The sequence below is a fragment of the Draconibacterium sp. IB214405 genome, assembly GCF_033963885.1.
GTDB lineage: Bacteria > Bacteroidota > Bacteroidia > Bacteroidales > Prolixibacteraceae > Draconibacterium.
The window spans coordinates 1,036,487-1,151,829 of record NZ_JAXBMA010000004.1 but is presented as its reverse complement, the minus strand read 5'-3'; the positions used below and the strand labels follow the sequence as shown (position 1 = coordinate 1,151,829).

Annotated in this window: 92 protein-coding genes (2 of these 92 running past the window's edge); 43 read left to right on the top strand and 49 right to left on the bottom strand. The window is 41.0% G+C overall.

Annotated features, from left to right (window positions below):
• The 3 genes from SLH46_RS17320 to SLH46_RS17310 all read right to left on the bottom strand — a co-directional run.
• Positions 1-1,149, bottom strand: the 5' portion of a protein-coding gene (locus tag SLH46_RS17320; protein WP_320282470.1) for a DUF819 family protein. 6 nt of this gene lie to the left of the window's left edge; only the first 1,149 of its 1,155 coding nucleotides appear in the window; its start codon is at positions 1,147-1,149; its stop codon lies off the left edge, out of view.
• 83 nt (positions 1,150-1,232) lie between these two features.
• Positions 1,233-4,988, bottom strand: a complete 3,756-nt coding sequence (locus SLH46_RS17315) for a hydantoinase B/oxoprolinase family protein (RefSeq protein ID WP_320282469.1) — start codon at positions 4,986-4,988, stop codon at positions 1,233-1,235.
• A gap of 1 nt (position 4,989) precedes the next feature.
• Positions 4,990-6,294, bottom strand: coding sequence for an Nramp family divalent metal transporter (locus SLH46_RS17310; protein WP_320282468.1), 1,305 nt, complete (start codon positions 6,292-6,294; stop codon positions 4,990-4,992).
• A gap of 188 nt (positions 6,295-6,482) precedes the next feature.
• On the opposite strand from SLH46_RS17310, the gene SLH46_RS17305 reads away from it, so the two are divergent.
• Both SLH46_RS17305 and SLH46_RS17300 read left to right on the top strand, forming a co-directional pair.
• A complete protein-coding gene (locus tag SLH46_RS17305; protein WP_320282467.1) occupies positions 6,483-7,841 on the top strand; it encodes an ADP-ribosylglycohydrolase family protein in 1,359 nt (452 codons plus the stop codon).
• 280 nt (positions 7,842-8,121) lie between these two features.
• Positions 8,122-8,895, top strand: a complete 774-nt coding sequence (locus tag SLH46_RS17300; RefSeq protein WP_320282466.1) for a hypothetical protein — start codon at positions 8,122-8,124, stop codon at positions 8,893-8,895.
• A gap of 108 nt (positions 8,896-9,003) precedes the next feature.
• Here the strand turns inward: SLH46_RS17300 and SLH46_RS17295 are convergent, their stop codons facing one another.
• Genes SLH46_RS17295 through SLH46_RS17285 form a run of 3 tightly spaced genes read right to left on the bottom strand, consistent with a single transcriptional unit; the run spans position 9,004 to position 11,778 of the window.
• Positions 9,004-9,528, bottom strand: coding sequence for a GNAT family N-acetyltransferase (locus tag SLH46_RS17295; protein ID WP_320282464.1), 525 nt, complete (start codon positions 9,526-9,528; stop codon positions 9,004-9,006).
• A 1-nt stretch (position 9,529) separates the two neighbouring features.
• Positions 9,530-10,930, bottom strand: a complete 1,401-nt coding sequence (locus SLH46_RS17290) for an alpha/beta hydrolase family protein (protein ID WP_320282463.1) — start codon at positions 10,928-10,930, stop codon at positions 9,530-9,532.
• Positions 10,931-10,950: 20 nt separating this feature from the next.
• Entirely contained in the window at positions 10,951-11,778 is an 828-nt protein-coding gene (locus tag SLH46_RS17285) for an alpha/beta hydrolase (RefSeq protein ID WP_320282462.1), read from the bottom strand.
• Positions 11,779-11,957: 179 nt separating this feature from the next.
• Between SLH46_RS17285 and SLH46_RS17280 the strand changes: the two genes are divergently transcribed.
• Positions 11,958-12,464 carry a response regulator gene (locus SLH46_RS17280; RefSeq protein WP_320282461.1) on the top strand — a complete coding sequence of 169 codons (507 nt, stop codon included), beginning with the start codon at positions 11,958-11,960 and terminating at the stop codon, positions 12,462-12,464.
• A 37-nt stretch (positions 12,465-12,501) separates the two neighbouring features.
• Here the strand turns inward: SLH46_RS17280 and SLH46_RS17275 are convergent, their stop codons facing one another.
• The gene (locus SLH46_RS17275; RefSeq protein ID WP_320282460.1) at positions 12,502-13,764 is read right to left on the bottom strand and encodes a DUF819 family protein; all 1,263 of its coding nucleotides are present in this window, start codon (positions 13,762-13,764) and stop codon (positions 12,502-12,504) included.
• Between the two features lie 203 nt (positions 13,765-13,967).
• Here SLH46_RS17275 and SLH46_RS17270 point away from each other — a divergent pair, with 203 nt between their 5' ends.
• From SLH46_RS17270 to SLH46_RS17210, 13 genes are all read left to right on the top strand, one after another.
• The gene (locus SLH46_RS17270) at positions 13,968-14,993 is read left to right on the top strand and encodes a DUF481 domain-containing protein (protein ID WP_320282458.1); all 1,026 of its coding nucleotides are present in this window, start codon (positions 13,968-13,970) and stop codon (positions 14,991-14,993) included.
• A gap of 138 nt (positions 14,994-15,131) precedes the next feature.
• Positions 15,132-16,649 carry an NAD(P)H-hydrate dehydratase gene (locus SLH46_RS17265; protein WP_320282457.1) on the top strand — a complete coding sequence of 506 codons (1,518 nt, stop codon included), beginning with the start codon at positions 15,132-15,134 and terminating at the stop codon, positions 16,647-16,649.
• A 30-nt stretch (positions 16,650-16,679) separates the two neighbouring features.
• A complete protein-coding gene (locus SLH46_RS17260; RefSeq protein WP_320282456.1) occupies positions 16,680-17,333 on the top strand; it encodes an HAD family hydrolase in 654 nt (217 codons plus the stop codon).
• Between the two features lie 486 nt (positions 17,334-17,819).
• Entirely contained in the window at positions 17,820-18,341 is a 522-nt protein-coding gene (locus SLH46_RS17255; RefSeq protein ID WP_336624376.1) for a PepSY-associated TM helix domain-containing protein, read from the top strand.
• 697 nt (positions 18,342-19,038) lie between these two features.
• Complete coding sequence (locus SLH46_RS17250) at positions 19,039-19,485, top strand: hypothetical protein (protein WP_320282455.1); 447 nt, start codon at positions 19,039-19,041, stop codon at positions 19,483-19,485.
• A 162-nt stretch (positions 19,486-19,647) separates the two neighbouring features.
• Positions 19,648-20,664: a hypothetical protein gene (locus SLH46_RS17245; RefSeq protein WP_320282454.1), complete on the top strand. Its 1,017-nt coding sequence runs from the start codon at positions 19,648-19,650 to the stop codon at positions 20,662-20,664.
• A gap of 73 nt (positions 20,665-20,737) precedes the next feature.
• Positions 20,738-21,439 carry a hypothetical protein gene (locus SLH46_RS17240; protein WP_320282453.1) on the top strand — a complete coding sequence of 234 codons (702 nt, stop codon included), beginning with the start codon at positions 20,738-20,740 and terminating at the stop codon, positions 21,437-21,439.
• 24 nt (positions 21,440-21,463) lie between these two features.
• Positions 21,464-22,030 (top strand): cysteine hydrolase family protein, encoded by a 567-nt coding sequence (locus SLH46_RS17235; protein ID WP_320282452.1) that lies wholly within the window; start codon positions 21,464-21,466, stop codon positions 22,028-22,030.
• A gap of 41 nt (positions 22,031-22,071) precedes the next feature.
• A complete protein-coding gene (locus SLH46_RS17230; protein ID WP_320282451.1) occupies positions 22,072-22,569 on the top strand; it encodes a hypothetical protein in 498 nt (165 codons plus the stop codon).
• A 72-nt stretch (positions 22,570-22,641) separates the two neighbouring features.
• Positions 22,642-23,271 carry a class I SAM-dependent methyltransferase gene (locus tag SLH46_RS17225; RefSeq protein WP_320282450.1) on the top strand — a complete coding sequence of 210 codons (630 nt, stop codon included), beginning with the start codon at positions 22,642-22,644 and terminating at the stop codon, positions 23,269-23,271.
• Between the two features lies 1 nt (position 23,272).
• Positions 23,273-23,743 (top strand): C-GCAxxG-C-C family protein, encoded by a 471-nt coding sequence (locus tag SLH46_RS17220; RefSeq protein WP_320282449.1) that lies wholly within the window; start codon positions 23,273-23,275, stop codon positions 23,741-23,743.
• Between the two features lie 32 nt (positions 23,744-23,775).
• Positions 23,776-24,510, top strand: coding sequence for a hypothetical protein (locus SLH46_RS17215; RefSeq protein ID WP_320282448.1), 735 nt, complete (start codon positions 23,776-23,778; stop codon positions 24,508-24,510).
• Positions 24,511-24,588: 78 nt separating this feature from the next.
• Complete coding sequence (locus SLH46_RS17210) at positions 24,589-25,470, top strand: PKD domain-containing protein (protein WP_320282447.1); 882 nt, start codon at positions 24,589-24,591, stop codon at positions 25,468-25,470.
• Between the two features lie 42 nt (positions 25,471-25,512).
• On the opposite strand, the gene SLH46_RS17205 is transcribed toward SLH46_RS17210, so the two are convergent.
• The 3 genes from SLH46_RS17205 to aat form a co-directional block, all read right to left on the bottom strand.
• Positions 25,513-26,337 (bottom strand): hypothetical protein, encoded by an 825-nt coding sequence (locus SLH46_RS17205; RefSeq protein ID WP_320282446.1) that lies wholly within the window; start codon positions 26,335-26,337, stop codon positions 25,513-25,515.
• A 117-nt stretch (positions 26,338-26,454) separates the two neighbouring features.
• Positions 26,455-27,765: a DEAD/DEAH box helicase gene (locus SLH46_RS17200; protein ID WP_320282445.1), complete on the bottom strand. Its 1,311-nt coding sequence runs from the start codon at positions 27,763-27,765 to the stop codon at positions 26,455-26,457.
• A gap of 113 nt (positions 27,766-27,878) precedes the next feature.
• A complete protein-coding gene (gene aat, locus SLH46_RS17195) occupies positions 27,879-28,547 on the bottom strand; it encodes a leucyl/phenylalanyl-tRNA--protein transferase (RefSeq protein WP_320282444.1) in 669 nt (222 codons plus the stop codon).
• A gap of 100 nt (positions 28,548-28,647) precedes the next feature.
• Here aat and SLH46_RS17190 point away from each other — a divergent pair, with 100 nt between their 5' ends.
• Positions 28,648-29,760: a DUF4831 family protein gene (locus SLH46_RS17190; RefSeq protein WP_320282443.1), complete on the top strand. Its 1,113-nt coding sequence runs from the start codon at positions 28,648-28,650 to the stop codon at positions 29,758-29,760.
• 269 nt (positions 29,761-30,029) lie between these two features.
• Here SLH46_RS17190 and SLH46_RS17185 read toward each other — a convergent pair whose 3' ends face one another.
• The gene (locus SLH46_RS17185) at positions 30,030-31,559 is read right to left on the bottom strand and encodes a peptide MFS transporter (RefSeq protein ID WP_320282442.1); all 1,530 of its coding nucleotides are present in this window, start codon (positions 31,557-31,559) and stop codon (positions 30,030-30,032) included.
• Between the two features lie 222 nt (positions 31,560-31,781).
• Between SLH46_RS17185 and SLH46_RS17180 the strand changes: the two genes are divergently transcribed.
• A complete protein-coding gene (locus SLH46_RS17180) occupies positions 31,782-33,245 on the top strand; it encodes an aminoacyl-histidine dipeptidase (RefSeq protein ID WP_320282441.1) in 1,464 nt (487 codons plus the stop codon).
• Between the two features lie 54 nt (positions 33,246-33,299).
• Here SLH46_RS17180 and SLH46_RS17175 read toward each other — a convergent pair whose 3' ends face one another.
• The 12 genes from SLH46_RS17175 to mnmD form a co-directional block, all read right to left on the bottom strand.
• The gene (locus SLH46_RS17175) at positions 33,300-33,725 is read right to left on the bottom strand and encodes a VOC family protein (protein WP_320282440.1); all 426 of its coding nucleotides are present in this window, start codon (positions 33,723-33,725) and stop codon (positions 33,300-33,302) included.
• A 5-nt stretch (positions 33,726-33,730) separates the two neighbouring features.
• On the bottom strand, positions 33,731-34,831 hold the full coding sequence (locus tag SLH46_RS17170; protein WP_320282439.1) for an alanine racemase: 1,101 nt from the start codon (positions 34,829-34,831) through the stop codon (positions 33,731-33,733).
• A gap of 6 nt (positions 34,832-34,837) precedes the next feature.
• Positions 34,838-36,265, bottom strand: coding sequence for a nicotinate phosphoribosyltransferase (locus tag SLH46_RS17165; protein WP_320282438.1), 1,428 nt, complete (start codon positions 36,263-36,265; stop codon positions 34,838-34,840).
• 938 nt (positions 36,266-37,203) lie between these two features.
• Positions 37,204-38,481 carry an adenylosuccinate synthase gene (locus SLH46_RS17160; protein ID WP_320282437.1) on the bottom strand — a complete coding sequence of 426 codons (1,278 nt, stop codon included), beginning with the start codon at positions 38,479-38,481 and terminating at the stop codon, positions 37,204-37,206.
• A 169-nt stretch (positions 38,482-38,650) separates the two neighbouring features.
• A complete protein-coding gene (locus SLH46_RS17155; RefSeq protein WP_163345150.1) occupies positions 38,651-39,094 on the bottom strand; it encodes a Fur family transcriptional regulator in 444 nt (147 codons plus the stop codon).
• A gap of 65 nt (positions 39,095-39,159) precedes the next feature.
• The gene (locus SLH46_RS17150) at positions 39,160-41,376 is read right to left on the bottom strand and encodes a RelA/SpoT family protein (RefSeq protein ID WP_320282436.1); all 2,217 of its coding nucleotides are present in this window, start codon (positions 41,374-41,376) and stop codon (positions 39,160-39,162) included.
• Between the two features lie 18 nt (positions 41,377-41,394).
• Complete coding sequence (locus SLH46_RS17145; protein WP_320282435.1) at positions 41,395-41,880, bottom strand: D-glycero-alpha-D-manno-heptose-1,7-bisphosphate 7-phosphatase; 486 nt, start codon at positions 41,878-41,880, stop codon at positions 41,395-41,397.
• Positions 41,870-42,451 carry a D-sedoheptulose-7-phosphate isomerase gene (locus SLH46_RS17140; protein ID WP_320282434.1) on the bottom strand — a complete coding sequence of 194 codons (582 nt, stop codon included), beginning with the start codon at positions 42,449-42,451 and terminating at the stop codon, positions 41,870-41,872. The genes SLH46_RS17145 and SLH46_RS17140 overlap by 11 nt, the downstream gene beginning before the upstream one ends.
• Complete coding sequence (locus SLH46_RS17135) at positions 42,444-42,896, bottom strand: NUDIX domain-containing protein (protein WP_320282433.1); 453 nt, start codon at positions 42,894-42,896, stop codon at positions 42,444-42,446. The genes SLH46_RS17140 and SLH46_RS17135 overlap by 8 nt, the downstream gene beginning before the upstream one ends.
• Position 42,897: 1 nt before the next feature.
• Positions 42,898-43,800 (bottom strand): tRNA (adenosine(37)-N6)-dimethylallyltransferase MiaA, encoded by a 903-nt coding sequence (miaA, locus tag SLH46_RS17130; RefSeq protein WP_320282432.1) that lies wholly within the window; start codon positions 43,798-43,800, stop codon positions 42,898-42,900.
• 104 nt (positions 43,801-43,904) lie between these two features.
• A complete protein-coding gene (locus tag SLH46_RS17125) occupies positions 43,905-44,420 on the bottom strand; it encodes an IS1096 element passenger TnpR family protein (RefSeq protein ID WP_320282431.1) in 516 nt (171 codons plus the stop codon).
• Positions 44,421-44,799: 379 nt separating this feature from the next.
• On the bottom strand, positions 44,800-45,465 hold the full coding sequence (gene mnmD / locus SLH46_RS17120; RefSeq protein WP_320282430.1) for a tRNA (5-methylaminomethyl-2-thiouridine)(34)-methyltransferase MnmD: 666 nt from the start codon (positions 45,463-45,465) through the stop codon (positions 44,800-44,802).
• Between the two features lie 119 nt (positions 45,466-45,584).
• Between mnmD and SLH46_RS17115 the strand changes: the two genes are divergently transcribed.
• A complete protein-coding gene (locus tag SLH46_RS17115; RefSeq protein ID WP_320282429.1) occupies positions 45,585-46,199 on the top strand; it encodes an L-threonylcarbamoyladenylate synthase in 615 nt (204 codons plus the stop codon).
• 8 nt (positions 46,200-46,207) lie between these two features.
• On the opposite strand, the gene SLH46_RS17110 is transcribed toward SLH46_RS17115, so the two are convergent.
• From SLH46_RS17110 to ruvX, 5 genes are all read right to left on the bottom strand, one after another.
• The gene (locus SLH46_RS17110) at positions 46,208-47,653 is read right to left on the bottom strand and encodes a TrkH family potassium uptake protein (RefSeq protein ID WP_320282428.1); all 1,446 of its coding nucleotides are present in this window, start codon (positions 47,651-47,653) and stop codon (positions 46,208-46,210) included.
• A 17-nt stretch (positions 47,654-47,670) separates the two neighbouring features.
• On the bottom strand, positions 47,671-49,005 hold the full coding sequence (trkA, locus tag SLH46_RS17105; protein WP_320282427.1) for a Trk system potassium transporter TrkA: 1,335 nt from the start codon (positions 49,003-49,005) through the stop codon (positions 47,671-47,673).
• Positions 49,006-49,202: 197 nt separating this feature from the next.
• Positions 49,203-51,218, bottom strand: coding sequence for a ComEC/Rec2 family competence protein (locus tag SLH46_RS17100; protein WP_320282426.1), 2,016 nt, complete (start codon positions 51,216-51,218; stop codon positions 49,203-49,205).
• A 49-nt stretch (positions 51,219-51,267) separates the two neighbouring features.
• Positions 51,268-51,822: a peptide deformylase gene (gene def, locus SLH46_RS17095; RefSeq protein WP_320282425.1), complete on the bottom strand. Its 555-nt coding sequence runs from the start codon at positions 51,820-51,822 to the stop codon at positions 51,268-51,270.
• Positions 51,823-51,882: 60 nt separating this feature from the next.
• Positions 51,883-52,308, bottom strand: a complete 426-nt coding sequence (gene ruvX, locus SLH46_RS17090; RefSeq protein ID WP_320282424.1) for a Holliday junction resolvase RuvX — start codon at positions 52,306-52,308, stop codon at positions 51,883-51,885.
• A 210-nt stretch (positions 52,309-52,518) separates the two neighbouring features.
• Here ruvX and SLH46_RS17085 point away from each other — a divergent pair, with 210 nt between their 5' ends.
• The 5 genes from SLH46_RS17085 (at position 52,519) to SLH46_RS17065 (ending at position 56,727) form a co-directional block, all read left to right on the top strand.
• Positions 52,519-53,682, top strand: a complete 1,164-nt coding sequence (locus SLH46_RS17085) for a hypothetical protein (RefSeq protein WP_320282423.1) — start codon at positions 52,519-52,521, stop codon at positions 53,680-53,682.
• 181 nt (positions 53,683-53,863) lie between these two features.
• Positions 53,864-54,517 carry a hypothetical protein gene (locus SLH46_RS17080; protein ID WP_320282422.1) on the top strand — a complete coding sequence of 218 codons (654 nt, stop codon included), beginning with the start codon at positions 53,864-53,866 and terminating at the stop codon, positions 54,515-54,517.
• A 10-nt stretch (positions 54,518-54,527) separates the two neighbouring features.
• The gene (locus SLH46_RS17075) at positions 54,528-55,187 is read left to right on the top strand and encodes a hypothetical protein (RefSeq protein ID WP_320282421.1); all 660 of its coding nucleotides are present in this window, start codon (positions 54,528-54,530) and stop codon (positions 55,185-55,187) included.
• Between the two features lie 96 nt (positions 55,188-55,283).
• Entirely contained in the window at positions 55,284-56,075 is a 792-nt protein-coding gene (locus SLH46_RS17070) for a sensor histidine kinase (RefSeq protein ID WP_320282420.1), read from the top strand.
• Positions 56,068-56,727, top strand: coding sequence for a response regulator transcription factor (locus SLH46_RS17065; RefSeq protein ID WP_320282419.1), 660 nt, complete (start codon positions 56,068-56,070; stop codon positions 56,725-56,727). Before SLH46_RS17070 ends, SLH46_RS17065 begins: the two co-directional genes overlap by 8 nt.
• Positions 56,728-57,090: 363 nt before the next feature.
• Here SLH46_RS17065 and ppdK read toward each other — a convergent pair whose 3' ends face one another.
• Positions 57,091-59,793 (bottom strand): pyruvate, phosphate dikinase, encoded by a 2,703-nt coding sequence (gene ppdK / locus SLH46_RS17060; RefSeq protein ID WP_320282418.1) that lies wholly within the window; start codon positions 59,791-59,793, stop codon positions 57,091-57,093.
• A 1,056-nt stretch (positions 59,794-60,849) separates the two neighbouring features.
• On the opposite strand from ppdK, the gene clpB reads away from it, so the two are divergent.
• Positions 60,850-63,438 carry an ATP-dependent chaperone ClpB gene (clpB, locus tag SLH46_RS17055; RefSeq protein ID WP_320282417.1) on the top strand — a complete coding sequence of 863 codons (2,589 nt, stop codon included), beginning with the start codon at positions 60,850-60,852 and terminating at the stop codon, positions 63,436-63,438.
• 11 nt (positions 63,439-63,449) lie between these two features.
• Here the strand turns inward: clpB and SLH46_RS17050 are convergent, their stop codons facing one another.
• From SLH46_RS17050 to SLH46_RS17040, 3 genes are read right to left on the bottom strand one after another with little or no spacing between them, the layout of a single operon-like run.
• Complete coding sequence (locus SLH46_RS17050) at positions 63,450-64,079, bottom strand: cyclase family protein (protein WP_320282416.1); 630 nt, start codon at positions 64,077-64,079, stop codon at positions 63,450-63,452.
• Positions 64,076-64,360, bottom strand: coding sequence for a PQ-loop repeat-containing protein (locus SLH46_RS17045; RefSeq protein ID WP_320282415.1), 285 nt, complete (start codon positions 64,358-64,360; stop codon positions 64,076-64,078). Before SLH46_RS17045 ends, SLH46_RS17050 begins: the two co-directional genes overlap by 4 nt.
• 10 nt (positions 64,361-64,370) lie before the next feature.
• Positions 64,371-64,718: an Hpt domain-containing protein gene (locus SLH46_RS17040; protein ID WP_320282414.1), complete on the bottom strand. Its 348-nt coding sequence runs from the start codon at positions 64,716-64,718 to the stop codon at positions 64,371-64,373.
• 180 nt (positions 64,719-64,898) lie between these two features.
• Between SLH46_RS17040 and gcvT the strand changes: the two genes are divergently transcribed.
• The 5 genes from gcvT (at position 64,899) to SLH46_RS17015 (ending at position 73,340) form a co-directional block, all read left to right on the top strand.
• Positions 64,899-65,984, top strand: a complete 1,086-nt coding sequence (gcvT, locus tag SLH46_RS17035; RefSeq protein WP_320282413.1) for a glycine cleavage system aminomethyltransferase GcvT — start codon at positions 64,899-64,901, stop codon at positions 65,982-65,984.
• Between the two features lie 409 nt (positions 65,985-66,393).
• Positions 66,394-67,461, top strand: coding sequence for a 3-phosphoserine/phosphohydroxythreonine transaminase (gene serC, locus SLH46_RS17030; RefSeq protein ID WP_320282412.1), 1,068 nt, complete (start codon positions 66,394-66,396; stop codon positions 67,459-67,461).
• Positions 67,462-67,559: 98 nt separating this feature from the next.
• Positions 67,560-68,480 (top strand): NAD(P)-dependent oxidoreductase, encoded by a 921-nt coding sequence (locus SLH46_RS17025; protein ID WP_320282411.1) that lies wholly within the window; start codon positions 67,560-67,562, stop codon positions 68,478-68,480.
• 193 nt (positions 68,481-68,673) lie between these two features.
• On the top strand, positions 68,674-69,924 hold the full coding sequence (locus SLH46_RS17020) for a DUF1015 domain-containing protein (RefSeq protein ID WP_320282410.1): 1,251 nt from the start codon (positions 68,674-68,676) through the stop codon (positions 69,922-69,924).
• A 440-nt stretch (positions 69,925-70,364) separates the two neighbouring features.
• Complete coding sequence (locus SLH46_RS17015; protein WP_320282409.1) at positions 70,365-73,340, top strand: PEP/pyruvate-binding domain-containing protein; 2,976 nt, start codon at positions 70,365-70,367, stop codon at positions 73,338-73,340.
• A 57-nt stretch (positions 73,341-73,397) separates the two neighbouring features.
• Here SLH46_RS17015 and SLH46_RS17010 read toward each other — a convergent pair whose 3' ends face one another.
• The 4 genes from SLH46_RS17010 to SLH46_RS16995 form a co-directional block, all read right to left on the bottom strand.
• Entirely contained in the window at positions 73,398-74,123 is a 726-nt protein-coding gene (locus SLH46_RS17010) for an NAD(P)H-binding protein (RefSeq protein WP_320282408.1), read from the bottom strand.
• Between the two features lie 12 nt (positions 74,124-74,135).
• Positions 74,136-74,573, bottom strand: a complete 438-nt coding sequence (locus SLH46_RS17005) for an RDD family protein (protein ID WP_320282407.1) — start codon at positions 74,571-74,573, stop codon at positions 74,136-74,138.
• Positions 74,574-74,791: 218 nt separating this feature from the next.
• On the bottom strand, positions 74,792-76,195 hold the full coding sequence (locus SLH46_RS17000) for a hypothetical protein (RefSeq protein ID WP_320282406.1): 1,404 nt from the start codon (positions 76,193-76,195) through the stop codon (positions 74,792-74,794).
• Positions 76,196-76,316: 121 nt separating this feature from the next.
• Positions 76,317-77,399 (bottom strand): WD40/YVTN/BNR-like repeat-containing protein, encoded by a 1,083-nt coding sequence (locus SLH46_RS16995; RefSeq protein ID WP_320282405.1) that lies wholly within the window; start codon positions 77,397-77,399, stop codon positions 76,317-76,319.
• Between the two features lie 248 nt (positions 77,400-77,647).
• Between SLH46_RS16995 and SLH46_RS16990 the strand changes: the two genes are divergently transcribed.
• Both SLH46_RS16990 and SLH46_RS16985 read left to right on the top strand, forming a co-directional pair.
• On the top strand, positions 77,648-77,782 hold the full coding sequence (locus tag SLH46_RS16990; RefSeq protein ID WP_320281377.1) for a hypothetical protein: 135 nt from the start codon (positions 77,648-77,650) through the stop codon (positions 77,780-77,782).
• A gap of 278 nt (positions 77,783-78,060) precedes the next feature.
• Positions 78,061-78,780, top strand: a complete 720-nt coding sequence (locus SLH46_RS16985; protein WP_320282404.1) for a DUF6261 family protein — start codon at positions 78,061-78,063, stop codon at positions 78,778-78,780.
• Positions 78,781-79,006: 226 nt separating this feature from the next.
• Here SLH46_RS16985 and SLH46_RS16980 read toward each other — a convergent pair whose 3' ends face one another.
• The 5 genes from SLH46_RS16980 to SLH46_RS16960 form a co-directional block, all read right to left on the bottom strand.
• Positions 79,007-79,393 carry an endonuclease domain-containing protein gene (locus SLH46_RS16980; protein WP_320282403.1) on the bottom strand — a complete coding sequence of 129 codons (387 nt, stop codon included), beginning with the start codon at positions 79,391-79,393 and terminating at the stop codon, positions 79,007-79,009.
• A gap of 274 nt (positions 79,394-79,667) precedes the next feature.
• Positions 79,668-80,099 (bottom strand): hypothetical protein, encoded by a 432-nt coding sequence (locus tag SLH46_RS16975; RefSeq protein WP_320282402.1) that lies wholly within the window; start codon positions 80,097-80,099, stop codon positions 79,668-79,670.
• Positions 80,100-80,608: 509 nt separating this feature from the next.
• Positions 80,609-81,610 carry a family 43 glycosylhydrolase gene (locus SLH46_RS16970; protein WP_320282401.1) on the bottom strand — a complete coding sequence of 334 codons (1,002 nt, stop codon included), beginning with the start codon at positions 81,608-81,610 and terminating at the stop codon, positions 80,609-80,611.
• Position 81,611: 1 nt separating this feature from the next.
• Positions 81,612-82,952: an MFS transporter gene (locus SLH46_RS16965; RefSeq protein WP_320282400.1), complete on the bottom strand. Its 1,341-nt coding sequence runs from the start codon at positions 82,950-82,952 to the stop codon at positions 81,612-81,614.
• A gap of 257 nt (positions 82,953-83,209) precedes the next feature.
• Positions 83,210-83,641 carry a MarR family winged helix-turn-helix transcriptional regulator gene (locus SLH46_RS16960; protein ID WP_320282399.1) on the bottom strand — a complete coding sequence of 144 codons (432 nt, stop codon included), beginning with the start codon at positions 83,639-83,641 and terminating at the stop codon, positions 83,210-83,212.
• A gap of 90 nt (positions 83,642-83,731) precedes the next feature.
• Here SLH46_RS16960 and SLH46_RS16955 point away from each other — a divergent pair, with 90 nt between their 5' ends.
• From SLH46_RS16955 to SLH46_RS16945, 3 genes are all read left to right on the top strand, one after another.
• Positions 83,732-84,199 carry a DUF2798 domain-containing protein gene (locus tag SLH46_RS16955; RefSeq protein ID WP_320282398.1) on the top strand — a complete coding sequence of 156 codons (468 nt, stop codon included), beginning with the start codon at positions 83,732-83,734 and terminating at the stop codon, positions 84,197-84,199.
• Between the two features lie 380 nt (positions 84,200-84,579).
• Entirely contained in the window at positions 84,580-86,079 is a 1,500-nt protein-coding gene (locus SLH46_RS16950) for a tagaturonate reductase (protein WP_320282397.1), read from the top strand.
• 89 nt (positions 86,080-86,168) lie between these two features.
• Complete coding sequence (locus SLH46_RS16945; RefSeq protein ID WP_320282396.1) at positions 86,169-87,656, top strand: UxaA family hydrolase; 1,488 nt, start codon at positions 86,169-86,171, stop codon at positions 87,654-87,656.
• Between the two features lie 85 nt (positions 87,657-87,741).
• Here SLH46_RS16945 and SLH46_RS16940 read toward each other — a convergent pair whose 3' ends face one another.
• Complete coding sequence (locus tag SLH46_RS16940; protein ID WP_320282395.1) at positions 87,742-89,400, bottom strand: FAD-dependent oxidoreductase; 1,659 nt, start codon at positions 89,398-89,400, stop codon at positions 87,742-87,744.
• Positions 89,401-89,560: 160 nt separating this feature from the next.
• Positions 89,561-91,933: a zinc-dependent metalloprotease gene (locus tag SLH46_RS16935; RefSeq protein WP_320282394.1), complete on the bottom strand. Its 2,373-nt coding sequence runs from the start codon at positions 91,931-91,933 to the stop codon at positions 89,561-89,563.
• Positions 91,934-92,252: 319 nt separating this feature from the next.
• Between SLH46_RS16935 and SLH46_RS16930 the strand changes: the two genes are divergently transcribed.
• The gene (locus SLH46_RS16930) at positions 92,253-94,547 is read left to right on the top strand and encodes a sodium-translocating pyrophosphatase (protein ID WP_320282392.1); all 2,295 of its coding nucleotides are present in this window, start codon (positions 92,253-92,255) and stop codon (positions 94,545-94,547) included.
• Between the two features lie 210 nt (positions 94,548-94,757).
• Positions 94,758-95,771, top strand: a complete 1,014-nt coding sequence (locus tag SLH46_RS16925) for a dihydroorotate dehydrogenase-like protein (protein ID WP_320282391.1) — start codon at positions 94,758-94,760, stop codon at positions 95,769-95,771.
• A 59-nt stretch (positions 95,772-95,830) separates the two neighbouring features.
• On the opposite strand, the gene SLH46_RS16920 is transcribed toward SLH46_RS16925, so the two are convergent.
• A complete protein-coding gene (locus SLH46_RS16920; RefSeq protein ID WP_320282390.1) occupies positions 95,831-96,505 on the bottom strand; it encodes a Crp/Fnr family transcriptional regulator in 675 nt (224 codons plus the stop codon).
• Between the two features lie 494 nt (positions 96,506-96,999).
• On the opposite strand from SLH46_RS16920, the gene SLH46_RS16915 reads away from it, so the two are divergent.
• From SLH46_RS16915 to SLH46_RS16905, 3 genes are all read left to right on the top strand, one after another.
• Positions 97,000-97,485, top strand: a complete 486-nt coding sequence (locus SLH46_RS16915; RefSeq protein ID WP_320282389.1) for a hypothetical protein — start codon at positions 97,000-97,002, stop codon at positions 97,483-97,485.
• A gap of 11 nt (positions 97,486-97,496) precedes the next feature.
• Complete coding sequence (locus tag SLH46_RS16910) at positions 97,497-102,002, top strand: T9SS type A sorting domain-containing protein (protein WP_320282388.1); 4,506 nt, start codon at positions 97,497-97,499, stop codon at positions 102,000-102,002.
• A gap of 160 nt (positions 102,003-102,162) precedes the next feature.
• Entirely contained in the window at positions 102,163-104,982 is a 2,820-nt protein-coding gene (locus tag SLH46_RS16905) for a M16 family metallopeptidase (RefSeq protein ID WP_320282387.1), read from the top strand.
• Positions 104,983-105,053: 71 nt separating this feature from the next.
• Here the strand turns inward: SLH46_RS16905 and SLH46_RS16900 are convergent, their stop codons facing one another.
• A complete protein-coding gene (locus SLH46_RS16900) occupies positions 105,054-106,373 on the bottom strand; it encodes a TldD/PmbA family protein (RefSeq protein WP_320282386.1) in 1,320 nt (439 codons plus the stop codon).
• 140 nt (positions 106,374-106,513) lie between these two features.
• A complete protein-coding gene (locus SLH46_RS16895) occupies positions 106,514-107,929 on the bottom strand; it encodes a TldD/PmbA family protein (RefSeq protein WP_320282385.1) in 1,416 nt (471 codons plus the stop codon).
• A gap of 808 nt (positions 107,930-108,737) precedes the next feature.
• Between SLH46_RS16895 and SLH46_RS16890 the strand changes: the two genes are divergently transcribed.
• Positions 108,738-109,751, top strand: a complete 1,014-nt coding sequence (locus tag SLH46_RS16890; RefSeq protein WP_320282384.1) for a glutamine synthetase beta-grasp domain-containing protein — start codon at positions 108,738-108,740, stop codon at positions 109,749-109,751.
• Between the two features lie 90 nt (positions 109,752-109,841).
• Entirely contained in the window at positions 109,842-110,966 is a 1,125-nt protein-coding gene (locus SLH46_RS16885; RefSeq protein WP_320282383.1) for a pyridoxal phosphate-dependent aminotransferase, read from the top strand.
• A gap of 142 nt (positions 110,967-111,108) precedes the next feature.
• On the opposite strand, the gene SLH46_RS16880 is transcribed toward SLH46_RS16885, so the two are convergent.
• From SLH46_RS16880 to SLH46_RS16870, 3 genes are read right to left on the bottom strand one after another with little or no spacing between them, the layout of a single operon-like run.
• Positions 111,109-111,966: an HAD-IIA family hydrolase gene (locus SLH46_RS16880; RefSeq protein WP_320282382.1), complete on the bottom strand. Its 858-nt coding sequence runs from the start codon at positions 111,964-111,966 to the stop codon at positions 111,109-111,111.
• Positions 111,967-111,979: 13 nt separating this feature from the next.
• The gene (locus SLH46_RS16875) at positions 111,980-113,029 is read right to left on the bottom strand and encodes a hypothetical protein (protein ID WP_320282381.1); all 1,050 of its coding nucleotides are present in this window, start codon (positions 113,027-113,029) and stop codon (positions 111,980-111,982) included.
• A 55-nt stretch (positions 113,030-113,084) separates the two neighbouring features.
• On the bottom strand, positions 113,085-114,443 hold the full coding sequence (locus SLH46_RS16870) for a glutamine synthetase family protein (protein WP_320282380.1): 1,359 nt from the start codon (positions 114,441-114,443) through the stop codon (positions 113,085-113,087).
• A gap of 262 nt (positions 114,444-114,705) precedes the next feature.
• Between SLH46_RS16870 and SLH46_RS16865 the strand changes: the two genes are divergently transcribed.
• Positions 114,706-115,343 carry the 5' portion of a glutamine synthetase III family protein gene (locus SLH46_RS16865; RefSeq protein ID WP_320282379.1) on the top strand. 1,552 nt of this gene lie beyond the right edge of the window, so 638 of the gene's 2,190 nt are visible here — the first part of the coding sequence; it begins with the start codon at positions 114,706-114,708; its stop codon lies off the right edge, out of view.

The following is a 115,343-nucleotide window of genomic DNA, read 5'->3' as shown; positions in this document are numbered from 1 at the left end:
CAGCAGATACGCGATTATCACCCCCAAATAATTACCAACGGCATAACCGGCAATTCCAACAACCAGTCCGGTTAAAATTACCTGACGGTTTTTTAACGCACCGGCAACCACCGGAACAAATGGCGGTGAGCAAATAAGCGCGCTGGTAGAAATGATTACCGTATCGGCATCAACTTTAAAAATGCGGGCCAGTGCAATGTGAATAATGTGCGACCCGTAAACCGCTAACGCCACATAGTAAAACAGCGAAAACGAGATGTTCGATAGTTTGCTGATGTCGGCCATTGAAGCAACGGTTAAACAGAAAATCAGGATGAGGTACATACCCAGCTGAAAGGTCTTTTTAATGGCTTTTATTTTTGGAACAAACGAAAAGGCAATACCAAAAGTGGTGATTAGCAGAATGACTACGGCTGTTTGATATTCGTTTGGCAAAAGCAGACTAATGCCATAACTCACACCAAGAATGGCCACCGAAATTCCAAAAGCTCCGATTAATGGCAATAAGGTTTTTTTCTTTAACATCCCGTCATACGATTCAAACTCATCTTCCATATTCATTTCGGCAATGGCATTTCCTTCTGTTTCTACAGGTTTAAAAGGCGGCAAAAACCACAAAAACACTTTCTGCCCGATGGAAAGAATAAAAACGAGGTAAATCGCACCAAGTGTCAGGTCGTAGGTGTGGGTCATAATATACAGTTCCTGCGACACGTTTAATGCGGTTTTCATGGCAGCCATGTTAGGTGTTCCTCCGGTGTAAACGCCTACTAACATTCCGGCCACTTGCCAGATATTTTCAATGTCGTTTCGGAAAATAAAATAACCGATAATTACAATCAGCAACACCGAGATCAATCCTGTAGCAAGCGCCAAAAATGCCGATCGTGCCATTTTTAACCACGAGCGCACATCAACCGAAAAAAGAATGAGTGGCAAGGCCAGCGGAATGGTAATATCGGTGAGCATATTTTGGTATTTCTCTGCTCCGTGGGGCAACACGCCCATGTTCCCAATCACTAAACCAACGCCGTAACAAATCAGTACGGCTCCAATTTTTTTGAGTATCGAAAATTTACCTTCGAGATAAATAACAACAACAGGAGTGATAACAAAAAGAATAATTAACGCCAGAAACGGTGTCTCCATAGTTTTAAATATTTCCCTTATCGGGCGGTAAAGATATTAGAATGAGTAGAAACTACAAATTGGAAATTATTCGGTTGTTATATCTACTCCTTTCCAAAACCACCACCTCCCGGCGTTTCAATAATAAACGAATCGCCTTGTTCCATATTTATATTCTGAATAGAATCGAGAATGATCTCTTCACCATTGGAACGAATAACTTTCTGACATCCCGCTTTTCCGTCGCTTGCGCCATTTAATCCAAACGGCCCTGATTTCCGTCGCTGGGTGAGAACTGAAAGATTTACCGGTTCCAGGAATGTTAATACTCGTTTCACACCGTCGCCACCATGCCACTTGCCAAAGCCGCCTGAGTTTTTCCGGATGCTAAATTCTACTAGCTGAACCGGGTACCGGTGCTCCATTATTTCGGGATCGGTAATGCGTGTATTTGTCATGTGGTGATGAACAGCGCTGGCTCCGTTAAAACCGTTTCCGGCACCGCAACCGCCACAAATGGTTTCGTAGTAGCCGAAATTCTTGTTGCCAAACAAGGTGTTGTTCATGGTTCCCTGGCTGGCTGCCACCACACCAAAAGCTTTTAGCAGCGTGTCGGTTAAACGTTGACTGATTTCCACATTTCCACCGACCACAGCCGGACATTTTGAAGGATCGTCATCAAAATTCGGGTTTAACAATCCGCTTGGCAAAATAAAATCAACAGGTTCCAAAAGACCGTCGTTCAGCGGAATGGTTTCGTTAAGCAACAAGCGGAGCACATAAATACTCACACTTTTTACAATTGCTTCAGTGGCGTTCATATTTCCTTTGTGTACATCCGCGCTGCCGGTAAAATCAATACTGCAGTTGCCATCGTTTAGCTGGATATTTACCTGAAGTTTTGCTCCGTCGTCTAGGTATTCAGTGGCTGAATAATTGCCATTTTCAAATTTCTGAAGAGTGGCTTTCATTTTTTGTGCGGCATGGCCGCGCAACAGGTCGAGGTATTCTTGCACGGTATCTTTGCCGTGTTTATTGATGAGCTCGATCAAAGCTTCAGAACCATTTTTATTGGCTGCCAGTGCAGCATTCAGATCGGCCAGATTTTCTTCAACCGAGCGTGTAGGATATTTGCCGTTTAGAAAGATATTTTGCATGCCGTCCCAATCAGGTTGGCCATTTTTCACCAGGTAAAACGGAGTGATACAAACGCCTTCTTCCTCCAGGTTTTTTGCGTTTGGTGGCATCGATCCAGGACTGATACCGCCAATCTCGGAATGATGCGCACGGTTTACGACAAAACCAACGCGCTCGCCTGCATAAAAAACCGGCGAAACCAATGTAACATCGGGTAAGTGCGATCCTCCGTATTTCGGGTGGTTGGTAACGATGGTGTCCCCCTCTTCAAATTCGAAATGTTTAATTAGTTCACGGACACAAACGCCGAGTCCTCCCAAGTGTACCGGGATGTGAGGAGCGTTAGCGACTAACAGTCCGTCTTTATCGAGAAGTGCACACGAAAAGTCGAGGCGTTCTTTGATGTTTACCGACAAAGAGGTGCGCTGCAACAATGCGCCCATGTTTTCTGCAATAGCCATAAAACGGTTGGTGAACAATTCCAGTTCTGTCTCACGGTTTTGTTTTGTATTAAGCTGCTGACTTTCGGCCTTACTTTTTATAATGGCAGTACCCGAATGTTGTAATTCCAGCGACCAGCCACTCTTAACAAAAGTTGTGGAAAAACTGTCGAGAAAAAGTGCCGGGCCTTTTAGTTGCGCTCCTGCTTTCAACACCTTTCGGACAAAAACAGGAGTCCCATTTTCAGTTGTTTTAAAAGGTTCGGGCAGATAATTTGTTTTTGCTGCAGTGCTTGTTTCTTTATCTGTATTCTCCACGGCCGCGAGCACACGGATTGCCTCAATTTCGATGGTGCGGTTACTAACCGTGTGCCCATACACTTTTTTGTAGTGTTGATGAAAGTCGGGAACCAGTTGTTCAAGGTTTGAAAAATGAATTTCAAGCGATGAATCCTGCCCGGCAAAACGCATAAATACCATTCGTTGGCGTATGCCAATTTTTTCTTTGTCGAAACCTTCGTTCTGTAACTTTTTTGAGGCCTCGGTTTCAATCTCTTTGAACCAGTCGGGCAGCAATTCTCCAACTTCGTTCAGATTCTGTAGAACTTGTTTCTCTGCAAAACGTTCAACACTGGCGTTGCCAATTCCATAAGCACTTAACAGCCCTGCATCTTTAGGCAGAAGAATATTTTGAATGCCAAGAATTTCGGCAATGTCGCAGGTATGCAAACCACCGGCACCACCAAATGCCACCAGCGCAAAGTCTTTTGGATCGTAACCTTTTGTTATGGAGATTTTCCGAATGGCTCCGGCCATAATTTCGTTCGCAATGGCAATAAATCCGTTTAATACTATATCGGCAGACGGTTTGTCTCCGGTACTCTTTTCCATTGATTCGAGCAACTCTTCCAAACGTTTTTCTGCTTCGTGTTTGAAAACAGGAATGCCAAACTGGCTGGCATCAAGTCGGTTTAAAAGCAGGTTTACATCGGTAATGGTTAGTGGTCCTCCCGCTCCGTAACAAGCCGGACCGGGATAGGCGCCGGCACTTTCGGGGCCAACAAAAAGTTTATAACCATCAAAACCACAAATGGAACCACCTCCTGCGGCAACGGTTTCAATGGCAATGGCCGGGCTGTTTATCCGGGCATCGCCAACCTGTAGTTCGTAGCGATAATCGAACTCGCCGTCAATACGCGAAACATCGGTGCTGGTGCCGCCCATATCAAAAGTGATCAGCTTTGTATAGCCATCTTTCCCTCCGATCTCGCGAGCACCAACCACACCACCTGCCGGGCCACTCAAAAGACTGTCCTTCGGATGGAATTTATCAGCCGACACCAAACCTCCCGCGCTGGTCATAATCTGGAATAAATTCCTTCCAGTTTTTTCAGCGATTCGGGTTACGTAGTTGTGTATGATGGGAGAGAGGTACGCGTTAACGACCGCAGTTTCGGCACGATTCAAAATCTTGATCAGCGGCGATAATTCCGTAGAAGGCGAAATAAAACGGAAACCTTGTTCTTTCAGGACTTGTGTCAGCTGTAGCTCGTGCTCCGGATTGATATAAGCGTTCATTAAGCTTAAAGCAACCGATTCAATTTCATTAAAATCTATCTCAGCCAGCTGATTTTTTAGGCTTTCAATGTCGAGCGGTTCTAAAACCTTTCCGTTGGAATCTATCCGTTCATCAACCTCAATAATTCGGTGCGTCAGCTGCTTCGGTTTTTGCACGTTGAGCGCAAAAATATCGGGGCGTGCCTGGTTTCCAATTTCCAGCAAATCGGCAAATCCTTTTGTTACGATAAAAAGTGTTTTGGCGCCCTTATTTTCAAGCAAAGCATTGGTTCCTTTTGTCGACCCGAGTTTCAGGTGCAAATCCGGAAAAGCTTCGTTCAGTCCGGTTTGTGTGATCAGTCGTGCCCCTAAAACAGGAGCTTCCTCGTGCGAAGTCAGTTCAAAGTTGCTACCCCCCATTTCTGGTGTAAGACAGGCAGTATCGAGCTCAAGTATTTTATTCTGCACATCAAACGAAACCACCGTACTTTCAGCAGAGTTTTGTTGGAGCAAACGAAATGAAAAATCCTTAAAAATGTCGCGGTGTAAGTTCCACGTGTCAGCGATAACACATTGATTTGCGGAAATTACTTTTTGAATGGTGCTGCGCAGGTTGCTGCTGCTCAAAACCTTTTGGCGGTATTCTTGCCCCGATTCATCGATGCCGATACAATCGGTAAAAGTTCCGCCGGTGTCTACAAAAAGTTGAAAATATTTATTTGCCATGTTATTTCTTTTGTCCTTTAAACCATACCCACGCTGAAATGATTATCGCAACAACAGCAATTCCCCAAAGTGTTTCATTTCCGGGAGAAACTGTTGGCAGAAATACGCTGTAAAATGCTTTTGTAGCGCTGTTCAATCCAAGGATCAGCGTAACAAAAATTACGATCAGCATTAAGATATTTAGTACGGTTGGATTTGTTTTTGTGCCGGTTATTACGTTGTTATTGATTACGATAAACAGAAAAATGCTTACAAACGGCAGCAAGAATCCATTTAGTGCCTGTGCCAGGATTATTGCAGGAATGGGTTTAACATTCACTGCTGCAAAACCAATTCCGATGAGTAAAACCACAAGCCAGCCCAGTTTGAAATTCAACGAATTTGCCTGCCATTTTTCGGGATTTTTATTTCCAAAAAGACTTTTTAATGTAATGGCTGCAGCAAGCGGAGCGGTTACCGATGAGGTAAATCCGGCAGCAAACAAACCAAAACCAAGCAGGTATTTTCCGGCCGGACCAACTTTTTGTTGTAAGGCCAGCGAAAGGTTTTCAAACGAAAATTCTGCGGTAACCGCAGTTCCAACAATCAGCACGGCCATTGAGAACAATCCGCCTAACAAAATGGCCACTGCCAATCCGAAACGCATTTCTTTTACCGATTGTTTTTGGCTGGAAATGCCGGATCCCAGAAATAGGTTGTAGGGAACAATCGTTGTCCCAATTAATCCCAAAACCAAAAGTCCGGCGGCATTTGTTGTAGGGAAACGTGGAATAAATGTCCCTTTCAGCAAAGGTTCTAATTCCGGTTTAATTAAGAAGGCAGTTATTAAAAAGCCGATGCCCATCAGTACCACAACAAATCCCATTATTGTGGAAATTATTTTTAACGATGGGATATTCAGAATAATTGCTGCCACTCCGCCAATGGCCATCACCAGTACCCAGGCAGGCAGATCAAAAATTAGCCGGAAGCCTGCAACGGCACCAAGCAGGTTTCCCATTTCGTACGCCGCGGCGCCAACAACAATTGCACCCAAAACCAATATTAGAATTGGTAGTTTCGCTTTGCTTTTTTCAAACTGGTGCACAATTGCCTGCCCCAGATTTAATCCGGATGTGATGGTTAAACGTGCAGCAGCTTCCTGCAAAAGTAAACAGGCGAGTGTAGAAAAAAGTAAGGCCCAGAGGAGCTCAGTTCCCAGAGCTGCGCCCGATTTCGCAGCAGTGGTTATTGTTCCCGGCCCGATAAAAGCCGCCGAAACAACCGACCAGAAAAGGATATTCAGAATGCGTTTTTTTGTTGACATAATCGTTTGAAAGCTCCAAAATACAAAAATCAAACTTCAATTATTTTGAATCGTCAACAAAATGGCCTGAGCTTATAAAAATTGATGTTTAGGGCATTTAAGGTATCGTTTAAAAGTACCGGCTCTTTAATAGTTATTTTAAAATACTAACTTGCAAAACAAGGCCTATATCAACTAATTCGTACAAAATGAAAAACCACATTTCCCTTTATTCTTTGCTATTGTTAATCTTTTTCTCAATTATTACAAGTTGCACGAAAACAGCAGAAATTGCACCAAATCCTAACCTGGTTTATGAGAGCTACACGCCACAAAGTACCGACAGAACTATAAACCGGGAGACCTATTATAAAAAACTTCAGGGATTTTGGCTGGCGACTTGTATTGCCAACTGGACGGGATTAGTTACTGAAATGGATAAAATTGGTAACATCGGCGAAATTAAAACCGGTGATTTTTACACCCGATACGACTGGGGTAAACCAGATCAGCCGAGTATTTGGGGAGAAGGAATTCCGAGTGATCTGTCGCCAGTGATTGATTTTGTTCTTGCTGATGAAGATAGCATTTGGGGAGCCGACGATGATACGGATATCGAATATATTTATCAGGAGCTTTTGCTCAAATATCAAACGTCGGTTTTAACAGGTGAACAAATTCGCGAGGGCTGGCTGGAACATATCAAACAGGAAGAAGAAAACTATTTGTGGGTGTCGAACGAAACGGCTTTCAATTTAATGAAAGAAGGATTGGTGCCACCAGCAACCGGCGATCCAAAGAACAATTCCGATTATGAAATGATTGATGCGCAGCTGACCACTGAAATTTTTGGATTGTTTGCTCCTGCACGGCCTGATGTTGCGCTAAAAATGGCACAATTACCAATTCAGAATACTGCTCGTGAAAACAGCCAGTGGATTTCGGAATTTTATGTGTCGATGTTTTCGCTGGCGTCGGCAGTTGATAAAACTTTGCCGGAGAAAGAACAACTGTTGTGGATGGCAGAACAGGCGAAAGATCGTTTGCCTGAGACTTCATATTCACGAGCCATGTATGAGTTTGTTAAAGCAAAATACAATGAAGGTATTTCGTGGGAACAGGCCCGCGACTCGGTTTATACAAGGTATCAGATAAACCAGGCCGACGGCTATGATATGACATCGCGAAAATTGTATTGTAATGCTTGTTTTGCTGCCGGAATCAACTTTGCTTCAAGTCTGGTGAGCCTATTTTATGGCGAAGGTAATTTGGTTGAGACGATAAAAATTGGGGCACTCTGCGGTTGGGATTCGGACAATCCCACAGCAACCTGGGGCGGTTTAATCGGATTTATGATGGGTAAAGAAGGCGTTGAACAGGCTTTTAACAGAAAGTTCTCGAATCGTTTTAACATTCACCGAACCAGGATTGGTTTTGAAAACAATGGGATAGATACTTTTGAAAATATGGCACTTAAAGGAATCTGGATCATCGATAAAGTGGTTCAGGAAGAAATGAATGGCGGAGTTGATTTAAAAACCAACACGTGGTTTGTGCCCGGATCCTAAAATCGATTTCAAACGAAAAATTTGGTCGCTACTTTCCTCTTGCCTGCACAAATCTGTGATGCTTGTTTCTTTTTGCATGCGTGTGCGACGATAAGGGAAATAATAAAACATATTTGTAATTGTTTGAATAGTAGTTGTTTGTGATTTTGTTGATATTGTCTGTCAGGTAACAAAACGCTAACCACTTCGTATATTTTTAGTACGTTGTAATAGTCAGAAACCAATACACAGGTACTCCAAAGGCATTATTAAAGATTAGTATTAACTAAAATGATTTGTCATGAAGAAGAGTAAGATTATTGTGTATTGGATGAGTATGCTTGGCGTATTAATGTTGGGAGTTCTGATTTCAGGTTGCGATTTAACCGGAGAAGATAATTCCGGGTTCGACGAAAGTTCACAAGTTGATTTGAAAAGTATGTCGTTTTTGCCTGAGTTTCCCGGGGCAGAGGCTTTTGTTGCAGGTTTTTCTAACGAATTTGTTGCCTTCGAAATTGGCAAAGTATTTATTTATGAAGGCGAAACTGAAGATGGAATGGAAACTATTAAGGTTACCGTAACAAGTGAGATCAGGGAAATAATGGGAGTAACAACTACCGTTGTAACCGATACTGCCTGGCTTGATGGAGAACTCATTGAAGCAACAGATGATTGGTTTGCAGAGGATAGTGAAGGGAATGTGTGGTATTTTGGTGAATACAGCGAAGAGTGGGAAGATGGAGAATTCGTTGGCACTGAAGGATCGTGGGAGGCCGGAGTAGATGAGGCTTTGCCCGGAATGTTGATGCCTGCCAACCCTAAAATGGGGATGAAATACCAGCAGGAATACTACGAAGACGAAGCTGAAGATATGGCTATGGTAATAAATCTTGATAAAACTGTTGAGATTGATTTTGGAACGTTTGAAGGCTGTTTGGAAACCATGGAATGGACTCCGCTGGAGCCGGGAGAACGGGAGCATAAATTTTATAAACCCGGTGTTGGTTTAGTTATGGAGTTAAAGCCTAAAGGTGGAAGAGAAGTGGTAGAATTGGTAGATATAATTATGCCTTAATCTTCAAGATGTCTATCATAAAAATTGCCTGATCGATTAAGGTCAGGCAATTTTTGTTTTTAAATTCATTTCGATGAAATGAAATGTTTCAAATACGCTCGTTCATGTTTATTTCCACTCTCTTGCCAACAGGGCATAAATAACGTCGTCAACCCATTTGTCGTTAAGAAAGAGACTTTCAACAAAATGTGCTTCTTTCCGAAAGCCAAGTTTTTCAAGCAAGGCAAACGATGCCACATTCTCCGGATCGATGGAGGCAGTTATACGGCGTTTTTTCAAATCGTGAAACAAGTGGTCGATTACCGCTTTTACAGCTTCGGTGGCAAAACCCTTGCCCTGGTGTTGTTTGGCAATGGTGTAGCCTAATTCAACCTGTTGTTCGTCGATAAAATGAATGCCCATGTCGCCAATAAGTTCGTCATTGGTTTTATCAAGCACAGCCAATTGAAACCAGGTGTCGGGCACATTAAATTCAGCAGCCAATTTCACAAAGAAAGTTTCAACATCGTCAAGCGTTTTCGGAATCCAGCCCTGGTATTTATTCGCTTTTGCATCCGAGCGATAAGCAAAAAAAGCTTGCTTGTCGTCTCCGTTGAACGGTCGTAATAATAAGCGCTTGGTAGTTAGTTCCATTCTACTTTTTTGTTTGCTCCAGAATCCAGTCTTTCATCGTTTTTAAAACTTCAGGATCGATGGTTTCTTCAATTTGGGCATATTCTGCAATTGCACCTGTTTCACATTGTTGGAAGAGGTGGTTGTGGTTGATGAACCGAACAGTGTCAACCTTCATGTTTCCTCCTGAATTTACTGCCTTTATTACCTCCCCGAGGTTTGAAACAGGAACCTGCAGATCTTTAGAGCCGTTAAGTGCCAACACCGGACATTTTACTTTTGACAGTGTTGGTTTTGGATCGTAGGTGAGGAAAAAACGAAACCACGTAGAATTTACATTCGAAATTTCGGCATCGATAGTTTTTTGCAGATCCTCATTCATTCCTGCATACATTCCTTGCGATAATGTTTCGCGCAGTTGTTCTTTTGCTTTCTCCTGATCGGCTTCACTTTTTACCACCTCAAAAATTTTCTGTTGTGTCAGTTTTTGCTGTTCAATGGAATAATCGGGTAAACCAGCTGCCTTCGACAATAATGCACCTTGTTCGTACAGAATTTGTTCGCCTACGGTTCCCGGTCCTGCCATCATAACAATAAAAGCAATGTCGTTTGATTTTGTAGCTGCAATGGGAGCGATCAACCCGCCTTCGCTGTGCCCGATCAACCCTATTTTTTTTGGATCGATTTCCTCCCGGCTTTTCAGAAAATCAACACCTGCCAGTACATCGCCTACAAAATCGAGGCTTGTTGATTCGGAAACACTTCCTTCGGAGCCGCCAACACCGCGGTCGTCAACACGTAAAACTGCAATGCCGTTTCTGGTCAGAAAGTCGGCAATAACTGCAAATGGTTTGTGTCCGAATATCACTTCGTCGCGGTCTTGTGCTCCCGATCCTGTAATCATCACCACCGCCGGACATGCTTTGGCATCTTTCGGGAAGGTAATGGTACCCGCCAGTTTTAAACCCGATTCAGGGTTGGTGTATTCCACTTCTTCCGAAAGGTAAGGAAACGGTGGCTCCGGTGTTTGCGGACGCACCAGCGCGGCCACTTCTCCAATACGGATCAGGTTGACATCGAATGTCATCCCGCTTTGTTTCCATTTTCCGGTGATGGAATCGCCGGTTGAGAAATGACCCGCGTAAGTTCCCATGATGGCAGGAACCGCAATCGACACACTGTCGCCAATTACCAGCACATCACCAACGGGCAAATCGGAGGCACCTTGTTTTGGTACATCCAGTTTAGCCTGGTATTTCCCATCTGCCCGGGTAATCTTAAAAATCATCTCAAGTTTACCGGTTGGAATAGTTATTTTCCCTGACCAGTTTCCTGAAAAATTATTTTCCTGGGCGATTGTTAATTGTGCAAGCAATAACCCGATTAGGAGGGTTGATAATTGTTTAATTCTGTTTGGTTTCATGTCTTTTTAAATTGGCTTTTTTATTGCTGATCGTTTTTATTCAATACCCTGATTTCTTTTAACAGAACTTCGAGTGCGGGCGATGCCATTTCGCCGTGGTTAAATCCGTCGAGTTCCATCAGTTTACAGTTTTTGTGTCCAGCCACTTTCATCATGCGCCACATGTAGGCATTTTCTTCGTAACGGCCCAGCATTTCCTGTTCGCGATCGCCGGTAATAAAAATAATAGGAGGAGCGTCGGGGCGAACAAAATAAAGTGGTGCATATTCATCAACAATGGCTTGTGTGCCGGGGATTCCTCTTTCGTCGCGAACCGTAAAATGCGTAACGGTGTGGCCGCTAAAAGGAATCAACATAGCAATATCGTCAGCATCCAAATCGTATTTGGCAAGGTAATGTTTGTCTAATCCAACCATGCTGGTAAGGTAACCACCGGCCGAGTGACCACTAACTACAATTTTATCTTTGCTACCACCATATTTTTCAATGTTTTTGAAGGTCCAGGCTACTGCTGCAGCTGCGTCTTCAATATAAACGGGGCATTTTACTTTTGGTGACAAACGATAGTTAACTGCAACCACAGCAATTCCCTGATTTTTTAGCTTCTCAGGGATAAATTTATTGCCACCGGTAATTCCGCCTCCATGAAACCATACCACAGTGGTAAAATCCGTTTTATTCTCTGGGTAATAAATATCGAGTTTACATCGCTCGCTGGCATATTCCGAAACATTCTCATCGGCGATGTACGAAATATTTTCCTCAGTATTATAATCAGTGTCTTGTGCAACAGATGATTGACTGTAAATAAGTAAAGCGAAAATGAAAAGTAAAAAGTAGGTCTTCATAATTTTAATGTTGATTTTAGACGAATGTACAAAAGAATCTTTTACAGTACTATTGAATTCCTGTTTGTTGTATAAACATTAAGTTTCTCCGCTACTGAGAGATACAGAAATTGCGTATAAGTTTGAAAATCTAATATAAATTGTATTTTAGTTGTTAAAATCAAAAAGGAACATTGGACGTGAATAAAAATCTACTAATCTACGTAGTTGAAGACAACAAATTATACCACAAACTGGTAGTTGATTTTCTTCAGAAACAAGGGCTAAAAAACCTCAAATCTTTTTACAACGGAAAAGATTGTTTGGATGCAATTAAAGGTGGAGAACGACCTGATATTGTAATTCAGGATTATCACCTGGAAGACTCAACCGGAATTGCGGTTTTGCAGGCAGTTAAAAAACGAAGTAAAACCTCTGAATTTATTTTCTTAACTGCCAACGAAGATATGGAAGTGGCAGTGAACTCGATTAAATACGGCGCTTTCGATTACATCATTAAAGACAATGATATTGCGCTGAAAAAAGTGTACAGCAAGATTGGTAAAATTGCCAAAATGATTGAGCTGGAAAAACGCAATCGTTTTACACGAAATGCAATGACCGTAACCGTTATTATATTGGTGGCCATTGTAATTTTTGTGGCACTACACGAATTTTTCGATTTGTTTGGCTTACAGAACAAATAATCCCCAAAAAAAATATTGTACAGGCAGTGGCTTACATTTAGGTGTGAGCCACTGTTTGCATAATCAGACCACAAAGCCACGCGCCGTAGGTTCCAAAAGCATAGCCTAAAACTGCCAGCAACACGCCAACCGGTGCCAACGATGGATGAAAGGCAGCTGCAACAACAGGGGCACTTGCCGCACCACCAATATTAGCCTTACTTCCCACTGCCAGAAAGAAATATGGAGCTTTAATCAGTTTTCCAACGATCAGTAGCAATACAACGTGAATGATCATCCAGATTCCACCAACAGCAAAAAGGCCGAGGTTATCAAAGATTTTCGATACATCCATTTTCATACCGATTGTTGCAACCAGAATATAAATAAATACAGTTCCGAGTTTTGATGCTCCGGCTCCTTCGTAGTTTCTGAGTTTTGTAAACGACAGTCCGATTCCGATGGTTGTTGATAGAATGATCAGCCAAAAGAATTTCGAGGTGAGACTGAATTTTCTTAATGCCGGTGCATGCACTTCAATAAAAGGTGCAATCCAGTCGGCCACAAGATGTGCAAATCCGGTAACTCCAAGCCCGATAGCGGCAATTACCATTAAATCGGTGGTGCTTGGTATACGCGCAATTTTCTGGCTGAACTCGTGCATTTTATCTTTTAAATGTGTAACGCTGCTGGCATCGGCTTTAAAATACTTGTCAATTTGTTTCGATTTTCCTACACCAATTAACAGAATGGCCATCCAAACTTCGGCCACCAATACATCAACCGTAATCATTATCGAGTACAAATGATCAGATGGTTTAAATATTTCGTACATGGCTGCCTGGTTAGCACCGCCGCCAATCCAGCTTCCTGCAATAGTCGTCATTCCCCGCCAAACGGCATCCGGCCCGGCGCCTCCAACAAGCTCAGGGTTAATTGCCGATGCAAGAAGTATGGCAATTGGTCCGCCAATAACAACACCGATCGTTCCGGTAAAAAACATGATTAGCGCTTTACTTCCCAGTTTAAACACTTCTTTTAGGTTGATACTGAGTGTGAGCAAAACCAAACAGGCCGGCAAAAGGTAACGCGAAGCCATAAAATACAGCTGCGAATTTTCACCGTCGACAATATGAAATGTGGTTAGCAAACTCGGCAAAAAGTAGCACAGCAATAACATGGGTACTACGCTATAGAATTTTTTGAAAATAGGGCGCGATGAACTACTGGTGAAGAAAATAATAGCCAACAGACCAAGTAAAAGTCCTAGTGTTACGGCATCATTTGTAATTAGTGGTGCTACGTGTTCTGTTTTCGGCATACTATTTTATTTTTTTATTTGAACTTCCATTTTTTAACGAGACGGCAAATATAAAAATCTTTTCAGGTATGACAACTTGATAAAGGTAAGGTTCAGGAGTTTATCGTTTTGATTGCCGGAAAAACGCAAAACAAAATCCGGTTAATCGTTGTATAAATTGTATAAATGCCGTATTTTTTTCTTCATTAATAAATCTTTCAATTATGCCACAAAAGAAAATTATACTTTTTGTACTTTTTATTTTTTCAGTAACACAATTGTTTGCGCAAACCGATAAAATATACACGTCGAATGGCGATGTGCTGGTTGGCGAAATTAAATCGATGCAAAAGGGTGTATTGGTTTACGATACCGATTATGCCGACAGCGATTTTAATGTTGACTGGGAAGAAATTGAGGGGCTAATTTGTACCCGAATGCTGATGATTTATACCATCGACGGCGAAAAATACACCGGTGGATTAGGTTTTCTGCCTGACGAACCCAAAAAGCTGACGATTCAAACGCTTGATAAAAATATTTCGGTTTCGATGGATGAGATTGTTGAAATTACATCACTTGAACAGCGAATAATAGATCGTGTAATAATTTCGATTGATGCCGGATTGTCGTTAAGTAAAGCCAATAATGTGCGGCAGACCTCGGCTTCGGCAAAAGTAAGTTACCGCGGAATAAAATGGAACATGAGTGCCACCTTCAACAACGTGGGAACTAAACAGGATAATGTTGATCCGACAAAACGTACCGACGGCGGATTTACACTGGTTCGCGATATTTGGGGCAACGGTATGATATTAGGTGGTGCTGAATTTTTAAGTAACAGCGAGCAACTGCTTGATTTACGATCTACCTTCCGTGGTGGTTTAGGTTTGTACCTTATCCGTACCAATCATCTTTATATGCAATCGGGTTTGGGACTGGCATTTACGCAGGAAAAATATGGTGGCGAAGAGTCGACATCGCAAGGAAGTTTTGAAGGATTGGGGCTCTTCGATTTTAATGCCTATGATATTGGCGACCTCACCTTCCAGTTTAAACTCACAACTTATCCAAGTATTTCGGATTGGGGACGCTGGCGTATCGATATGGACACTTCGATTAAATACGATCTGCCGCTCGATTTCTATGTAAAACTCAGCTATGTGCATAACTTCGACAGCGATCCGCTGGTTGATGTTTCGAAAAACGATTTTGTGTTTAAATCGAGTATTGGCTGGGAATGGGATTAATAAAACCACAGAATATTCAGGCATAATTTTTCTTGCCGAAACAAATATTCACCCCGTTTTTTATAATTTAGAGAAAACAAACTTACAGCAGTAAAGCGCTCCGGCTTTTTGGTGCTGTAACCTCAGCTTTCTCTTACTATGAAACTATTCACAACAAAACAAATAGCGGCAATCGACCGGTTTACCATCGAAAACGAACCCGTTGCGGATATTGACTTGATGGAACGTGCATCGATGCAAATGACCAACTGGATTATTCAGCAGTTTTCTACAGAAGAAAGGATGATCTTTTTTGCCGGCCCCGGAAATAACGGTGGCGATGCGTTGGCAGTGGCCCGCCAGTTGGCGGAGTTCGATTACAGCTGTGAAGTGTATCTGCTCGATTTTGGAAAAGCCTTAAAAGGGTCGCCAAAAGTTAATTGCGAACGTTTGGAAGAACAGGGAAAAGTGAAGCTTTCTAAGTTGCGTTCGGAGGCTGACTTCCCGCAGATTGAAGACGCTGATGTGCTTATCGACGGTTTGTTTGGCTCCGGCTTATCGCGTCCGTTGGAAGGGTTGCCGGCTTTGCTGGTACAAAAGATAAATCAACTGCTGAATACGGTGATTGCTATCGATATCCCCAGCGGACTAATGGGCGAGAACAATGCCGGAAATAACCTCGAAAATATCATCCGTGCCGATTTTACACTGACGTTGCAGTTTCCAAAAATAAGTTTCCTGTTTCCCGAAAATGAGCAGTTTGTTGGGCAGTGGGAGGTGTTGCCAATTGGTTTGCATCCCGAGGGAATCCGCGAAACTCCTTCGCCGTATTTTTTGGCAGAGAAAGACGAAATTGTTGCGCGTTTACCCCTGCGATCCAAATTCGATCATAAGGGAACCTTTGGTCACGCGCTGCTAATTGCAGGTAGTATCGGTAAAATGGGTGCCGCTGTGCTGGCATCAAAAGCATGTTTGCGCAGCGGGGTTGGTTTGTTAACCGCTCATGTTCCGCACCTCGGATTTCCGGTTATTCAAACTGCCGTGCCCGAAGCAATGGCCAATATCGACCAGCACGATTCGATGTTTACCGATTTCCCGAATCTGGCGCCTTATGCGGCCATTGGTATTGGGCCGGGGCTGGGATTAAAAAGGAATTCGTGCCGTGCTATGTGCGACTTGCTCGACCAGGTAAAAGTGCCGATGGTTATCGATGCCGATGCCTTAAACATGCTGGCAGAAAATGAAGCGTGGCTCGAAAAATTGCCCGAAGGTTCGGTGCTTACCCCACACCCGGGAGAGTTCTGTCGGCTGGTGGGCGAATCCACCGATTCGTTTGATTCCGTTCAGAAACAACTGGCTTTTGCCAAAAAATACAACTGTGTGGTAGTGTTAAAAGGAGCGCATACTTCGATGGCTGCTCCCGACGGAACACTTTGCTGGAACTCCACCGGAAACTCGGGAATGGCAACTGCCGGAAGCGGCGATGCGCTAACCGGTATAATCCTGGGATTGTTGGCGCAGGGAATGAATTCGTTTGATGCCGCAATAGTGGGTGTTTACGTGCACGGTTTAGCCGGAGATATTGCCGCCAAAAAACATTCGGAATTTTCTTTGGTGGCCGGCGATATTATCGACTACCTGGGGAAAGCATTTCTGAAAATTCAAAAAGGATCATAATTGAAGTGTAAGCCTGAATCATCAATTTCAATGAAAATTAAAGGAGTGGTTTTCGATTTTAACGGAACATTGTTTTGGGATACGCACCTGCAAAACGATTCGTGGGATCGGTTTCTGGAGAAATACCATTTTAGCCTCAGTGCAGAGGAAAAGAAAAAATACATTCACGGAATAAATGCCAAAGACACTTTTGAATACCTTTTTAAACGAGAACTCGACGACAGCGAAGTGCACCGGCTGACCGAGGAAAAGGAAGTGATTTATCGGAGCATGTGTCTGGAGCATGGCATGCAGTTGGCGCCCGGTGCCGAGCAGCTGATCCGCTTTTTAACAGAATCAGGAATAGCTTTGGCAATAGCAACAGCTTCGGCAAAAAATAATGTCGACTTTTTTATTCAGCATTTCCCCTTGTTAAACTACTTCAAACGCGAACATATCATATACAACGATGGTGTGATGCGCGGAAAACCACACCCCGATCTGTTTAACAAAGCTATTGCTGCCATTGAAACAAAAGCGGAGGAAACGTTGATTTTTGAGGACTCGCACGCAGGAGTTGAGTCGGCAATCCGTTCCGGTGCAGGGAAGGTGATTATCGTAAATTCGGCCAAAGCTGTGTACGATGGTTTTTCCTGTCAGCAAATCACACATTTTGATGAGGTGGATCGGGATTTATTTGTGTAGTTGTCATTTTTAAACTACCCCTAGTTTGCAACGACGGGAGATTGCTTCTCCCGATTCGTAACACTCATCGGGATCGCAATGACTTATGTGCGATTTATAGCTGCAGCGGACAATGAGTTCATTTGTCACGGCACAATTCACTGCTGTCCGCTGCCCTGATTCTATTAATCTCGTGTCATTACGAGCCGATCCGTCAGCAGGCGGAAGGCGAAGTAATCTTGATTGATATCCTGACTCTTTCATAACTACCCCTCGTTTGTAACGAGGGGTGCGGTATTTTTGCATTTGTAATGCTTCTTATAAGGTCGTTAGAAACGACAAGATTAGAAACCCCTCGTTGCAAACGAGGGACAGAGAAGGAATACAGAACTTTTTCGGTTTAAACCATTTTTAGATTTCGGAGTCAATCCCTTTATAAAAATTACAAGATCCTGCGTTTGTTGGAACACGAATGGGATCTGCTTAACACAAACAAAACAGGATTTTATGGAAGGGAAGAAGAAAAAAACGGTGCCGCAGATTATGCGTTCCTTACATCGCGACATCGGATTTTTAATGATCGGCATGACATTGATTTATGCCGTAAGCGGGATTATTTTGGTGTATCGCGATACCGATTTCTTAAAAAGCGAAAAGACCATAACACGGCAGTTGGAGCCAAACCTGGAGCCGGAACAACTTGGAATGCAATTGCACCAGCGCTTTTTTAAAGTGGAAAAAACCGAAGGCGAAATCGTGTATTTTGGCAACGGAACTTACAATAAAACCACCGGCGAAGCCGTGTATTCATCGGTTAGTTTGCCGTCGTTTCTGAATAAAATAAACGGTTTGCACAAAGCATCGAGCCAAAGTAAAACACACTGGTTTACCACCATTTTTGGTGTGTTGATGTTGTTTTTGGCCGTTTCGTCGTTTTGGATGTTTAAAGCCAAAACAAAAAATTTTAAACGCGGTATGGTAATTTCCGTACTTGGTTTACTCATTGCCGTGGTAATGTTGGTACTTTAAGAAGGGTAGATTTTTAATACGTCACACCACTTTTAAATCTGTCGGAATACGACGATTTGGAGGTGGTGTTTTTTTTGGCTTATCTAATCCTCCGTCCCGATAAAATCGGGACACCTCCTTTAGCAAAAGGAGGACGTGGATGACTCGTCCCCCCTGCCTACCGGCAGTCAGGCTTGGCGAAGGGGGAACAAAGGGGGATTGAAATTTCCTGTTGCCCCTCGTTTGTAACGAGGGGAGATTGCTTCCCGTCAGTCGACGGATCGCAATGACTTATTTGCGATTTATAGCTGCAGCGGACAATGAGTTCATTTGTCTCGGCACAATCCACTCCTGTCCGCTGCCCTGATCACATTAATATCGTGTCATTACGAGCCGATCCGTCAGCCGACGGAAGGCGAAGTAATCGTTTCTAATCCCATTGCAAAATACTTATGTTAATATTTGTCTCCCTAACTGACTGATAAATAAAAATTTTAGCTAGTTTTATTGCTCTAAATAGTAATACCCGATACATTGAAAATTTCTCTTGCCTGCCTGACGGTAGGCAGGCAAATTATCATCAACAGATTAGCGAAAATCCGCGAGCTAAAATAGTTTATGCCAGTAATTTACAAGGGCGTTGGGTAATAAGGTGTATGTAACAGTGTAATATACACATACGTTAGCGGTAATGCTGAAAAAAGAAATTTCAAAATTGATGAAGAAAAGAACAAAAATAATTAGAGATATAATATTTCTCTCCGTAATTGTAATTGGGTTATTTTGGCTAACTAAATCATCAAATGAATCCGAAGAGATTAGATTTCAAGAAGGTAATTTCGCTATCGGGTTTGTCGACAAATATGAAAGAGGAGCTATATTGGGAAACAGCAATGGTTATCGCTACCATTTTGACTCAGGTCAAAAACAATATCATTATTTTAATCAAAAAGGTATTGCTTATAAAAAGGAAAGTCGGAATTTACCTCCAATAGAAGAAAGGGATAAAATCAAAACAGGAGATAAATTCTTGGTTATATTTGATAAAGATGGCTCACAATTACTTTTTGACTATCCCATTTCGGATAGTTTAGATTTTAAGGCACATATTAAAACCGTTGAAAAATTACGTGATTATAATACAAAACACAACGAAAAACAATAAAGCACATACCGCTAACAATTTGTCATATGGCAGGCGGGGTTCATCTCGGTTTGACAAGTCAAACCAGTGTTGCCACCTCCTGCGGGTCTGACAGGATTTCTCTTCGAAATCCCGCCCGACCACATACAAGTGACCGTTGAACAACTATAAAACCAAAAAATAATGAAAACTACCAAAATCATATTGTTAACCTTTTTATGTGCTTTAATCATTTCCTGTAGTCCTGATAATCTTTCCCCTGAACCTGTTAACGATGAAATTGGATGGTTCCCTGCATCGCCGGTGAACATTAGTGACTTAAACACCGAGTATAATGATTATAATAGCAATATAAATGTTACAGGTGAGCGGATCGACCTTTATTACTCAACGAATAAAGAAACTGCCGGGGATAATTACGATATAACAAGCCTAAGTATTGCAGCTTTTTTTAATCTTGACACAGATGTATTTTCATTTCAGGTTTATAATTCTAAACCATCCTATGCTTTTGAGTTATTACCGAAAATAAATACGGATTTTGACGAATACGGACCTTTTTCGTTCTACAGCGATTCACTATATAATTCCTATAGTTGGTGGTATTTTATGTATGCGAACAATGAAGATGGAAATTTCGACATTCGAATTGCCTATACGGATCTCGGGGATTGGGGGCATTGGGATGCTCAAAGACAAATTTTAGGCCCATTTAAAGCAACTGTTTTAAACTCTCAATATCATGACTTTTATCCAACAATAAATGAAGATCATTCGAAAATATATTTTTCATCAAATCGTGTTAAAAGGTTTAATATTTTTGAAATTGAAGTGGATGCTGAGAATTTTGTTAATTGGTTAAAAAATGGGAAGAATACGCCAAAAATAAACACTGTCCTTTCGAGTTCCGGCGATGATAAATGTCCTTATATTAAAGGAAACCTAATGGTTTTTGCATCAAATAACACTGAAGGTTATGGAGGGTATGATCTGTGGTATTCCATATTTGAGAATGGCAAATGGAGTAAGCCGTATAATTTTGGTCCCGAAATAAATACGGAATATGATGAATACCGACCTGCGATAGCCTATTTCCCTGAATCGAATAATGACCTGATGATATTTTCTTCAAACAGACCAAACGGTAAAGGAGGATTTGATTTATATTATACCGGAATTTCTAAAATGATTAAAAAATAACCCGGCTCGTACCGATTTGTAATCGGAGTGCAACTCGAAAGAGTTAACTGAAATTACAGCGATAAAGAAATTTATGGAAACAAACCTGATATCAAAAGAACTTCTTGCCAAACTAGAAAATCAGGGAGTTGACCTTGTGAAGTTTGTAGATATATCGCAGCTGAGTGAGGCGCAAAACAAAGGCTATTCAACCGCAATTTTGTTTGGCATCGTTTTGTCGCAAGACTATCTGAAAAAAGTAGCTGCAAATGTGGACTATGTAGAGCAGATGAAAATCAACAAAACCATTGTAAGCGACGAGTTTCATTTAACCGAATTGAAAACCGATAAAATAGCAGACGATATTGAGCAATTTATTCAGTCGAAAGGTTTTAAGGCGTATTCGCAATCAGAAGACAATATTATAAAAACAGGCTGTTACGACGAGGAAAATAAAAAAACACCTTTGCCCCATAAAACAATTGCCGGGCTGGCCGGATTGGGGTGGATCGGAAAACACAACCTGTTAGTGACCAAAGAATACGGAAGTGCAATAAGTATGTGTTCGGTGTTAACGGATGTTCCGCTGGAGTCGATACGAATGGAGCCCATGACATCAAAATGTGGCGACTGTACTGTTTGTGTGGAAATATGTAAAGTCAATGCATTAAAGGGCGAAACCTGGGAGAAAGGAATAGCTCGTGAAAAAATTGTCGATGTTTTTCAGTGTACCACTTGTTTTCAATGTGTGGTTCAGTGTCCGTGGACTAAAAAATATAAGAACGAAAATGTTTAATCAGCTACTAACAACAGAAAAATAATGAAGAACATAAAAGCACTGTTGGTTATTGATATGCAAAAAGGATCGTTTACCGCCGCAACCCCACGTTTTGATACCGAGGGAGTTTGTGACCGGATAAATAAACTGGCGGCCTTGTGCAGAGCACAAAATTACCCGGTGGTTTATATTCAGCACGACGGCACCGGCACCGGCGAATTTGAAAAAAACGCTCCGGACTGGGAGAACCTGGATGCGTTAATTGTTGAACCAAACGATGTGAGGATCGATAAATATGCCAATGATGTTTTTTACCGCTCGCAATTGCAGGCGCGTTTAACCGAACTAAACGTTAGCGACTTGCTAATAACAGGTTGCGCCACCGATTTTTGTGTGGAGTCAACCGTTCAGTCGGCCCTAACCTTAGACTATACCATTACCGTTGTTGCCGATGGACATACCACCGGAGAAAGACCGCACCTTTCGGCCCGAAAAGTAATTGAACATTACAACTGGGTGTGGCAAAATATGATTCCGACAAAAGGCAATATTGCCGTTAAAACTTTTGATGAGATAAAACAGCAATTTTTTACAGAAACTGAAATGTAACTGAACTGATACAATTGACGACTAACTTTAAAAAACCAAATATGAAAACTACAAGAACCTTATTTGCAGTCAATTTGCTTCGAAATGTGAAAATACTGGCATTAATTCTGGGTATAGTTTTTACTGTAAGTTGTGAAAAAGATGAACCACCATTGGATCAGTCTCTGCTACAGGGAACATGGGGCGAAATCGAACCGGAAAACTTAGGACAGTTTGCCGGATCGAACCACACTTTTACATTTAAGGAAGATAGTTTTTTTCTGGAACTGTTTTCCTGGACAGATGTGCTTTACATTGATGAAGATGGTAATCCTGTCGAACCAGAATCCTATGGATACATAAAAGGAATATATTCGTTTGATTTGGATAATATATATTTTGATGGTGTTCGCTGTCTTGATTCAACGTATGCCGAGCGACCTGATGGTGATGAAGTTCCGGGTTATATCATGAGCTATTCGTATGAAATAAAATCTTCAATTCGAATAATTTTAGCTCCCGAATCTGACTACGAAAGTATAACTTTGGTGAAAGAATAAAATTAAATCAGCTGGCCTTCGTACTCAATTGAAGGGCGCGTTCTATTTAACATCACTAACCGATACATATGCATGACTGAAATTTGGGAACAAATCTTTAACGAAAATCAAACGTCATGGGGTTTTGAACCCGCTGATTCTGCCATTTTAGCGATGAGGTTTTTTCGTGGGCAAAAGGCAAGGGAGATTTTGATTCCGGGAATTGGATATGGTCGAAATGCCCGGATTTTTTGCGATAATGGAATGGCGGTAACGGGGATCGAAATTTCGAAAACGGCTATCGATCTGGCAAAACAAAAAAATGGTATCGACCTAAAAATTTATCATGGTTCGGTTACCGAAATGCCTTTTGAAAATAAATTATACGACGGTATATTTTGTTATGCCTTAATTCATTTATTGAATTTCAGGGAAAGACAAAAGTTTCTGAAAGCTTGTTATGCGCAGCTAAAACCCGGGGGATACATGATTTTTACAGTGGTGTCGAAAAAAGCATCGATGTATGGACAAGGGAAACAGTTGAGTACAGACCGGTTTAAATTACAAAACGGATTAAGCGTATTTTTTTACACCCCCGATTCGATTCAGAAAGAATATAAGCGATACGGATTGGTTGAATTTTCAGAGTTGGATGAACCCATTAAACATATGGAAAATCAACCACCACTAAAATGTTTGATGGTAAAATGTAAAAAGAAATAAGATGAAAAAATTATTCGACGACAACATGATTGCTGATAAAGCGACAGAACTTTTCTGGCAGGATTATAATTGTGCTCAATCTGTTTTGGCCGCTTACACCGATGTTTTACAGGTGGATAAAGAAACCGTTTTTGCCGTGTCGAGAGGATTTGGTGGAGGAATGGGACGACTTCAGGGAACCTGTGGCGCGGTTACAGGAGCTTATATGGTTTTTGGTTTGGCAGATGATTCGGCCGGTGATAATCCGGAGAAGGTGGCAACGGCTTATGACAGGGTTCAGAAGTTTCATAAGCAGTTTACCGCCGATAAAGGAAGTACGGTTTGTAAAGAATTAATCAACTGCGATCTCAATACCGAAAAAGGCCAGAATTTTTTTAAGGAAAATCAGCTAAAGAAGAATATTTGCGAGGGGTGTATCCGCGATGCGGTGAAGATGATCAATGCCATTCTTGCCGAAAACACCAATGCCTGATAAATGCCGGCATAAAACAGATTGATAAACAAATGAAAATAATATTTAGTGTTTTGGTTGGTTTGCTGTTCGCTGCATGCGGACAAAGAGGAGATAAATCCGTAACAGTATCGAATATTGACACGGAATTAAAGTATTTATCGGAGCAGCATTATATTGATTTGAATAAGGATTCCTTAATTAATAACTACAAAGACTATTTTAGCTTTTCGACAGAAGATATTGTTGAACCTGCTTTCTCAATTCATGATTCATCATGTATTACTGCAGGGAACGAAAAAATATTTTGTTTTAAGATTGCTGCAAAAGCTCAACAGAGCTGGTCGTATTGCGAAAAACTCGTTGTTGTTAGTAATCATGGCGACCTGCTTTATAATACCGAATTCCGGCAAATCGATCGTGAATATGAGATGGCAGAGTGTGGTGTTCCCAGTTACTGGCCCGATACCTTGGAAATAATAACGATTGCCGAAAAACAATTGCTGGCGGTTGTTATAGAAGAAAGATATCACCCTTGCTGTGGGCATTCACAACAACAAAAGAACACACTTTATCTTTATGATTCGGCTGATCTTTCATTAATCGATTCGGTTAATGCCTATTTCTGGTTGCCGTATAATGACAGTTGTGAAAAGAAAAAACCGGAGGAGAAAACGACTTCAGAGTTAATCGTTGGTGAGGATAAATTACAAATTGAGCTATCAAATTTTATTGGTGGCGAATTGGTTAATCAGGTAACGCGGGTTCTGTATGAAATTCGGAATTAAGTCGAGAAACTCAGAACAAATTAAATTTTACGCAACCAATTGCTCTTTTCTCGCATCTTACAGCAAAACAAAAAACTCATGAAAAACTCAAAAAGACACAATTGGAGGCATTTAACCATTATGCTGGTTTTATTTTCCGGACTGTTTATTTTCCCCGGATGCGACGACGATGATGAATTGGATGGTGAACCAATAGCTTGTTTCGAGTACAACATAATCGACAGCAGCCATGGCACGGTTCAGTTTTATAATTGTTCGGAAAATGCCAATAGCTATTATTGGGACTTTGGTGGTGGTCAAACTTCAACAAAAGAAAATCCCAATCATGTATTTAGTGGCGACGCACCGCATCCTGTCACGCTTATAGCCTACAACGGTTACGAACCCGATACACTGACCCGCTTGGTTTATGATTATGTTATGGTGTACAAACCAAATATTTATCTTTATCCGCAAGAGGAACTGGATATTTGTCTGGATGTTTCGTTTCCGATGGGTGGCGAAATTACTGCATCGATACCTGAATATGGAAACCAATGGTGTGTTACCGTGGATACTGATGGGAAGATCGATGGCGAGTACGATTTTCTTTTCTACGAAAGTAGCCAACCCAATATTTTTCAGCACGAAAAAGGCTGGTGTGTGAAGCAGTCGGAATTAACTGCTTTTTTCGAAACCAATCTTGAGGCTTATAATTTTGCGCCAGCTGAAATCGATGATTTTCTGGAGTGCTGGATTCCACAGCTAAGCGAAAACGAATACTATCTCATTTATCCGCAAACCAACGAAATTATCGACCAGGTTATCGCGTTCGATTTCTCGGTAAATCCGAATCATATCAACCGTTTGTTTTATGGTTTTAAAGGGACAGATGAATTTACAACGTTGGAAGAACCTGAAATTGTTTCATTTGCACGAGATGGATTTACGGTAATGGAGTGGGGCGGATTTTGGAAATAACCTGCAGTTACAAAGTCTGCCTGCTTTCCTACCAAAGCTACTTTATTCTTGTTTTTGCCTTCCTTTAAGCAGGGTAACCATGGCACCTGCCGAAGCCAGAACAAAAATGTACTCGGCAATAACGCCTATGTAGAAATAAAACGAATCTTCACCTCCGGTTTTGCCCGAAACTACGTTGTGCAGAACAATACCTACAATAGCAACAGGAAGCGCAATTACTGCTACGGTCAGGAGTCCTTTTATTCTTTTCTGGAGTTTTTCAACTATTGTGGCTTCCGTTTCCGGGGAGAAAAAGGATCGGTTTTTCTTTAGGGTGATACCCAGATAAATCCAAAACGCCAGTGAGAGAAGTATCCCCCAGGGAAAGGCGAAGAAAAACAGTACAATAACACCGAGGCCAATCAATAATCCATTTAATAGTTTTTTATCCTGTGCTGTCTGGATTTGTTGAGATGCAGGTTTCGCAGCAACAGCGATAAAAGTTAGTAGTGCGGCAGTCAGATCGCAAAAGATACTTGCGAGCATTAAAAAGGAAACGTAAAGAATATCTTTATGCTCAAGAAATGCAAAAGCGCCATCGGTATCGATTAATCCTAACGTTAACAGAAGAACTCCGATAAGGATATATGTACCTCCCCGTACATCGGTGTTATTTCTTATTTTTCTGATAATGTGCACATAGCCAAATAAAAGGGACAGGCGCAGTACAATGGCCAGTGCTATTCCAATTAAAGCTCTTGTATTGTTTGTGTTTGGTAGTGTTTTGGTATACGCTCCGGGAAGTACTGTTAGCAGAATTAATATGGAAATCAATAATATACCGGAAGCAAGAATCAATAACCGGGTATGTTTTTGTTTTGTTTTCATGGTACTTTGTTTAATCCATAGCTGCTGCCTGGCTGTACCATTATTTACAAAAGAATGCTTAAAAAGGTTACGCGGGTACTTCTGCGGAAATCGCTTCGAATAGGATTCCTAACTCTGTTAAATAAGCGAAATGCGAACTTTTTTGTTTTTTAATTTTGTGTTGCTGACTTCCGCTATTACTGCCTCAACTTTATCCGATCGGACAGCAACAAATGCGCAGTCGTGTTTTAATTCGATAACACCCAACTCGTCCTTACCAAGTTTGCCCTGTTTAAAAAATAACCCGGCAATGTCGCCTTTCGAAATTTTATCTTTCCGTCCACCCGATACAAAAAGTGTATCCCAACCTGATGTAGTAGGCAGCGGAGCGTCTGTCAGTTCTTCAACTTCGGTAGGTTGAATAAATTCAGGATAATCTTCGCCTTCCCATTTCAGAATATAGGCAGTTCCTTCGCTGTGCATACGAGCTGTTCGCCCGTTGCGGTGTGTAAATTCCTGAAAACGTAGGGGAAGATGATAGTGCAGAATAAATTTTAACTCCGGAATATCTAATCCACGTGCTGCCAGATCGGTTGCTACAATCAGCCGGTATGTACCGTTTCTGAATTTAATCAGTACCCGTTCGCGGTCGGTTTGTTCCATGCCACCGTAAAAAGTACCGTGGCTGATACTGTTTTCAGTAAGATATGCACTTACCCTGTCAATCGATTCTTTAAAATTGCAAAAGATAATTCCGGGTTGGTTCCCCAAATGGCGCAACGCTTTTACCAGCGTTTCCAGTTTATCTTTCTCGGGCGAAACAATTGTTTTTATCTCCAGCTCAGGAATCTCATCTTTCAGGAAATTAACGCTAAGCGGGTTTTTAAAGGCCAGAAATTCGGGGATGCGCACACGATGAGTTGCCGATGTAAGAACCTTTTTCTCCACTTCGGGAAGGAATGAAACGATGTCTTGCATGTCTTTTTCAAAACCAACTTCCAGCGATTTGTCAAACTCATCAAGAACCAGTGTTTTTATTTTGTGCGTGTAAAAAGTTTCGCGTCGCATGTGGTCGGCAATTCTACCGGGCGTACCAATTAAAATGGCCGGTGGCCGGTTTAAATCAATACGGTCTTTGCTGAAATTTCGTCCTCCATAAAAAGCATTGCATTTGTAACCTGTACCCATGTCGCGGGTAACCTGCTCAATTTGTATGGCCAGTTCGCGCGAAGGAACCAAAATAAGCACCTGCACAAATTCGCAATCCGGATCGAGTTCGGCAACAATGGGCAACATAAATGCCAGCGTTTTTCCTGTTCCGGTTGGCGAAAGTAAAATGGTGTTATCGGCTTTATGAATGGCATATTTCGCTTCCTCCTGCATTGGATTCAGCTTCTCAATATTTAATTTACTGAGAATATTTTTCTGGTTCTTCTTTTTTCCTGACATGGCGCAAAGGTAAGTTTAATTCGTTGAGTTTGACGGAATAGTAACTTAAGGGCATATAATTTAACTGCAACTCTGAAAAATGTCCTTGCGAAAATCTAAAAAAATCCGCGTCATCAGCGTTCCATTTCTATTGTCCATTTTCCCTGCAAGGTATCTTGTTGCAAGGCTTTTTCCAGCATTTCCAAAAAGTCTTTTCGCGGAATAGGTTTGGCACCCAAACTGGCCAGATGATCGGTTGGTTGCTGCGCATCAATAAAGGCAAAGTTATTTTTCAGTGCAAACTGAACTAAGTGGTAAAAGGCGAATTTGCTGGCATCGGTTTTGGTAAAAAACATCGACTCGCCAAAAAAACAATTCCCCAGCGAAATGCCATACAATCCGCCAACCAGCTCTCCTTCAAAATAGGTTTCGAACGAGTGGGCATATCCCAGTTTGTGCAATTGCACATAGCCGTCGATGATTCCGTCTGTGATCCATGTTTCATCTTCGTGGCTGCGTTTGGTTTTACTGCACGCAGTAATCACTTCGCGGAAAGCAGTATCAATACGTAATTCAAAAATCCCCTTGTTGATTACCTGCTTCAGACTTTTCTTCAATTTAAATTCGTTGGGGAGTAAAACCATCCGCGGGTTGGGCGACCACCATAAAACAGGCTCACCTTCGCAAAACCACGGGAAAATTCCCTGGCAATAGGCCGACAGTAAAAACTCGGGAGTAAGCTCACCTCCTTGCGCAAGTAATCCATCGTCGTCGGCCTGGTTCGGATCGGGAAATTGTATCATGTTTGCAAATATAACAAGTATCGCAGGCTCGAGTCAAAAATCAATTTATAACACAAAATAATTTTAATACTTTTGGGTTTTACAACAAACAATTTGAACAATGAGGTATTTAGCTTTGATAATTGCTGTACTGTTGGTAACTCCGACGTTCGGACAGCGCAAGAAAAAAGAAGAAGGCAGTGAGTTTACGCCAACTTATGTAGAGGGAATTCCATATTCGTTGCCTCGCACCGGAATTAAAATTCATGTAAAAGCCGTTTGCGAGAAATTCGAACCGGGGCCATATGCATCTTATGCCGAGCAACTTTTGGGAATAAAAGACGCCAAAACGCGTGCTTCCAATACCTGGACGATTACCGATGTGCAGATGGAAACTTTTGCAGAACCCGATCCGGAACAGGTGCATAAAGCCTGGGGCGAAGTGGCTGCCTTATTAAATCTTACACCAAACGGGTGTCTGGCCGGAATAAATGCGGGAGATCTGGTCTTGCCGGCATTCTCGCAGGTTGCCTCCAACAGCAGCGCGCAGCAACCGGATTTTGAAGACGGTTTTTCATTTGACTTTTTCACCGATCGCCCAAGTTATTATCCGGGCGACTCAACAAATAATTTCCGACCAACAAAAGTTAGTGTGGAGCAAAAGGCTGCCGAGGCGGCACAACGTATTCTTGATTGCCGGATGAACCAGTACGATATGGCCGCGCTGATGATGGATGGCGAACATCCCGATGGAAAAGCTTACGAGGTGAGCATGAAAGAGCTGAAAAAGATCGAGAAGGATTATATCCAACTGTTTGTTGGGCGAACTACCCACAAAAAGCAAAGTTACAGTACCGATTATGTGCCGGGATCGACAGTTAAAAGCGGGCAGGTGGTTTTCCGTATTTCGGACGAAAACGGAATTGTTCCTGCAACAGATCTTTCGGGTAAACCGGTAATGATGGAGTTTGAACGCGTAGAAGAGTTGAATCAGAAACTTGCTGCACAAACGTCGTCAGAAAATCCCGATGCAGGAATTTCTGGTATTTATTTTCGTTTGCCGGGAGTGGCTACCGTTCGTTTAATATACGAAATGAACGAGTTGGCATCGGCACGCCTCAGCATTGCACAGTTTGGTGTGGTTGCACCTTTTCCTGAAGACTTCTTGGGAGGTTCGTACGCTGTAGAATTACATCCTGAAACAGGAGCAATTAAGTCAGTCAAACAAAAGTAGAAAAGCAAAATATACAAATGAAAGCCCGGTTTTAAGCCGGGCTTTTTTTGTGGAAATCGCTTACTAATAGTATAAAGAAAGTTCACCCGGAGAACGCAATGTTGTTCGCGATGCCTACCAATCAGCTTATATCGGTTGTTCTAATCTTTGCGCTGCTTTTTTGCTTTGCGTGAAGCTTCTTTTTTGCATCTCTGAACCCGTTTTTAGGGCAAAAAAATACCCGACTTAAAAAGCCGGGTACTTCCTATATTTTCTCAAGTAGTTGTTTCTTATTTAATTCCGTGCATCAATCGTTTTAAGGTAGGTGCAAGAACAATAATAATAACGGCAAAAATAGCCGACTGAATCGCAATTAACCAGAAAACCTGAATTTCTCTTCCCAATGCATTTTCAAGGTGTAAAGAAATGGCTTTCATTTGCGAGGCTACAAAGTTACCAACCGCAGTCGTTCCAAACCAGATTCCCATCATGGTTGAAACCAGTTTTGGAGGTGATAATTTAGTAATCATCGACAGACCAATCGGTGACAGACAAAGTTCGCCAAAAGTATGCAATAGATAAACCATAATCAACCATAACGGGCTAACCAAGCGAAGTGAATCACCACCTGTTGATCTGCTGTATGCAATGGCCATAACCACAAAACCTAATGAAAGCAATACCATCGCCCATCCAAACTTCATCGGAGTGTTTGGATTCAGTTTCATTTTATCCAGCTTTACCCATAAAATACTGAATATTGGTGCAGATACTACAATCCAGAAAGCGTTGATACTCTGGAACCATGTAGCCGGGATTTCCCAGGTACCAATCATTCGTTGAGTATTGTCGCGGGCAAAAACGTTGAAGGTTGTTCCGGCTTGTTCGAAACCACTCCAGAACAGGATATTAAAGATGCACAATACGATGATTACGGTAACACGATTCCATTCAGTTTTACCACTGGTGCCGCGGAAAATAGTAGTTCCCAGAATAAGCACACCACCGATAGAGGCGATCCAGATAATAGCAGTACTAACTTTTGCAGGCATTGCTCCCCATCCTAATATCACGGCAAAAGTAAGTCCCACAATAGCAATAACATAAAGCAATATGCTAAACCAGTCTGTAATTGCCAGGCGTACCCTTTCTGCTTTAACTTTTGGAGGCATACCAACTTGTCCCAGTGTGTGGCTACGCACAAAGAACCAAACGGTTCCGAGCACCATACCTACACCAGCTGCCATAAATCCGTATTGCCACGCTACTTGTTCTCCAAGTTTCCCGGCAACAAGTGGCGAAAGGAATGCACCAATATTGATACCCATATAGAAGATGGTGAAACCACCGTCTTTCCGTGGGTCGCTATTGTCGTACAATTCGCCCACCATGGTAGAAATGTTGGGTTTAAAGAATCCGTTTCCTAAGATTAGAATTCCCAATCCGGCATAAAAAATGGTTTGGCGAAGTTCCATGCTGGCGTCGGTTCCATGCATCCATGCACTGGCTGCCAAAAGGAACTGCCCCATGGCCATTGTTAAACCACCTATGTAAATCGATTTTCGCTGTCCCAGAATTTTGTCGGCCAGCATTCCACCGAAAATCGGAGTAATGTATACCAATCCTGTGAAAATACCATAAATGGTAAAGGCATCGAGTTCTGCCATTTCAAATCCGCCCGAAGCAAAAGTTGCTGTAAGGAACAGAACCAGCAAGGCTCGCATTCCATAGTAACTAAAGCGTTCCCACATCTCACTGGCAAAAAGTGTTGAAAGCCCTATCGGGTGTCCAAAAAAGGCTTTGTCTGCATCTCTACTCATAATAATTATAGATTTTTTATTTCTTTCTAAAGCTCGCTAAAATATCAATTATCTTCAAAGAATTCCGTGAAACATATCAGCTTTTCTATTCTTCTGCCTAATTTTATCCTCTTTTAAAAACTTTTAGGCCGAAAATGCACAAAATGTTTTTTCAATTGTTGCTTACTTTGTTTGGTTAAAATTACACAAGGAAATTTAAAAAAGAATATAAAATATATTATTATGAGTAAAGAGATAGCAAATCTGGAACCCCGGATTTTGTGGGAAATTTTCTCGGAAATGACACAAATTCCACGTCCGTCGAATCATGAAGAACAAATTCAGAATTGGGCTGTAAGTTTTGGTGAAAAACTGGGGCTCGAAACCTCTAAAGATGAGGCCGGAAATGTGATCATTAAAAAGCCGGCAACTCCCGGCATGGAAAATCGCAAAACCGTTGTATTGCAGGGCCACCTCGATATGGTACCACAAAAAAACAGCGATAAAGTACACGATTTTCAAAACGATCCGATTGAAACGCTTATCGATGGCGAGTGGGTTACAGCAAACGGAACAACACTGGGGGCAGATAACGGTATTGGTTCGTCGGCCGCTATGGCTGTTTTGGCTTCTACCAATTTAAAGCACGGACCAATTGAAGTCTTGCTTACCGCAACAGAGGAAACCGGAATGGATGGAGCAAACGGATTAAAAGCCGGAGTTCTTGATGCCGAAATTCTGATCAATACCGACTCGGAAGATGAAGGTGAATTGTATGTTGGTTGCGCCGGTGGAGAAGATGCAAATATATCTTTCAATTATACCACAGAAGAGGTGCCGGTTGGTTTTGTAGCCTTGCAATTAAGTGTAACCGGATTAAAAGGTGGTCACTCGGGAATGGATATCATTTTGGGTCGTGGAAACTCGATAAAAACATTTTTCCGCATTATTAATGCCGCAGAAGAATTGGGTGTGCGTTTGGCCAGTATCGACGGTGGAAGTTTAAGAAATGCTATTCCGCGCGAAGCTTTTGGTGTGGTTGTGGTTGAAGAGGCAAAAGTTGCCGATTTTATTGCGTTGGTTGATGAGATCGCCGATGCCGTAAAGGCAGAACTTGCCGCTACCGAACCTGACCTGGATATTGCAGTTGAAGAAACAGAATTACCCGAAAGCTTGATTGATGTTGCCACTCAGAAAAACGTAACAAAAGCGGTTGTTGCGTGCCCGAATGGTGTAATAAGAATGAGCGACAGCATGAAAGGTTTGGTTGAAACGTCTACCAACCTGGCCATTTTAAAATCGGATGCAGCAAGCAAAACCATAAACGGTGGTTGTTTGATGCGCAGCTCGGTTGATACCGCAAAAACAGAATTGGGAACACGTTTAAAAGCTGTTTTTGAACTGGCCGGTGCCGAGGTAACTTTAAGCGGTGCTTATCCGGGATGGAAGCCAAACATGGATTCACCGATTTTAAAAACGATGCAAAACGTGTATAACGACAAATGGGGAAAAGTGCCAAAAATTATGGGAATTCACGCCGGTTTAGAGTGTGGTATTCTGGCGCAAAACTATCCGCACTGGGATATGATTTCGTTTGGCCCGACCATTCGTTTCCCGCACTCGCCGGATGAAAAAGTAAATATTGAAACGGTTAAAAAGTTCTGGGAGTTTTTGGTGGCAACACTGGAAGTTATTCCTGAAGAATAGGATCGTAAATAACGATAGAAAAGAATGTCATCACAAGTTTGTGGTGACATTTTTTTATTCCATAATGAGGCTTCCCTGTTCGTCGAATTTCCAGAATGGTGCCCAGGCTATTTCCCAGGAATGTCCGTCTGGATCGGCAAAGTAAGCGTCGTAACCACCCCAAAAAGTATCACGCGGTTTAACCAGCGAACTGCCTCCGTTTTCAATTACAGTTTTGTACAATTCCGTAACGGCTTCTTTCGTGTCGAGATTAATGGCCAAGGTTACTCCCGAAAAACCATTTCGTACTGCACTTAGCTCTGCATCCTCAGCAAGCTTGTTGATGGGGTAGAGGCCCAGAATGATTCCTCCGTGGTTAAAGAAAACAATGTTGTCGTCGCTGTCTTTTGTTGGTCCCCACCCAAGTGCTTCCTTGTAGAATTGTTTCGACTTGTTAAGGTCGTTTACTCCAAGTGTAATAATGTTTAAACGTGGCTTCATCCTTATTAATATTTTGGCATCATTTCAATAAATTCACCTTCGGAAGTAATCATGTGGCCGAGGATGTTAGCGGTAAGGCACGAATGTACCGGAATAATTTCCACCAGGTCGCCAACATTTATCAGTTTAAAATTAGCCGGTGTAACTTTTATTATTCCGTGCTCCTGCGAAAGACGTGTCAGGTAGTTTTTGGTGTCGAGCAGTACTTTTTCACCGTCGTGATTAATGATAACACGGCCGTATAATTCTTTGCCATCGGTGTTTTGCAAGGTATCTTTCGACAAGTGAACAGCACCACCGTAAATTACAATTTCGTTTCGCGAAACATGTTTGGCCACAACCGGGCACACAACTTTTACGGCAATGTCGCTGATTTCGCACACCCCGAGTTTATGCTGCGTGAGGTCGTAAAAGACAAAATTTCCCGGACGAAGTTCATCTACTCCGTCAAAATTACCGCAAATACTAGCCGAAGGAGTATCGCCCATACTCAACTCCATTCCCGGATAATTTTTCTGATACCTGTTTCTGAGCTGCTTCAATTTAAGCAGAGCATCAAAATGACTGCTAAAAATTTCATTGGTTGACCGGGCAGTGTAAGTGTGTCCCGTATGGGTAAGAAAACCTTTAAAAGTAAGCTTGCTGTTTTTGCTCAGAATATCGAGAATAGAATCGATGCGTCCGGTTCTTCCTGCCGGAATTCCGGTTCGGTTGTAGCCGGTGTCGATTTTTAGAAATACTCCTATTTTTTTTGAAGCTTTTAAGGCCAGCACTTCAGCGGCCTCTCTGTTTTCTACCAGAACATTTAATTTAATCGAATCTGCCAACCGGTTTATCCGGCTTATCTCCAGGATGTTCAGCGGAAAAGCCAGTGTGATGTCACTCCACCCGTTCGATGCAAAATACTCGGCCATTGATACCGATGAAACAGTTATCTGACTGATGCCAAATTGTTTAAACCACTCGCCGACCTTTGCTGCCTGATGCGTTTTGAAGTGTGGCCGCAGCCGAAGTTTGTGCTTCTCTGCTTTTTTGGCCATCCGCTCAATGTTTTGCAGGCAAATTTCTTTGTCGATAATAAGTGTTGGTCGTGTAATTTCTGTCATAAAAAACTAATGTAACGTTCTTAACTTTTTCGTTAGAGCATTGCGGGTGGTCATTAACTCGTTTGAGATGCCTACTTTATACAAGTGAGGACTGATAAAACGTTTGTGTTCGTCGGGTAATAAAAGTGCCCGACTTTCAAGGTATGCGTGTATTTCGAGTGGATTTTTATGTTGTAATAAAACGGTTCCCTGTTCAACCACTTTTTCGTGCAGGAGTTCCGATTTTAATTTTGAGACCTCGGTATTTTTTTCCGGGTAAATCCGGTGATAAATGGTATCAACTTCGTCCGTTTTTTCGTGTTGAAGTAAAATTCCATCGCGGTAAAATTTACCTTCTTCGTCGAAGTAGCGCACCAACTGTTTTTTCCCGGGAAGGGTAATCTTTTCGATATTTTCGGAGAATTTCATTTTTGCTTCTCCGTCTATTTCTGTTAGTTTATAAACACCATCCAGGGCCGCATCATTTTTTCCAGTTATCAACTCTGTTCCTATTCCAAAACCATCGATGGCAGCATTCTGGTCGAGCAACAAAGTTTTAATAACGTATTCATTTAACTGGTTTGATGCAAGAATCTGCACATCAACCAGACCGGCTTCATCCAGCATTTTTCGGGCCTTTTTACTCAGGTAGGCCAGGTCGCCACTATCCAAACGTATGGCCTTTAGTTTTTTTCCAGTGGCCGCCATCTCATTACCGATAGTTATCGCATTGGGTACACCCGATTTTAGCGTGTTGTACGTGTCGACAAGTAAAATTGTATTGTCTGGATTGGTTTCTGCAAACGCTCTGAAAGCTTCCAGCTCCGAATCGAAACTTTGTACCCAGCTGTGTGCCATGGTTCCACTAACAGGAATATCGTAGATTTTCCCGGCCAAAGTGTTCGATGTGGATGAAGCTCCACCGATACAAGCTGCCCGACTGGCGTGAATAGCACCAAAATCCTGGGCACGTCGCAGACCAAAATCGGCAAATAACTTTTGCCCCGAAATATGTTTGATGCGGAAAGCCTTTGTGGCAATCAACGATTCGAAATTTATGATATTCAGTAAAATACTTTCCAGCAACTGACATTCGATAATATTTCCTTCAACCGACAGCAGCGGTTCGTTCGGAAAAACTATTTCGCCCTCTTTTACACTGTAAATGTCTCCTGAAAATTTGAAATCGCGCAGGTATTCCAAAAACTCATCTCTGAAACCGTTTGCTTTTAGGAATTCCAAATCCGAATCGGAATAAGTAAAATCCTGCAGTGCATCGATAAAATCCTGTAAACCGGCAAAAACGGTAAATCCACCCTGGTAAGGATTGGTTCTGAAATAATAATCGAAGGAAGTTTGCTGGTCTTTTTTTTGGCAATAGAAATACCCCTGAGCCATGGTCAGCTCATACAAATCGGTATATAGTCCTAATGTTTCTTTAAATATTGATCCCATTTTGCCCCAACTGAGATGCTTAAAGATAATTAAGAATTATTACTATTTAGAAGAACTATTAATAATTTAACTGAACCTTTATGTTCATAACATTGGATGCAGAAACGTAAATCTGTCTGTTTTTGATACTTAATCTGAACGAATGATTGTAGAACTATTTGGTAATTTTTTTGAAAAAGAGGGTGGATTAGTAAATCCAAAAATTCAGGATTAATGTGATGAACAATGCGAATGAACGTTTTCTTCATCCCCTTTTGTTCCCCTTCAAAGGGGAATCCTAATAAAACCAGTGTGGAGGCTTTGGATTAATCTTTCTTTTAATGACGATAGAAGCCGGAGAACAAAAAGGAAGGATCGGTTAAAGTGGCATTCGTAAAGTCCAGTGGTTTATCTTATTTGATTAATACCAATTCTTTTATACTTTCTGCCTGCCGGCGGCCTTCATTTTTGTCTTAACACAAAAACGAAGCAAAAAGGTCAAGACTGCTTTTGATCCTCACCCTTCGTTTTTGTAAAACCTAAATTCGGACGGCTGATCTCCTCGATTCCTCGGAGCTTCCCGCTCTCATTAACGTTTTACTTCAACTCCGGGCAACGACCAAAAGAGGTCCTCCTCTAATACTCACCCACATCGGATACTGGCCTCTTCCGGTGAGCCGGAAAACAAGCTTTTCCGTACGAAGTGGGCGCAGCCTTGGTTCGGAAATTCCTTCCTCATGTCTACTTATTGTCTCAAGACAAAAAGTAAAATCCGCTCTACAGGGCAAAAGCAAGTTTCTTTTGCATGGTGGCTTTATTCGTTTTTAAAATTTATATTATCTGACTTTTTAGTTAGCCCATCTAAAGTTTCAAGTAATCCGGTACGAACCAATCTTTTGTACAAACAAAAAACGCTGCTCAAATAAATGAACAGCGTTTTCAATCAAAAATATCTTTGTTTATTCTTTTTCGAGCATAATTGTTTGTTCCCTGTTCGGGCCAACTGATGCAAGCGAAATAGGAATGCCCATTTCGTCTTCAATAAAATTAATGTAGTTGTTCAATTCCTCAGGGAATTCGTTCTGATCTTTAATTTTTGTAAGATCAGTTTTCCAGCCCGGAAGTTCAACATAAACCGGTTTTACCTGGTCGTCCAATTCGAAAGGGAAATGTTCAACAACTTCGCCGTCAATTTCGTACCCCACACAAACTTTAATGGTGTCGAAATCATCCAGCACGTCGGCTTTCATCATAATCAGTTCGGTAACGCCATTTAGCATACAAGTGTATTTTAAAGCTACCAAATCGAGCCAGCCACAACGACGCGGACGCCCGGTAGTTGATCCGAACTCGTTACCTGCAGTACGCAGTTTTTCGCCTGTTTCATCGAAAAGCTCGGTAGGGAACGGCCCCATTCCAACGCGTGTACAGTAAGCTTTAAAAATTCCGAAAACTTTACCAATTGCATTTGGCGCAAGGCCTAATCCGGTACAAGCTCCGGCACAAATAGTATTCGAGCTGGTTACAAAAGGATACGACCCAAAATCAATGTCGAGCAGTGTACCCTGGGCACCTTCCGCCAACACTGATTTGCCTTCTTTAAGGGCATCGTTAATCATGTGCTCGCTGTCAACCAGGTTGAACGATTTCAGCACTTCAACACCTTCGAACCATTCTTTTTCACACTCGTTAAGCATCGTTTCGTAGTCGTACTTAAAGAACTCGCTCAACATTATTTTGTGGTTGTTGATTCGCGCGGTGTATTTTTCTTCAAAACCGTGAATAAGGTCGCCGACACGCAAACCATCGCGGCCAATTTTATCTTTGTAAGTTGGTCCGATTCCTTTTAAAGTTGAACCAATTTTTGTGTCACCTTTTTTCTGCTCCGACGCAGCATCAAGAATTTTGTGGGTTGGCAAAATCATGTGTGCTTTTTTCGAGATATACAGGTTTTTCGAAATGTCGACACCAATTTTACTCAACGACTCAATTTCCTTTTTGAAAACGATTGGATCGATAACAACACCGTTACCAATTACATTCACCTTGTTTTCGCGGAAAATTCCTGAAGGGATGGTATGCAAAACATGTTTGATATTGTTGAATTCAAGGGTGTGACCAGCGTTTGGTCCTCCCTGAAAACGAGCTATAACATCGTATTCCGGGGTAAATACGTCAACAATTTTACCTTTTCCCTCGTCGCCCCATTGCAGGCCCAACAATACATCTACCTTCATTTTGAATTTTGATTTTATTTTACATGCAAAACCGCGAAAACTTAATCACTCCAGATTAACCTTTCACGGCTTTCAAATTAAGCAGTTAAAAGTACTAAATATTTTATGCTCTGCAATAAAAATACAAGTACCCTGCATTTAATTTATAATCTATTAAGAATTAACAGCTTTATTCTTTTTTTGTGCTTTCGCCGTAAATATAAAGCGTGTGGTGCGACAGTTTGAAATCGTTTTTGATACAGGCGTCTTCAATAATTTCCCGAATTCGCGGGTCGTAAAATTCAACAACTGTTCCGTTACTTGTATCGATCAGATGATCGTGTTGAAGTGTGGCAAATGCCTTTTCAAACTGAGCAATGTTTTTACCAAACTGGTGTTTTACAACCAATTTGCAGTCGAGCAACAGATCGATTGTATTGTATAAAGTAGCGCGGCTTACACGGTAGTTATTGTTCTTCATTGAGATGTATAACGACTCGATATCAAAATGCCCTTCGCGACAATAAATCTCGTCAAGAATTGCAAATCTTTCAGGTGTTTTCCGGTGACCGTTCTTTTCAAGGTACTCGGTAAACATGTTGCGCACAGTTTCTCTGGTCTTCTGGTTATTCATAATTAAACCAATTTTAAATAGGCCAAAAATAGAAAAAATTTTTATTCTTTTAGAATGAATATAAATTATTCATCGAGGTTTTCAATCCTGTTAACACTGTCGATTCCCTTAATTGTTTTTAGTTTATTAATTAAGTTGTTTAAATCGTTGGTATTGTGGATATAGAGGAATAGGTCGCCCATAAAAATTCCATCGTGTGTATCGAACTTTACTGAACGCATGTTAATATTGTGACCCTTCGATATTAGTGTTGTTACTTCGTTTACAATTCCCATTCGGTCGAAACCCTGCAACTGCAGCCGGGTAAGGTACGACTGGCGTTTGAATTTGGTCCATTCGGCCTGGATGATTTTTTCGCCCTGGTTGGCTATAAATTTTTCCAGTTCCCGGCATTTTACTTTGTGAATGATAACGTGGTCATCAGTGGTCAAATAACCAACAACCGGCTCTCCGGGAATTGGATTGCAGCATTTTGCCAGTGAGAATTTAATATTGTCCTGATTTTCCCGTAGCAGAAATGGTTTTTTCTTATCGATCTTTTGGTTTTCGGGCGTTTCTTCTTCCTCGTTTTTATTCCCTGAGCCAAAGGTAATGTTCCAGTATTTTACCAGTTTACTTTCCGATTTTTTTCCGATAATGTCCTTAACAGCGTCAAGTTCCAAAAAGCCCATTCCAACTTCAGAATACAGCTGTTCTTTATTATTCAGGTTAAAGTGGGCCGTTAATTTTTTGAGATTGTTGGAAGTTAGCGGAGCATTTATCTCCTTAAAAAGCGTCTCAATAATTTCCTTGCCTTTGTCGGTATGTTTGCTTTTTTCGAGTCGGAATACATTTTTAATTTTTCCCCTGGCTTTTGGCGATGCCGAGAATTTTAACCACTCCAGTTTTGGCGTCTGGTTTTCTGAAGTCAGAATTTCAATCTGATCGCCATTCTCAATCACGTGGCTGATCGGTACCAGCTTCGTATTTATTTTTGCGCCAATACATTTGTTTCCCAGTTCAGTGTGAATTTCGTAGGCAAAATCTATAACCGTTGAACCAAGTGGCAACGAAAACATATCGCCTTTTGGTGTAAAGACATTTATCTCGGAAGAAAACAGGTTGAGTTTAAAATCGTCGAGAAATTCGAAAGCATCGGAATCGGGACTTTGCAATAATTCGCGAATGCGTTCGATCCAAGGATCCAGCTCGTTTTCAAAGTTGCGGATGTCTTTGTAGCGGTAATGTGCAGCAAAACCATGCTCGGCTACATCGTCCATTCGGTCGGTTCGTATCTGAATTTCCACCCAATGTCCCTGCGGTCCCATCACGGTAACATGCAACGATTCGTAACCGTTTGCTTTTGGCATGGTAATCCAGTCGCGGATTCGGTCGGGTTTTGGCTTGTATATATCGGTAACTATCGAAAGTACGTCAAAACATTGGCGTTTTTCTGATATTCCTTTTTTTGAGTTGATAACAACACGAATAGCCAGAATATCGTAAACTTCGTTAAAAGCCACCGATTGTTTCTGCATCTTTTGCCAGATGGAATAGCTCGTTTTTAGCCGGTGTTCTACTTTACAATCAATTCCTTCTTCCTTCAGTTTTTCAATGATCGGACCTGTAAATTCGTTAATCAGGTAATTCCGTTTTTCTTCCTGATTATGCAGCAGAAATTGAATTTGCTCGTACTCTTCGGGGTGTTTGTGTTTAAAACTCAAATCCTCGAGATCGCTTTTTATCGCATGTAAACCCAGCCGGTGAGCCAGTGGCACGTAAAGAAATAGTGTTTCGCCTGCAATCTTAATTTTTTTGTGTGCCGGCATCGAATCAAGCGTTCGCATATTGTGCAAACGATCGGCGATTTTAATCAAAATAACCCTTACGTCGTCCGAAAGGGTCATCAACATTTTTTTCAGCGTAAGTGCATGTTTAGCATCAAAGTCTCCCGAAAGTTTGGTCAGCCCGTCAACAATACGCGCCACACGTGTTCCAAACATGTTTTCAATGTCGGACAAACGGTATTCGGTGTCTTCAACAACATCGTGTAACAGGGCTGCAACAATCGATGTAGCACCCAAACCTAAATCTACCGCAACAATACGTGCAACTGCAATGGGATGAATGATAAACGGTTCGCCCGATTTACGTTTTATACCATGGTGCGCCGCATTCGAGAATCGAAATGCTTTATCGATCCGTGCCAACCGCCCTTCATCAAACTTATCTTTAATGACCTTTAGAAAATCCTGGTAACGGTCTTCAATATGCCTTATTTCTGCTTTTGTAAAATGTTGCACTTTGCCTATGTCTGATCTTTAATCTAAACCTGCCTGTAATAAGTTTTGAATATATAAATTCTTTCCTATCCCTGCTTTCTCTCCTGCTAAAATATCTCTTTTTTTATCTCCGATCAACACTGAGTTAACAGGATCGATATTAAATTCATGAATGGCCTGCAAAATCATTCCCGGTTCGGGTTTTCTACACGTGCATTCTCCTGTTATTTCAGGATGATGAGGGCAGTGATAAACTTTTGTTATTTCTATTCCTTGTTTCTGAAACTGCTGAATCATCCAATCGTTTAAACGAAAATAATCGTTTTCGGTATAATATTTTCGCGCAATACCTGACTGATTAGTAATAACAAATAGCTTAAATCCTTTGTTCTGATAGCTTTTTAGTAATTTGAAAATGCCTGGAATAAATTCAAAATCTTCAATTCGGAACACATAGTTCTTTTCAACGTTAATGGTTCCATCCCTGTCGAGAAATAGAGCCTTGTATTTTTTGCTACTTGTCATTTCCGAACAAAGTTAGCTCAACTTTTTCGCAAATAATATGGCCAACGAGCAAATGTATTTCCTGAATGCGGGGAACATTTTCTGAAGGAACCTTTAAAATCAGGTCGCTTAAATCGTTTAAATCGCCACCGCTTTCTCCTGTAAACGCTACAGTTGTAAGTCCTTTTTCGCGGGCAGCATGAAAGGCGTTTACAATGTTTTCTGAAGTTCCCGAAGTTGATAAACCAATAAGAACGTCGCCCTGCTGACCAAACGCTTCAATGTACCGACTATAAACTTTTGTAAAGTCGTAGTCGTTCGAAACCGCCGTAACAAAGGATGAGTTAACATGGCATGCTTCAGCAGGAATGGCAGGCCGCTCCAATTTAAACCGGCCTGAAAGTTCGGCTGCCAGGTGTTGAGCTTCTGCCGAGCTGCCTCCGTTTCCGCAAAAAATCGTTTTGTTCCCGTTTTTATAGGCTTTTATAATGTTGTCGGAAATTTTGTCGATTACCTGAACAAGTAGCGAATTATTCTCTAACAAAGTACAAAGTTCCGAAAGCTGCTTTATCTGCTGTAGCGTGTTACTCATTAAAAGTTGCTTTTAATTTCTGTAGAACAAATTTATCAATTGGGAAAGTAATATCGTCTGCTTTTAGGTCTTTTATTTTTTCCCAGCGAAAACTTTGTGTTTCGCCGGCATCGATTTTGAAATCAAACGCCTTTTCCGAAATCTTAAATTTTAATGGCTGTTTCAGGTCTGCCAGGTAGTAGATACTTAATAGTTGAGCGTTCTCGTAGAACAGTGCTTTTTGATAAAAATCGGTGGTGTAAAAATGCCTGACATTTTCAATTTGTTGTCCGTTGCATTCTTCTTCAAACTCACGTTTTAATCCGTCAATCAAACCTTCTCCAAATTCCAGTCCGCCACCCGGAAACTTGGTCATTCTGGTATTTAAAACAAATTCATCAGAAAGTAAAATCTCTTTCTTGTCGTTGATAACCAGTCCGTAAACACGAATAATAAACTGTGCCATTTTAGTTGATTTGTGTTTCAAGCCAGTTGATTATTTCTGCTGCTTCGGTAGGTTCAAACCATTTTACTGCTTCATCGCGGCGAAACCACGTAATTTGTTTGCGGGCATAACGGCGCGAATTTCTTTTGATTAACTCAACGGCTTTTTCGCGCGATATTTCTCCGTTGAAAAAGGCGAACAGTTCCTGGTAGCCCACTGTATTTAACGAGTTCAAATGTTTTTTGTGAAGTACACTACGTGCTTCTGCTTCCAGGCCCGCTTCCATCATTTTATCAACCCGTAAATTAATGCGGTTGTGAAGTACCTGGCGATCGCAGTTTAAAGCGATTTTTATAATGTTGAAAGGACGTTCTTTTGGCGTGTCGGAGCGAAATGAAGAGTATGGTTTTCCGGTTTGAATGCTAATCTCCAGCGCATGAATGATTCGGTTCGGGTTTTTAAGGTCAACTTTTTTATAATAGTCAGGATCGAGTTTTTTTAGTTGCAATCGCAAACTTTCCAATCCTTCTTCCTCCAGTTGTTGTTTTAATGCTGCGCGGACTTCCGGATCGGCATCGGGCATCACATCAATACCTTTGCAAATGGCGTCGATATACAACATGGAGCCACCCACCAGTAACAGAACATCCTTTTGCTGAAAAAGCTCATCGATTAATTTTAGTGCTTCGGTTTCGTAACGACTGGCGTTGTAATTTTCTTCAACCGAATGACTTTGTATAAAATGATGCGGAACAGCAGCCAGCTCTTCTTCAGACGGAACAGCTGTACCGATATTGAGCTCCTTAAAAATTTGCCTGGAGTCGGCCGAAACGATTTCGGCATTAAAATGCCGGGCGACTTTAATACTCACTTCGGTTTTCCCAATTCCGGTTGGGCCGGTAATTACAACAAGTGTTTTTGACATGAATCCATGTTTTTTGGCAAATTAATGACAAAAAAAAGACTGTTCAAAATAATGAACAGTCTTGGAATTTTTTTAAACATGGATTAAACAGTCGTCTTTCGTGATTAGAAATCGTCCATTTCGCCAAAGATTTCAGTGTAATCATCTAGCTCTCCAAAATCCATATAAACTTCTTCTTCCTGGAGTGAACCAGTTTCAAATTCAACTCTTTCTTCTCCTAAAACCTGAACGGGGGCATCGCCTTGTTTTAAAGCGACTAATGGTTCATTAAGATTTTTTTCCATAATTATTCCAGTTAGTTCTATAAAAAAAGACCTGTCGTTCAAAAAATCGAATGTATAAATTAGTTGCTGCCCGACATTTTGCAGCAGGTCGCGCAATTTTGTCTTTTGCATGATGTAAAAGGCCGCGCCATTTATACCTAAGTCTAACATTGAAATCTCAACCAGCTTTTTCCATCGGTTGTTCGACACAAAAAATGATGCCAGTTGGTGTGATTCAAAACCCACACTTTTCTGAATAATGCTATGAAAATCGAAAAATGAATGTTTCTCATCCAGAGCTACTTCCAGTCGGAAGCTTTGGGTCTCTTGTGAAATGATTTGAAATTGATAGATCATAAATTTCACGTTGAATGAAGTCCAAATTTTAAAGGAATTTTTGCAAATTCCAAGAAATAAAAATCTGAAAAAATTGAAAATCTCTATGAAAAGTCATGTTTTTTGCCTTCCGAATTTTAGTTGACAAAATGTCAAAAGGTTGGTTTTTAACCTTTTTGAGGGCAATTCTTTGTGTATATGTTACAAAATGTTCGAAACAAATATTGGTGAATTAAAAAATGTTAAAAAAAGCTAACGCTGAAAAATTGAACAATCGTGTTTGTTGTTCATCTAATTGAAAAATGCCTTCTAAAATATACTTAAGTGTCAGTATGTCAATATCTAAGGATGTGTGTTTGTGAGGATTGTTTTAGGGTTTTTAAATATTTTACAGTCGGCTTTAAAGTTTGCTAACACGTAACATTTGACGTTTTCCCGGAGGACCGGGTAGTCTTTCGGAGGTAAATCCCGATCGTTCCATGCGTCGTCTTATCTCTCCTTTTGCACTGTAGGTTACCAGTGTTGCGCTTTGATTACTAATTCCAAAAATCGATTTGAAAATTTGTTCCTCCCACATTTCCGGTTGTTTGTCGGGACCAAATGCATCATAGTAAATAATATCTACCAAAGGAAGATTGTCAAATGAAAATGTCTTTAGATCGGCTTCAATTTTTAACAGATCTAAAAACGGAGTTACCGTAGTTTTTGAGTTCCAGAGCCTCGTATGTAACTGCTCAAAAAGCTGCGCTGCTTCTTCGGAGATTAAGCTACCGTAGTTCAATTGTTTCACCTCCTCAGCTTTTAGCGGATATTTCTCCAACGAAATATATGTGGTTTTTCGTTGGCTTTTTTCAGCTTCCAGGGCAGTAAGTAAAGCGTTCAGCCCGGTGCCAAAACCAATCTCGAGTACTACAGGCTCCAGTGATTGGTTGTGTCGATAACCTTTGTCGAGGTACACATATTCCGATTCGGTAATAGCTCCGTTAACTGAGTGATATTGTTCATCCATTTCAGGAATAAACAGGGTTTTTGAGCCATCTCCTGTTTCTATAATTTTTCGTTGCATCTGTTGTCTTATTTACCCGGTTCGTATGTTATTGAACCAAAATAGCCCGAAAACAGGTTGTTTAACATCTTGTTTCCGGCATAAAAAACTAATTTTAGCGCTCAAAATTAGAAAAAACTATGTTGGTTCGTTTATTCAATGAAAATCCAAATCCTCGCGAAGTCCGAAAAATTGTAGATATTCTGCGGAGTGGAGGAGTGATTGTTTATCCAACCGACACGGTTTATGGATTAGGCTGTGATATTACGAATCAGAAGGCCGTAGAAAAAGTTGCACGCCACAAAGGAATCCAGATTGAGAAAAGCAATTTCTCATTTATTTGCAGCGATTTCAGTCATTTGTCGGATTATACAAAACCCATCCCAAATCATATTTTCAAACTCATTCGCAAAAATTTACCCGGTCCGTTTACCTTTATTTTAAATGCAAACAATAATGTACCGCGCTATTTTCGTGGCAAGAAAAAAACGGTGGGTATCCGAATTCCTGATAATAATATTATTCGCGAAATTGTTCAGGAACTGGGAAATCCAATAATGTCGACCTCGGTGCACGACGAGGACGAATTTCTGGAATATACAACCGATCCAGAACTGATTCATGAAAAGTATAGCGAAATTGCCGATGTGGTTATCGACGGTGGTTATGGCGAACTGGTCCCTTCAACAATTGTTGATTGTACCTCGGACGAACCAACCATTAATCGCCAGGGAAAAGGGGAGTTGGAATATTAAACATGTTTCTATTCTTTCCAGAATGATGGTGAGAAGAGTACCAAAACAGTAAAAAGCTCAAGTCTGCCCAGCAGCATCAAAAACGATAAAAACCATTTTCCGATCGGTTTTATGTGGTAGAAATTTTCGGCAGGTCCAACCGAGCCCAATCCAGGACCAATATTTCCAAGACAAGTTGCAACAGCACCCATCGACGATTCCATGTCGGGTTCAATCAAGGTGAAAATTACCGTGCTGAATGCAAAAATCACAAAGTAGATCATAAAGAAGGCGAGTACGTTGGTAACGATTTTTGCGTCAACCGAATGTTTGTTAAAACGAACAGGAATAACTGCGTTGGGATGTACCAAACGTTTTAGTTCGTAGTAGCCATTCTTTAATAAAACAACAATACGCATAATCTTGATTCCTCCACCGGTTGATCCGGCAGATCCACCAAAAAAGAACAGCAAAAAGATAAGCATGGTTAATACCGGCGGCCAGGTAAGGTAGTCGGCTGTGGCATATCCTGTAGTTGTAATAATGGTGAGAACCTGGAATAGCGAATCGCGGAAAGCTTTTTCAACGCCAAATTCAGTTGAGATCAATAATCCGATAAAAATTAGTGCTGTAAATCCAAGCGTGAAAAAGCTGTAATATTTAAATTCTTCGTCTTTAAAAGCCACCGAAAACTTCCCTTTTATGGCAAAATAAGAAAGGGTAAAGTTTGTTCCGGCGAGAAACATAAAAACAATAATTACATATTGAATAAATGGCGATGGCCAGTGTGCAACACTTGCCTGTTTTGTCGAGAATCCTCCTGTGGCCATTGTGGTAAACGAATGGCAAATGGCATCAAAAAATGTCATGCCGCCAATCCACAGCAACAGGGTTTCCGCAACCGTAAATGCCAGATAAATTACCCAAAGTGTTTTTGCCGTTTGTTTAATCCGCGGACTTATTTTATCGGGAGTTGGCCCCGGAACTTCGGCCATAAAAAGCTGCATACCACCAATTCCGAACACCGGTAAAATTGCCAGCGATAACACGATAATTCCCATACCGCCAAGCCATTGAGTGATACTTCGCCAGAAGAGAATACCGTGCGGCAGTGCTTCAATGTCGTTTAATATTGACGAGCCAGTTGTGGTAAATCCGGAGATGGTCTCAAAAAATGCGTCGGTGAAATTGGGTATCGAACCGCTAAATATATAAGGGAGACTGCCAAAAAACGAAAATACGATCCAAACCATCGAAACAATGATAAATCCTTCGCGTTTACCAATATCCTTTTTTGCTTTTGATGTGGTAGCAACAATCAGGCCTCCAATGGCAAGGTTGATTCCTGCCGAAATAAGAAAAGCAATACTATCGGGTTCACCATATATCAGAGCAACCAGGATAGCAATACCCATGGCGATGCCTTCAACAATCAATAGAAAACCGAGTACTCTGAAAATGATTTTGAGATTCATGTTCCGGTAGTTTATTCTTATTTGAAGAATTTCTCCAGTTTTTTAATTCCGGACGGTAAAGTGAAAACAACAACTTTATCGCCTTCCTGAATTTGTGTGTAGCCGTGGGCAATGTATCCCATATTTCCACGAATTACACCACCGATTTTTGCTTCAACCGGGAAGTCGAGGTCTTTAACAGGTTTTTGCGTAATTTTTGCCCCCGGCTTGGCAATAAATTCAAACACCTCGGCATCGGATGCAGTGAGGCATTTTACCTTCGAAATTTCGGCGTTAAGCGTAAAACGGTAAATATAACCGGCCGCAATAAGCTTTTTATTAAAAATGCTGCCAATATCCATGTTGTCGGCCAGGTTCATATAGGCCAGGTTTTCAACTTCGGCAACGGTACGGCGAACTCCAAATGTTTTCGCCAGGTGACATCCTAAAATATTGGTTTCCGAATTTCCGGTGGTAGCTACAAAGGCATCCATTTTTTCAATGCCTTCTTCGCGCAACAAATTCAGGTTTCTACCATCGCCGTTAATTACCAGCACATTTTCGTATTTGTCGGCAATTTTTTCGCATTTTTTGCGATCGCCTTCAATAACTTTTATGCGATAGTTTTCGCCCAGTTTTTCAATGGCTTTTTGGGCAATTCGGCTACCGCCTAAAAACATGATGTTTTTAACCTCGAAAAGTGTTTTCCCGGTTAATTCGTATACGTTGTTTTGTTCGGCCGGTGTGGTAACAAAAAATACGATATCGCCATTTTTTATAAAATCGTTTCCGTTTGGAATGATGGTTTCATTGTCACGGTTTATCGCAACAACCAACAGGTGTTGATTTTCCTGCGAAAGTTCCTCGAAAGTTTTATTCAAAATCGGCGCGTTCTCGCGAACTTTAATTCCCATCATGATCAGTTTTCCACCTGAAAATTCGATCAACTGACGGGTTGCCGTTTGTTTTACTGATGCTACAATTTCCTTTGCAGCAAGACTTTCGGGATAAATAAGCTCGTTAATTCCAAGATTATTCAGTTTCGAACGATACCGTTCCTGAAGGTATTCCGAGTTGTTAATACGCGCAATGGTGCGGTTAACCCCAAGGTACGACGCCATTGAACAAGCCAGCACATTTCGCTCCTCGAAAGGAGTTACTGCGATAAAAAGATCTGATTTTGCCAGTTCGGTATTTTTCAGATCCAGAAAAGAGTGGGCCGATCCGGTTACTGTCATCAAATCTACTTCACTACTAATTTTTGCCAGCTTTTCGGGCGAATCATCCAGCAGTGTAATATCATGATTTTCGTTGGTTAACATTCGTGCCAAATGTGTTCCAACTTCTCCTGCACCTGCAATAACAACTTTCATCTATCTGTTTTATTTAGTGAAGCAAAATAATGTATTCTCTTCTGAATGTCCAGAGAAAAATCTTTATAATTACCAGCTTCCAACATTAAATTAACATTCTAAATTACAAAATGCACCTTGTATTTTATCAGAAATAAGCAAAATAAATTTGTGTGTGCCTTGAAATAATTGAGCGGATAAATGGCTCCTTTTTTCGCTTACCAGCTCGAAACAAAGGCTCCCTGTGCTGAAAGAATATGTATTTGGTCGGGGTTGGCAAAGGTATTTTTGCCGGGGTAATACTGAACAATATAACAACTATCGGTTTTTGGCAGAACAGGTTTGAATCCGTTTGTTCCTGCAATATAAATATCCCCTGAATTTTGCTCGTTTGGAGTTGATTTATCGTCCTCAATTAGAACTTTTTTACCTTCAAAAATTACCCGTTGCTGATCGAGTAATATGTAATTGTCGTGGAAGCTTTCATTCATGTTCAAAAAGCGTACATTCTTTATCCGTTGCCCGATTTTTATGTCTTGAATGGAGGAGTAAATGTAATCATCGGGAGAAAGTGGCAGTGCGGAAACAACATACAGGTTTTTTGCTGAAATAAAACAAACAACCGGTTCTTTCGAGTTCAGTACAATTATTTCGTGTTGATTGAATTGTTTGTAGCCGGAAAACAGGATAGATAAAGTAAGTAGAAAAACAAATAAAAGTGACGATTTTATATAAAGAACATTTTTGTTTTTTATGAATAAAAACACGGAAAAAAGTATAGCCAGCACAAACAGTAGTTCAGGGCGGCGAAGCATTACGTCGGGAGTTGAGTATGGAAATGATTCGATTGACGAAAGTGTGAAATACACGGTTTTAATGATCCACTTAACCAGGAAGGAAATTCCTTCTGCTAATAAAGGAACAGAAGAAAACGCCAACAATCCAATTCCCAAAGGAATAAGCACCATTGCTGCCGGAATTACAACAATGTTACTCAGTAAAAAGTAAGTTGGAAACTGGTTGAAATAATAAGCCGATAACGGGAATGTTGCTATTTGGGCTGCAACTGAAACTGTAATCAGGTTCCAGAAGAACAAGGCGATTTTATTTTTTACCGGCCAAATAGCAGCCAGTCGTGGTTGCAAATAAACAATGCCAAAAACTGCCATGTACGACAATTGAAAGCCAACCTCGAACAGGTTGTTAGGATTAATCAATAAAAGCAGAAATGCAGATGCGGCTAAAGTGTTGTAAATATTTGCCCGGCGGTGTATGTTGTTGGCAATTGTAATCAGGCTAAACATGGTACATGCTCGCATAACCGATGGCGACAAACCGGTGATAAAAGCATAACTCCACAACAAGGCAATTAAGATGAGATGGTAAATTAATTTGCCTGCTTTTCGTTTTTTCAGAAAACCAAAGATGAACGAAAAGGCAAAAAACAGTATTCCAACATGCAATCCGGAAACTGCAAGAATATGCATCGCTCCGGCAGAGGAAAAAATACGTTTTGTTTCGCGGTCGAGTTCGCGTTTGTAACCCAACGTTAGTGCCGAAAGAATTTCTGTCTCGCGTTCACCGATTTCCTGTGCCCGGTATATTATTAACAGTTTGTCGCGTATTGTTTCGGCCCGGATTTTTAGGTTGTTGTATTTGTATGTTGTTGGTTCCCAGCTTTCAGAGCTTAAATAAACCTGCCGGTAAATATGTTGCCGGGCCAGGTATTTTTTGTAATCAAATTCGTACGGATTTCCATTGTTTTCGATGTATTCAGGCGATGTGTCAAAAATAATCTGGCTGCCTAGTTTTAATTGTTTCGCTTCAATGCTTTTTTCGAAATAAACCAAAATATTTTCATGTGTTCTTTCGAGTGTATCGCTTGAATAACAGGAGTGAAGTTGTATCAAACTTTTATAGGAGTTCGGTTTTTCCTGCGGCGTTTCCAATACCGTGCCAATCAAAGTGCCTTGCGTTTCAACAATCGTTGTTTTATTGTATTCGGTAAAAATTACCGAGCCAAATAGAACAAATAGTACAAACGTAAGTAGTCCAAAAATTGGAGACAGGAAAAAGTTATACCACTTTTGGATAATCAGCAGACACACAATAATTCCAACAATCCCAAAAAAACAAAGGGTGCTGTCGAATTTAAAAAGTGACGCAAGAAAAATGCCTGAAGCAAGGGCAACAGTTAATCTTAGAAACGGTATTTTGTTGAATGTGTTTTCCACAATTCAGGCCTGAAGGATTTTCCGTAACTAAGATACTGTTTTTATGGCATTATCTCGGAACTTTAATCCGGTAATGTGGCCGCACTTTACCTTTTGAAATGGCCAGTAGTTTGCTTTTTAACAGTCGTTTACGTAGTGGCGATAAATAATCGACAAATAATACGCCTTCCAAATGATCATATTCGTGCTGGATTACGCGGCCTGCAAATCCTTTGTAGGTTTCAGTGTGTTCCACAAAGTTTTCGTCGAGGTATTTAATGGTAACCTCGTCGGGGCGATCTACATCTTCCCTGATTTCGGGTAAACTTAAACAACCTTCGTTCATTGTCCATTCTTCGCCGGCGGTTTCAATAATCTCCGGATTGATAAAAACTTTCTTAAATCCTTCCAGTTCCGGTTCTTCGTCGGCACCCGACGATGCATCGATTACAAACATACGAATAGACAAACCAACCTGTGGCGCAGCCAGTCCAACCCCATCCGAATAATACATGGTTTCCCACATGTTCTCAATTATTTCATCGAGTTTTGGATGATCCTTCTCAATCTTTTCTGCCTTCCTTCTTAATAACGGGTCTCCGTAAACTGTAACCGGATATTTCATATGATCTTAATTGTCTTTTATTCTTATCTATCGTCCTTCGTAAATTATGGTTTACGTTTTCTACGACGATAAATTTCGTTTCTGTTCTAAATAATTCTGTAAAATAATGGTTGCGCTTATGGCATCAACCAATGCTTTATCCTGCCGCTTCTGCTTTTTTAGTCCGCCGTCAATCATGGTTTGAAAAGCCATTTTCGATGTAAAACGTTCGTCGTAAATCTCCAATTTTATGGTTGGATAAACCTTCTGAAATCTTTTCAAAAACGGGTTGATAAAACGAACAGATTCTGAGGCCTCATTGTTCATTTGCTTCGGGTAGCCAACAACCACTGTTTCTACCTCTTCTTTCTGGAAATAATCTTTCAGAAAATCCCAAATGGTATGTGTAGGAACAGTTGTTAAACGGTTGGCAATAATCTGTCCCGGATCGGTAACTGCCAATCCTGTCCTTTTTCTTCCGTAATCAATTGCTAATATGCGGGCCATAATTTCTTTTAAAGCAGCTGCAAAAGTAGAGAGAATTGTGGAGAAAAAAAAGTCTGATAATCAGTGTGAAATGTGCGCTGTATCTTTTGTGAACACTGAGGAGTGCAATTTTGGCACAGGCTTTGCGTTAAGTAAGGCAGATATCGATTTTTATTTTGGCGCCAACAGAGCAAAGCAAACAAATTGTTGAATTTTTTAAAGTCTATTGTCATGAAAGCAACAACTATTAAATTGTTTGCCACGATGATTACTCTGGCGGCAATTACAATAATAACAACAACTCCTGCAGAGGCACAGCGCCGGTCAACACAACGAGGCACTGAAAGCCGGGAAGTTACAAAACGAAGCAGTAAAAAAGATGTAACATCTAAAAGTGCGTCGAAAACGTTCAAAGCACCTGCTACAAAACGGTCATCAGACCGGGTAAGTTCTTCACGTTCAAACAGCGCGAGACAAAATAATGCGAATGTTCGCTCAAGCAGCAGAACTTATAATAATTCTGCTTCTACAAACCGCGACATGCAACGCAAAAGTGCTGCAAATAAAATTTCCGAAAAACAAAGACGTACGAGTACTTCTGCAGCACAGCGCTACAATCAAAATCAAAGGAGTACCCAAAGTAAATCGGCTAACCGTGTAAATACAAACCGTGGAAGCGAGCGTAAACCTGCAAAAACTTACGCCAGCACCAACGGCTCGAAACAACCGGTAAGAGCAGAACGGAGAACAACCGGGACGAATTCCCGCGATGCAAATCGTTATTACAATGTCGATAGAAACGACAAACGTTACAAACCAAATAATAATTACAGGGGAAATAACAGGGACTGGAGCAGTAGTTATCGTTCACGGGATATGAATTATAATCACCGCGATAAAAAATACTATTCGCATTACAACTATCAGAATAACCGTCACTGGGATAGGCACTGGGAGAGCTACCGATGGAACTACAACAGCTGGCGCGATTATTACGGCGGATACAGTCCTTATTCATACCGCTACCATAAATACTACTATCACCATAATCACTATGGTCACGTAATCCGGAAGTTTGTTTACCGTCCAACAGTTTTTGTTCATAACCACCATAAATACTATTGTTACGACGGTCATTTTTTCAGGTATCGTCAAGGTGTAGGTTATGTATTGGTTAATATGCCTTTTGGATTTTCGTTCGAGTATTTGCCTTACGGTTACGAGCGGGTTAACATAAACGGCTACCTGTATTTCAGGGTTGGAAACCTGTTCTTCGAATCGTCGGCTTACGGTTTTCGATTGGTTCATTATCCCGACAGGTATTATGCCTTTAACGACGACTATTACAACAATGGATATGTTTTTGGAGATGATTACTATTACGAGCCTTATTAAAGAGGGCTAAACCTGAGTTTTATACTGTTTATTAACAGCACTACCCGTCAAGATTATTTTGGCGGGTAGTTTTTTGTTTCGGAAGTTCACAAGCTCCTGATTCTTATTTTGGGAATATGTTATTGAACTTGTTTTTATGTCAAACATTTTGCCTATTTTTAGTACTCCAAATACAATGAATATGGCTAACAAATTAAAACGCGACCAGCTTCCTGCAGAGAAAGCAAAAAACTGGAAAAAGAACTTTAAAGAAGAAACCGAAAAAACCTTCAACTTAAAACTCACACCTATTATTCTTCAAAAAGAAACCTATAAGTCGTTAATAGGTGAGAACGAAAATCGTGTGCGCGTGTACCTGGGATTGGAACCTGAAAAAGACGGGGATAAGTACGTGCTTTGTGCGTATGCCGTTTCATCTTTTCTGTTGGGTAGCGGCGATGTTTATGCCGACTATGAAACACCGGTTTATAAACTTAGCGACGTAAACAAAGATTTTTCTGACAAAACAGATACTGTAATTGAAAGCATCCGTTTGTATCGCAAGTGGAGAGATGGAGAAATAGATCAGGAAGATGCAGGAGCAGCTTTCCGACAGTATATTTATCCCAATGCCTATTTGTTGACAAAATTCGAACTACACGAATTATTCAATTCGCAGAACAACGAGAGAATTAAAATTGAATTTGGCATTCAAAAAACCATGGATGTAATGATAAGTGCCGTTGTTGATCAAACAATAAAATCGGCAGATGATGGTGACGAAGGAGCGGAAGAATTCAATAATACAGGGCTTTGTCCACCATACTGCGACGAACGAAGTATTTATAACTCATAAAAATTTTGTTTTGAGTTTTGTAATGTATAACTGGGTGTCAATTCTGATACCCTTCTTTATTGGCCTTTTTCGATATAAAGATCTCGATAAAAGCTTGCGTTTGTTCTTTTATTTTGTGGTTTATGGAACCATTAATGAGATTGCTGTCCGACTATTCATTTATATGGGAGGTAACAATACCATGCTTTCTTCGCATTTGTACGTAATGCTTGAGTTTTTTATGCTCGGACTTTTTTATTCTGAAGTCCTTAAAGGAATTATTAGAAAAAGGATAATTATAGCAATTATCGTTCTATTCGAGCTTTACTGTGTTATAAATGTCTTGTTTTTGCAGTCTGTACATTTATATCCATCCATACCGCTTTCAGTTAGTAAGATATTTTTTGTAGGCTTTTCACTTCTATTTCTCTATAAAGTAATGACCGAGGCTATTGTGCAGGATTTATGGAAAGAACCATTGATATATATAAATTTTTCGGTTCTTATTTATTATTCAGGCAACCTCTTCTATGCGCTGTTGTTTAATATTATTCTTGAACACTCAAGAGAATTATCAAAAGAAGTAGGTTACTATTATACTGTGTTAAATACTATATTCTATATCCTTATTGCCATTGGATTTTGGAAAGCAGGCAGGAAGCCTGCAACGGTTGAGAAAAAGTTGCTTTAGGTCCGATTATCCAAACTCACACATTTCGAATATTATTTAAATTATACAGAAAGTTCATTTTTGTTAAGTACTTTAGCAATAGCTTAAATGTGAATTGTGGAAGGAACCGGGAATTCGGAAATACTATTGGTCTATCTAATTGGTACCATCGGAATGCTTTTATTAGCCGGAGGCATCTTTTTCTTTTTTATTGCTTATCAGAAAAGATTATTGCATAAGCAGTTGGAGCTGAATCGTTTGGTTCGAAGCCAGCAGGAGGAGATGATTAAAAATACCATTCAGGCTCAGGAGAATGAGCGGAAAAGAATTGCCCGCGATTTACACGATGAAGTTGGAGCCATGTTGTCGGTGGTTAAGCTAAATGTTGGCCGTATTGAAAAAAAGACAGAAGAAGAAAAAGCCAAAGGTCTGGCCGCTGAAACAAAGTCTTATCTGGATGATGTAATTCTTCAGGTACGCCGGATTTCACGAGCATTACTTCCTCCATCGCTCGAAAAACTGGGTTTATATCCTGCCATTGAAGAATTGGCAAACTGGGTAAATAAATCGGATGAGTTAACCATTGAAACATGGGTGAATGGCGAACAGTTTCGTTTCGATACCAAACAGGAACTCGCTGTTTTCAGGGTGGTGCAGGAACTGGTAAATAATGCAATAAAACATGCCAATGCAGGTAAGATCAATATTAACCTTCGTTTTTCAAACCGGGGACTGGCGCTAACGGTGAGCGATAATGGTCGGGGCTTTTTACTGGATGAAAAAATGCGAACAGGACTTGGCTTAAGAAATCTGGAAAGCAGAACGGAAATGGCCAATGCCAAAATAAAATTAAAATCGTGGCCGGGGAAAGGAACCCGGGCAATATTGTATAAACAAATCAATGACTGAAAACAAAATTGACATAGTTGTTACCGATGATCATATGCTTTTTCGGAAAGGTATGGCGGCCTTGTTGGAAGATTTTGAGATGGTGGAGAATATTTATGAGGCAGGTAACGGTGTTCAATTGTTGAGGTTACTCGAAGGTTTAGATAAGCACCCCGATCTGATTTTGCTGGATATAAATATGCCAGAGATGGATGGGGTAGAAGTGGCCGGTTTTTTGCGCAGGGACTACCCGGATATTCGTATCCTGATTTTAAGTATGGAAGATGCGCCACAGTTGGTTACCCACCTCATAAACGAAGGTGTTAACGGCTATCTGCTAAAAAGTGCCGATCCGGAAGAACTGGAACTGGCGGTAAAAAAGGTAATAAAAAACGACTTCTATTTTTCAGGAAGTTTGTCAGGAGCGGTTTTGCAGGGAATGAAAAGTACCGGGTCGCATGATCTGGTAAAAAAATTAAAACTAACCAAACGGGAACTGGAGGTGCTTAAATTGTTGTGCGAAGAATTAACCGCTACCGAAATTGGCGATCGCCTGGGATTGAGTGCACGTACGGTGGAAGGGCATAAGTACAATTTGCTCGACAAAACCGAAACAAAAAATATTGCGGGCCTCGTGATATTTGCCATCAAAAATAATCTTTATACCATATAAAAAAGGAGTACTAAGCAGTACTCCTTTTTTTTGATGCAACTCTTTATTTTTTATCATCGTGACTTAGGGAAAGAGGACAGTGTATGATGAAGTATTTCATTTCGAGAGTAAGAAGATAAAAAATAATCAGAGTACATGAAGTTTAGCTTAATGAATGTGAATGTGTTTAAAGAATCAATTTTATTTATATGCTTCATGTTCATCGTTGCATCCTTTTAAGAACACAAATTTCATAAAAAAACAGTCACAAAAACAGCGTAAAATTACCTGAAATCAACCACGTAGTTTTACCTGGTTTTCATTTTTGGCATAAAAAAAGAGCCACCCCGAAGAGCAGCTCTTGTATATAAGAACTATTGTATCTTATTTAATATTAGCCTGTGCAGCAGCTACGCGTGCAATTGGCACACGGTATGGAGAACAACTTACGTAGTCCATTCCAACGCTGTCGCAGAACATTACTGAAGATGGCTCACCACCGTGCTCACCACAAATACCAACTTTCAGGTTTGGTTTTGTGCTACGGCCTTTGGTAACACCCATCTCAACAATCTGTCCAACACCTTCCTGGTCGAGTACCTGGAAAGGATCGTTTTTCAGGATACCTTTTTCAATGTAAATAGGTAAGAATTTACCGGCATCGTCACGCGAATAACCAAAAGTCATCTGAGTAAGGTCGTTGGTACCGAACGAGAAGAATTCAGCAACTTCAGCAACTTTATCAGCAGTTGCAGCAGCACGAGGAATCTCGATCATTGTTCCTACCATGTAGTTACACTCAGCACCTTTTTCAGCAAATACTTTTTTAGCGGTTGCGTGAATAATATCGGCCTGCAGTTTTAACTCTTTAACTGTTCCGATAAGCGGCACCATAATTTCAGGACGTGCATCAATACCTTTCTGAGTCAGGTTAACACCTGCTTCGATAATGGCACGTGCCTGCATTTCAGTGATCTCAGGATAAGTGTTACCCAAACGACATCCACGGTGACCCAACATCGGGTTAAATTCGTGAAGATCTTCAACCAATGCTTTTACTTCGTCAACAGAAATTCCCATTTCGTCGGCCATTTCTTTTTGGTTGGCTTCTTCGTGAGGAACAAACTCGTGTAATGGCGGATCAAGTAAACGGATAGTTACACCATAACCTTCCATTGCTTCCAGAATTCCTTCGAAATCTTCGCGTTGGTAAGGCAATAATTTATCTAATGCAACACGGCGTGATTCTTCAGTTTTTGCAAGAATCATTTCGCGCATAGCTTTAATTCTTTCTCCTTCGAAGAACATGTGCTCGGTACGGCATAAACCAATACCCTGCGCTCCAAAGTCGCGTGCAACTTGAGCATCTGCCGGAGAGTCGGCATTTGTACGAACAGTCATGCGAGTGAATTTGTCGGCCAGATCCATAATTTTTGCGAAGTTACCGCTTAACTCAGGATCCATAGTAGCTACTTTACCGTCGTAAACTTCACCGGTTGATCCGTTTAATGAGATCCAGTCGCCTTCTTTAAATTCTTTACCGTCGATAGTCATGATGCGGGTTTTGTAATTGATTTTTACATTACCGGCACCCGATACACAACATTTACCCATTCCGCGGGCAACAACAGCTGCATGCGAAGTCATACCGCCACGGGCAGTTAAAATACCTTTGGCAATGTGCATACCTTCCAAGTCTTCAGGAGATGTTTCAACACGTACCAAAACTGATTCAGGGTATTTGTTTGCTTCATCGGCAAAGAAAACAACCTGACCGGTAGCTGCACCTGGTGATGCAGGCAAACCTTTTGCCAATACACTTGCAGCTTTCATTGCTTCGGTGTCGAATACAGGGTGAAGTAATTCATCCAGTTTTGCAGCGTCGATTCGCTGAAGAGCTGTTTTTTCGTCGATACGACCTTCTTCCAGCATTTCCATTGCAATACGTACCATTGCAGCACCTGTACGTTTACCGTTACGGGTTTGCAGCAACCACAATTTACCTTCCTGAATGGTAAATTCAAGGTCTTGCATATCGCTGTAGTGGTCTTCCAGTTTCTGCTGAGTTTCGTTCAACTGTCTGTACATTTCAGGCATCGCTTCTTCCAATGAAGGATATTTTGAAGCTCTTTCTTCTTCGCTTACTCCCTGAAGAGCAGCCCATTTTTTCGAACCTTCAATAGTGATTTCCTGTGGAGTACGAATACCTGCCACAACGTCTTCACCTTGCGCGTCGATCAAATACTCACCATTGAAAATATCTTCTCCTGTAGCTGCGTCGCGGGTAAATGCAACACCTGTACCTGAATTCGAACCCATGTTTCCGAATACCATTGCCTGGCAGTTTACAGCTGTTCCCCATTCGTCAGGGATTTGCTCTAAACGACGGTACAGAATAGCGCGGTCGTTGTTCCAGCTGTTAAATACCGCTGCAACAGAACCCCAAAGTTGCTCCCATGGATCAGTTGGGAAATCTTTTCCGGTTTGTGCTTTTACCGCAGCTTTAAAACGAGCTACAAGTTCTTTTAAGTCTTCAGTTGTAAATTCAGTATCTAATTGAATTCCTTTTTCTTCTTTCAGTTGTTCGATAATTTCTTCGAACGGATCAATTTCCTCTTTGCTGGTTGGTTTCATTTCCATTACCACATCGCCGTACATTTGTACAAAACGTCGGTATGAATCCCATGCAAAACGAGGGTTTCCTGATTTCTTCGCGATACCTTCAACGGCATCGTCGTTCATACCCAGGTTCAAAACGGTGTCCATCATACCAGGCATCGATGCACGTGCACCCGATCTAACCGACATCAAACAAGGGTTCTCTTTGCTTCCGAATTCTGTTTCAGTGAGTTTTTCAACCAATGCCACAGCTGCTTCAACTTCCGGCTTTATCAGGTCGAAAGTTGCCTGCTGACCTTTTTCGTTGTACATGGTACAAACTTCGGTTGTAATTGTAAATCCGGGAGGAACAGGTACACCGATAAGGTTCATCTCTGCAAGGTTTGCTCCTTTACCTCCAAGTAGGTTTTTCATGTCTGCTTTACCTTCTGCCTGTCCGGCTCCGAAAGTATATACATGCTTTGTCATAAAATTGTATTTTAAGTTATAATATAAGAATTAGAATTTCTATCAAAATGGAGGGCTAAAATAACGCTATTTTTCCACTTTAGAAAGTTTTTAAAGTAGTTTAAAGCCTGTTTTAGAGGCATGTATCGAGCGATATTTAAACATGCTACTATTTGTATATGTATGGTAGCTTTTAATAGCATTTTGTTTGTTTAAGGTAGGTTTTTGTGTGCTAAAATTTATTTAGACTGTTTATAGACGGTGGCTTTGACCTTAAAAAAATGCACATTTGTTTACCGGTCCAACGCAGCTTGTTTCTGCATAATCCACCCATTAACATTCTTTAACTTCCGTTTCAACGAGTTAACTAAATTCCGCCGTATTTTTGACGTATAGAATTTGAATAGTTTAAGTGTTTTTTCATAGAGAATAGATTTGGTTAGGTTAGGAAACAGAGATGAAGAAAGCGTCTCTGTTTTTTTGTGCCTATACTTTTCCGAAACCACTAATTTTTCATTCCAGAATTTCTTCCCCGATTTTCCCAAAAAAGACAGGTATAACATTCTTTAACTTCCGTTTCAACGAGTTAACTAAAATCCACTTTATCTTTGCAGCATAGAATTTGAATAGTTTAAGTGTTTTTTCATAGAGAATAGATTTGGTTAGGTTAGAAAACAGGGACGATGTTGATCTCCCTGTTTTTTTATGCCCGAATTTTTGCGAAATCAACTGAGTTCTCCTTTTCAAATTTCTTCCTCCGAAACCGTAAAATGAACAGGTATAACATTCTTTAACTTACGTTTCAACGAGTTAACTAAAATCCACTTTATCTTTGCAGTATAGAATTTGAATAGTTTAAGTGTTTTTTTTCATAGAATAGATTTGGTTAGGTTAGGAAACAGAGATGATGTTGATTGTCTCTGTTTTTTTTATGTCTGAACCTGCCACTTTTTCATACAAAATTTTACTTTCCTGAAATTGTTTCTGAGTATTTTTATTTGTTGTGACATTCTGTCTGTCAGCTGGTTATGGCTTGGAAGTTGTTTGGGCTAACAACGAATTTTAATACATAAGACCATGAATTTTAATAATTTCACAATAAAATCGCAGGAAGCCATTCAACAGGCTTTTCAGGTTGCCCAGGGAAACAACCAGCAGGCAATTGAAACCGGTCATATTCTTGGAGGAGTTTTACATTCGGCCGAGAATGTAACTGATTTTTTACTCAAAAAACTCGGTGTTAACACTGTTATCTTCAAACAGGCACTTGATAAAATAATTCAATCATATCCTAAAGTTTCGGGAGGGGAGCAATATCTTTCTTCCGGTGCGAATCAGGCTTTGCAGAAAGCACTTGGTTTAGCGCAGGAAATGGGTGACCAATATGTTTCGGTTGAGCATATTTTGCTGGCACTACTCGAGGTAAAAGATACCACCAGCCGATTGATGAAAGACAATGGTATTGCCAAAAAGGAACTGAAACTGGCTATTGAAGAATTACGAAAAGGATCAAAAGTTGACAGTCAGACTGCGGAAGATAAATTCAATTCATTAAACCGGTTTGCTGTTAATTTGAATGAACGTGCCCGTTCGGGTAAACTCGATCCTGTTATTGGCCGTGATGATGAAATCCGCCGTATTCTTCAGATACTTTCGCGACGTACTAAAAACAACCCGATTTTATTAGGAGAACCGGGAACAGGTAAAACTGCAATTGCCGAAGGATTAGCACATCGAATTGTACGCGGCGACGTGCCTGAGAATCTGAAATCGAAGCAGGTATTTTCGCTCGATATGGGAGCGTTGGTTGCCGGAGCAAAATACAAAGGAGAATTTGAGGAGCGTTTAAAAGCTGTAGTTAACGAGGTTGTGCAATCGAATGATGAGGTGATTTTGTTTATTGATGAGATTCACACGCTGGTAGGCGCAGGAAAAGGCGAAGGCGCAATGGATGCAGCCAATATTTTAAAACCTGCATTGGCCCGTGGCGAGCTGCGCGCTGTTGGTGCAACAACACTGGCTGAGTATCAAAAATATTTTGAGAAAGATAAAGCGCTGGAACGTCGTTTCCAGATTGTACACGTGGATGAACCAGACATGCTAAGTGCGATTTCGATCTTGCGTGGTATTAAAGAGAAATATGAGAATCACCATAAAGTACAGATAAAAGACGATGCTATTATTGCTTCGGTTGAATTATCGCAGCGGTATATTTCTGACAGGTTTTTGCCTGATAAAGCCATCGATTTAATGGATGAAGCTGCAGCAAAACTGCGCCTGGAAATTGATTCAGTACCGGAAGAACTTGACGAAATTCAACGCCGGGTAAAACAGCTGGAAATTGAAAGAGAAGCGATAAAGCGTGAGAACGATACACGAAAACTGAATTCGCTGAACGAGGAAATTTCGAATCTAAAAGAGGAACAATCGCGTTTGCGAGCCAAGTGGGAATCTGAGAAATCGGTGATAGAAGCCATTCAGAAAAAGAAAGAAGAAATTGAAACCTACAAGTTTGAAGCAGAACAGGCCGAGCGTCAGGGCGATTATGGGCGTGTGGCAGAATTGCGCTACGGTAAAGTAAAAGAAGCAGAGGCCGAAATTGAAAAACTTCAGGCAGAACTCGACGAAATGAAAAAAGGTGAAAACCTGATTAAAGAAGAGGTAGACACCGAAGATATTGCAGAAGTTGTAGCACGCTGGACAGGCATTCCGGTTTCGAAAATGTTGCAGAGCGAACGCGAGAAGCTGCTGCACATGGAAGACGAGTTGCACAAGCGTGTAATTGGTCAGGATGAGGCAATTGTAGCGATATCGGATGCAGTGCGCCGGAGCCGTGCAGGTTTGCAGGATGAAAAGCGGCCAATCGGATCATTCATTTTTCTCGGAACAACTGGAGTTGGAAAAACCGAGCTGGCAAAAGCGCTGGCAGAGTACTTGTTTAATGATGAGAACATGATCACACGTATTGATATGTCGGAATACCAGGAGAAATTTTCGGTAACCCGTTTGATCGGTTCGCCTCCCGGATATGTGGGTTACGATGAAGGTGGCCAGTTAACAGAAGCTGTGCGGCACAAACCGTATTCTGTGGTGTTGTTCGACGAGATCGAGAAAGCACACCCCGATGTATTTAATGTGTTGCTTCAGGTGCTGGACGATGGACGTTTGACGGATAACAAAGGCCGGACAGTGAACTTTAAGAATACAATTATTATAATGACATCGAACCTGGGATCGCATATTATTCAGGAGAATTACGAAACGATGAATGATACAAACGAATTTCAGGTACAGGAGAAAACGCGCAACCAATTATTGGAAATGCTTCGAAAAACAATCCGGCCGGAGTTTTTGAACCGTATTGACGAAACGATTGTATTTACTCCGCTATCGAAAGAAGCGATTACAGAAATTGTTCGTGTACAGTTTGAGCAGATCGTAAAACGTTTGTCATCAAGCGATCTGAAAATTGAGTTAACTGAAAAAGCAAACGAGTGGTTGTCGACGGTTGGATACGATCCTCATTTTGGTGCACGTCCGGTTAAACGTGTACTTCAGAAATATGTGCTGAATGAATTATCGAAACGAATTCTTGCAGGTAACGTGGATAAAACCAAGCCGATTGTAATCGACTTTGAAAATGAAGCCTTGGTTTTCAGGAATTAAAAAATACTGAGTTATAAGTTCAGGACGGCTCTCACAGGGGAGCCGTCTGCTTTTTCATAAGGTAGCGGGAAACACGAAAATTCTCCGCTTGTTGCTTCCAACTCATTCGGGAATATGAGATTTTCAATAATTATCAGGCCTTTGTTGAATATCGCATAGTGATTGCTGTAATCGGTACTTTCTACCGGATCGGCCGAAATCGTGTCAAAACCAATCCCTTTTAGATTAAACTGTAATAAATACTGCAACGCATCGGCAGAAAGACATGGAAATCCTTCGAAATAATTTTTGTCGCCCCAAAATTTACTCCATCCGGTTTTAAACAAAACAAACGCTGTATCTTCCAGCTCTTTTTCATTCGAATCTATAATTTCCTTCTCGATTAACTTTTTACCCGAATCAACCTTAATTATTATTGCCTTTCCGTAAAAATCGGAGACATCCATTTCATCCAGAGTTTTGCCATTTTTTAGCATGTGCGCCGGCGCGTCGATGTGTGTTCCCAAATGCGAATGAATATGAAACCGTGTTTCGCTATAACCGTTGGCCTCAATGGTTGCTATTTGTTTAAATACGGGGTCAACATCGCCGGGAAATACCGGGCTGTCGTTATTTAAAAGATGTGACAGATCGTAAATCATCGCGCAAACTTTTTAGGGTAGGTATATTTGGCATAAATAAGGTAGCTCGCCATAAAAATATTCACGATGTAATTAAAGTAGAGCGGGAAATGTGCAATTCCTGTTTCCCAGTCACCAATAATAATATAAATAAACGTGAGCAGCTCGCCGGTTAGCCACATCCACAAAAAAAGCACACTTAGGTCGTTGGCGCTTTTGCTGCGGTAGGTTTTTATTACCTGCGGCAATCCGCAAATAGCAAACAAAATATTACCTACCCATCCGATCGTTTCGTTCAACATTTTGCGATTCTCAATTAAGAAGTTGATTTAATTCCGGAATTGCAGCCTGCAGTTGCGCAATAGCATCTTCTACCATTTTTGGTACATCGTCAAGGTTCCCGGCCTGGCATTCCACCTGAATATTTTTTAACAGTGTTCCAGTATCATCCATACCAAATGTCATAGCCGAAGATTTTGCTGTATGCGCCTCGCGGGCCAGTTTTTCCCAGTTCTCCGCTTCGAGGAATGAACTCATGTTCGCCACAAATTCATCGATTTGCTCAAGAAAAATTTCGGCCATTTCTTTTACAAATTCCTGGTCGCCGCCTGCAAGTGTCTCAATCTGAGTAGGATTGATATGTTTAAAATTGTTGCTCATTTTATTTTCTGATTGTGGTCAGCAATTTAGTAAAATAATCAGGAAAGCTTTTTGTGCTCTTCCTGATAAAATTCATATTTGTGAAGATTTTGAATACATAGTTTTGCTTAATATTATCACACACGATAGACAAACGGTTTGCGAAACATGTAAAATCCGTTAAAACTGAAAAATTAGTTTATGAAAATAACTGCATTTAATTCGATTCACAAAGCACTTGGTGCAAAAATGGTTGAATTTGCCGGGTACGAAATGCCGATAGAATACAGCGGCATTAAAGATGAACACATGACTGTTCGTGAGAGCGTTGGCGTTTTTGATGTTTCGCACATGGGAGAATTTTGGGTGAAAGGTCCGAAAGCTTTGGATCTGGTTGCAAAAATTACTTCGAACGATCCAAGAATGTTAACGATTGGCCAAGCGCAATACAGCTGTTTCCCGAACGGGAAAGGTGGAATTGTTGACGATTTGCTGGTTTACTATTACGAGCCTGAAAAATATATGTTGGTAGTAAATGCTGCCAATATTGAAAAAGACTGGAACTGGGTGGTGCAACAAAATGAAGAAGTTGGCGCTGAACTGGAAAATGCTTCTGATAACATTAGCCAGCTCGCCATTCAGGGACCAAAAGCTACCGAGGTACTGCAAAAATTGACTGACGTAAATCTGTCGGAAATAAAATTCTACACCTTCACAACCGATACTTTTGCCGGGGTTGAAGATGTGATTATCTCAGCAACAGGATACACCGGAGCAGGTGGTTTCGAATTGTATTTCAGAAACGATGTTGCCGAACAAATTTGGAAAGCCATTTTTGAAGCCGGCGTTGAAGAAGGAATCAAACCAATTGGTTTGGCTGCCCGCGATACTTTGCGTTTGGAAATGGGATACTGCCTTTACGGAAACGATATCGACGATACAACATCGCCACTCGAAGCCGGTTTAGGATGGATTACAAAATTTAATAACGGTCGTCAGTTTATCGACCGCGAATTTTTAACCATGCAAAAAAACGAGGGAGTAACCCGCAGGTTGCGCGGATTTGTGCTTAACGGAAGAGGAATTCCCCGCCACGATTACGAACTGGTAAATTCAGAGGGCGAAACAATTGGAACTGTAACTTCAGGAACCATGTCGCCGGTTTTAAATAAGGGAATCGGAATGGGTTATGTAGCAAAAGAATACTCGGCTTTTGGAACCGAGATTTTTGTAAAAATCCGAAACAAAGTAATCCCTGCAGAAATTGTAAAACTGCCTTTTATCTAACCAATAAAACATATCAGAACTAAACTTGGCCGCTTGTTTTTTACAGGCGGCTTTTTTTTGCTTTAATCGTTAATCGATATTCTTCATTCAATATTCTATTATCACGTTCTATTTAAATTCTTTTTAAATATTACACCGAAAAAATGTTTTATCCTGCAAAACATGGATTTGTTAGGTGGAATAAGATATTTTTGTTTTAAATAACAGATTGATACCGACAGCATTAACGACAAAGAGAGAGGGGAAATGATATCTGTCACCTGTTTTTGTGTTGTTAATCAGTGTTTTAAAACTCATAAAATAAATATAAACTTGATTTTTCTCATCGGCTAAACATCCGCTATTCACGAACTTTATAGTGGTGTTTTAAGAGGTAAAAATTTAATTACTCACCTTAATTGTTGTATATATGAAGAAGCACAATTTTTATGCAGGACCTTCAATTCTGCCCGAATTTACAAAGGAAAAAACTGCTGAAGCTGCCTTGAACTTTGCCGGAACCGGACTTTCTGTAATGGAAGTTTCGCACCGTAGCAAAGAATTTGTTGCCGTTATGGACGAGGCTGTTGCTTTGGTAAAAGAACTACTTAAAGTGCCGGAAGGTTATTCGGTTCTTTTCTTGCAAGGTGGTGCCAGTACACAGTTTTTAATGGCTCCCTACAATTTATTGGATAAAAAAGCAGCATATTTAAATACAGGTGCATGGTCGAAAAAGGCCATTAAAGAAGCCAAATTTTTTGGCGAAGTTGTTGAAGTAGCTTCGTCGGCCGACACCATTTTTAATTACATTCCAAAAGGTTACGAAGTACCTTCTGACGTAAGTTATTTCCACTATACATCGAATAATACCATTTACGGAACACAAATTCCTACTCCGGAAGTTGATGTGCCTTTGGTAGCCGATATGTCGTCTGATATTTTCAGTCGTCCGATCGATGTATCGAAATACGATTTGATTTACGCCGGTGCACAGAAAAACCTTGGCCCATCCGGAGCTACGCTGGTAATTGTAAAAGATGCAGCACTTGGAAAAGTAGAGCGCCCGATTCCAACAATGTTGGATTACACAACGCATATTAACGCCGGATCGATGTTTAACACACCATCAACACTTCCGGTTTTTGCTTGTTTGCAAACCTTAATTTGGTTGAAAGAAAACGGCGGTATTGAAGCGATGGAGAAAAAGAACATTGAAAAAGCAAAAGTTTTGTACGATGAAATCGATCGTAATAAACTATTCCAGTGTACCGTGTTGGCAGAAGAAGATCGTTCGTTAATGAACGTAACTTTTGTAATGACTCCGGAGTATGCTGAATTTGAGAAAGAGTTTCTTGATTTCGCAACCGCAAAAGGTATGTTGGGAATAAAAGGACACCGCTCGGTTGGTGGTTTCAGGGCGTCAATTTACAATGCAATGCCTGTTGAAAGTATACAGGCTTTGGTTGATGCCATGCAGGAGTTTGAACAAATGAAATAAACAAACAATAATCAAATGAAATGCAGGGCAGTTGTCCTGCATTTTTTTCATCCTGTGGTTTTTCAAGTTGCCATGGGAGAACCTAAATTTTATGAGTCATGAGGAAAATCTTAATAGCTACAGAAAAACCGTTTGCCCCGGTTGCTGTAAAAAAAATCAGTAAAATTTTTGAGAAAGCCGGTTACGAGCTTCAATTACTCGAAAAGTACATCGAAAAACAAGAGCTGTTGGATGCAGTTGCAGATGCCGAGGCGGCAATTATTCGCAGCGACAAGTTTACTGAGGAAGTGTTAACTGCCGGTAAGAATCTGAAAATTGTAGTACGCGCAGGTGCCGGTTACGACAATGTTGATCTTGAAGCCGCAACAGCCAACAATATTGTGGTAATGAACACGCCCGGACAAAATGCAAATGCTGTTGCCGAATTAGCCATTGGCATGGCTATTATGGGTTTGCGTGAGATGTATTCCGGAAAACCCGGTGGCGAAATGCGTGGCCGTACACTTGGCTTGCATGGGTTTGGTTACGTTGCCCGAAACGTTTTTCGTATTGCCCGCGCCATGGGAATGAAAGTAATTGTTTACACCCGCTACAGTAAAGGTGCTGCCGCTGCAATCGGACTAAAAGTTGCCAAATCGCTGGAAGACCTGTACGAAAAAAGCGACATCGTTTCTATCCATGTTCCGGCGCGTGGCGAGCATATTAAATCGGTAAGTGCCGAAGTGCTTTCGCATTTGCAAGATGGTAGTATTTTGGTGAACACCGCCCGAAAAGAAGTCATTAACGAACCTGACTTGGTAGCTTGTATGGAAGAAAAACCGGGTATTAAATACATGTCGGATCTTACGCCTGATTGTGCTGCTGAATTTGAAGAGAAATTTCCCGGAAGATTTTTCTTTACGCCTAAAAAAGCCGGTGCTCAAACCGCTGAAGCTAACCTGAACGCAGGATTGGCTGCTGCTCAGCAAATTGTCGACTTTTTTGAGAATGACGACACAACGCATCAAGTAAATAAATAGCTTGTTTGGTAGCACTTTGTGAATCTTTGTGCCTCCTTTGTGAAACTTTGTGGTTAAGTTTTCAGAGCAGGATGTTACGTTAACTCAAAGTTCCACAATGAATTATTTCTTAAAATAAATGTTACAAATAGAGACCGGATTTATATTTTTGGCAATCTAAAATCTGGTTGTCTATAAATTAAAAAACAAAATAATGGCGATAATAAAACCATTTAAAGGACTTCGTCCGCAAAAGGAAATTGTTGAAGAACTGGCATGTCTTCCTTACGATGTAATGAATTCGGAAGAAGCAGCCGTTATGGCTGAAGGAAAAGAAAAATCATTGCTTCGTATTACAAAAGCCGAAATTGAATGCCCCGGAGTGGAAGACATACACTCGGATGAGGTGTACAACAAAGCCGTTGAAAATTTTAAAGCCTTTCAGGAAAAAGGCTGGCTGCAGGACGATGCAGATGCCAAATACTACATTTATGCCCAAACCATGAACGGGCTTACCCAGTATGGAATTGTAGGTGCTGCTGCCTGTGCCGATTACGAAAACGGTATCATTAAAAAGCACGAACTTACCCGTCCGGAGAAGGAAGAAGACCGTATGGTTTTAACGCGTTATTTGAATGCCAATATCGAGCCGGTATTTTTTGCATACAAAGCGGTTGAAGAAATCGATGCCATTGTTGAGAACATTGTAAAAAGCAAAGCTGCCGATTACGATTTTACTGCTGAAGACGGTTTTGGTCACCATTTCTGGACCATCGACGATGCAGAAACAAATGCCAAACTGGAGCAACTTTTTGAAGAGAAAGTTCCTTTTACATACGTAGCCGACGGTCACCACCGAACTGCAGCTGCTGCTCGTATTGGTGCTGAAAAAACAGGTCAGAATCCAAATCACACAGGAGACGAGGAGTACAACTATTTTATGGCTGTTCACTTCCCTGATAACCAGTTGCAGATTATCGATTACAACCGCGTTGTAACCGACTTGAATGGTTTATCAGAAATTGATTTTCTTGCCGAGCTTTCGAAAGGTTTCGATGTAGAGAACATGGGAGCTGAAATTTTTAAACCGGCAGCGTTGCACGAATTTAGTTTGTATCTGGCCGGAAGCTGGTATAAATTAACAGCAAAAGTAGGAACTTACGACGATTCAGATCCGATTGGAATTCTGGACGTAACGATCCTGTCTAATCAGGTGCTCGATCCAATCCTTGATATCAAAGATTTGCGTACATCAAAACGTATCGATTTTGTAGGAGGTATTCGTGGTTTGGCAGAACTGAAACGCCGTGTTGATTCGGGCGAAATGAAAGCAGCATTTGCGCTTAACCCGGTATCGATGCAGCAATTAATAAACATCGCCGACAGCGGAAATATTATGCCGCCAAAAACAACCTGGTTCGAACCAAAATTGCGTTCAGGCTTGGTGATTCATAAATTAGATTAAACTTATCTGGGCATCAGCTCGCTTTGTGTAACAACCTATGAGCTGATGACTAAAAAATATTACATCCCGGTTTGTCACCCGACAGATCGGGATTTTTTGTGCCCGGCGAATACCTATGCGCTAAGCGGTTAGAACCGCTAAGCGCGTTATATTCCAATTCGGTTCATGATTTTTATCTCTGTCATTCTTCAAACACCAAAAATTCCCTAACTTCAAAAACAAAATAAATATGAACTTGTACTTTGTAAAGGATTGTTTAACCCCGTCCTTTAGGGCGGGGAATAATGTAGGCAGAGCGTAACGGATTTATGAAGAATTTTGTAACTTCCAAAGTACAAAATTCTTCATAAATCCTGACTTGTCAGACAGCATTCAAACCTCCGCCCTAAAGGACGGAGTTAGTAAAACATCTTTAACGAGACTGAAAGAAAACAACAGCAATGGACATCGACAACATATCTCTTTCCACTATTTACAAAAAGCGTAAAAACGACCGCGATATTTTCCAGGAATTAATGCCTACCAAAGTAAAAGAAGTGCTGCTGGTGGCAACGCTTTATGATTCGTATTCCATTGTGCGCGAGGGCCAGTTCAGCGATAAGATTTTTGGTGAATACCTGCAACTGAATCTCTATGCTGCACCGCGTTTTACCAGTGTTCATACAAAAGAGGAGGCTTTGCTCATCCTTCAGCATCGCGATTTCGACCTGATAATTGTGATGGCGGGAATGGACAAACACACACCAGTTGAAACTGCCCGCGCCATTCGAAATGTTCGGCCAAAAGCGCCATTGTTGTTGCTGGTAAATAACAATGCCGATTTACGTTTCTTCCAAACCGAACGACGTAAACTCGATTTTATCGACCGAATTTTTGTGTGGAACGGCAACTCGAATGTGTTTATGGCTATGATAAAATACATCGAGGACAAAAGCAATGTGGCGCGTGATACACAAAATGGTAGTGTCCGGATTATTTTGCTGGTGGAAGACAGTATTCAGTATTATTCGCGGTATTTGCCGATGTTGTACACCACAGTGATGACACAAACCCAGGTGCTGGTGAACGAGGATGCCAAAGACGAACTGCACAAGATTTTACGGATGCGTGCCCGCCCGAAAGTAATTTTGGTTGACAATTACGAAGAGGCGGTGAAGTTTATAAACAGTTACCGGCGTTACATGTTGTGTGTAATTTCTGATGTAAAATTCGAAAAGAAAGGAGTGGAGGATGAGGATGCCGGTATCGAGTTACTGAAGTTTACACAAACCACGCGAAAGTTTCCTATTCCGCTACTGTTGCAATCGCACGATATTTCGAATGCACAACGGGCAAAAGAAGTGGGTGCCGATTTTATCAATAAAAATTCCGAAAGTTTGTCGATGGACATTTTTAATTTCCTGTACCGACGTTTGGGTTTCGGAAACTTTGTTTTTAAAAGTCTGGATGGTCTGCCCATTGCTCAGGCAAAAAACCTTGTGGAGTTTCAGGAAAAGTTCAGGGAAATTCCCGAGGGCTCGTTGGAGTACCATGGTCGCCGAAACTCATTTTCTACCTGGTTGATGGCGCGCGGAGAGATCAATCTGGCTGAGTTGTTAATGCCCATTCAGATGTCGGACTTTGACACACCCGAAGAATTGCGACAATTTTGTCTCGACAGTTTTAAAAAGGTGCGCTTCGAACGTTTGCGCGGAACCATTGTAAACTTCGACCCGGAGTTTCTTTCTTCCAGCCGGTTTATTGTGCGTATGGCCAAAGGATCGCTTGGAGGCAAGGGGAGAGGTATCGCTTTTATCTGCAACATTATCGAGAATATCGACTTTTCAAAACTCATCCCCGATATAAATATTCGTATTCCTTCAACGTCAATTATTGGTGCGCTGGAATTCGATAAATTTATTGAGACCAATAACCTGTACGACGATATTTATTCGCTGAATGATTACGACGCGATACGGAAACATTTTATCGAATCGGAGTTTGATGATAAGATCCGAAAACGGCTGATCGAATACCTGAAAAAGATTAAACGGCCTCTGGCGGTGCGCTCTTCCGGTTTGTTCGAAGATTCGTTGCTGCAACCTTTCTCCGGTGTTTATGCCACCTATCTTATTCCGAATAATCACTCCGATTTGATGGTGCGTTACCAACAATTGGAGAGGGCCATAAAACTGGTGTATTCGAGTATTTTTACCGATTCGGCACAGGCGTATTTCGATGCGGTGAACTACAAAATTGAAGAGGAGAAAATGGCAGTGGTCATCCAGGAAGTGATCGGTCACGAGTATAACGACAAATATTACCCTACACTTTCGGGCGTGGCGCAATCGTATAATTATTACCCCATTGCCTACATGGAGCCCGACGATGGTTTTTCGGTTGCTGCCGTAGGACTTGGAATGTATGTGGTTGGCGGCGAAAATGCCTTTCGTTTTTGCCCCAAATACCCCACAATAAATGCGTCGGCATTAAAAGACCTGCTGCGCGATACACAAAAAAAGTTTTATGCCATCGATCTGTCTAATCCTGATGTTGATCTGTTGAACGACGGAGAGGATGCAGCCATAAAAAAATACCGTATTAAAGAGGCTGAAAAAGACGGTACGCTAGAACATTCGGCATCCACTTATTTTATCGAGAACGACGATCTGATACCCGGAATTCAGGGACCTGGACCAAAAGTGATTGACTTTGCCAATATTTTAAAATACAATCATCTGCCGCTGGCCGACTCGCTGCAAATGTTGTTAAAGCTGTTTAAAGAAGCCATGGGGTCGCCCGTTGAAATTGAATATTCAATTGACCTGGAGCCTGCCGAAAATGGCAAACCAACACTTTATCTTTTGCAGATAAAACCATTGATCCGCACAGAAGAGCAGGTGCATGTGGATATTGAAATGGTAGACGACGACAAGGTGTTTATGTATGCCGAGCAGGGGATGGGCAACGGTAAAATTGAGGATATCCGCGATGTGGTTTTTGTTGATCCGGATAAATTCGATAAACTAAAAACCAAACAAATGGCGCAGGAGATCAGCAAGCTGAATGACTGGTTCGATGAGCAGGGCCGCGAGTATATTCTTATTGGTCCGGGACGCTGGGGATCGCGCGATCCGTATACCGGAATTCCGGTATTGTGGGCACACATTTCAAAAGCCAAGATTATTGTGGAAATGGGTTTACCCGATTTCCCGCTCGATGCTTCGCTGGGGTCGCATTTCTTCCACAATGTAACATCAATGAATGTAGGTTATTTTTCGGTGCCGCATAACTCGCGGAAAGCACGGCTGAAAATGGAGGCGCTGCAACAACAGGAGGTACTGCGCGAAACCGAATTTATAAAACACGTGCAGTTTAATAAACCACTTACTGTTTTAATGAATGGAAGAGACCGGCGAGCTTTGATTCATTGTTAAGGTCTGGTTGAATAAAAAAGCAGGTGCCGCCCTGTGTATTTTGAGTTGGCTCTTTTGCTATTCTTCTTTATTATAGATAACAGGCATTTGTCCTTTCCATTTTGTCCACAGATCTTTTTCGGCAATCAGTCTCGACATAAAATTAGCCACATTAATCCGGCTGGTTTTTCCCGGACTAAAAAGGATACTTCGTATCGGTGAAGCATACAACTCATATTCGCTTACCTTGTCGTTGTCAATCAGAGAATCAGGTCGTACGGCTACCCATTCAATTTGTTTATGCTTTTGCCCGATGTTTACTCTTAAAAAGTCCGCTGCGTTTTCATTATCGACTTGTGGGGGTACCAGCAAACGAATTAACCCGATTAAAAGTTTTTCGCCGAAGGCAATGGATTCATTTAAATCACGGTTCCTGTTTCCGGTGGTATTCATTAAAACAAACTTAACCGGTGTATCGGAAGCATTCTGCTCAATAGCCTTACAAGCCAATTCAACCGCATCGGCTACCAATCTTCGGGGCTTTCCAAACATGCCTTTCATGGTAATGTTATGACCCAAACAAGAAGCTACCGACTGGCAATCGGATAAATAATCCCTCATCTCCTCCACACTCACTTCAGAGATATTGGCTTCAATTATCGATATTTTCTTTTTGTTCTTCCAAGTGTCAATAATAGTTGCGGTTGGGCGTACTATTACTTTCACTTCGTGGCCCATACTTAACAGTTGCTCTACCAACAGCTTTCCTGTTGCTCCGCTTGCTCCTAATACTAATGTTTTCATCGTGTTCTTTTGTTAGCTTTTTGTTTTTATTACTTGTGTATTCGACAGTCTGTCGTGAAGGCCATTTTTTGCAAATAAATAGGTTAAAATGTCTATTGGGATTAATCTTGACAGGGTTCGTATAACGATTGTTGAAAAAGTAATCCGGCCACCATCTCCGCGAACAACCTGAGTTCCGGTTAAAAATTTTCCCAACGTTTTGCGAAAATAAAACTCCAATACAGCATAGTAGGCTAAATAGATGAGCAACCCCAATGCTATGCTGTATAAATAATTGATTACATACGAACTAAACCGAACAAAATAAAGATCGAAAATATAGGCTGCCGAAAAATACAGGCATAACCAAATAACCGTGTCGATAATAAAATTTAGTAGCCGAATAATTGAATGTGTTGCACTACCGGAGAAATCCTTTTTATTCGTTGGTGTATTGGTGTGCTTCTTCATGTAGATCAACCTTTTTGTTTTTGCTCTTAAAGTAGACTACACAATGCCGGGGAGATTGTTCATTCTTTTAGTTATGTTTTATTAAAAATCAGGATTAACTTTATGAACCCGGGAGTGTCAGACCTGCAGGAGAGTGAGCGAAAGGTTTGACGTGTCAGACCGCTAATACCCCCGCCTGCCATATTACAATTTGTTAGCAAACGTATTTATTGTTTATTTTAATCATTACACTCAGTTGTAAAATATGCATTCGGGCTATTCTTCATTTGTAAATCAAAATATCGGTCTGTAGGAGGAAATGGTAAACTTGGTACGCAGACTTTTTCAAGCGAATACATATTTTCCATCCACAATAGCCGAAGTAGTTTGTTTTCTGAAATATCAAGCTGACTGAAGTCGTTGTTTGAACAAAGCAATGAAAGAAGATTGACATTTTTTGAAATATCCAACATTTGCAATTGTGTTTCCCTGCAATCAAGGGATTCTAGTGCGGAATTATTGGAGATATCAAGTGAAACCAAGGGATTATAGCCGCAATATAACGCTTTCAAATTCACATTTTGAGACACGTCAATTGAAGTAAATTGATTTAGCATACAATCAAGTATCTCTAATTCAAGATTATTGGATACGTCTAATGAAGAAAAGTTACAGTTTTCGCAACGTAATTCTACTAAATGTGTGTTCTTACTTACATCAATTGATGTAAGATTAGTCGAATAAAAAAATAGTACTTTTAGTCGTGTATTTTGTGATACATCAAGTTCTTCTATCCCAGAACCACTACAATATAAATTTTCAAGAAGTGGGTAATTTGCAGGTTGGAGATTATTTATGGCATTGTCACAGTTCAGATATTTTAACCGAGGACCATTGGGAAAATCAACCCCCGACAGTGTAGGGGCGCCAGTCATATTTAAATACTCTAGATTTGTATTATTGGCAATCACCAATTGTTGTAAGTTAATGTTATAAGCTATATTTAAATAGTTTACTGACAAATTATTCGATAAATCAAGTTCACTCAGGTTGTTATGCTGACATTCTAATTTCTCAAGATTTGGGCAAGAAGAAATTTCTATTAACTCCAATCGGTTTTCTGTACAATCAATCTCTTTTAACTCACTATTATCACCAAAAAGCAATGTTCTGATAGAGTTGTCACTGCATTCGATGGTTTTTAATAGATTATTTTGAGTGCAATCGAGGTTCTTAAGTTCGTTGTTCTTACAGTAAAATTCCTCTAAAGCAATATTCCCTGAAAGGTTGATAGCGACTAAAGGATTATTTTCTATTTCTAACTTTTTCAGTGCTATATTTGCCGATAAGTCAACAACTTTGAGTAGGTTGTGTGAACAGGAAAGTATTTCCAGATTAATAAAATCTTCAATCCCAGATAAATCAGTAATGCTGTCATAATCAATTTCAAGTATCGTGACAACGGCAGCCTCTTCGGTGCTAATAATACTGTCGTTATCTGTATCAATGCCAATATCTATTAGTGCATTAAGAAATTTGTTGTCGTTAATTTCAACAAAAGGATCTGGCTCAATCTCATCACGACAACTACCAAAAAACATCATTATAACAGAAAATAGTAATGTTTTGAATTTAGTTTTCATTAGTTTTTAGTTTTATATGTTTGCTAACGGTCACTTGCAAGTTGTCGTTGCGGATTTCGTTCATCCAGTGAAAGACACACTGCACCCGCAATGCAATTTGCAACTTGTTATAGCCAGTTTTTCATTTTAGTTTTAAAACATAGGTATTTTCATCATTAATATAAAAAATAATGTCATCTGTTGGAGAAGAATTATACCCTGATATTACTTCAGGATTTTCTTCGTTTTGCCAAGTAGTACCTCCGTCTTTTGTAAAATAAATAATGGACGAAACCGCTTGTGGATAACTTGGTAATGGGAATTCTTCTGTAGTGAAAACTTCTGAGTTGTAATCTATACTAATTCCATTTGATTCATCAAAAAAATGAGAAAATCCAACTGGTTCATCAGATTGTGGAATTTTACTCCAGCTGTTCCCACCATTAATTGTCTTATATAAATTCAGTGTTTCAGGCGTGAATCCATATATAAATCCTATTTCAGAATTAACAAAAGAAGCGTTTCGTATTTTAATAGGTGTATGAATAGTTTCCCAAGTTTTAAATAAATCGGTGCTTTTATAAATCTTTCTTTCATCTCCCCATATATAGCCAACATTATCTTTTACAAATATTCTTTCGATACTATGATTGTTGGAAAAACCGATATTATCTTGTATTTCCAAATTTAAATAATTCCAAGTTTTACCTGCATCTTCAGTGGTCACCGCATACCTACTATCAGAATTGAAATCTAATGGAAGAAGTATTCCAATCCCATTATTTTCGTCAACAAAATATAAATCGTAAAAAAAAGCTATTTCTGGTTTAAATTCTTTTTCCCACTTTTTTCCACCATTTGTTGTTCTTAAAATCAATCCACTTTTATTACAGTCCTCTCCTGTACACTTTGCACTATAGGCTCCCGTTGCATAACCTATGTTTTCATCAATGAAAAATACAGTTGTTAAACTCAAAGTAGTTCCTGATTCCTGAGAATCCCATGTTTGTCCACCGTCGGTAGTTTTTTTAATCATTCCCTCACCTCCAACGGCATAGCCGATAGATTTATTAATAAAAAATATATCTCGTACGTTAGGAATATCACAGGAATAAGTTTTAACATCTATACCTGAGTCATCAGTAAAAATATCATCTATTAATTCGCAAGAACTTAAAGCAAAAAGTGAAATTAAAATAGCTAAAGTGATTTTATAAGTTTTCATTGGTTGTATTTTAATTTAAGATGCTTGTTTAATGAAAATAGTTGCGTTTAAAATTGGCTATAACGTATGTGTATATTACATTGCAACATACATATTATTAGCGCGCACCGCCGCAACACGCTGATATTGTTCTCTTTCGAATCAGAAAATAAGCAATTTCCGGTAGTTATATTTGCAAGAGATTGATTCAATGTATTCGGTAATTTTGGTTTTTAGTTGTTTAAAAGTAAAAAAAATAATGTAAAACAATGGTTGTTTCACAACAGCAGTATCAGCCGGTTTTGGGTCAACGTTACCATAACATTCGCTCACCTATTGCCTGGGGAAGCAATGTTACCATAACATTCGTCCGGTTATTGATGGGTGGAGCAACGTTACCATAACATTTGTTCGGCAAGAGCCGGGTGGCGCAATGTTACCATAACATTCGTTCAGTAAGCGTTTGGTTGAGCAATGTTACCGTAACATTTGCTGCCCGAAACAAAAGGGGAGCAATGTCGTTATAATGCACTATAACAAAGGATTAGTTTCTATAACATATAAAAATAGTTGTTGTCTTTTAATGTGTTGTCGTAAATTACTTAACAATAACAACCACAGCACTTTTTTCTACCCTGTAAAAATGCAAAGGTTAACCAAGTACAAACTAAAATTTTAAATTATGATTGACAAACTAATGACCGCGAGTCGCGTCACTGAACTTGACGCCGCTAGTATGCGCATGCTTGGCGCTTACCAAACCACCAGCCTAAGTTCCGATCCGCACCTTAGTGCCATGTTTACCGAGTTAGAAAGCCTGTCGGCCGCCCTTACCGCTGCCATAAACCGAAGCAAGGCCGAAAGCGACCTGGAAGAAAAAGACGAGGCCCGCGATACACAGATCCGTGCGCTGTACTACCTCGTTATGGGCTTCCTTCATCACCCCGATGCAGCCATTCAGCAGGCTGCCGAAACAGTAGATAAGGTATTCGAAAAATACGGTCTCCGGATTATCGGCGAAAGTTATGCCAGCGAGTCGTCGTTGATTGCCTCGCTACTCGTCGACCTGGCAAAACAAAAGATACAGGATGCCATTGCCCTGCTTCCGGGCTGTGCCGATGTGATAACCGCCCTGCAAACAACCCAGCAGGCATTCGAGGCCACCCGTATTGCCTACGAACAGGAAAAAGCACAGGAAAGCACTCAGGCCAGTGCTACCAAATTAAAACCGGGACTTTTTGCACTTATCAACGATAAAATAGTGGTGTACATGCGTGCCATGGAGATCGTTGACGTGGAAACATACGGCGCCTTTGCCCGTACTATTGCCACCATTATTGCCGAAAACAACGAGGTGGTGAAAAAACGCCGGAAAACAGAAGAGCCGGTTGATAATTCATAGAATAAATTTTGTTTTAAAGGATTAAAAGGGGATGTTGCCATGTGCACATCCCTTTTTTTGTCCTCGTCCTCCTTTTTGAAAAGAGCCTGTCCCGATCAAATGTAGCAATCTCAGTTGTAAATTCAATCCCCCTTTTAATTCCCCCTTCGCCAAGGGGGACGAACAGTCGCGTCCTCCTTTTTGAAAAGGAGGTGCCCGTCGGTAGACGGGCGGAGGATTAGAAATGCTATTTTCGAAAATCTTTCCCCGTTTGATTTTCGAGGCATTCAACAGCATAATCAATTTCTGTAACCACATCATCAATTCTGTAAATCACCATCGCTTCCGGGAAACGAAGAAATTGATATCCCAACTCTACTAGTCTCGTCTGACGCTCATAATCTTCTTCTGACTTTACAAAATGCGAATAGCCATCGATCTCAATAATCAATTTTAGTTCCCGGCAAACAAAATCAACTATATAATCTTCAATTATAAATTGTCGGTTGAACTGATGGCCTCTCATTTGACGGGCTTTGAGTACGTCGCGCCATAGAATTGCTTCGCCTTTAGTGCCTTGTTTTCGGAGTTTTCGAGCTAAGTGTTTTAGATTTTTATTGTTTGAGGATTTCATGAACACTTTTGTTTAAAATTACGAATAATCTTACAATTATTTGGTCTTGTTTTGGTCAATCCCCCTTTGATTCCCCCTTCGCCAAGGGGGACGAAGCAGCCGCGTTCTCCTTTATTTAAAGGAGGTGTCCGTCGGTAGACGGGCGGAGGATTAGTAGAAGAATGTTGAGAAACTCAATCCCCCTTTTAATTCCCCCTTCGCCAAGCCTGCATGCCGGTAGGCAGGGGGGACGAGGCAGGAGACGGAGGATTAGAAACGTTATATTCGAAAATTTTTACCCGTTTGGTTTTGTTCTTTTTCCAACTGCAGCGCCTGCAATAGCTCCAATAACTGCCAATAAAAACGCAGTGTGAAATATCCATAGTGATGGTGGTCCTGTCCAATACTCTGCCGTCCAAAATGATAATTTCCAAAAATTCGGATCTAGAAAAACAGGGAATATCAGGAGAGCATTGCAAATTATTGGGGTGTACCAAACGCTTTCAGGATGCCGCTTACAGATAAAGAAACAGGCAACTGCAATAAGAATAGGATAAATACTTAAGAATAGTATTTCAATTAGTTTAGAAGAAGTACCATTAGGAGCTAGTATACTACTAATGCCGCCCATGACAACTAAAAGAAAAGGTGATACCAATGCAGTTATTAGAGATAATGCCCAGGCCGGGACACCGGATAAAATTGGTTTTTGTTTTTTTCTCCCCATAATTATGTCCTAAGTGTACGCTATGCGGAAACGTACATGTTTATGAATACGTAATATATTTTTCCTGGTTGCAGGTGATAATTTGTAGCCGGGAATTTTATAACTTCTTTTTTGTTGATTTTTATAAAGTTAAGTAAGAAAGCATGGGAGGCAAGCTGTTGCGTCCTCCTTCATGTAAAGGAGGTGTCCCGATGAAATCGGGACGGAGGATTAGATTGCTTCTACCGGTTCGTTTTTCTCATCGGTATCGCAATGAAACTTTACTAATTTGTGAAAGGCAGCGGACAGTTCAGAATCGTGCCGGAATGAATTAGCTCATTGTCCGCTACCCTACACTTCAAAACCAATTCATCATTGCGAGCGAGGCACGAGAGAAGCAATCTTATCAATTCCCTTTGACTCTCTCGGATTCTTGTATGGGCAGAGGATTAGAAAACCCAAACCAAAAAAAGGCCTTAGCATTTCAAAGAAACACTAAAGCCTTTTGGAATATTAAAAAATAAGATTGATTAAAATTCAAATACCGGTCGTCCGTCGGCATCAAAGGTTACTTCCATCACCCGTGCATGACGGTTCGGATCGTACAAGGGATCTTCGATAATTTCTTCCAGCGGGCGGGTATCGGTTTTCGGAACAACCGTTGGGTCGCCAACAGCTTTTTCGTAATCGCGCGCATGATAAATACAAAGCGGCGTAACATCGTCTTCAGCAACGGTAAAACAGTTGTGTCCCGGTCCGTAAATTTCTTTTTCGTAATCGGTTTCCAGTACCGGATATCTCGATTTCTTCCACGAATTACGATCCAGCAGATCGGCATTTTCGTCGGCTTCCATCAATCCCATACAATAGCAGGCGCCGGTTGCACTTGCCGAAAACGATATATAGATTTTGCCCTTGTTTTTAATTACTGCCGGTCCTTCGTTCACCCAAAAACCGATTCGCTCCCAATCGTAATCGGGTGTGGTAAGCATAAACTGCACGGTTTTTAGTTTAACGGGCGTTTCCATTTCTGCCAAATACAGGTTCGATGCGGCAAACTGTCCGCCGGTTTTTTCGGCCCAGCAGAAATAGCGTTTCCCGTTATTTTCGAATACAGTTCCATCCAGCGAAAAGTCGATAAAAGTTTTTTCATCGCCGTCGGCAGGCTGCATTTGTCCCAGCTCAACCCATTCGTCGTTTAACGGGTCTTGTCCTTTACACTCCAAAACGTATGGTCGTAAGGCCCAGATGTCATCTTCTTCGCTGGCAGCAAAGTAAACATACCATTTGCCATTGAGGTAATGAATTTCGGGCGCCCAGATATGACGGCTCATTGGCCCGCTTTCGTGTTTAAACCACACATCGAAAGTTTGGGCATCTTTTAAGCCGTCTATTGTTTTGGCTTTTCGTAATTCAATACGATCGTAGGTGGGTACTGAGCCGGTAAAATAATAGTAACCATCGGTATGTTTATACACAAACGGATCGGCGCGTTGCTCAACCAGCGGTGCATTTTTTCCTGTAGTATCCATCTTAAATATGAAGTTTTGCTTTTATCGTTTCGTAATATTTATCGGTGATCTTGTAACGGTAGATCAACAAACCATTGATCACGTGGAAAACACCGGGAATTAAAGTCAGCATAAGTGCCAGCCCCATAAGTGCGCTTTCTGTCTGAACTTCATCTGGAATATATCCGAATGCATCGAGTAACAAACCTACCACAGCACCGGCAACTCCCATACCTGCTTTCTGCGCGAATGAGATACCTCCGAATGCCAGTCCCGAAACACGTTTGCCCAATTCGGCTTGTCCGTAGTCAACCGCTTCGGCAATGGCTGTCCAGAAAACCGGAGCATGCACATCAACCACCAGCGAAAGAATAAAATAGAGTACGTAAGCCAGCATCACACTGTCGGGATTTGGTTTTACCAATACAAACATCAGTACGCTAATGATTCCAACACCAAATTGCGACATCCAGAACAACTTTACTTTACAGAAACGTTTCGTAATTAGGGTTGACAGCGGCATTGCAATTATGGCTGCAGCCACACCGGTTCCCATAAAAGTCGATTGCATACCGGCATCGCCTCCCAGGTAATATTTGGCGTAGAAAATGGCCACCGAACTACGGATAACATAACCGACAGTTCCCGACATACACGATCCCCATAAAATAAGCCACTGGCGGTTTTTTACGAGGTATTTTAACTGCTGGAAAAATGGTGTTTTATCAACAACGTGTTCTATACGTTCCTTGGTGGTGAAAAAGCTAAATAAGAACATCAAGGTTCCCATCAGTGCCATTATTCCCATAGCCAACTGATAACCTCTTCCAATGTCGTCTTTGCCCAGTTTTTCGGCAAGAATAGGAACCACAATCGACACCATAAATGCAGCAACTTTTGCAAAGAAAAGTCGGTAACCGCTAGCCGAAAGGCGTTCCTGCGGATCGCTGGTTAGTACCCCAATTAGCGAGATGTATGGAATGGTAACCGATGTGAACATCAGTGTCACAAAAATGTAAGTTATATAGGCATAGATCAGTTTTCCTGCATAATCGAAACCCGGTGTGGTGAAGGTTAAGAAAACCGAAATCCCAAACGGAACCGACAGGTACAAAAAGTAAGGACGGAAACGACCTGCTTTAAATTTATATTTATCTGTTATTAGCCCCATCAGCGGGTCGCTAACCGCATCGATCAGACGTACCAGCAAAAACATCAGGGCAACGTCGGTTGGTTTCAGCCCAAATACATCGGTGTAAAAATAAGTGATGATGAGGAACATGGAGGAGATAACTACATTTACGGCAGCATCGCCCGAACCGTAGCCAATTTTTTCTAGTACGCTAAGTTTTTGAGACTTCATTGAGTTGTTATAAGTATGATTTGTAACTAAAAAAGCTGTCTTTACCCGGATTTCATTTTTTTGTAGCACAGTTGTAGTGCCCGCAATCCGCAGACTACTTTTGTCTATTTTATTGGTTTATTACCAAGCGATAAAAGTACTCGACAAAAGTATGAATTCGGTGGATAATTGTTTCAAAGAGGTGGATAATTGAATAAAACCAATTTTCTGATCGCAGAATTAATTATCGTGGATGCTTGGGGTGGGGCGTGTAATTGTCATTCTTTCAGCCATTTATCTCGAAAGAGCGTTTTTAGTTTTTTAACTTCAGTTTTACCCAGTTGTTTTTCCAGCTCTTTTTCCATTTCTGCCTTTAACCGATTGTTTTTATCGCAACATTCCTGTCCGTTTTTTGTCAGACTTAAAAATTTATCACGCTTATTTCCATCGCGAAATGCAGATGAAATGTATCCCTGGCTTTCCAGTTTTTTCACTGTCTTTTGCATCGCCTGTCTCGATATTCCAACTATTAGCGCTGCCTGCGATATCGTTAAATCCTGCTGATCGATCTTCGAAAGCAGATGCCATTCCGCATGCGAAAACCGGATGTCAGATTGTTCTTTCCAACGTTGCTCAACGGTTCTTCGTAAGTGCGCATGTTGCTCACTAATCAGATCAATTAGCGTTAAATTATTGCTATCATAATTCATTTTTTCACTCGTTAAACGTCAACTAGGTTGACAAAATAAGACAAATTTATAGTTTTGCCAACCGAAAGTTAGAAATTAATAGTTAGAGCAATGGGCGAAACAAAACTGCAAAAAAATTTATTTACCGTAATGATGTGTTTTGGAATGGTGTTCGGAATGACGCTGTATAACATCATCCTTCACAATGGTTTCTCAGCCGGGGTTTTCACACTCCTGGTTAAAGAGATATGGTTGGTATTTATTGTTGCCTTTATTTTAGATTATTTTGTGGTGGGACCAATTGCTAAAAAACAGGTATTCTCCATTTTAAAACCCGAAACCAAAAAAGTAATTGTGATTTTAAGCCTTTCAACAACAATGGTAGTTTCTATGGTGCTTCTAATGTCGATTTTCGGTTCTGTTCTAACCCAGGGATTTACACTGAACGCACTGAAGGTTTATCCAAAAACAGTAATGTTGAACTTTGCCGCAGCTTTGCCTTTAAACCTACTGATCGTTTCTCCGGTAGTACGAATGGTATTTGTTAAAATCTTTCCTCCGCAAACCGTTAATTCCTGATTTCATAAAACACGGTGTTAGCTTTTAAAGATCCCCGGAAAGAAATAGCACAAGCGAGCTGTACTGTACGTTTATTCGTGTAGGCACACGGAAAATCAGTTGATTAGCGTGGTGTTATGTGTAACTGTCTGCATATCAGTTAACATTAGTTTAACTCAGTCCGAAAAAATCTGTCATTTTTATTCAGTCAAAATAAGCGTGTTAATTCCCTGAAAACAGGCACTTTCTGCATTTTAATCAATTGTTTTTCGGATAAAATAGGCTAAAATTTTCATTGCCGTTAACGTTAACGGAAAACATTTTAAACTTATATTTGCCCGCTCAACACAAATAGTAAAGTACTAATTACACCTGAAGAATAAGGTTATAGATTTTAGCAGATGAAGAAATTAAATCGTACGAATGCAACTGAAACAAATAGCTACCCAACACGCATACTTCAGTTTGGAGAAGGAAATTTTTTACGCGCTTTTACCGACTGGATCGTAGATAAAATGAATAAAGAGATCGGTTTTAACGCCGGTGTTGATGTGGTGCAGCCGCTGCCAAATGGTATGGTTAATATGTTGAACGACCAGGACGGGCTTTACCACGTTTACCTGAAAGGAATTAAAAACGGAAAACCTGTGACTGAGTTTTCGCTGGTTGATTGTATCAATAAAGGAATTAACCCATATAGCGAATTTGATTCGTATAAAGAAAGTATTCTGAATCCTGATTTGCGTTTTGTATTTTCGAATACTACCGAAGCCGGTATCAGCTGGGAAGAAAACGATACGCTGGATATGACTCCGCAGACCTCGTTTCCGGCAAAAGTGGCTGCCATGTTGTACATGCGCTACAAAGAGTTTGATGGTGACAAATCAAAAGGTTTGATCTTTTTTGCTTGTGAGCTGATCGATCGTAACGGCGATATTCTAAAGAAATTCGTTTTACAACATGCTGAGAAATGGAACCTTGGCGACGATTTTATCAGCTGGGTAAACGAAGCTTGTTGTTTCTGCAGCACACTGGTTGACCGTATTGTGCCTGGTTTCCCACGCGAAGAGATCAAAGAAATTCAGGAGGAGTTGGGTTACGAAGATAACCTGGTTGTTGTGGGTGAATATTTCCACTTGTGGGTGATTGAGGCACCGGAATGGGTACAGGATGAATTCCCTGCAGAAAAAGCCGGTTTGGAAGTGAAGTTTGTAAAAGACATGAAACGTTTCCGCGAGCAAAAAGTACAGGTGCTGAACGGTTGTCACACCGGAAGTTATGCCGTGTCGTACCTGAGTGGTATTGAAACGGTTCGCGATGCTTACGAAAACCTCGAGGTGGGTAGTTTTATGAAAGAGTTGGTTTACGATGAGGTGTTGACAGTGCTTGACGGAACAGAGAAAGAGCTGAAAAAATTTGCCAACAAGATTTTGGAGCGTTTTGCGAATCCTTTTATCCGTCACCAATGGCAAAGTATTGCCTTAAATGCCATGTCGAAATGGGAGACACGTAACTTACCTTCGCTGATAAATTTCGAACAAAAACACGGTATGTTGCCACAAAAACTGGTGTTCTCGCTGGCAGCAATGATCGCGTACTTTAAAGGCGAGGCCAATGGCGAAGAATACAGCGTTCAGGATGATGAGTGGATCGTTGAGTTTTACAAAGAAGCCTGGGCAGAATGCGACGGTCGACCAATTTCGATCTACAATTTGTGTGAAAAAGTATTGAGCCTGGATAAGGTGTGGAAACAAAACCTGAATGATATTCCAAACCTGACAATCACTGTTAGTCACTACCTGTTCCTGATTACACAGGTGGGTATGAAAAAAGCGGTAAAAGCGGTGCTTAGCGAAGACAATCCGCTAATGCAGATTACCATTGACAAGATGAGCAATTAAACAATGTTTTTCTCGCGGATTACGCTGGAGTTAATAGTTTCAGATCTGTGTTATCTGCGCCATCTGCGAGAAATTTTAAAAAGAGAGAAATGGCAGACTTCATAAAAATAAATCCAACTGACAATGTAATTATTGCCTTAAAAGATTTCGTGGCAGGAGAAAACATTGTTGTTGAAGAACAGACGCTAACGGTTGTTGGTGATGTTCCGAAAGGACATAAAATTGCACTTGCTGCAATTGCCGAAAACGAGGATATTATTAAATATGGTGCGCCGATTGGCCATGCTACACAAGCCATCGAAGCCGGAGAACACATTCATGTTCAGAATCTGAAAACAAATCTTTCGGGCACCATCAATTATTCGTTCGATCAGAAATTGAATGAACTGGCCGTTTCTGAACGAGAGCTTACATTTCAGGGCTACAAACGCAGCAACGGAAAAGTAGGAATCCGCAATGAGCTGTGGATTGTGCCAACTGTTGGTTGTGTAAACGGACAGGCGCAGCAGATAATCGATATGTTTAAGCAGGAAGTAAATCCGACTGATATCGATGGAGTAGAAGTGTTTAAACACAGCTACGGTTGTTCGCAGCTTGGCGACGATCATGTGAACACGCAAAAGGCACTGGCCGATGTGATCAATCATCCGAATGCCGGTGGCGTTTTTGTACTTGGTTTGGGTTGTGAGAATAACCAGATCGATCACCTGAAAAAGTTTATTGGCGATTACGACGAAAGCCGTGTGCGCTTTTTGGCTGCCCAGGATGTTGAGGATGAAGTTGAAACCGGGCTGGAGATTTTGAAAGAAATCTACGAAGTGATGCACACCGATAAACGAGAGGCTGTTCCGTTGTCGGAGCTGAATATCGGTTTAAAATGTGGTGGATCGGATGGTTTTTCAGGAATTACTGCCAATCCGCTGGTGGGAGCTTTTTCTGATTTTCTGGTAGCTCAGGGAGGAACAACAATTCTTACCGAAGTGCCTGAAATGTTTGGTGCCGAAACGCTGTTGATGGAGCGCGCTCAAGACAAAGTGGTTTTTGATAAAACGGTAAGTCTGATCAACGATTTTAAAGATTACTACCTGCAGCATAATTTGCCGGTTTACGAAAATCCGTCGCCGGGAAATAAAAAAGGAGGTATATCAACACTCGAAGATAAATCGCTGGGATGTACCCAAAAAGGTGGTACTGCAACAGTGGTTGACGTGTTAAAATATGCTGAGCCGCTAAAAACAAAAGGTTTGAATTTGTTGTCGGCACCCGGAAATGATTTGGTGGCTGCATCGGCACTGGGATTCAGCGGTTGTCAGATGGTATTGTTTACCACCGGCCGTGGAACGCCGTTCGGTAGTTTTGTGCCAACGATGAAAATTTCTACCAATTCGGATTTGTACAATAAAAAGAAAAACTGGATAGATTTTAACGCCGGCACGCTGCTCGAAGGAAGAACAATGGACGAGCTTTTGGAAGACTTTGTTCAGTTTATCATTGAAATTGCCAGTGGCAAACAATTAAACCACGAAAAAACCGGATTTAAGGAAATTGCCATTTTTAAAACAGGTGTGACTTTATAAGTCGAAGTTCGAATTTATGTTATAACTATCATAATTGAGATGTATTATTTTACGTCCCTGCAGCCATTGGTTGTGGGGATTTGTTTTATTCTATCTCCTGATGTTCCAGCACCTGCCCCACAGCTTCAAGTTTAGCTTTTATTTCGTTGTACTGAAGTTCATGAATGGGAGTTTCTTGCTCCAACGACATTGCGGCCAGCATAGCGGCACTTTGCCCAAGTATCATAAAAACAGGCTCCATTCTAATCGATCCAAACGCAATGTGCGAGCTTGAAACAGCCACCGGGACCAGTAAGTTTTCACACTCTTCCTTTTTGGGAAGAATCGATCCGAGTGCAATCTGATAAGGTAAATGAGGATGAACGCCAATATCACCTTCGTTTTGCACAAAACCTTCCGGAGTTATGTAACGCTGTGTGTTGTGCGAATCCATAGTATACGAGCCCATACCAATCGGGTGGGTAACCGGTGATTTCCCCAGTACCTCATTTTCTGTCATTACAAACTCTCCAATCATACGGCGCGCCTCACGCACATAAATCTGGTGGGGCCAGTTCCCGTTGTCGGTGAATTCGTCTTTTGCCAAACCCCATTGTTTCATTTCATTTTGTATTTCGGCAGGAATCCGTGGATCGGTTGCATAGAAATAGAGCAATCCTTTTTGGTAGTTTTCGTGTTCGCGAATGATCTCGGCCCGGCGCTCGTAAGAGGCTTCCGGGAAATCGTAGTTCATTCCGATATTATCGAAACTAAACGGACCATGATTGTTTACATCGGTTTTGTGGTTGGGAATCGGGTCGAACTTATTAAAGGTTTCGCGCCATCCGTGGTCTAACACCCGAATCAGCAGTTCGTATTGTGCGGGATCGTAATTTTCAGGTTCTTCAAAAGGAACACGGTTTTCAGGAACTTTTGTGAGGCACGTTCTGAAACAATAGGCTTGGATACGTTTGTCGCCATCGCCTTTTTTACCCGGATCAGCTGTTGAAATAAGGGGTAAAACGCCACTTTCGGGATTGCCGGGAACAACATAAGGACTGATATTCATGTTTCCAAAATGGTGCCCGTGGTGAAATACATCAGTTTGTATGCCATTCCATTGTTCGTTGTACACTTCATTGGCTTCGCGGCCAGTCGCGTAATTCACTCCGGCGGCAGCCATTAAATCTCCTTCGTAAGTGGCGTCAATAAAAATTTTTGCCGTGTACTTTTCGCCGTTCAGCATCGTAATTGAAACAATGTTGCCGTTTTGTTTTTCTACGCCATTTTCACGGTCGAGCCAAAAATCTCTGAAAACACGAATATTATTTTCGTTGATAAAATCCTCAAAGACCTGTTCAGCTACATAAGGTTCAAAAATCCACATCGTGCGTTTATCACCATCAATTGCAGGTGTACCTTGTCCGGTATTGCCATATTCTTCGCGCTTCTCCCATTGCCAGGCCTCCTCGGTTTGGTAATGCGAATACACACGCTGGTAAAATTCTCGTGCCAGTCCGCCAATCACACTTTTGTTTCCGGTATCGGTAAAACCAAGTCCGCTTGATGTTAGTCCACCAAGATGTTTATCGGGGCATACAATTACTACTGATTTATTCATTTTTGCCAACTGAACAGCAGCAGTTACTGCAGCAGAAGTTCCACCGTAAATTACAACATCGGCATTTGTAGCCTTCTGTTTAGTGGTGCAACTGAACAGAAAAATAATTCCAAGGAAGAGCGGGATGAGACGATTGGTTTTCATAGGTAGTTAGGTTTAGTTAGAACTGTAGCCGGATGTATTTTGTTGAGATGTAATCCGTTTACACAGGTTGAAGTTAAGTTTTGCAATTGAGGGAACAAAATGTTTGGCGTAAATAGTTGAAATGAAAAAGGGGCGAACAACATTCGCCCCTTAATATTTTTTATTCCATTCCGATTGGTGCCCCTTGTGGCGGCAGAGCATCGCGGGTAATAATAAATTTCTCAGGATCTTTTTCAAACTGAGTGATCTGTGACATCGCATAACCGTAGTGTGCTTTTAATGCTCCGTTTGTTGATGCGTATTTCTGTGTGGTGAATAAAAGCAGATCCTGCAATTTCAACCAGGCAATAGCTTTTACTTCGCTTGAAGCTGTCTCGTCGGTTGCAAGTGCTGCAAGATAAGTCAGGAACGAATTATCAACTACTTTCTCCAATTCTCCGTAATAACCGTCTGATTTTTCTGCTTTCCAGGTAGCCGAAATAATTTGATCCAGAACCGAGTTTAAACCGGGTAATTCTACATTTCGGCTGTGGTATTCAAGCATACGTTGTGCTCTTTTCGAATCGGTAATTTCGCTAAAAACCATGTTGGCCAGTGCTTCTGCAGCACTCAGCGGATCGAAGGTCGTTCCTGTTTTTGATTTCACGTTTTCGGCCTGGCTCCTGTAATATCCCATTGGTTGCGGCGGAATTAACTCCAATAAGTTTTCTGGAATGGCCAGTGCTTCAGGAGTAAGCGTTGCAAGCAATGCATCCAGCGCTTTTTCTTGTTCTTCTGCCGGAACCATTTTGGTAACAAACTGGTCGCCGCCTTTTAGCGCATACCGATAATTCAGTCCGCCCAATACTTTTGCTGAAGCAGTAATCTGGTAACGGTGGAAATAATAGATCGGTACCAAAACATTTTCCAGCGTTGCATATGGAGTGCCTTCAGGAATGGTGTTCTCTCCAAAATTTTTCAGTGCTATTTTCCGAATTTCCATCATACGAAGCAGTTCGTCGTATGGATTCTCGCCGTTATCCCATTGGTGGGTGTACGGATGAACACCGCTGGCAGAAGTAGCATCGGATAAAAAGGAAAGGCCATTTTTCATACTTTTTGAAAGAATTTTATCCAATTCGGCTTTTTCATCTGCACCTTCAGGAAACTGTGCGTAACCATAGGCTATAGAAACTTTGTCCCATTCTCCAATTTTATCATCGTAGGCTTCCGAGAGGTCAATTTCACCATTTTTAATTTTAACCAGCGGCTGCGGGTAGTCCATTACGGATGTACGTCCTTCGGCACTTGAGCTGTAAGCATGCGATAGTCCGATGGTGTGACCAACTTCGTGTGCCGATAACTGACGGATGCGGGCAAGTGCCATTTCTTTAGCGCGCTCCACTTCTTTAGGATCGTCACCGTATGGCGATATCAATCCCTGTGCGATCATAAAATCCTGACGGATACGCAAAGAGCCAAGTGAAACATGTCCTTTCAGAATTTCACCGGTGCGCGGATCGGTTATCGATGCTCCGTACGACCATCCACGTGTTGAACGGTGTACCCACTGAATTACATTATATCGAACATCCAGCATGTCGGCTCCTTCGGGCATCTCTTTTACGATAAAGCCATTTTTGAAACCGGCGGCTTCATACGCCTGATTCCACCAGCTGGCACCCTCAATTAATGCAGATTTAATTGGTTCCGGAGCTCCGCGATCGACGTAATAAATGATAGGCTCAACCGGTTCGCTCATGGCCGCATTTGGATTTTTCTTCTCCAAGCGGTGACGACGGATATAACGTTTTGTTATAGGTTCGTCGATAGCAGTCGCATAATCCATGTAGCTGATTCCGCCGTAGCCGGCACGCGGATCAAATTCGCGTTTTTTATAATTGTCGTCGGGTAGTTCGATAAACGAATGATGTTGCCTGATTGTAACTGCATCAGCCGACGGCGTTACACTGCCAACCAATCTTCCTGAAGGTTTTCCTGTAAAAGTAAGTATCGCTTCAAATTCGCTGTTTTTCGGGAAGCTTCTTAATCCCGCCTGGTAAATTGCCGACCTTGATTTGTCAGCCTTGTACGAACCCTGCAAAGTTGCTGCTACACGTCCGCGATCTTCGAGCAGAAAATCAGTGGCATCAAGGTAGTAGGTTCCGGCTTCTTCTTTGCTGATGGTAAATCCCCACAAAACAGATGTGGCAAAAGCATCGTCAACAGCTTTTACTTCGTCGGCGTTATCACTCGAAGCACGGTAATCGTAATTAACCTGTACCAACAGTAGTTTATTGCCGGCTTTTACAAACTTAACAACGCGCGTTCCGGTTAATTTTCCACGATCGAGACCAAGATCGTTCGACCCCACGCCCGAGGCCAGAGATGTAACATATAAAAACTCGGTGTTAAGTTGATCAACTGCCAGTTCAAGTTTACCGTCGTCTTCGTTATAGGTAAAATTGAAGAACCCGGAGAATTCCTGTGCTGACACTTCTGATTTGCCAATCGATAGGGCAATAATTAAAATAAGTAAGTAAAGTTTTTTCATTTGTAAATTCAAAATGTAATTTATTTAATGCTGAAAGTAGCAATATTTTGTAAAGTAGTTAAAATGGGTATCAAAAATCTATTTGAAAGTTAATATATGAGTTGAATTGTTCCGGCGATGTTAAGCTTTTTACATTAGTGTTAAAAAATTTTCAACCTGTTGTCAAATACATAAGCTAATAAACCTCATCTCGTTAAGAAATTTATCTTTGTCTATTGCAAAAACTTTTTTTGTAAAACCAGACTGGAAACCAGAAGAAGAACAATTTTCAATTTAATACTAAACCGTAGCCAGAAGCTACACTAAAAATTATCATCTTATGAGTAATATTTTCTTGATCGTACCCATTGCCTCTATTTTGGCATTGGTGTTCGCCTGGATTTTCTTCAAATCGTTGATGAAAAATTCAGAAGGTACTGATAGAATGAAGGAAATAGCCCAGTACGTTCGCGACGGTGCTATGGCTTACTTAAAACGACAGTACAGAGTAGTAGGAATTGTATTTGTTGTGCTTTTCATACTGCTTGCCATTATGGCATTCTTTAAAGTTCAAAATCCATTCGTACCTATTGCATTTCTTACTGGTGGTTTTTTCTCAGGCCTTTGTGGTTTCCTGGGTATGAAAACAGCTACGTATGCATCGGCGCGTACCGCCCATGGCGCTTCACAATCGTTAAATAAAGGATTGCAGGTTGCTTTCCGAAGTGGAGCGGTAATGGGAATGGTTGTTGTTGGTTTTGCATTGTTGGATATTGCTGCGTGGTACTTGTTTCTTACCGAGGTAGTGTTTACTCCGGAACACATGGCAAGCGGCCTGCACTTTATTGGGCTTGAGTTTGTTCATCCGGGAACTACCGATCACCAAAAACTGATTGAAGTAACTACAACCATGTTGACTTTCGGTATGGGTGCTTCTACCCAGGCATTGTTTGCACGTGTTGGTGGTGGTATTTATACCAAAGCTGCCGACGTTGGTGCCGACCTTGTAGGTAAAGTTGAAGCCGGTATTCCTGAGGACGATCCTCGTAACCCTGCAACAATTGCTGATAACGTAGGTGATAACGTAGGTGATGTGGCTGGTATGGGAGCCGACCTGTACGAATCGTATGCAGGTTCAATTCTGGCAACCGCTGCGTTGGGTGCTGCACTTCCTGCAATTGCATTGGAAAAAACCGGTATCGATCCGATTAAAGCGGTAACCGCTCCAATGATTGTGGCTGCAATTGGTATTATTCTTTCGATTGTTGGTATTTACATGGTGCGCACAAAAGAATCGGCAACACAAAAAACATTGCTGCGTGCATTGTTTATCGGAACTTTTGGTAGTTCTGTTCTTATTCTTTTCGCTCTTGTAGGTTTGGCCTTTGCCGGCTGGATTACATGGGGTGTTTTCTGGGCTGTTATTATTGGTTTGGCTGCCGGTGTTATTATTGGTCAGGCTACCGAATATTATACTTCTGATGAATACAAGCCTACTAAAGGTATTGCAGAGCAAGCTCAGCAAGGTCCGGCTACAACCATTATCGATGGTATTGCTGTTGGTATGAGTTCAACCTGGATTCCTGTTGTAACAATTGTTCTTGGTATTGTTGGAGCATTTTATGCTGCCGGAGGTAGTTCCGAATTTGCTATGGGAGTATACGGAATTGGTTTCGCCGCGGTAGGTATGCTTTCTACCTTGGGAATTACGCTAGCAACCGATGCTTTCGGACCGATTGCTGACAACGCAGGAGGTAATGCCGAGATGTCGGAGTTGGATCCACAGGTTCGCGAACGTACCGATGCACTTGATATGCTTGGAAATACAACCGCAGCTACCGGAAAAGGATTTGCGATTGGTTCTGCAGCGCTTACTGCAATGGCGCTTATTTCGGCTTATATGGAAGAAGTTCGTTTGTGGTTTGGTAAAATTGCCAAAGCCGGTGAAGGTTTTGTTACAAAAGGCGATTTTATTTTCTATAACGATGTTGCTCCTGCCGTTCAGGATGGAATGAAGGCCGTGAAAATTTCTACTGCTTCGGTAACTGATTTTTCGTCAGCATACGATATTACGCTGTTCAACCCAATGTTCCTAGGTGGACTTTTCCTTGGATCGATGATGGCTTTCCTTTTTAGTGCTCTTACCATGAAAGCGGTGGGTCGTGCAGCTTCTGCAATGGTTGAAGAAGTGCGTCGCCAGTTCCGCGAGATTAAAGGTATTCTGGACGGAACAGGAACTCCTGAATACGCTAAGTGTGTTGAGATTTCTACAAAAGGTGCTCAGCGCGAAATGTTGTTGCCATCGTTGGTAGCTATTATTGTTCCAATTTTGGTTGGAGCTACAATGGGTGTTTCTGGTGTTATCGGTCTTTTGGCCGGTGGTCTTACTGCCGGATTTACATTGGCGGTATTTATGAACAACTCCGGTGGTGCATGGGACAATGCTAAAAAATTCATCGAAAAAGGAAATTACGGTGGAAAAGGTAGCGAAGCACACAAAGCAGGTGTAGTTGGCGATACTGTTGGCGATCCTTTTAAAGATACATCAGGTCCGTCGTTGAACATTCTGATTAAACTGATGACTATGGTTTCGGTTGTAATGGCCGGATTAACTGTAACATTGAGTTTGTTGTAAGCGATTTATAAACATAAAATACAAAACCATCTGTCGGGAGGCAGGTGGTTTTTTTGTGTTTTTAATTCTCAAAAAAGCTCTTTTTCAATCTTGTAAATCACCGATCGGTCTATCGCGTATAAACAAAATTTAACTTCTTTATTGAACAAATTATTTGTAAATTCAGTTACACTAAGAAAAACGTAAATTCTAATCATTAAAAATACTACCATGGCAAATCTTACAACAACCTACATGGGCATCGAGTTAAAAAATCCACTGATTTTGGGAGCCAGCAATCTGGTGTCGAAACCCGATGTAATCAAACAAATTGAAGAAGCAGGAATCGGAGCAATTGTGTATCGATCGCTTTTCGAAGAGCAAATTCAGCTCGAAAGTCTTCAGATGGATGAGCAACTCAGCGAATATGAAAACAGAAACGCTGAAATGACACATCTTTTTCCGGGACTGGAGCACGCCGGGCCAAAAGAACATTTATACAATGTTGAGAAACTGGTTAAAAGTGTTGATGTGCCGGTATTTGCAAGTCTGAACGCTATTTACGAACCAACCTGGGTTGAATATGCGCAGGAACTGGAAAAAACAGGAGTGGCCGGTTTGGAAATAAATCTATACGCGGTACCGGGTTATTTTGAAGTTACCGGCGAATCGATTGAAGAAAAGCAGGTGCAGATTGTAAAAGCCATTAAACAAGTGGTAAAAATACCTGTGAGTGTAAAAATGAGTTTGTTTTACACCAATCCATTGAATTTTATTAAAAAGGTTGATGAAGCAGGAGCCGATGGTTATGTGCTGTTTAACCGTTTCTTCCAACCCGAAATAGATATTGAAAAAGAAGAATATTTCTATCCATGGGAATTAAGTAATCCGAAAGATCATATGGTAGGTTTGCGTTATGCGGGTCTGTTGCACGGTAATGTTGAGGGAAGTGTTTGTGTGAGTCGTGGTATTTACGATGCCAACGATGTAATAAAAATGCTGCTTGCCGGTGCCGATGTGGTACAAATGGTAAGTACTATTTATCGTAATTCTCCATCGGTAGTTTCCGATATTTTAATCGATATTAATAAATGGATGGACGATAAAGGATATAAAACGCTTGATGATTTCAGGGGAAAACTTTCGCGTAAAAACCTGAAAGATCCGTTTGCGTATCAGCGCGCACAATATGTCGACATTTTAATGAAATCAGAAGATATTTTCAAAAAATATCCGATGGTTTAAGCGAGTAAATATTTCGTAGCATAAAAAAACAGGAGCCGTTTGGTTCCTGTTTTTTGGTACTAAAATATAGTCGCATTTTTCCCATGTACTACCTCCAGCTCGTTACTTAGATATTCCAGCTCTTTTTCACCTTCTTCCCAGATTATATTTTTCCTGATCCGGCTTAAGCTTTGCTGAGTTACGCCAATATACGATGCAATATCTTCAAGTTTAACTTCCAAAGCTACCGATGGAAATTCTTTGAGAAATTGTTTATATCGTTCTTCGGCATTAAGCGTTCGAAGTAGCGCCTGCTTATAATGTGTCATCCCTAAATAGTTGACAATTCCAAAGGCGCCGAACCTTGTAATATCTAGAGAGGAAGACATGATCTCCATAAAAGCTATTCGGGGTAATTCTATCAGTTCGCATTCGGTAACTGTTTCCAGGGTAATTCGCGAACGGGTGCCGTTCAACAACGAAACAGTTTCGGCCAGGATTATAGGGGCTACCCTGAAATCGTAAACAAACGATTTTTCATTGTAATGATCTTCACATTTTACAATTCCTTTTCCTACAAAACGAAGCGAGTTTTCAACCTGCATGTAGTCGAGTAGACGTACTCCTTTCTCAAATTTCCTGAATTCCATTATAGTACACAGTTTTTTCCATGAATTATCTGAAATAGGATTGGTATGGGTGATAAATTCCCTGAATTGATCGATGTATGGAAGAGTGTTATCCCTATCTGTCATTAGCATGTTTTTATTTTTTGTTTCAGCAAATTAGGTGGATAGCAAATATAATTCTTTACCCGGTATTCAGTTGTCTTTTCCTTTAAAGCATTATTTCTATTTAACATTATTTTTTAACATATGGTAAATTTTGGTGATTCGGGATTCATTAATTTCGCCCCCGAATTGAAATCATTAAACCGTGACGCTTATTGTTAATATTCCTGCCTTAATACAGTCTGAAAGATAGGTTGTGATTTGCTTAAGTTTTAGTGAATACTCATTAAGAGATTGAATAAACACTGAAACATGAAATGAGCAACGTTGTGAGAATTATTATGTAAAGCACTGTTGGGTTCTTTGGTTTACACGTAATATTATAAATGGACCGAATATGAATTTTGTGGAGATCTATGACTGTATTACATGGCAATAGGAGGTATTAATAATGATATTCAGTTAAGAACTTAAAGAAAGATACTTTAATATTTATACAAACCACTAGAATTCATAAAATGAAAAAAATTACTTTTATTTTTTTGCTGTTTCTTGGTGTAATTGCTGCCAATGCAGATAGTTATTTGGACCGGAGAAATAGTGACATGAAAAACCCGAATTATGGCGAATTTATTTCGTCATACCCGTTGGCACAAAATGATTTTATAAAGCCAATCCCAATTAGCGACTCTCCTTCTTTTCTCAGTGAAGATTGGGAACTTATTAAGGTTCAGGAAGGGGTGGAGTTTTATCAGAAAAGAACTAGTTGCAATACCTCTGAAAATTTAGTTGTGAAAATAATTAATAGATCGGATAAGAGTGTTCGTTGTGAGGTTGATTTTACACCAAAAAATCCTACAGTAAATCCTTATCATGAGGTTTGTGATATTTTGACAGACCAAGAATTAGAAGGTGGTTGTTTTAAAGATAAACTAACCTTTCCTGCTATGAATAGTGATGAATATAATTTGAAGGTTAATGTAATTCTTAATGGAAATAACTAAGCAACAAGATTATGAAAAGATATTTTTTACTGACAATTTTTATACTTATTACCTTTTGCTCATTTTCTCAAATTGATACTAAAGGATCCGAATTTTGGATTGATTTTCATTATACGTATACTACTGATTTAAAGATTTTTCTTTCGGCGGAAAATGATGCAAGTGCCACAATTGTAAACAACGCAATTGGTTTTAGCCAAAATGTTACAATTACAGGCGGGGAGGTAGCATCGGTAACTGTTCCTCTATCTGCATTACTATCGAGTATCGGTATTAGTGAAAATGCCTTTTATATTACCAGTGATGATGAAATTGCCGTTTACGGTCTTAATTATTATGAATATTCAACAGATGCCTATGCGGCTTTACCTGTAGATGGATTAGGGAATGAATATCGAATTGCAGGATATAATGGAGGTCAGGTGTCAGTTATTGCAACTGAAGATAATACGATTGTTGATATGATTAGTTCAACGGGAACAAATCTATTTTCAACAAATTTAGATAAAGGAGAGGTTTATTTTTATAAGGGATCTACAATTGGGGCTTTAGTAAGTGCTTCCAAGCCAGTTGCTGTATTTTCGGGTGATCAGTGTTCAAACTTCTCGTGTTGTGCTTGCGACCACTTAATCGAACAACTTCCTCCAACAGATTCATATGGGTTAAACTTTGTGGTACTTCCAAGTGGCGAAACCGACCTGGGATCGGGAAATATTGATTATCTGCAAATAATAGGAAATGAAGATGGAACGACAATAAAAACCACTTCTGAAGGAACATTTACGTTAGATGCCGGAGAGGTGAAAATTTATCAGTTTTATGAAGCACAACAAGTTGTTGCAGATAAGCCTGTATTGGTGGTTCAGTACGGTAAAGGAACTTATTGCGGAAATGGTAGTTTAGGTGATCCAATGATGATGGTTATTCCGCCTCAGGATCAGTTTCTTAAAGGATATATTGTAACTACTCCATTAAATTTTGCCTCTCATTATTTAAATATTGTTGCACCCAGCTATGGTTATTCCAATATAACTATGGATGGAACTGTTATTCCTGCTTCTGAATTTACAGAAATTGGGTCAAGTGGTTATTATGGTGCTCGTATCGAAATTTCGGAGGGAAATCATACTATTCTTGGAGCTATGCCTTTTGGGGTGTTTTCACATGGTGTTAATCCATATAATTCTTATGGTTATGCTGGGGGGATGTCGTTGGCTCCTGTTGCAAGTGTCGATCAAGTAAGTATTTCTCCATCAGAACAAACGGTCGATATTAAGGATGATGGAAGTGTAACTGCTACAGTGCTTGATTCGGATGGTATTCCAATGGAAGGTGTTTTGGTTAATTTTTATATTTCCGGAATAGGAGACCTCCAGGGAGGTGCATATAGCAATGCTTCCGGTAAAGCAGTTTATTCCTATGGTAGAACAGAAGTAGGTGTTGATAATATTTATGCAAAAGTACTTAATATTTCCAGCTCCACTGTTACTATAAATTGGAATGAAGTTCCACCTGTACCAGTAGTGTTTACAAATGATATCACGAGCGTTGATTCAATTTCTGCGACATTTGATGGTGTTGTATCTGAAATTGGTTCCCCGAATGCAACAGAACATGGCTTTTGTTGGGGAACAACTGAGGACCCTGGTTTTGACGGAGAATATTCTAATCTTGGTGTTCCCACAGAAGGCGTAAGCTTTAATAAATCTGTTACTGGTCTATCTCCAGCGACTAAATATTACGTAAAAGCTTATGCACTAAATGAATTAGATACAGTTTTTGGGGAGCAAAAAGCATTTGTAACAGAAATGATTGATCAAGAAGCATCTGCTCCTTCAAATATTAACTGTAACAGTTTTACTGTCAATTGGATTAAAAACAGTTCAGCAACAGGTTATAAGCTGGATATATCTGAATCTGCTGACTTTAGTACTTTTCTGGGAGGTTATGAAAATAAACTGATCTCCTCAAATGTTATTGTTTCAGAGGATGTATCAGGACTAGTGAATGGTAAAACCTACTATTACCGTGTGAAAGGGATTAATTCTTTATATAACTTGAGTACTGAGTATTCATCAACCTTTTCGGTACTAAATGAAGATATGACAGCTCCTCAAGTATTGAGTAAAGACATTACGGTTTATCTCGATTCTGCTGGGGTAGCAACAATTACTGTTGCCGATATTGATGCCGGAACAACAGATAATTGCGGAATTGATACGATGTACCTGTCGCGCGATTCGTTCGACTGTACTTTGGTTGGGTATGTGCCGGAACCTGTTTTGGTTATGGAGAAAAGTGCAGGCGGTTTCAGACCAAGTGGAGTCAGCGTAACCTTAACTGCAATTGATATTCATGGGAATTCAAACAGCAGTACGTTTTACGTAACGGTTTTAGATACGATAGCACCTGTGGTTCACACAAAAGATATGGTTATTTCCCTGGGAGAAGATGGTGTAGAGTCGATTACGACTGCTGATATTGTGGTAGATTCTTACGATGCCTGCGGAATAGAATCAATTGAACTTAATAAGTCTTCGTTTAAAGGTGAGGATGTGGGGGATAACACAATCGTATTGACCGCCACCGATGTGAATGGTAATACGTCGGTGTCTACAGCCACTGTAACAGTACGCGATACCATCGCTCCTGAATTGCAGTGTCGGGATATTCATGTGGCACTGAATGACGACGGAACTACCCGTATAAATTCATGGATGGTTATAAAAAGTGACTATGATGCCGGTGGAATTGCTAAGTATTCTCTTGACAAAAGAAAATTTGACTGTAGCAATATTGGCGAGAATCTGGTTCAGGTGAAGGTGACTGATTACGCTGGTAATTTTGCAACCTGTGTTTCTACTGTTACCATAGCCGATGAGCAGGCACCGGAAGTACTGTGTCAGAATCTTGAAGTAACATTAGATGAGCAGGGGCTGGCGAGCATTGAACCGGAGATGGTTGATGCCGGCTCATCAGATGTTTGTGGCATTGCTGAAATGAGACTATCTAAAAGTGAATTTACCGGAGCCGATCTTGGTAAAAACAAGGTGACTTTTTATGTAACCGATTTTTCGGGTAATTCTGATAGTTGTACAACCACAATTACTGTTAACGACAATAGCGCACCAAAAGTAGTCTGTAATACTATCACTGTTGAATTATCGTCGAATAATTATGAGTTAACAGAAAACGACAAGCATGCACTGGCTGCCGGAAGTTTTGATAATGCAACACCAACTGATAGTCTGGTAATTGAAATAAGCCCTTCGGTATTTACCTGTGAGCAGATAGGCGATTCGGTAAACGTTGAAGTAACCGTGACCGATGAAGCAGGGAATTCGGGTAGCTGCAAAACCAAAGTATATGTTCAATCCATTTTTGATACCGATTTGGAGGATGTTGAAGTAAGTCTTGAAGCAGGCCAGTGCGAAACCACAATCGATTATCCGGCAGCATTTACAGGCGAAAGTTGTGCCAAGCTAACACTAATCGACGGCTTGGGTATCGACGGTTTATTTTCAGTGGGAACAACAGTTGAAACCTGGCAGGTTGAAATGGGTGAAGTAACTGACACGGTATCGTTTAATGTAATCGTTACAACAACAAATGCTTCGCCTACAATTGATGTACTTAAAAACGTGAGCGTATCAAATGGAAGTGTGGTAACCATTGCGCTAACAGGAATTGGGTCGGGCGCAGATTGTCTGGGAGAGGATGTTACGGTTAACGCAGCATTCCGGAATACAGAGCTTGTTAGTAGCCTGACAACCAACTATGAAAATGGTAGTACTGAAGGTGAAATATCAATTTTGCTGTCTCCTGGAATGAATGGTACAGATACTATTACAGTTACTGTTGTTGATGAATCAGGTGCTTCAATACAAAGATCCTTTGTGTTGACAGTGTCAGGACATCATGGCGGAAATGTTCCACCGGTATTGCTCGATACAATTGCAGACACAACAATTATGGCAACTTATACTTTAGATATAAGTATTAGTAAGACTTTGGGAGTGTTGTTCGACGATGTTGATGATGACAGTTTAACTGTTAGAATTGCGCCACTTGAAGGACTAATGCCAGATTGGATCTCGCTCAGCGAAGAAGATACGATGTACTATCTAACTTGTACTCCAGCCGTAACAGATACCGGATGCTACGAATTTGTAGTTTCGGCGATGGATGACTCCGGAGCAATGGCCGCAGATACTTTCGGGGTTTGTGTATTGCCGTTACCGGTTGGAATTGGCGGTTTCAGTCAAGCGGAATTTGATGTTACCATGTATCCAAATCCATCAAAAGGTTTGGTGAATATCGAGTTGGAATCGACCTCGATTGATGGAACCGAAGTTTCGGTAAGTAACATTGCCGGAGCAGAAGTATTCCGCAGATATTACCTCTCTGAAGATCAGATTCAGATCGATCTGTCGGAGCATGTTAGTGGAATGTACCTGATACGGATTAAACAAGACGGTAATCAGGTGATAAAGAAACTTGTTTTGGATAAGAATTAATTTTCCGAATAAAAAAGCATAGAAAAAACAGGAGCCATTTGGTTCCTGTTTTTTTGTGCATTTACCCGAAATGAAACAACAAATTTAAGAACTTAACAAATTTTTGATTATTTATATTTTGTGCTAACTTCGTAAAAAACAATTAAATACACCTTTAATCATGAAAAAACTAAGTTTTCTCCTCAGTCTCAGTTTGGCATTCGTACTGTTTCTGAGCTCGTGCACTACCACAAAACAAAACGATGAAAAACTTTCGGTTCCGTATGTTCAGTATCAGCTGGATAACGGTCTTGATGTAATTTTGCACCAGGATAAATCAGATCCGATCGTAGCCGTTGCAATTATGTATCACGTTGGGTCGAACCGCGAAGTTCCCGGAAAAACCGGCTTTGCTCATTTGTTTGAACACATGATGTTCCAGCAATCAGAAAATGTTGGACAGGATGAATTCTTTTCAAAAATCCAGTCGGCCGGAGGAACATTAAATGGCGGAACCGGAAACGATCAGACCATCTATTATGAAGTTGTTCCGAAGAATGCACTGGAAATGGTGCTTTGGCTGGAATCGGACCGGATGGGATACCTAGAGAATACCGTGACTAAAGCAGCATTTGCCAATCAGCAGAACGTTGTTCAAAACGAAAAACGTCAATCATACGATAACCGTCCGTATGGTTTTAACCAGTGGGTTATTGCCAAAAATTTGTATCCCGCTGGGCATCCTTACAACTGGACTGTTATTGGCGAAATGGAGGACTTGTTCAATGCTTCGGTGGATGATGTAAAAGCGTTTCACTCGAAATTTTATGTACCAAACAATACTACAATTGTGTTGGCAGGCGATTTCGAGGAGGCCGATGTAAAACCAATGCTCGAGAAGTATTTTGGTGAAATTCCGGGCGGTGAAAAAGTAGAAGATATGCAGCCGCAAAATGTTACGCTCGACGAAACTAAAAAGCTGTATCACGAAGATAATTTTGCCCGGACACCACAGTTAACCATGATTTGGCCCACTGTTGAGCAATACAACGAAGATGCTTATGCACTTCAGTTTTTGGGGCAAGTGCTGGGAACCGGCAAAAAATCGCCTTTCTACCGGGTTATTGTAAAGGACAAAAAGTTAGCGCCGCGGGCGTCGGTTTACAGCCGCACGATGGAGCTGACCGGACAATTTACGATATCGGTAAATGCCAATGCAGGAACAAGTCTTGCCGAAGTTGAAAATGCCGTGTTTGAAGCTTTTCAGCTTTTTGAGGAAGAGGGAATTACCGAAAAAGACCTGGAGAAACACAAGGCTGGTCTTGAAACACAATTCTACAATGGTGTTAGTTCGGTGTTAAGTAAATCGTTTCAGCTGGCGCTGTACAACGAATTTACCGGATCGCCGGGTTATATAGAGGAGGACATTGCCAAGATTCAGGCAGTTACCATCGACGATATTAATAGGGTTTACGAAAAATATGTAAAAGGAAAAAATTACCTGGCAACCAGTTTTGTGCCTAAAGGACAGCTTGATTTAGTTGCCGAAAATTCGGTTGATGCAGGTATTGTTGAAGAGAATATTTTAGAGGCCACTCAAGTTGATCAGTCAGCAATTGCCGCAGACGAAGAGATTGCCAAAACGCCAACAAAATTTGATCGTTCAGTAGAACCGGCCAAAGGTCCTGATCCTGAAATATCAGTGCCAGAGGTTTGGACCGATGAAACAGCAAACGGTATTAAAGTTTATGGTATCGAGCACAACGAATTGCCATTGGTTCGCTACTCAATTGTTATCGATGGTGGTCATATTCTCGCAGAAACAGACAAAGCCGGAGTGGCAAGTTTTATGGCCAGCATGTTAATGGAAGGTACGGCAACAAAAACGCCTGAAGAACTGGAAGAAGAAATCGATTTACTGGGGGCTAATATCAATGTTAGGGCCGGTACCGAAAATATTTCGGTTTCTGTGAACAGCCTTACCCGAAACTATGAAAAAACGCTGGCATTGGTTGAAGAAATTTTACTGGAGCCACGTTGGGATGAGGAACAATTTGAGCTGGTAAAATTGCGAATGATTAACAATGTAAAACGCAACCAGGCGAATCCTAATTATTTGGCAAGTGTTGCGTTCGATAAATTAGTGTATGGCGACGATAATATACTGGCTTTACCAAGTTCGGGGACTATTGAAAGCCTGGAATCAATAACCATGGATGATTTGAAAGATTTTTACAATAAAGCAGTTTCGCCGTCGGTGGCCAGAATGCACGTTGTTGGAAAAATTGATCACGACCGGGTTGTTGCAGGTCTTGCAAGTTTGAGCGCAAACTGGGAAGCGCACGATGTTGTATTCCCGGAAATTGCTGCGCCAAAACTTCCTGAAAAATCAACCATCTATTTTGTTGATGTTCCGGGTGCTAAACAGTCGGTTATCAATATTGGCCAAAATGCCATCCCACGCACTTCTGACGATTTTGAAAAGGCAACCGTGATGAATTACAAGTTGGGCGGAAGTTTTAATGGAAACGTAAATATGATCCTGCGCGAAGAAAAAGGTTTTACCTATGGCGCAAGAACTTATTTCTCGGGAGGTAAAAATTACGGAACTTTCCAGGCGAGTTCAAGCGTTCGAACTACAGCTACTGAAGAGTCGGTACAGATTTTTAAAGATGAGATCAAAAAGTACCGCGAGGGTATTTCTGATGATGATTTGCAGTTTACAAAAGATGCATTGATAAAATCGAATGCACGAGGATTTGAAACGCTGGGTGCACTGCATGCTATGCTTACAAATATTAGTGCTTACGATCTGCCTTTCGATTACGTAAAGCAGGAAGAGGAGTTTATCAAGTCGTTAACTCCTGAGCAGCATAAAGAACTGGCTCAGAAATTGCTTGATCCGGAACACATGTATTACGTTGTTGTTGGTGATGCAGAGACTCAACTTGCAGCTTTAAAGAAAATCGGTTTAGGCGACCCGATTTTATACGAATTGTAATAGTTGAGATAAAAGAAAAGAGCCGTTCTGAAGTTTACAGAACGGCTCTTTTTATTTAATGCGAATTCTTTTTACAATCCACTAAAATCAACATCGTTGAAAAGAATCGATGGTGTGCGCCACGAAGAATCTTCGCGAACATCGTTACCAATTTCTCCAATGTTTGCCCAAAGCGTTTTCATATTACCGGTAATGTTCATTTCGGTAACCGGTTTTACAATCTCGCCATTTTCCACTAAAAATCCTTCAATACCGTATGAGAAATCTCCGGTTGATCCATTGCTGTTTCCACCGTTAAAACCTGTAACAAAAATTCCTTTTTTAACCGATGCAATTAATGCGTCAAGGTCTTTGTCGCCGGTTTCGAAAACAAGGTTGGTTGTAGCTCCACTGTTGGGTTCCATTTCCAGTTTTTTGCCGTAATAAGTGTCGATGTAATATCGCTGCAAAACACCTTTTTCAAAAACCGATCGTTTTTTTGTGGCAATACCTTCGCCGTCGAACAGGCGCGAACCGCGTCCTCCGAAAATAAACGGATCGTCAGTCAAGGTTAATTTTTCCGATGCAACTTTTTCTCCGAGTTTATCGATGAGGAAAGAGTTTTTTTGCTGGATAGCAGAGCCGCTCAGCGCATTAATAAGCGGACTAAAAATGCGGCTTACCACACGGTTCTCAACGATCATTGGCATCGTCCCCGAAGCAATTTTCTCAGCACCAATTTTCTCAAGGGCTCTTTTTAATGCCGTTGTTCCGGTTCCTGTTTTTTCAAGCTCGTTGTATTTAATGGCGATTTCGCCCCATCCGAATTCCGGTCTTGCATCGCCATCGCCTTTTACCGACACTTCAGTGCTTACACCAAAATACGAATTAGCAGTGTCGCCTTCAAAGCCGTTGCTGTTTACCATCACACGCTCGCTTAGTCCATCGTAATAGCTGCTCGAAACTGAAATGATACGATCGTTTGTGCCCAAAATTTCTTTCTCAGCAGCAAAAGCAAGCTGTATTTTTTCCTCTGGATCAACGTCTGCAAAATTCTTGTCTAACGACCCCAAATCCGGTCCGTCGCCTTTGTAATACAATTCAGGATCGGGAAGTGTTCTGAATTCATCTTCCGATAGGTATTTGGTACCTTCGATAGCTTCTTCAATAAAGCGTGCCAGATCTTCCTTGTTTAGGCGGCTGGTAGAGTGCGATGAGTATTTTTTGTCGACAAACAGACGAATCGACAAGCTGCTTTGTAGTGCCTGTTCCAGTTTGTCAATTTTTTCTTCGCGCACTTCAACGCTGCTGCTTTGATTGTTCGATATATTTACGCTCACTTCCTGGGCTCCGTTCTCCAATGCATGATTCATAGCCCATTTTGCCAATGTATATTTTTCTTCTTTTGTCATGGTTTTAAAATTTAAGATTCAAACATCAATTCTCATTTTTGTTTTTCATCCCCTGCACTCCTTCGTCGCGCTTCCCCCTTCGAAGGGGGATTTAGGGGGATGAATGATTGTTTTCCCCTTGTAATTATTAAGCTACGAGATTATGCATTTGTTCCTCCAACGGTCATTTTCTTCACTAAAACAGTTGGCAGGCCAAGTGTTACCGGAACCGATTGTCCGTCTTTTCCACATGTCCAGGTACCGCTGTCGTTTTTGTAGTCGTTGGCAGCCATCGAAATATCGGCCAGAGCCTGCGGTCCGTTGCCAACAATGTTAATGTCTTTAATTGGCGTGGTGAGTTTTCCGTTTTCGATAATGTAACCCGATTTTACAAAGAAGGTAAAGTCTCCTGCACCGATTTTAACCTCGCCGTTGCTGAAGTTGTCGACATAAACGCCGTAATCAACTGCCGCAAAAATTTCTTCGGTAGTGTGCGGACCATTTTCCATGTAAGTTGATCGCATACGCGGAAGAGGCATGTGGCGGAACGATTCGCGACGTCCGTTACCCGTTGGTTCAACACCATAATATTTGGCACTGATCCGGTCGTGAAGGTAACTGTTTAGCATACCGTCTTTTACCAGGTAAGTTTTTTGTACATCGTTTCCTTCGTCGTCGATGTTTATGGCACCACGGTCGTTTGGCAGCGTACCGTCATCAATGATATTTATAAAACTTTCAGCAACTTTTGTATTTAGTTTGTCGCTGAAAATTGAAGTTCCTTTTCGGTTGAAGTCAGCCTCAAAAGTATGGCCGATAGCTTCGTGAAGTAAAATCCCCGAACCACCTGCACCTAGAACTACAGGCATTTCTCCTGCTTTTGGTTTTCCGGCTTTAAACAGCAGGTTGGTTTTGTCAACCGCTTCGTTGGCCAGTTCGTCAACCAGTTCTTCGGTAAGCCATTCAAAACCCTGACGCACCGAACGGGCAGCGTAAGCATTTTCTATCTGATCATCTTTTTGCATAATACAAACGGCATAAAAGCTGATCATTGGGCGGTAGTCGTAAGTCAGTCGTCCTTCAGAGTTATAAAACATTACGTAACTGCTTTCGTCGCTCATTCCGGCGTTTACTTTAATCACCTTTTCGTCGAGGCCGAATATTTTATCGTTTACCTTTTGTACAAAAGGCACTTTGTCTTTTACCGAAACGTCTTCCCACTTTTTCGATATTTTATAGTAGTTGGCGGGCAGTTTTTCGTTGTAGTCAGTTGCATTAAAACTTGAGCTGCTGTTGGCAATGTTTGCGGCCATTTTTGCTGCATTCAGCATATCGTCGAGCGCAATATTTTCGGAGTAGGCAAAACCGGTTTGGTCGCCTTTTAATACGCGGATACCAACACCGAAATCAATATTGGAATAAGCGCGGTTAACTTTTCCGTCTTCAAGCGCTAGGCTGTTGGTAATTTTGTGTTCAAAAAATAAGTCGGCATAGTCGCCGCCTTTGCTCATGGCTGTTGCAATAACTTTTTGCAACATCTCGGTAGTCACTTCAAAATGATCTAAATAACTTTTCACGTCTGCTGAAATTTGTACGTTTTGGCACGATTGCACAAAGGGAGGTAAAATCATACTTCCCGCTGCAAACATACCACTTGTTTTTAAAACCTGAGTTTAACCTAAAAATATTAACACAGCTTCAGAAAATTTTTTCATAGGCAATTCAAATTTTTGAAGAACTATCGGGATAATTTGAGAAAATTTGAGGCAGGATATGGGAAAATTTTCGAAGCCTGTAAACAGGAAAATCAGCATTGCACAATCTTTGATCCAAAAAAATCCTTGAAATATCCCGATATTCCTTCTGATTTTTTGAACCAAATCTCGCACATTTCAGATTTTCTGAGTAAATATTTTTAGGTTAAACTCAGGTTGACAAACTGCGTCTGTCAACTTTCATAGTGCATGTATTGTTTTTAATTTTTAATTGTTGTCCTGGGTAATAACACTTCAATAAGTAAATGATGTTAAAATAAAATTACAGGATGAGGAATAAACTTTTATTTCTTAGTGATGAATTTTTATAACAGCTAGTCTATTTCTATCAAAATAATGGGAGTCAGGCCATTTTTGGGGTCATGCGACAGAAATAGGGGAATATTTGAGTAGATAGATGTAATTTTTAAAGGTTTTTAACGCTAAAAAAGAAGATTTTAAATAGAGCTGTGTTTAAATTTGGGGTGGTTGACAAAAATCTATATTCAATGTAAATTTTGTATTAATTTATTACATTTTGTTACAAATATGCTTCAACAAGTTTCTTTTAAGCATATTTTTGTGAGAGACAGTTAGAAAAAATCTATTTTTAAATAAAATTTATTACATCATGAAATCGAAATTGGAATACATTTGGTTGGATGGTACTGTGCCAACTCAACAATTAAGAGCAAAAACTCGTGTAGCTGAAAACTTTAGCGGAAAATTGGAAGATTGTCCTGTATGGTCTTTCGACGGATCTTCAACTAACCAGGCCGGTGGTGGTTCTTCAGACCTTCTTTTGAAGCCTGTTTTTATTTGTCCTGATCCGGACCGCAAAAACGCTTACCTTGTTTTAACTGAAGTATTAAATCCTGATGGCACTGCTCACGATACCAATGGTCGTGCTCATATCGAAGAAGAAGATGAAGATTTCTGGTTCGGTTTTGAGCAGGAGTATTTCTTGTACGATCCACAAACCCGTTTACCTTTAGGTTTCCCTGCAGGTGGTTTCCCTGGCCCACAAGGTCCTTACTACTGTGGTGTAGGTGGTTCTAAAGCTTTCGGTCGTGCGATTGTTGAAGAGCATTTCGATCTTTGTTTAGAAGCTGGTTTGAATGTTGAAGGTATCAACGCTGAGGTAGCAGCCGGACAGTGGGAATTCCAGATTTTCGCTAAAGGTGCACATAGCGCCGGTGACCAAATTTGGATGGCTCGTTTCCTTTTGGAGCGTACTGCTGAAAAATATGGTGTAGATGTAGAATGGCATCCAAAACCACTTGGAAAAGATCTTGACTGGAACGGTTCAGGTATGCACGCTAACTTCTCTAACGGTTTGATGAGAACTTGTGGCGACGAAAAAGTATTTACTGCAATTTGCGAAGAATTCGGTAAACACATCGAAGAGCACATCTCTGTTTACGGTGCATACAACGATCAGCGTTTAACTGGTTTGCACGAAACTGCAGCTATCACTGATTTCAGCTATGGTGTTTCTGACCGTGGTGCTTCAATCCGTATTCCTGTTGGAACAATTGAAGATGGTTGGAAAGGACGTTTGGAAGACCGTCGTCCTTCTTCAAATGGCGATCCTTATAAAATTGCTGCTGTTATTATCAAAACAACAAAAGCAGCCGCTGTTTAAGAGTATATATAATTGCAAAATAAAAAGAAACTGTCCTTATTGTAGGGCAGTTTTTTTTTGATCAAATTTGCCGTCGCAAAATTAAAACCCATGCTAAAGAAACAAATTGAAATCAAACGTCACCTGTTTAACGATACTTCGCATTCGCCATCGTTGGTTGATATTGTGGGAGAAGAACAATTAAGAGATGTGGTGGATTTTTGTTTCATCGAAAATCCGTATTTTCCCGGAGAAGCCTTAATTCAAAAACTACAGGATAAATTGCCTGAGGTTTTAAAAGCGTATCCATCGAGCAATCCGAAACTTGCTCAAGAGGATTTGGCGGCAGTTGTACATGTAAAACCCGAATACCTTGTTTTAGGAAACGGTGCCACCGAGCTGATTACAATTATTCAAAACAACCTGGTTGAAGACATGGGAATTCCCATCCCTACTTTTAGCGAATACATCGAAAAGATTCAGAACCTGGAAAAGGTGAAGTTGTTTCAGTTGCCGGTGGATAAAGAATATCAGTTGGATTTGGATGAATACGCAGATTGGCTGGTGGACGAAAACCTGTCGTCGGCACTGATCATCAATCCCGGAAATCCAACGGGACAGTTACTTTCGATTGAGAAAATAACCGATTTTTTAAACCGTATGAAGCATTTAAAACTGGTGCTGGTTGATGAGTCGTTTATTGATTTTGCTGACGAAGAAATTCCAAGTTTAATGCCGCTGATTGAGCAGTTTCAGAACCTGTTAATTGTGCGCAGTATGAGTAAACATTGTGGTGTGCCCGGTTTACGTTTGGGGTATTGTTGTACGGCCAACGGGTTTTATCTAAAGCAAATAAGAAGCGCTTTGCCGGTTTGGAATATAAATACGCTGGCCGAGTATTTTTTAACACAGCTAAAAGATACGGACGTTGAATACCACCGCGCCCGCAAACATGTTATTTCCGATGTTCGGGAATTGCATGAAGCACTGTGTGAAATTGAAGGATATGAAGTTTATCCCTCGAACAGTAATTTTATTCTGCTGAAAATAAATTTTGCAATGAGTGCTTACGATCTGCAAATGAAATTACTGCAGGATTTTGGCGTGTACGTGCGCGATTGTTCCAATAAAATCGGGCTCGATGATAAACACATCCGCGTTGCTTCAAAAGGCCGCGACAAAGACCAATTGTTGATTCATGCATTGAAAGAGGTGGCGGCAGAGTTGCCAAGGTAAAAGTTGAGAGCAGCTATGCTGATCGAAATCCCGACCGGAGCGTCGGGAGCAAAAATCAAACAGAGCTGCGAGTTTTTAATATGTCAGGCTACGGTTTTCAGTATCCAGAATCCAGAATCAACGATCCTGACAACAACCAATCTTACAACTCAATAACCGCCGATTCGCAAACGTAGGTTGGGATAATTCCCGAACTGCCGATCTTTATTTTTGCCATTTCCGGAAGTGTGTTTCCCGACAATACCAATGCCGTGTCGAGACCGAATTTATTACCCCCTATAATGTCGGTGTACAAAGTGTCGCCAACCATTAAAATTTCGTTGCGTTTAATGTTCGGAATGTCCTGCATGGCACGTTCGTAGGCCAGTAAGAACATTTGAGCATCAGGTTTTCCAAAGCGAATAAATTTCTTGCCCAGAATTTGTTCCACCAGGTCGGCCAGTCCACCGATCGCCACCGAAATATCGTTTTTATTTACCGGGTAATTAATGTCGGTATTTGCCACAATTACGGTCATGTTTTTATGGCGTAGCAAGTTTATGGTTTTATCAATATCCTTATTCCAGTCGAATCCTTCATCATCAAGAAAAGCAAACGATTTTATATGCTCAAGATCTTCAAGATTTACTTCGCTAATCGGTACGGTTTCCTGACCGGCTGTCTCGAGGTAATGCGCCGAGTCTTTTGTCCCGAGATAAGCCACTGCTTTTCCGTTGGCCAGTTTGGTTTTAAAAAACTCCATGGCCAGCATCCCCGATGATAATATTTTATCCGTAGTAATACAGGTCAGCCCTCTTTTTTGATACCAGTTCGAAAGCTCAACGGGGCTTCTCGATGAATCGTTCGTTAAAACGTAATACGGAATTCCCTTCGATTCTAAATACTTAAAAGTATCTTCTATTCCATCAATCAGGCCTGAATGGTTTTTTAACACACCAAACGCATCAAAAAATACGGCCCGGTAGTTTCTCACCACACTTCTAAAACTTTTTGTTCTCATAATATTGCAGCTGTCAGAGTTTTAATGTCTTTAAAATTTTCTCTACCCGGTAATTCGCTTCCATGGCAGGGAAATACGAATCGTAAGCTTCCTTAATCAGTTTGTTTGAATAGTCTTTTCTGAAAAAGTAGGGCCCGTCTTTTATAACATAGTTTAAAATGAAAAAGCGGTATACTTCTTTAATTAAATGCACTTCGGGCGGTGTTAACGGGAAAATTTTATGGTATTCTTTCAGAAATAGCATAAAACGGTCTTCCATCAGTGTGTCAACCATATAACTGAAAACAGTGCGGTCGCCGCCATCGGAAACAACGCGGCTAAAAAAGTAAAAGTCCATTACGCGCGACGACATGCGGAACCAGTCGTAGTCCCACCGCGAATAAAACTTTCCATCGCCTGTTATCGAGAAATTACCAATGTTCCAGTCGACTAAAACCGGAATGGTTTCAATCTCGGTGTTATAATTAACGCGGTCGGCATTTTCAAGAAAATGATCGGCATGACGCAAAATCAGATCCTTGTGCGAATCGTCCATTTGGATATCGCTTTTATAAATTGACCTTTTGAGTTTCTGAATATCAACAATTACATTTTTCGACGAATGTGGTAGCTGGTTGGAAACGTTGGTGCAAGCTTTGTGAAAACGTGCCAGTTCGCGACCCAGTTTTTTGATATGTTTTTCTTCCAGTCGGCGTGGCAATTTATTGCGAATTTGGATAGGATTGTAAAATACCACCCAGGCACTACGCTCGCGTTCGTGATAACGATAAATAAACAGCTCGTTACGTTTCACCAGCGATTGCGCCAAAAACATTTGATAAGGATATTCAAGGTTATTGGCCAGGTTGTTGATTATGATGTGGTCTTCCCTAAAGTCTTCAAAATTGCCGTATTCCGATATTTTCGCAAAAACCGGTTCGCGCTTGTAAAACGATATTTTATATACGTGATTTGTCGATACTTTTGCACTTACATCAAAAACTCCTTTTATTTCGTGCCGCTCGCCATCAAACTCTTTCCAGGCAAGTTTTATAATTTCACCATAATCCAGTATCTGCATCATCTTTTTTCTGTTTATTCAAAGTTAGTTGGTTTTGCTTTGCCGCGTTGTTGTTGGTTTAAATTATTTCGAAATACCTTTTTAATTCCCATTGCGAGTCGTTTTTATCGCTTTGCTGGCATTCCCATTCGCGGGTAAGCGTAAAATGTTTTACAAATGCCTCTCCAAATAATTCGTTGGCTATTTCTGATTCGGCCATTTTTTTAGTTGCTTTTTCCAAGGAATCAGGCAATACTCCTTTCCCGGTTTCCAGGTAGCCATTTCCGGTGGTCGGTGCAATTTCAAGCGGCAATTTATTTTTTATTCCGTAAAGTCCTGCGGCTAATGAAGCACCCAAGGCAAGATAAGCGTTGGTGTCCGATCCGGGAACTCGTAATTCGATACGCGTTGATTTTTCGCTTCCGGGAATAGCACGCACAGCACAAGTACGGTTGTCAATTCCCCATGTTAGGGTTCGCGGTGCCCAGTCGCCGCCACACAATCGTTTGTAACTGTTCGGGTTGGGTGCAAACATCGGCAGAATTTCCGGAAGACATTTTAAGAGGCCTGCAATATAATATTGCATCGTCTGGCTCATTTTTGTGTCCGATTCCGAATTAAAAAACAAATTCTGCTTTTTGTCCAAATCCCACAAACTCTGATGAATATGACCGCCGCATCCGGGCAGGTTTTTATTCCATTTTGCCATAAACGTGGCCACAAAATTATGTCGGTAGGCGATTTCTTTTACAGCCGATTTAAACAACAGCGCTTTATCGGCAGCAGCAAGAATATCGTCGTAAATAACTGTGGCTTCTATAACACCGGGGCCGGTTTCGGTATGCATTCCTTCAAGCGGAATATCAAATTGTTGCAGAAGCTCGAACAAGTCGTTAAAGAAAGCATGGTTGAGTGAACTTCTTAAAATGGAATACCCAAACATTCCGGGAGTGATTGGTTGCAGGTCGGTATAATTTGATGCGGCAATTTCACTCGGAGTCCCCTGAAAATTAAACCATTCAAATTCTTGCGAAAAGATGGGTTTAAATCCCATTTCCTCACTCTGGCGGGCAATTCGTTTTAATAAAGTGCGCGAACAAACCGCATCGGCATATTTCGGATCGTTACTAAAATCACCTAAAAAAAACGGCGTGTTTTCTTCCCACGGAATCTGCCGAAAAGTTTCCATGGCAATCTCTGCTTTTGCATCCGGATAACCGGTGTGCCACCCCGTAATTTCACTGTTTTCGTAACATTTGTCGGCACAGTCCCAGCCAAAAATTACATCGCAAAATCCAAGTCCGTTGTCAACGGCGTTAAAAAATTTATCCTTGTGAATGTATTTCCCGCGTAAAACCCCGTCAATATCGGCTACAGCAAACTTTATTTTGTTAAAATTTCCGGCCTTTATAATTGCCAGTATCTCTTGTTTTTTCATTCGAAGCACAAATTTTAATTTAAAATAAGCGATGTTTGAGGAAATACCAAATACTCTTTTTGCAAAGTGTCTTTTTATGAATCAAAAAAAGGGTTTACGTGGGTTCCGAAAACAAAAATATTACGAGCATCCCCTCTTAAATATATGGTCGTCGCAAATAATTTATTAATAATCGTGCTTCGGGTATGATAAAAATCAGTATTACAGCGGAAAATGTTAATTTTGAGCACAGACAAAAAGCAACAGACTAAAAAAATTAATCATGGCACAATTCAGATTCAAAGCACTTGATGAAGTGCTTAACCGTAAACCTGTGGAAATTGTCAGGGAAGAAAACCTGGTGTCCGATTATTACGGTATGCTGGTGTTCGACCGGAGCAAAATGAAAAAATATTTATCGCGCGAAGCTTATAAAGCTGTAACCGATGCGGTTGAGCGCGGAACTACAGTTGATCGAAAAATGGCCGATCAGGTGGCACAGGGAATGAAAGCCTGGGCAATTGAGAACGGCGCAACACATTACACACACTGGTTTCATCCGCTGACCGACGGCACTGCCGAAAAACACGATGCATTTATTGTACACGGAGCCGATGGTTCAGTAATCGAATCTTTTTCAGGAAAGTTACTGGCTCAGCAGGAACCTGATGCGTCTTCGTTCCCAAGCGGAGGAATTCGTCAGACTTTTGAGGCCAGAGGTTATACCGCGTGGGATCCGTCTTCTCCCGCATTTATCAGCGAGACAACATTGACTATTCCTACCATTTTTATTTCGTTTACCGGCGAAGCGCTTGATTATAAAACACCATTATTACGAGCAATAAATGCAGTGGATAAAGCTGCTACTGAAGTGTGCCAGTATTTCGATAAAAATGTAACCCGTGTTCAGGCAAACCTGGG

What these genes read in the sequence shown, in the direction of transcription:
- SLH46_RS17315 (WP_320282469.1), bottom strand. Translation starts at nt 4,988, where the DNA reads ATGGCAAATAAATATTTTCAACTTTTTGTAGACACCGGCGGAACTTTT.
- SLH46_RS17310 (WP_320282468.1), bottom strand. Translation starts at nt 6,294, where the DNA reads ATGTCAACAAAAAAACGCATTCTGAATATCCTTTTCTGGTCGGTTGTT.
- SLH46_RS17305 (WP_320282467.1), top strand. Translation starts at nt 6,483, where the DNA reads ATGAAAAACCACATTTCCCTTTATTCTTTGCTATTGTTAATCTTTTTC.
- SLH46_RS17300 (WP_320282466.1), top strand. Translation starts at nt 8,122, where the DNA reads ATGAAGAAGAGTAAGATTATTGTGTATTGGATGAGTATGCTTGGCGTA.
- SLH46_RS17295 (WP_320282464.1), bottom strand. Translation starts at nt 9,528, where the DNA reads ATGGAACTAACTACCAAGCGCTTATTATTACGACCGTTCAACGGAGAC.
- SLH46_RS17290 (WP_320282463.1), bottom strand. Translation starts at nt 10,930, where the DNA reads ATGAAACCAAACAGAATTAAACAATTATCAACCCTCCTAATCGGGTTA.
- SLH46_RS17285 (WP_320282462.1), bottom strand. Translation starts at nt 11,778, where the DNA reads ATGAAGACCTACTTTTTACTTTTCATTTTCGCTTTACTTATTTACAGT.
- SLH46_RS17275 (WP_320282460.1), bottom strand. Translation starts at nt 13,764, where the DNA reads ATGCCGAAAACAGAACACGTAGCACCACTAATTACAAATGATGCCGTA.
- SLH46_RS17270 (WP_320282458.1), top strand. Translation starts at nt 13,968, where the DNA reads ATGCCACAAAAGAAAATTATACTTTTTGTACTTTTTATTTTTTCAGTA.
- SLH46_RS17265 (WP_320282457.1), top strand. Translation starts at nt 15,132, where the DNA reads ATGAAACTATTCACAACAAAACAAATAGCGGCAATCGACCGGTTTACC.
- SLH46_RS17260 (WP_320282456.1), top strand. Translation starts at nt 16,680, where the DNA reads ATGAAAATTAAAGGAGTGGTTTTCGATTTTAACGGAACATTGTTTTGG.
- SLH46_RS17255 (WP_336624376.1), top strand. Translation starts at nt 17,820, where the DNA reads ATGGAAGGGAAGAAGAAAAAAACGGTGCCGCAGATTATGCGTTCCTTA.
- SLH46_RS17250 (WP_320282455.1), top strand. Translation starts at nt 19,039, where the DNA reads ATGAAGAAAAGAACAAAAATAATTAGAGATATAATATTTCTCTCCGTA.
- SLH46_RS17245 (WP_320282454.1), top strand. Translation starts at nt 19,648, where the DNA reads ATGAAAACTACCAAAATCATATTGTTAACCTTTTTATGTGCTTTAATC.
- SLH46_RS17240 (WP_320282453.1), top strand. Translation starts at nt 20,738, where the DNA reads ATGGAAACAAACCTGATATCAAAAGAACTTCTTGCCAAACTAGAAAAT.
- SLH46_RS17235 (WP_320282452.1), top strand. Translation starts at nt 21,464, where the DNA reads ATGAAGAACATAAAAGCACTGTTGGTTATTGATATGCAAAAAGGATCG.
- SLH46_RS17230 (WP_320282451.1), top strand. Translation starts at nt 22,072, where the DNA reads ATGAAAACTACAAGAACCTTATTTGCAGTCAATTTGCTTCGAAATGTG.
- SLH46_RS17225 (WP_320282450.1), top strand. Translation starts at nt 22,642, where the DNA reads ATGACTGAAATTTGGGAACAAATCTTTAACGAAAATCAAACGTCATGG.
- SLH46_RS17220 (WP_320282449.1), top strand. Translation starts at nt 23,273, where the DNA reads ATGAAAAAATTATTCGACGACAACATGATTGCTGATAAAGCGACAGAA.
- SLH46_RS17215 (WP_320282448.1), top strand. Translation starts at nt 23,776, where the DNA reads ATGAAAATAATATTTAGTGTTTTGGTTGGTTTGCTGTTCGCTGCATGC.
- SLH46_RS17210 (WP_320282447.1), top strand. Translation starts at nt 24,589, where the DNA reads ATGAAAAACTCAAAAAGACACAATTGGAGGCATTTAACCATTATGCTG.
- SLH46_RS17205 (WP_320282446.1), bottom strand. Translation starts at nt 26,337, where the DNA reads ATGAAAACAAAACAAAAACATACCCGGTTATTGATTCTTGCTTCCGGT.
- SLH46_RS17200 (WP_320282445.1), bottom strand. Translation starts at nt 27,765, where the DNA reads ATGTCAGGAAAAAAGAAGAACCAGAAAAATATTCTCAGTAAATTAAAT.
- aat (WP_320282444.1), bottom strand. Translation starts at nt 28,547, where the DNA reads ATGATACAATTTCCCGATCCGAACCAGGCCGACGACGATGGATTACTT.
- SLH46_RS17190 (WP_320282443.1), top strand. Translation starts at nt 28,648, where the DNA reads ATGAGGTATTTAGCTTTGATAATTGCTGTACTGTTGGTAACTCCGACG.
- SLH46_RS17185 (WP_320282442.1), bottom strand. Translation starts at nt 31,559, where the DNA reads ATGAGTAGAGATGCAGACAAAGCCTTTTTTGGACACCCGATAGGGCTT.
- SLH46_RS17180 (WP_320282441.1), top strand. Translation starts at nt 31,782, where the DNA reads ATGAGTAAAGAGATAGCAAATCTGGAACCCCGGATTTTGTGGGAAATT.
- SLH46_RS17175 (WP_320282440.1), bottom strand. Translation starts at nt 33,725, where the DNA reads ATGAAGCCACGTTTAAACATTATTACACTTGGAGTAAACGACCTTAAC.
- SLH46_RS17170 (WP_320282439.1), bottom strand. Translation starts at nt 34,831, where the DNA reads ATGACAGAAATTACACGACCAACACTTATTATCGACAAAGAAATTTGC.
- SLH46_RS17165 (WP_320282438.1), bottom strand. Translation starts at nt 36,265, where the DNA reads ATGGGATCAATATTTAAAGAAACATTAGGACTATATACCGATTTGTAT.
- SLH46_RS17160 (WP_320282437.1), bottom strand. Translation starts at nt 38,481, where the DNA reads ATGAAGGTAGATGTATTGTTGGGCCTGCAATGGGGCGACGAGGGAAAA.
- SLH46_RS17155 (WP_163345150.1), bottom strand. Translation starts at nt 39,094, where the DNA reads ATGAATAACCAGAAGACCAGAGAAACTGTGCGCAACATGTTTACCGAG.
- SLH46_RS17145 (WP_320282435.1), bottom strand. Translation starts at nt 41,880, where the DNA reads ATGACAAGTAGCAAAAAATACAAGGCTCTATTTCTCGACAGGGATGGA.
- SLH46_RS17140 (WP_320282434.1), bottom strand. Translation starts at nt 42,451, where the DNA reads ATGAGTAACACGCTACAGCAGATAAAGCAGCTTTCGGAACTTTGTACT.
- SLH46_RS17135 (WP_320282433.1), bottom strand. Translation starts at nt 42,896, where the DNA reads ATGGCACAGTTTATTATTCGTGTTTACGGACTGGTTATCAACGACAAG.
- miaA (WP_320282432.1), bottom strand. Translation starts at nt 43,800, where the DNA reads ATGTCAAAAACACTTGTTGTAATTACCGGCCCAACCGGAATTGGGAAA.
- SLH46_RS17125 (WP_320282431.1), bottom strand. Translation starts at nt 44,420, where the DNA reads ATGATCTATCAATTTCAAATCATTTCACAAGAGACCCAAAGCTTCCGA.
- mnmD (WP_320282430.1), bottom strand. Translation starts at nt 45,465, where the DNA reads ATGCAACGAAAAATTATAGAAACAGGAGATGGCTCAAAAACCCTGTTT.
- SLH46_RS17115 (WP_320282429.1), top strand. Translation starts at nt 45,585, where the DNA reads ATGTTGGTTCGTTTATTCAATGAAAATCCAAATCCTCGCGAAGTCCGA.
- SLH46_RS17110 (WP_320282428.1), bottom strand. Translation starts at nt 47,653, where the DNA reads ATGAATCTCAAAATCATTTTCAGAGTACTCGGTTTTCTATTGATTGTT.
- trkA (WP_320282427.1), bottom strand. Translation starts at nt 49,005, where the DNA reads ATGAAAGTTGTTATTGCAGGTGCAGGAGAAGTTGGAACACATTTGGCA.
- def (WP_320282425.1), bottom strand. Translation starts at nt 51,822, where the DNA reads ATGAAATATCCGGTTACAGTTTACGGAGACCCGTTATTAAGAAGGAAG.
- ruvX (WP_320282424.1), bottom strand. Translation starts at nt 52,308, where the DNA reads ATGGCCCGCATATTAGCAATTGATTACGGAAGAAAAAGGACAGGATTG.
- SLH46_RS17085 (WP_320282423.1), top strand. Translation starts at nt 52,519, where the DNA reads ATGAAAGCAACAACTATTAAATTGTTTGCCACGATGATTACTCTGGCG.
- SLH46_RS17080 (WP_320282422.1), top strand. Translation starts at nt 53,864, where the DNA reads ATGGCTAACAAATTAAAACGCGACCAGCTTCCTGCAGAGAAAGCAAAA.
- SLH46_RS17065 (WP_320282419.1), top strand. Translation starts at nt 56,068, where the DNA reads ATGACTGAAAACAAAATTGACATAGTTGTTACCGATGATCATATGCTT.
- ppdK (WP_320282418.1), bottom strand. Translation starts at nt 59,793, where the DNA reads ATGACAAAGCATGTATATACTTTCGGAGCCGGACAGGCAGAAGGTAAA.
- clpB (WP_320282417.1), top strand. Translation starts at nt 60,850, where the DNA reads ATGAATTTTAATAATTTCACAATAAAATCGCAGGAAGCCATTCAACAG.
- SLH46_RS17050 (WP_320282416.1), bottom strand. Translation starts at nt 64,079, where the DNA reads ATGATTTACGATCTGTCACATCTTTTAAATAACGACAGCCCGGTATTT.
- SLH46_RS17045 (WP_320282415.1), bottom strand. Translation starts at nt 64,360, where the DNA reads ATGTTGAACGAAACGATCGGATGGGTAGGTAATATTTTGTTTGCTATT.
- SLH46_RS17040 (WP_320282414.1), bottom strand. Translation starts at nt 64,718, where the DNA reads ATGAGCAACAATTTTAAACATATCAATCCTACTCAGATTGAGACACTT.
- gcvT (WP_320282413.1), top strand. Translation starts at nt 64,899, where the DNA reads ATGAAAATAACTGCATTTAATTCGATTCACAAAGCACTTGGTGCAAAA.
- serC (WP_320282412.1), top strand. Translation starts at nt 66,394, where the DNA reads ATGAAGAAGCACAATTTTTATGCAGGACCTTCAATTCTGCCCGAATTT.
- SLH46_RS17025 (WP_320282411.1), top strand. Translation starts at nt 67,560, where the DNA reads ATGAGGAAAATCTTAATAGCTACAGAAAAACCGTTTGCCCCGGTTGCT.
- SLH46_RS17020 (WP_320282410.1), top strand. Translation starts at nt 68,674, where the DNA reads ATGGCGATAATAAAACCATTTAAAGGACTTCGTCCGCAAAAGGAAATT.
- SLH46_RS17015 (WP_320282409.1), top strand. Translation starts at nt 70,365, where the DNA reads ATGGACATCGACAACATATCTCTTTCCACTATTTACAAAAAGCGTAAA.
- SLH46_RS17010 (WP_320282408.1), bottom strand. Translation starts at nt 74,123, where the DNA reads ATGAAAACATTAGTATTAGGAGCAAGCGGAGCAACAGGAAAGCTGTTG.
- SLH46_RS17005 (WP_320282407.1), bottom strand. Translation starts at nt 74,573, where the DNA reads ATGAAGAAGCACACCAATACACCAACGAATAAAAAGGATTTCTCCGGT.
- SLH46_RS17000 (WP_320282406.1), bottom strand. Translation starts at nt 76,195, where the DNA reads ATGAAAACTAAATTCAAAACATTACTATTTTCTGTTATAATGATGTTT.
- SLH46_RS16995 (WP_320282405.1), bottom strand. Translation starts at nt 77,399, where the DNA reads ATGAAAACTTATAAAATCACTTTAGCTATTTTAATTTCACTTTTTGCT.
- SLH46_RS16990 (WP_320281377.1), top strand. Translation starts at nt 77,648, where the DNA reads ATGGTTGTTTCACAACAGCAGTATCAGCCGGTTTTGGGTCAACGTTAC.
- SLH46_RS16985 (WP_320282404.1), top strand. Translation starts at nt 78,061, where the DNA reads ATGATTGACAAACTAATGACCGCGAGTCGCGTCACTGAACTTGACGCC.
- SLH46_RS16980 (WP_320282403.1), bottom strand. Translation starts at nt 79,393, where the DNA reads ATGAAATCCTCAAACAATAAAAATCTAAAACACTTAGCTCGAAAACTC.
- SLH46_RS16975 (WP_320282402.1), bottom strand. Translation starts at nt 80,099, where the DNA reads ATGGGGAGAAAAAAACAAAAACCAATTTTATCCGGTGTCCCGGCCTGG.
- SLH46_RS16970 (WP_320282401.1), bottom strand. Translation starts at nt 81,610, where the DNA reads ATGGATACTACAGGAAAAAATGCACCGCTGGTTGAGCAACGCGCCGAT.
- SLH46_RS16965 (WP_320282400.1), bottom strand. Translation starts at nt 82,952, where the DNA reads ATGAAGTCTCAAAAACTTAGCGTACTAGAAAAAATTGGCTACGGTTCG.
- SLH46_RS16960 (WP_320282399.1), bottom strand. Translation starts at nt 83,641, where the DNA reads ATGAATTATGATAGCAATAATTTAACGCTAATTGATCTGATTAGTGAG.
- SLH46_RS16955 (WP_320282398.1), top strand. Translation starts at nt 83,732, where the DNA reads ATGGGCGAAACAAAACTGCAAAAAAATTTATTTACCGTAATGATGTGT.
- SLH46_RS16950 (WP_320282397.1), top strand. Translation starts at nt 84,580, where the DNA reads ATGAAGAAATTAAATCGTACGAATGCAACTGAAACAAATAGCTACCCA.
- SLH46_RS16945 (WP_320282396.1), top strand. Translation starts at nt 86,169, where the DNA reads ATGGCAGACTTCATAAAAATAAATCCAACTGACAATGTAATTATTGCC.
- SLH46_RS16940 (WP_320282395.1), bottom strand. Translation starts at nt 89,400, where the DNA reads ATGAAAACCAATCGTCTCATCCCGCTCTTCCTTGGAATTATTTTTCTG.
- SLH46_RS16935 (WP_320282394.1), bottom strand. Translation starts at nt 91,933, where the DNA reads ATGAAAAAACTTTACTTACTTATTTTAATTATTGCCCTATCGATTGGC.
- SLH46_RS16930 (WP_320282392.1), top strand. Translation starts at nt 92,253, where the DNA reads ATGAGTAATATTTTCTTGATCGTACCCATTGCCTCTATTTTGGCATTG.
- SLH46_RS16925 (WP_320282391.1), top strand. Translation starts at nt 94,758, where the DNA reads ATGGCAAATCTTACAACAACCTACATGGGCATCGAGTTAAAAAATCCA.
- SLH46_RS16920 (WP_320282390.1), bottom strand. Translation starts at nt 96,505, where the DNA reads ATGACAGATAGGGATAACACTCTTCCATACATCGATCAATTCAGGGAA.
- SLH46_RS16915 (WP_320282389.1), top strand. Translation starts at nt 97,000, where the DNA reads ATGAAAAAAATTACTTTTATTTTTTTGCTGTTTCTTGGTGTAATTGCT.
- SLH46_RS16910 (WP_320282388.1), top strand. Translation starts at nt 97,497, where the DNA reads ATGAAAAGATATTTTTTACTGACAATTTTTATACTTATTACCTTTTGC.
- SLH46_RS16905 (WP_320282387.1), top strand. Translation starts at nt 102,163, where the DNA reads ATGAAAAAACTAAGTTTTCTCCTCAGTCTCAGTTTGGCATTCGTACTG.
- SLH46_RS16900 (WP_320282386.1), bottom strand. Translation starts at nt 106,373, where the DNA reads ATGACAAAAGAAGAAAAATATACATTGGCAAAATGGGCTATGAATCAT.
- SLH46_RS16890 (WP_320282384.1), top strand. Translation starts at nt 108,738, where the DNA reads ATGAAATCGAAATTGGAATACATTTGGTTGGATGGTACTGTGCCAACT.
- SLH46_RS16885 (WP_320282383.1), top strand. Translation starts at nt 109,842, where the DNA reads ATGCTAAAGAAACAAATTGAAATCAAACGTCACCTGTTTAACGATACT.
- SLH46_RS16880 (WP_320282382.1), bottom strand. Translation starts at nt 111,966, where the DNA reads ATGAGAACAAAAAGTTTTAGAAGTGTGGTGAGAAACTACCGGGCCGTA.
- SLH46_RS16875 (WP_320282381.1), bottom strand. Translation starts at nt 113,029, where the DNA reads ATGATGCAGATACTGGATTATGGTGAAATTATAAAACTTGCCTGGAAA.
- SLH46_RS16870 (WP_320282380.1), bottom strand. Translation starts at nt 114,443, where the DNA reads ATGAAAAAACAAGAGATACTGGCAATTATAAAGGCCGGAAATTTTAAC.